We start from the raw sequence: 113,267 nt of genomic DNA, 5'->3' as shown, positions 1-113,267 counted from the left end.
CACAGTCGGCAATGCCCCGCAGGACCCGCTCGAGGTTGTAGGCCGTGTCGCCGTCACGGCCGGCCAGTTGCATCAGTTCAATCTTCATCGCGAGTCCTTTGAAGTGTCGGCAGGTCTCCGAACGCCGCATGGGCGGCACCCGCCAGGGCTGGTGGCGAGTATGGAGGGCGCGCAGGCGCAGGGTAATCACTTCAATGGAGTACCCCGCCAGGGTTAGTTGGCGGGGCGAGTCAGCGGGAGAATGAAGGGCTCAGGCGTTACCCAATGGCTGGCGGGAAGGCGTCGGGGCTTTCAGCGCGCGCCAGGTCCAGAGCGCGCTGCACAGGTCTGGCAAGGCCAGCAGCAACAGCACGGGCGATATCAACCCGGAGGCGACGAAGGCGGCGAAAAACACCGGTACCGACAGGCGGATCGCCACGGTCATGGCCATGAACTCGCGCCGCTCGGTGTAGCCGGCCCAGACGTAATAGACCCCCAGGTACAGCGCCAGCTGGCCCATCACCCGGATCCACACCTCGTCGCTCAGGGCGAAACCGAACAACGGCAGCAGCAGGTTGGGCGCCAGCACCAGCGCAGCGCCCAGCAACAACATATACAGACCGAACAGAAACACGCTCTTGCCCGGATGGCTCATGGTTTTACTCCTTGGGAATGCGATGTGAGGCGATAGGCCTCGGCATCGAAATAACGGGTCTGCTGGCGGAACTGCCAGCTGAACCCCGGCCACAGGGCGACGTTGCGCCCGCTGTCAGGGTCCATATACCAGCTCTGGCAACTGCCGACGCTCCACACCGCGCCGCGCAGCCTGTGGCGCAGGCCCTGGTTGAAGCGCGCCTGGGCCTGCGGGTCGACATCGAGGCTGGTCACGCCCAGGCGTTGCAGGGTGTCCAGGGCGCCGAGGATGTAGGCGATCTGCGACTCGATCATGTAGACGATGGAGTTGTGCCCCAGGCCGGTGTTGGGCCCCATCAGCAGAAACAGATTGGGAAAGCCGCTGACCGTGGTGCCCTTGTAGGCTTCGCTGCCCTGCTGCCAGGTGTCGACTATGTCCACCCCGCCGCGCCCGACGATCATCCCCGCCGGGAACGGCGTGCGCGCCTTGAAGCCGGTGCCGAAGATCAGCGCATCCAGGGCATGGCGCTGGCCGTCGACAGTGATCAGCGCATCCTCGGTGACTTCACGGATGCCGCTGGTGACCAGCCGGGTGTTGGCCTGGGTCAGGGCCGGGAAGTAATCGTTGGACAACAGGATGCGCTTGCAGCCGATGGCGTAGTCCGGGGTCAGGCGCCGGCGCAGTTCCGGGTCCTTGACCTGGCGCCGCAGCAGGTTGAGCGCCAGCCATTTGTGCAAGGCCATCAACCGAGGGTTGAACACGAAGCCGAACACCCGGGTTTCATGGGCGGTGTAGATCAGCCCGCGCAACAGCCGCTGCACCGCGGGGAAACGCCGCAGCAGGCGCTGGGCGGCAGTGGAAAAGGCCCGGTCCGGCTTGGGGATGATCCACGGCGGCGTGCGCTGGAACACCGCCAGGCTGGCCACCTGTGGCTGGATCTGCGGCACGAACTGGATTGCCGAGGCGCCGGTGCCGATCACCCCGACCCGCTTGCCGGCCAGGACATAGTCATGGTCCCAATGCTGGGAGTGAAAGACCCGACCCTTGAAGCGCTCAAGCCCCGGTAGCCGGGGGTAATCCGGGGTCGACAAGGCCCCGGTGCCAGCCACCACCACCTGGGCATAACGAACGCCGCCACGGGCATCGGTCACCTGCCACAGGGCGCGTTCTTCCAGCCAGCACAGGCCAGTGACCGCGGTGTTGAAGCAACAGTGTTGCAGCACCTGATACTTGTCGGCGCAGTGCTTCAGGTAATCGCGGATCTCCGGCTGCGGCGAAAAGCGCCGCGACCAGTCGGGGTTGGGCTCGAAGGAAAACGAATAGAGGTGGGAAGGAATATCGCAGGCGCACCCAGGGTACCGGTTGACCCACCAGGTGCCGCCGACGCCGGCTTCCTGTTCAAGGATCAGGAAGTCCTGCTCGCCGCGCTGGCGCAGGTTGATCGCCATGCCGATGCCGGAGAACCCGGCGCCGATGATCAATACCCGATAGACCCGCGCCGGATCGGCCTGCTCCTGAAGTAGCGCACTCATGTTCCTGACTCCTGACGGCACAAACGCCGGGCGTGACGGTCCGCAGCGCATGCACTGTTTATTCTGAACCTCTGTGGATCGAGGGCCGGCCGCTCGCCGGCCCGGGCGGTCAGGTTGACTCGGCGTGCAACCTGCTGGTCCGGTGCGCCAGGTTCTCCAGCGCCTGCGGGTCGAGTTCGGCGGCGATCACCAGGGCCTGGCGACGCAGGGTCTGCAAGGGAGTGCGGCGGCCGAACACGCCGGTGAAGTGCATGAACATGCGCATCCCGAAGCCCAGCCCATCGCCCCTTTGCCGCGGCACCAGGTGCAGGTGGGCATGGGGGATGTGCTGGTTGGTGGCCTTGCCGTCGTTGACGATCAGGTGCGTGCCTTCCACCCCGAAGCCGGCGCGACGCTGGGCGGCCAGCAAGGTATCGAACACCTGGTACAGGTGCTGGCGGATGACCGTGGGCAGTTGCTCGAGTTTTTCCACATGGGCCAGCGGGATCAGCAGCACATGGCCCTGCCCCAGCGGGTGTACGTCCATGAAGGCCATGCAGTGGGTGTCGCGATAGACCAGGGCACTGGGCAATTCGCCGGCCGCGATCTGGCAGAAAATACAGGTCATCCGTGAGTCCTCGGTGGGTGGCGCTCCTTCGGGCGCTGTAAATGTAGCTCACGCCGCTCGCCGAGGTTCGGCGGAAGTTGTTACCGGACGTCGCGCGAACATCCGCGCCAGCAGCCAGCGGTCGCGCAGGTAGGGCTTGTTGTCCAGCAGCGCCGCCAGCCGTGGCAGATTAACAAAGGGCACGCCAGGGTAGATGTGATGCTCGACGTGGTAGTTGATGTTGGCCCACAACAGGCCGATCAGCCGGTCGCTGACGGTCACGGTGTTCTTCGCCAGGTCCAGGCGCTCCGGGTCGCCGACCTCCAGGGTGGCCATGGGGAAGTGCTCGTAGCCCCGGGAAATCGGGTTGATCACCAGCGCCAGCAACAGCAGCGGCACGATGAAGATCAGCACGAACTGCAACATCAGCCCCTGGCTGTAGCACCAGGCGCCGATCGCCGCCATCGACAGCAGATTGAACGCCAGCTCGCGCAGCACCCGGTTGCGCACCGCCTTGCCATAGCGCACCAGGGAAAAGTAGATGAAGCGCGGCACGAACACGGCGATGCGCAGGAACATCCACTTCACCCCGCCGGTGTAGTTCCAGTCGTCGGGGTCCTTGTCTGGATCGCCCAGGTAGCGGTGATGGTATTTGTGGCACTCGGTGAAGGAGGAAAACGGAAACACAATGAACCAGGCCATGAAGCGCCCGACACACAGGTTCAGCGCCGCCGAACGAAAGCCGCTGGCATGCCCGCAATCGTGTTGCAGCACGGTGAAGGCATGCAGCTGGTTGCCCAGCACCAGCACCGCCAGCGCCTGGCCCCAGGGGTTGTCGCCAAGCAGGATGTACAGCGCCGCCGCACACCAGACCAGCAGGTGCAGCAGCGACCAGAGCAGGAACTTCAGCGGCTGCGGCTGCATCAGCGCCTGCAACTGGGCCTGGCGCTCGGGATCGACCCGCAGTTCGGCGCGCTTGGCCAGCCGCAATTGGTCTTCGGCGGCGTGGTGGGTTGAATGACTCATGAATTGACCTTCCTCTGTCTGTATCGCTAATCGACTTGCAGGCGCACGTCGTCCGTCAATGGATAGCCCACGCACAACAGTGCCTGGCCTCGGTTCAGTTCGTCCGCCGACAGCCCATGGTCTTCACGCATGCGTACCTGCCCCCTCAGCCGGGTGCAGACGCAGGCGGTGCAGAAGCCGCTGCGGCAGGAAAACGGCGGCTGCACGCCACTGGCCAGGGCCGCGTCGAGCAGGGTCTGGCCCGGGGCAACAGTGAAATTGAACGCCTGGCCCTGCATCAGCAGCTCCACGCGTTTTTCCGTGTCGCCGCTGGCCACTGGCGCCTTGGCCGGGGTGAAACGCTCCTGGTGCACGCGCTCCGGGGCGATGCCCAGGGCCTCCAGGGCGGCGGTCACCTCGTCCATCATGCCGCTGGGGCCGCAGCTGTAGTATTCGCGGGCCTGCGGGCCGGGCAGCGCGCCGAGAATGTCCATCACCCGCTCCCGGGTCAGGCGCCCTTCGTGGGCTCCCGGGGTGTCCGGCCGCGACAGCACATGCACCAGCTGCAAACGCTCGCCGAAGGTCTGCCGCAGCTGGTCGAGCTTGTCGCGGAAGATCACCGACTGCTGATTGCGGTTGCCGTAGATCAGCGACACCTGCGAGTCCGGCTCGAAGTGCAGCGCCGACTTGAGGATCGAGAAGATCGGCGTGATCCCGCTGCCCGCCGCCAGCAGCACCAGGTGCCGCCCCCTGCCCGGCTGCGGGGCGAAGGTGAAGCGGCCGTGGGTGCCGAGGGTCTGCACCGCGTCGCCGGCACTCAGCTCCTGCACCAGGCGGTTGGAAACCTTGCCGCCGGCCACCCGCTTGACGGTGATCGACAGGGTCTTGTCCAGCCCCGGCGTGCTGCTGATGGAATAGGCGCGGCAGCCCTTGGCACCGTCGACATCGACCTCCAGGGTCAGGTACTGCCCGGCGCTGTAGCGGACTTTGCGCAGCAGCGGCTGCTTGAGGTGAATGGTCACCGCGTCGTCGGTTTCCCGTTCGATGGCGGCGACTTTCAAGGTCAGGGGACGGTTCATGGCTGGCCCAGGGCGCTGTGCGCGGGTGTGGGTTCGTGGGCGTCGTGCGCTGTGCCGAGGCGCCGTTGATAAGCATGCTCATGCGCCGCGATGGGCGCCGGCAGCACCCGGTATCGCAGCAGGCGGACTTTCTCGTCGTGGTCCAGCGGCTGCCACCAGTCCAGCTTGTCCGCCAGCGCATCGAAGCGGCGCAGCATCAGCAGCACGAACAGGCCGAACACGCTGAGGTCGCGAAACACCATGGAACCCGCGGCCGCCAGCTCCGGCTTGAGCCGCTCGAACAGCGCCGGGCTCTCCGACCAGTGGCCGATGGACCAGTGATGGTGGCAGGCGTGGTAGCCCTCGTTGAGGATGTTCACCGGCGTTTCCAGCAGGGTCACGGTGTTGTACATCCAGTCCTTGGGGTCTTCCTGGCCGCCGTAGAAGGCGTGCTGGCTCCAGTGGATGACGCCCATCAGGAAGTTGCTCGCGCACCAGGGCACCAGCATGTAGAGCACGGCGATCGGCAGGCTGTAGAACGCCAGCGCGACGAACAGCCCGACATGCACCAGGTTGCCCATGACCATGGCCCGGGCCTGGCTGCGCTTGTGCTTGCTCTTGAAGTACAGCCAGGGCGAAACCATGAACTGCTGGTACATCACCTCGCGCACCATATACACCGCGAAATCCCAGGCGCTGGCATGGTCGTAGCGCGCGGTGGCGTAGACGTCCAGCGGCCCGGCGTTCTCCCGGTGATGCTGTTGCAAATGCGCCGCCGCGTGGGGGATCAGGCCCATGGGAATGGCGAAGAACATGTACAGGAAGGAGTTGCCGACCCAGCGATCCAACAGGCTCGAACGCTTGAAGATGCCGCCGGGCACATGGCCTTCCTGATGCATGGCGCTGAAGGAGCGGACGAAGCCGCGGATGTTCGGACCGTAGACGAAGGCGTAGAACAGCAGCACCAGCAGCCAGGAAATTTCCTTGAGCCACAGCTGGGCGATGAACACCGGCCCGGCGGTCAGGCCCAGGCTGATGGCGGCGGCGAGGATCGGCTCGTCCCGCGGGTCCTTGAGCAAGCGGTCGGCCAGCGGCTGCAACAAGCGGTGATAGCTCGCCACCAGCCAGCCGCCCAGGGCCTTCATTCCCGGCAGCCACGACAGTGTCCGGCGCCCGGCCTGCAAGGTGCAGGACAGGGCCAGGATCACGACAATGGCCGCAGTGTTGAACACCAGCAGCAGACTGAACAGCGGAACAGCCAGGCAGTGAAACCCGCGACCGACATTGGCCGGGCGCGGCGGATAGAGAAAATCGCTACTCATGCTTCTACTCCATTAGGCATGTTGCCGAGGCCGGAGCGACGCCAGGGGCGCCACAGCTCCGGCTGCGGTAGCAGGCGAATCAGGCGCTGTAGGACTCGCGCAGAAACTGCGCCAGCAACGGCGTGGCGGCGCTGCGGGAGATCGGGTGGAAGCAGATCGCCCGGGAGGCCGCCAGCAGATAGGCCACTTCGTCGGAGGCAATGAAGGCCATGCCGCCCAGCAGCTCGACGCTGAGGTTGGTCGAACGCTCGATCGCCGCCTGCACCAGAAAGCGCGTGCACAGCGCCTTGTGGTAGGTGTTCATCGGCGCATCCTGTTGCGCCTGCAATTCGCCGGCGGTGCCGAGCAGCGCCTGATGGGCGCCCTCCAGCTCGATGCACAGCAGGGCCAGTTGCGCGGGGTCGGCGAAAGCTTTTCGCAGCAGCCGGTCGACCAGGGCCGAGGCCACGCCCAGGTAGCTGCCGCCGACCATCAGCTGGAACCAGCTCAAGCCGTTGAGCGAGGTTTCCATGGCGGTGGCGGCCACTTCCTCGCTGTCGGCGCCGTCGGCCAGCAGCATGCGCTCGCTGGGCACGAACACGCCGTTGAACACCAGTTCGTTGCTGTCGGTGGCACGCAGTACCGTGGCATTCCAGAAGGGTTCGCGGGTGACCGTGCTGCCATCGGCAAAGACCACGGCAAAACCCTGGCTGACGCTGCCATCCTCCTGTTCACAGGCGACACCGACCACTATCACATCCATGTGGTGGCTCATGGTGCAGGGCTTCTTGCTGCCGTCGAGGACGAAACCGCCTTCCACCGGCCGCGCCTTGACGCTGCGGTTGAAGATCTCCGAGCCCGGCTTGCCCTCGGCGAAGGCCGAGGCGATCAGCAGCTGGTTCTGGGTGATGCCCCACAGCAGTTCTTCCGCCGCCGGGATCAGCCCGCCCAGTTGCACGATGGTGGCGATGGTGTGGTGATGCATAGTCATCATCACCGCCAGGGACGGGCACAGCGAACCTATGGCCCGCAGGATCTCCACGGTTTCTTCCGGCGAGGCGCCAAGGCCGCCGTAGGTCTCGGGGATGATCAGGCCGGCGGCGCGATAGTCGCGAAACAGCCCGCAGAGCACGGCCGGGTCGGCCTGCTCCAGGGCCATCAGGCCGCGCTCCCGGAGGGCGGCGAGCAGGCCCGGCAGGTACTTCTCGGTGGCGTTGCGGGCGTTGTGCATCGACATGGTGTGGACTCCTTTCTCGTTGTCAGGGTTAACCGGCTTTTTCGATCAGCTGCTCCACCGCGGGGGCGAAACCGAAGGCTCGGGCCAGGTCGAAGATCGCTTCGGCATCCTCCAGCGGAGGACGCTTGCCGATGCTGTAGTCGCGCTGCAGGCCGGCCATGGTCAGGACCATGGTTTCGGCCAGGCAGCTGAAGGTCACGCCCGTGGGCAGACCGGTGAGGTTCTGCTGGCCGAAGCGTTGGCTGCGGTCGGGCAGGTGGATCAGGCCGCCCTCGATCACCGTGACGTCCGGGCGCAGCGCCAGGGTGACGTGGCCGATGTCCGGCGGCTGCGCGCAGTCGCAGATGATCGCGTTCTGATGCAGGACCAACGGGTCGATAAAGGCCGAGCCGTTGGAGGTGGCCGAGAGCACGGCTTCCAGGCGCGGCAGCCAGCTCCCCAGGTCCGCGGTGATCACCAGCGGCGGCTGCACCTGCGGCTTGCCCTGGGCCAGGGCATCGACGCGGTCGAACAGTTCGCGCAATTGCTCCTCGTCGCCAAGGTCGCGATCCAGCAGTTGCTCGACGCTGGCCAGGCTCGGCAGGAGCAGCACCAGGGTCTTGGCGATGCCGCTGCTGTGGCCGCCCTGGATCTGCAGCAAGGCGTCGCGATACAGCTCGCCGGCCACCAGCCGCAGCTCGTCCATGGCGCCCCGATTGGCCCCATTGCCGAGCAATACCAGGTGCTCGCAGAAGCGCCCCAGGCGCAGGCTGGCCAGGCGGCCCACCGAACCGTAGGCCCCGATCACCCCGGTCAGGCGCTTGGCCAATGGCGCGCCCCGGTTGGCGCTGGTGCTCAGCAACGCATCGACACCGACCATGGCCGTCAGGCTGTTGCCGGTGGTGGTGTGGAATCGCTCGTTGATGACATCCACCCCGGCACTGGAAATCACCGAGGTGTAGGCCCCCAGCCCGACGAAATCCACCTCCAGCTCGGCGACGCTGTCCAGGTAGTTGCCCAGCAGCTTGCGCCGCTTGCCCAGGCTCAGGCGCATCAGGTCGCGCGGTTGCAGCAGGCTGCCGACCAGCCAGCCTTCGACGTAGTCGCCGGCATCGTTGTAGACCCGCCGGGCGTGATAGGACACACCGGCGTCGAGGTCCGGCTTGGCCCATTCGGAGAAGTCGTCGAGCCAGCCCTGCATGAAGGTTTTTTCCGCCGCCGACAGCCCCAGGCCGTCCACCACGCTGTCGCCGTTGACGCTCTCGGCGGTGGTCGGGTGCAGCAGGAAGGCGAAGCGCCCCAGGCAGCGCCCGCTGCTGCGCGGTTTACCGGGCACCACCCAGGGGCTCGGCACACCCCGTGGCCCGGCGTAACCGTGGGCTTCGAGGATCAGCCGATGCTGCTGGTTGTGCACCACCAGTTCCGCCACCGCCTTGAGGCCTTCGAGCAGCAGGTCGGTATCGGCGCGCTCGATGCACAGCGGCGGCTGGATCCGCAGCACATTGCCTTCGGTGAGGGTCGGCAGGCAGTACACGCCATGGCGGCTTTTCAGGTAGCCGCAGACGATCGGCACCAGGGCGCCGAAGGCACTGGCCAGGGACAGGGTGTACAAACGCTCGCCGCTCCAACGGCGGAACTTCAGGCCAAGCATCAGGCCGCGGCCGTCGAGACTGTGGAACACCTCGGGATAGTCGCGCACCAGACGCGACAGCCCGGCGTGCAGGTAGGCGCCCTGCTCCGCCGCGTGCTTGAGCTGGGCGCCGTCGTTGGCCGTGAGCTGGTCGAGCACGGCCAGGCCGATGGCGGCGCTGAAGCCATTCACGGCGAAGGTGGAGCTGTGGTGCCGATCGAAATCGCGGCTCCAGCACTGCTCGCCGTAGATGCACGCGCCAATGGCCGCGACGCCGCCGCCCAGGGCCTTGGCCAACAGCACCACGTCTGGCTCCAGACCGTGGGCGGTGGCGGCGAACAGCTCGCCGGTGCGGCCCAGGCCGGTCTGGATTTCATCGAGGACAAACAGGGTGCCGTATTGCCGGCAGAGGTTCTGCGCCGCCAGCAGGTAGCCTGGCGGCGGGGTAATCATGCCCGCCTCGCCCTGCACCGCCTCGACAAAAAAAGCCGCGGCGCGTCGAGTCTTCAACAGTTCCTCGAGAGCCTCCAGGTCGCCATAGGGCACATGGCTAAAACCCTCGGCGCGGATCTGGAACGGCTCGCGGTAAGTGGCCTTACCGGTGACCCCGACCGCGCCCTGGGTCTTGCCGTGAAAGCCGGTCAGGGTGCCGATCACCAGTTCGCGCTGCGTCGCGGCGCGGCACAGCTTGATCGCCGCCTCGACGCTCTCCGCGCCGCTGGTGGTGAAGGTCACTTTCGAGTGGTTGCCCGGCGCCAGCTCGATCAGGCGCCGCGCCAGCTCTTCGGCGCCGGGGTTGATCAGCGGCTGGACCAGCGAGGCCTGGCCGCTGGCGAGGAATCTTTGGATCGCCTCGGTAATAGGCGCCGCGCCATAACCGAAGGGCACCGCGCCGAACTGGCCGACGAAATCGATCAGGGTCTGGCCGCTGGCGGTTTCGATACGGGTGCCCTGGGCGCGAACCACGGTCTCGTTGAGGCCGACGAATTCCAGCAGTTCCTGGCGGGTGATATTGAGCAGCGAATCAGCCATGGCTCACCTCCGCCACGGCCCGGCGCGCGCCCTGGTTGATGACGCCATACAGGTGCTGGCTGACCTTGCGCACGGTGTCGTGCTGGTAGGCCAGTTCAGGGTCCAGGGAGATGCCGAAACGGTCTTCGAACTCGGCGGACAGGCCGACGATCAGCACCGAGTCGACGCCCATCTCATGGAACGAACGCTCGACGTCCAGCGACCCGGAATCGACCTCCAGCAGGCTGGCCAGGGTTTCGGTCACGGCAAAGGTTATTTCGTCTAGATGCACAGTCGCCTCCCAGCGTATTTCGCTTCCTTTGCATGGCCGTTGGCCCGCGCGCCCCGTGGTAAAACCAGGGGATCACGCTTGGGCAGGCGTCATGATGCAAACGCGTTTTGAGTGTGGATAACCCGCCGCAGCAGGCCATTTGCTACACCCCGATGCTCGGCGTCATGCCGGTTCAGCTCAATACTCCGTAAGGAGTAGCGCCTGGTTTTGTAGCCGCTGCCGCAGGCTGCGACAGGACCGAAGGTCCTCCAGCGATCTCAAGATCCTGCGCCCCCTTCGGGGTCGATCGCAGCCTCGCAAGCTCGGCAGCGGCTACAGGGTTAGCGTCAGCCCCCAATCACCATCAAACCGCAATATCGCTTTTGCTCTGGCTTTGGTTTTGGTTTTGGCTTTTGATCTTGATCCACCCGCCCCATCGGGAGGCCGAGTGGAGGTGTTCATCAGGGGATTGGCGCGCAGCGCCCCTCGACGCAGTCGAGGACATCGTATGGAGGTCGAAGCGAAGCCGACCGGAGTCGATGCCCCCTGATGGACGCCGGAGCGAGGGAACCTGAGCGCAGCGAAGGCCGTACGCAGGGGCGAGGCGTTTTGGTTACTTTGGCGCCCTTCCAAAGTGACCCGCCGTAAGGGCGGAACCATAAGCCGCCGTGACCGCAGAAACGGATATGTACACCGTCCAACATCCCCAGCGAGGCCACCATCGCCATCGCGGGCAAGCCTCGCTCCTACAGAAGCCTCCCCCTGCCGCCAGCCAAGAATGGATATGTACACCATCCCAAACATGCAGCGCCCAAACAGACACCATCACGGCCAATCGAGCATCGACCGGCCGCTCCAACAGAGGCGCACACGACGCCGAAGCGCTGAGCCTCGTCAGCACTGTGGGGATGGTTACCGGATGAAAGACAGGCAGCACTCACTCGTCGCAGAACAACGCCGCGATCTGCGCCCGACTCGACGCCTGGAGTTTGGAGAAGATGTTCTGCAGGTGGGTTTTCACGGTCTTGTCGCTGATGCCGAGGATCTGGCCAATCTCCCAGTTGGTCTTGCCTCGGGCCACCCAGCGCGAAATCTCCGCTTCGCGGCTGGACAGGATGGACAACAGTTGATGGTTCGGCCCCGGGTTGTGGCGCAACAGCTTGCTGCCCAACGCCCGGTTCAGGGCGATGTGCAGGTACGGGGCGAAGACCATCATGCGCATTTTGCTTTCATGGGCCACGGTGGCCGAGATGTTGTGAAAGAAGTAGCCGGTGAAGGTGTTGCGGTGCAATCCGGGCAGCAGGGTCCAGCCCAGATTGCGTATCCCGTGTTCGCGAAAGATCTTCGCCCACACCAGTTCCTGCGAGTTGCCCAGGCGCTCCAGGGTGGTGAACTTGGGGCGCCCGCAATGCTCGATGGGGTCGATGCCCAGCGGCGGAATCATGCCGTCGCGGCCGACGATGGCCTTGATCAGGTCATCGGAGACGCTGTCCGGATGAATCAGGTGGGAAAAGAACACCCGGTGCGCGCGGACCCGGCCGCTGGCGAACACGAAGTTCTCGCACGGCAGGATCTGCGGCAGCGCCAGCTGGGTCTGCTGCGTCAGCTCGGCGATGCTGCGCGCCGAGGTGATGGAGTTGAGCACGCTGGTCAGTTGCAGCCGTTGCTGGCTGTCGGTGGGCGGCAACGACAGCACCGACCGCGGGCGGCTGGCCAGTTCCAGCCGTGGTTCGCAGAAGGCCGGCTGGGCGAACAGCAACGCCGCGGGTTTGGGCGCATGCACCGGGCCGATCGATAGACTGGTCATGCTTCCACGACCTGGCTATCGAGGGTGATGTCGCGCAATACCCGGCCGTTGCTCTCCACCGCAACCACCGACTTGTCCAGCGGATGGGCTTCGGCCGGCGCCGTGCCATCGAGTGCCGCCAGCCAGGGAGCGAACTGCTTGCGGCACTCCTGGCGCTTGATCTTGCCGCTGGAGGTACGTGGCAACGACCCGCCGAACACCAGCAACAGCACCGGCCGCGCCAGTTGGTGCTGTTGCCACAGCCGCGCCTTCAAGTCGCTGAACAGCTGCGGCAAATCGAGGCTGCGCAAGGCACGCCGCTCGATTTCCTGGGCGATCACCACCTGCTCGCCGTCGCCGGTCTCGATGCTGAAGGCCGCGGTGCCGTCCGGGCGAAAACTGTCATGGGTGCGCAGCACGGTGTTCTCGATATCGCCGGGGTGATGGTTGACGCCATTGACGATGATTAGGTCCTTGAGCCGCCCGGTGACGAACAGCTCGCCGTCGAGCAGGAACCCCAGGTCGCCGGTGCGAAAGTAGCGCGACCAGCCAAGCGCCGGCGGGGCCGGGCGAAAGGCCGCGGCGGTGCTCTCCGGGCGCTGCCAGTAACCGCTGGCGACGCTGTCGCCGAGGATGCAGATCTCCCCGACCCGCCCGTCCTCCAGCGGCTGTTCGGTATGCGGATCGCAGATGAACGGGCCCTGCCCCGGAATGCCGCGGCCGCTGCTGACCAGGGTGCGCAGGCGCAACTCGGCCTCGCCGCCCCGACCGTCATGCAGGTGCGCCACATTGTCCTCCAGCAAGCCGGCATGGAACTGGCGGATCACCGGCTCGCGCTTGCTGCCACCGGCGCTGACCATCAGCGTGCCCTCGGCCAGCCCGTAGCAGGGAAAGGCCGAGGTGCTGGCAAAACCGGCGCGGGCGAAACGCTCATGGAAGGCGGCAATGGTCTGCGCCCGCACATGCTCGGCGCCGTTGAAGGCCACCTCCCAGCTGCTCAGGTCGAGGCCGGCCAGCTCTTCGTCCTTGATCTTGCGCAGGCACAATTCATAGGCGAAGTTCGGCCCGCCGCTGACGGTGCCGCGGTAGGTGCTGATGGCCTGCAACCAGCGCAGCGGCCGTTGCAGGAAGTGGATCGGCGCCAGCAGGGTCGAGCCGAAGCCGACGAACAAGGATTGCAGGATGCCGCCGATCAGCCCCATGTCGTGATACGGCGGCAGCCAGCTGACCAGGTGGCTGTCCTTGTGGGTCAGGAAGCCGCGGCTGATGCTGCGCGAATTGTGAATCAGGTTGCCGTGGGTCACCGCCACTCCTTTGGGAATCCCGGTGGAGCCGGAGGTGTATTGCAGAAAGGCGATATCGTCCCGGGTCACAGCAACCGTCCGCCATTCGCTGGCCAGGGCCAGGTCCAGAGTCGCCATGTCCAGCACCCGCGGACTCTCGGCCTGCCCCAGCCGGGCCTGGATGGTCGGGACATCCTCGCCACTGGCCAGCGCCGCCGTCGGCTGGCAATCGTCGATGATGCCGTCCAGCCGGTCCAGGGTCTTGGTCGCCCCCGGCGGATAGGCCGGCACCGCCACCAGCCCGGCATACAGACAGCCCATGAAGGCGATCACATAGTCCAGGCCAGGCTTGAGCAGGATCAGCACCCTGTCCCCCGCCAGGCAATGCCCCTGCAACCGGGCCGCCGCCGCTCGCGCCGCGCGATCCAGTTCAGAGAAGGTGATCAGGGTTTCTTCGTCTCGCCCGTTGTGCAGAAAACGATAGGCCAATCGGTCCGGGATCGTATGGGCGTGAAGCTGCAGACATTCCGAAAAATTCGCATACGGAACGTCGCTATCGTGGTCGTTCGTAGTCATTATTTTGTCCAGGCAGCCGTACTTAGCCATCTCCCGCAAGGCCCGAAATCTGCGGCCTTGCGCATCCATTACGCTTGATCATCCTCTGGGAGCGCGCAGTCGAAGTTAATACTCCGAACGGCGTATACCCGCAATTTCCGCCCCCGGCGCATATTCGCCTCACAGCTCGATGCATGCATGGCTTTTTGCCATACACCCTTGCAGTCATCAGCCCTTTTCAAAGATGTGAAGCCGACTATCCGGGCCTGCGCAAGCTGGGCTTGTGTAACCGGCCATGTCATGAAATCCAGGCCGGAACGGGAGCGTTCCGGTTTCGCCACCAGCGTGTGCAGCACCGGGAGAACAGGATGTCTTTTAGCGAATACGCCACCTTCGATGCGGTCGGCCTGGCCGACCTGGTCAGAACCAGGCAGGTACTCCCCTCCGAACTGCTGGAGGAAGCCATACGCCGCATCGAAGCCTTCAACCCGGCGGTCAACGCCGTGGTCTACAAAGCCTACGACAAGGCCCGGGCGCAGGCCGCCGAACAGGACAAGGCGCCAGCGACGGGCGCGCTGCACGGCGTGCCGTTCCTGCTCAAGGACATCCTCGGCGACTGCCAGGACCTGCCCTCGACCTTGGCCTCGCGCATGCTGCAAGCGCGGGTCATGCCCCAGGACTGCGAGCTGGTGAAGCGTTTTCGCCAGGCCGGACTGGTGTTCGTCGGCAAGACCAACGCCCCGGAGTTCGGCATTCTGCCCACCACCGAAGGCGCCTTCTACGGCCCGGCGCGCAACCCGTGGAACCTGGAATATTCCACCGGCGGCTCCAGTGGTGGCGCGGCCGCCGCGGTGGCCACCGGCATGGTTCCGGCGGCCCACGGCAACGACGGCGGCGGCTCGATTCGCATTCCCGCGTCCTGCTGCGGCCTGGTCGGTCTCAAGCCGACCCGGGCGCGCAACTCCCTGGCCCCGGACTTCGGCGAGCTGCTCAGCGGCCTGCTGGACGAACATGTGCTGACCCGCAGCGTGCGCGACAGCGCCGCCCTGCTCGACGCCACCCACGGCGTGGTACCGGGCGACCCGTACCGCGCGCCGCCCATGCAGGGGCGTTTTCTCGACCAGCTCGGCCGCGAACCGGGGCGCCTGCGCATCGCCTTTTCCAGCACCGACCCGGCCGGGCGGCCGCTGCACCCCGACTGCATCGCGGCGGTGGAAAGCACCGGGCGCCTGCTCGAATCCCTCGGCCACCATGTGGAAGAAGCCGCGCCGCAGCTGGACCTGCAAAGTTTTGCCGAAGCCTTCAGCGCCCTGTGGTTCTCCGGCATTGCCTTCGCCGTGGAACTGATGAGCCTGCAACTGGGACGCGGCCCGTTGCCCGGCGAGCTGGAAAACCTGACCCAGGCCGTGCATCAACGCGGCCTCGGTGTGAGTGCGGTGGAGTACCAGATGTCCGAGCTGGTGTTGCAGCAGGTGGGCCGGGAAATGGCGCGTTTCCATCAGACCTACGATTGCTGGCTGACCCCGACCCTGGCCCGACCACCGCTGCGCAATGGGGTGGTGGATATCCATTCCAGCGACCTGGAAAACACCTACGGCCCGCTGATCGACTACAGCCCCTTCACCGCCATCCACAACGCCTCGGGACAACCGGCGATTTCCCTGCCGCTGCACTGGAACGCCGAGGGCCTGCCGATCGGCCTGATGCTCAGCGCGGCCTTTGGCGAAGAAGGCCTGTTATTCCGCCTGGCCGGCCAGCTGGAACAGGCACGGCCATGGAAGGACCGGCGGCCGCAGCTGTTCATGCAGCACAGCCCCCACGAAGCGGTTATCGGCTAAGGAGAGCAGCACCCATGCGCACGCTGGACACCTCGACCGCCCCGCCTTATTGCCCTACCGGTTCAGACCAGGAACAGCGCCTGCCGGGGGCCATCCCCTGGCCCACCGATGGCCTGAACCGCGAGCAACTGGCGCGTTATGGCAAGGAGCTGATTCGCCAGACCCTGCCCTTCACCGTGGAAAACCGCCGCCTGAGCTGGTGGCATTTCTACTCGACGCTGCTGGTGATCGGGCTGTTCGGCGCGGCCGTGGCCATGCCGCTGTGGTGGCCGCTGCGCCTGGCGTGCAGCGTGCTGCTGGGCTTGTCCCTGGTGCGCATGTTCGTGCTCTACCACGACTACATGCACGGCGCGATCCTCAAGGGCTCGCGCTTCGCGGAGCTGTTCTTCAAAACCTTCGGCCTGCTGCTGATGGCCCCGCCGACGCAGTGGAAGCAGTCCCACGACTACCACCACGGCCACAGCTGCCAGTACGTCGGCGCCGAAAAAAACCGCCTGCCGCTGCTGTCCACCCACACCGATCTGGGCACCTTTCCCCTGCTGTCCACCGAGGAATATGCCCGGGCCGGGCGCCTCAAGCGCTTGCGCTACCACATCGCCCGGCACCCGCTGATGATCCTCCTGGCGTCATTCAGCATCTTCATTTTCAGCATCTGCCTGGTGTCGCTGATCACCCAGCCGCGACACCGACTCTGGTCGCTACTGGCCCTGGCGCTGAACCTGGCGAGCGCCGTCGCCCTGGCGCTGCTGGCGCCGGACATCCTGCTGTACGGGGTGCTGATCCCCAGCCTGTCCGGCTCGGCGCTGGGCGCCTACATGTTCTACTGCCAGCACAACTTCCCCGGCGTGCGTTACCCCGCGCGCGGCGACTGGGACTACGCCGCCACCGCGGTGTTCTCCTCCAGCTACATGCGCACCGGCCCGCTGATGGCCTGGTTCACCGCCAATATCGGCTACCACCATGTGCATCACGCCAACTCGGGCATCCCCTTCTACCGCCTGCCGGAAGCCATGGCGGCGATCCCGGCGTTGCAATCCCCCATCACCACCTCGCTGCACCCGCGGGATATCTACCGCTGCCTGCGGCTCAAGCTGTGGGACCCGGCGCGCCAGCGCATGGTCTCGTTCGCCGAGTTTCACCAGCAGGCGCAACGCTGAAGGAAATGCGGCAGAAGCGTTGCCCAGCGAACGCTCGCCAAGGATGATCGGCGCCGGAATTTTCCCGCCGATCGTGGGTCAGTAGAGCCACGCCTTTTCGCACCGGTCCGTTGGTCCGTGACAATGGGGCCTCGGTCCCATAAATTAGGCGCCCTGAAAAGGCCCGGTGCTTTTCTAGCCTCATTTCCAGTTAAACGAAGTAGTGAAATATCAATGTCCGATTCCAATACAGAAGAATCCGTAAACGCCTTGTCGTCCAAAGCGGAATACGAAAACGCCATCAATCTTTCACAGCACGTCTCCCAGGCCAAGACCATCAGCGAGATGGTCCTCGATGCTTTCCAGTCCACCAAGGAAAGCGACCAGATCCGCGAACTGCGCGCCGAGATCCGCCAGGCGCACGACCGCTTCGACGACGATCGCGCCTATGAACTCATGGGCCAGCTCAAACAGCTCAAGGACGCCGAGGCCGCCGACAGCGCCGCCCTCGAAGACCTGAGCAGCAAGTTCCCGATCAGCCGCATCCTGTCCAGCTACAAGGACGACCCGAGCTTCCAGGAGCTGGTCTACGGCCTGGCGCTGAAAGTGCTGAACCAGACCCACCAGGCCATCAGCAGCCCAGGCGGCGGCAAAAGCAAGGCGCGGCCGAAGAAGGAAATGGAAGTGTTCGCCATCAGCAAGGACGGCATCAGCGTCACCCTGCCGATCCGCCCGCGCTCCAAGGCCAACGTCGACCGTGAAGTCTTCGAGTTCCTCGGTTTCGCCTTTGTCGGCGAAGGCGACGAGGCGGAACTGGAAAGCGAAGTGTTCTTCGACAAGGACGGCAACGAACAGCCGGCCACCCGCAAGAACATCGTCACCGCGATCCAGCAGCAGACCGCGTTCGAAGGCTACAGCGCTCTACAACAGCAGTAAGCCGTACCCGCGAGCTGGCTCGCGCAGGTGGCGAATCGCGCAGCAGCGCAGCACGCCCCTCAGCGGCCGGCTCCTACGAATGAAAGGCCGGGGCCCCTCAGTTGCCCCGGTAATCGGCGATGGGATACATCGCGCACAAAGCCTCGGTCTGCAGACGGAACTGTTCCTGCAACTCAGGTTCCAGGCGGTACTTCTGCTCGCTGAGGGGCGTCACCTTGTCCAGTATCCGGCAAACCAGATCGACCACTTCACGACACCCCATAGGATCGATGTAGCGTTGGGCGATGGAACCCGTGCCGATGCACAAGCCATTGGCGACGAATGAGGATCGGGTTTCCCCCAGTGCGCGGTTCTTGCTCACCATGATGCCGCATCGCTCCAGTGCCGAGGCGGCGATCGAACCGCTGATGCCCCCCCGCAACCTGAGCAGAATCGTGTGGTTCTCCGTCCCCCCGCCCACGACCTCGTAGTCCTGCGCCATGAATGCGCTGGCCATCGCATCGGCCGTGCTGCGAATCCGCCCCATGTAGGCGTCGAACTCCGGGGACATCGCGTAGCCCAGCGCAGCGGCCTTGGCAGCGATCATGTTGACCGCCGGCGAGCCCTGCATCCTGGGGAATACCGCTCGCTCAAGGACACGGCTGAAGCTCCCCCTCAGGCCGGGAACCTTGGTGTCGGCGTCCCGGCCGGAAAGGATGAGGCCGCCACGAGGCCCCGCGAGTTGCTTGTGGGTACAGGCGGTGGTGACATGCGCCACGTCGATCGGGCTCGGATGCCGTCCCGTTGCGACCAGCCCGGCGATATAGGAGATATCCGCCAGCAGGATGGCCCCGGCCTCATCGGCAATGGCGCGAAAGCGTTGAAAATCCACGACCCGGGAATAGGCGGTCGCCCCGCAGATGATGATGCGCGGACGATGGGCGAGCGCCAGGTGGCGTACCTCTGCGTAATCGATCACGCCCTGCGCTGTGGTGCCGTAGCGGATCGCCTTGTAGTGGGTGCCGGTGAATGCGACAGGGCTGCCGTGGGTCAGATGCCCGCCATGATCGAGGGCCATGCCGAGAATGGTGTCCCCAGGCTCGAGCAGGGCAGCCAGCACCTGGTAGTTGGCGTTCGAGGCGGAGTGCGACTGTACGCTGGCATACTGCGCCCCGAACAACTCCCGCGCCCTACGAATCGCCAGAGACTCGACCAGATCGACGTTCTCGCAACCAACCTGATGGCGCTTGCCTGGTGCGCCCTCGGCGGTGACGTTGACCAGTGCCGAGGCAGACGCCGCGAGGATTCGCGGGTTGGCCGCGCAGGAAGATGAAACCAGGGACAGCGTGCGGTGTTGACGCGTGACTTCAGCGTCCAGGATCCCAGCCAGTTCGGTGTCTTCTGCTCGCAGATCCGCCAGACCTTGTCGCAGCAGGTCGGCCTGGTTCCTGAGGAGTTCTGTATAAGCTGCCATCGTTCGGTGTTCCTTCCTTGTCATTTGCGTGCCACGAACGACAGCACGCTTCCTGGTTTAACGTTCGCGAGCAGCCAATTAATCAAAAAATTAAACATTTTCCAAATAAAATGCTTCTTTTCCGAGGAGCGGGAAGGAACAGCAGATTGGCGTTGCGCCTGAATGTTCGCCCTTCAAGGCGATGGCACCGAGCATTTCGGGGCTTTATTGTCATGACTGGGACATGCAACACTTGCCCCCCGCGGTGCCCCGGTCCGAACCCTCCCAAGGATTCCGGGCGCCCTATACCGACAGCAAAATATTCCAGGATGGATGCAGGCTGGCTAAAGGAGCACTAGCGAGTTGGTACCGACCACGAAAGAAGCCGACAAGCTCTTGCCGCATCAATCCGACTGTTCTCACTTTTGACGTCGAGCAGTTGAATGTCATGCAAGCCACGCCCTCTATGAAAGACTCTATGCGTGGCGACTATAAGGAAATGGTGAGCATTTGATGCACAGAAGAGAAAGAACAGAGTATTTGAAGAGCAATATCAAATACCTGATAAAAAGCCGCGGCGAGACGCAACTGTCTTTATGCAATGCCAGCGGCCTGACCAGAACGACCATCTACAACATTCTGGAAGGCAAGGTCAGCAACGTACAGCAATCCACCATTCGCAAAATCTCCGACTTCTTCGGTGTCTCCTACGAAGAAATGGAAAGCGTCGATTTTGAAGAGAAGGAGATCATCGACAGCAGTATTTCCCCACAAGGAAACATGAACCCGGCGGCGGTTCCGATCCTCAAGGAGAGCCTGCTGATGGTCAACATGGACAAACGGATTGGCGAACTGGCCATACTTTACCCATTGACCTATTACTTCGGCGCATCCTACAACTTGATAGCAGTGCTGCTCGAGAATGAGATCAATGGCCTGTACGGAGTCGGCGACCTGTTGATCATTCAAAAGGGAACGTCGAGCGACGACAAGGAAAAACTGGTCTACGACAGACAGACAAAAAAGCTGTTCATCATCAATGAACCATGCTCCGACTCAGACCAGATATGGGTGGTGGGTGACATCATCGAGGAGCGATTCAATGACAGCGTATGAAGGCGAACTCGAGAACAGCAAATATAAACTTCTGGGTTTTGAAAACAACAAAAGCCTGGCCGTGATCATGATCATCGCCACAGGCAAAGTCATAAAGATCAAACTGAGCGAAGTGCTCAACAGCGAAATAATGGACAATCTGAACAAAATGGAAGTTAAAAATATTTACAAGAAGTTCTACTCCCAAGGAGGAGCGCTGACCGCCTACGACCTGAGTGACCGCAACGAAAGCTCATGGATGATTTATATCATCCTCAACTTGCTGCTCTTTACCTTCTATATATTCACCAGCATTGCCGCTACCAAACCCATTTATCTTGAATCCCTTGGCATCATTATCACTCCGGGCACCTTTCTTTACCCTCTGACATTCTTGATCGTTGACCTGTTGAACGAGAACTTCGGACTCAGGCTGGCAAGAAAAGCGATTTTCTTTGCCTTTGCCAGCAACGCCATGATTATCATCCTGCTCTATGGCTCGACCTTTCTCCCCGGCCTGCCAGGCTGGAAGCTCGACACCCCGTACAACGACGTGATCATTCATGTGTCATCCGTTCTGGTGGCGTCCTCTGTGTCTTTCCTGGTTTCCGAGAACATAAACTCCTACTTGCTGTGCAAGATAAAAGAGCTGACGAATTCCAGGTTCCTGTTCCTGCGGATATTCTTGAGTACGCTGTTCGCGGTCATTATCGACAGCTTCGTGTTTTGCTACATTGCCTTTTATGGCTCGATGCAAAACAACGACATCCTGAACATGATTTATGTGCAGATCGCGATCAAGGTGTGCTTTGCCTTCTTCAATATCTTGCCTGCCTATGGAGCAAGATCGCTGTTCAAGAGATACATGACGGACAGCCCAACAAAATAGTACAGCCCCTATTGTCTCAAGCTGATGGATTCAACACTCATCCGGCAGGTGGATGCAGTGTTGAAATCCATTGGCATGCTGTCGTTCAAGCCTTCATTGCAAATTCATCTTGCTTTTCAAGCTATCCATGACTGCTGTCTTGTTCCCCAGATAATCATTCAGCCCTCTGCCACGAAGATTGCAGGCATCGCAATTGGCACAACCGCTGCCAATCACGCCGTTGTAGCAGGTCAGGGTCTGCTCGCGAATCAGGCTCAACTGATTGTGATAATCCGCCAGGGCCCAAGTTTCTGACTTGTTCAGCCACATCAGTGGCGTATCAAGACGCAGGCGGTATTCCATGCCCAACTCGACGGCCTTGTTCAGGGCCTTCACAAACTCGTCACGGCAATCGGGATAACCAGAGAAGTCGGTTTCACACACCCCCGTAATGACTGTTTCAGCCTTTACCTGGTAGGCATAGATAGAGGCCAGGGTCAGAAACAGAATGTTCCGTCCCGGCACGAAAGTGCTGGGCAGGCTTTCGCCTGAACTGTTCACCGTCGGAACCGGAATATTGTCCCGAGTGAGACTGCTGATCGCCAACTCATTGAGCAACGAAGCATCCAGCACTTTGTGGACTGTCGCCCCCAACTGCTTCGCGAGCTGCTGCGCCACTTCTATTTCTGCGCGGTGGCGCTGGCCGTAATCAAAGGTAATACAGTGCACTTCATCATAGAGCGGCAATGCGTGGATCAGACAGGTCGTCGAGTCCTGCCCGCCACTGAATACGACAACGGCTTTTTTCTTCATTAATCTGCTTCCTGCATGAGTAAAGTCATTTGAATATTTAAACAGCCCACTGACTGACACTCAATAAAAAGCCCCGCGCTTCTCTCGAAGGCGGGGCTTTTTTACAGCCTTTGCAGCTTATGGCGCGTAGGTCAGCAGCAGCTCGCTCGGCACCTTGAAATCCAGGGACATCATCACGCTCAGCGCGGTGATGGTGAAGATCGAGAACACGAACAGCTTGCGGGCCCAGACGGTGTCGTCCACCGCCTTGTAGCCGGTCCAGGCCATGTACAGCCAGTACATGCCCATCGCGGCCGCGACGGCCAGGTAGCTCATGCCGGCATAACCGCTGAAGGTCAGCATCAGGGTCGCCACCAGGAACGCCAGGATGTAGAGCAGGATGTGCTTCTTGGCCACCAGGATGCCGCGCTTCACTGGCAGCACCGGAATCGATGCGGCCAGGTAATCGTTGAAGCGGAAGATCGCGATGGCGTAGGAATGCGGCATCTGCCACAGGCTGAACATCACCAGCAGGGTCAGCGCGGCCATGTCGAAGCTGTTGCTCACCGCCACGTAACCGATCACCGGCGGCATCGCCCCCGACAGGCTGCCCACCAGCGTGCCGTGCACCGACTTGCGCTTGAGGTACAGGCTGTAGAAGCCGACGTAGATGACGAAGCCGATCACGGCGAACAGCGCCGCCAGCGGATTGGCCACCTTGTACAACAACGCAACGCCGGCGACACCCAGGATGGTCGCGTAGACCAGTGCCACTTTCAGGGAGATCAGGCCCTGAACCAGCACGCGGTTCTTGGTGCGCTCCATCTTCAGGTCGATGTCGCGGTCGATGCAGTTGTTGAACACGCAACCGGAAGCTACCACCAGGGACGTGCCGATCATCGCGGCCAGGAAGATGGCCAGATCGACATGTCCCTTGGAGGCCAGGAAAAAACCGCCCGCCACAGAAAGCACGTTACCGAAAATGATCCCCGGTTTGGTGATTTGGATAAAGTGCTTGAGCGACATCGGGTCTTACCTCACTTCGCCATCATGTAGGTGTGGATGCTGAACATGATCCACAACGACAGACCAACCAGCAGGACGATCACCAGGGCAGCGAAGACGAACGCAATCACGTTGTTACGCTGGGCCTCGGAGCGGTCCAGGTGCAGGAAGTACACCAGGTGAACCAGGACCTGGATCACCGCGAAGGCGAGCACGATCATCAGGGTGATGGATTTCGGCAGGGTCGGGTACATCACCAGGCCGAACGGGATGATCGTCAGGATCACCGACAGGATGAAGCCGATGGCGTACGACTTTACGCTGCCGTGGCCAGCATCATGGCTGTCATGGGAGTGTGCATTAGCCATTACATAGTCCCCATCAGGTAAACAACGGTGAAGACGCAGATCCAGACCACGTCCAGGAAGTGCCAGAACAGGCTCAGGCAGCTCAGGCGGGTCTTGTTGGTTGCGGTCAGGCCGTGCTTGTTGACCTGATACATCATGATCGCCATCCAGATCAGGCCCGCGGTCACGTGCAGACCGTGGGTGCCGACCAGGGTGAAGAACCCGGACAGGAAGCCTGAGCGGCTAGGGCCGTAGCCTTCGGAGATCAGCAGGTGGAACTCGTTGATCTCCATGCCGATGAAGCCCAGGCCGAACAGGAAGGTCAGGGCCAGCCAGCCTAGGACCTGCTTCTTGTTACCCCGGAAGAACGCCAGCATGGCGAAGCCGTAGGTGATCGAACTGAACAGCAGCAAGGCGGTTTCGCCGAGCACGTAAGGCAGTTCGAAGATGTCGTGGCCCGACGGGCCACCCGCTACGTTGTTTACCAGTACCGCGTACACCGCGAAGATCGACGCGAACAGAATGCAGTCGGTCATCAGGTAGAGCCAGAAACCGTATACGGTCATCTCGCCCGAGTCGTGGTGATGGTCATCGTGCCCATGGTCATCGACATGGGTGTGTCCAGCATTGGTCACTAAGTTCGACATGGTTTAAGCCTGTTCCAACGAGGTTTCTACACGGTTGGCCGGGATCTTCTTCTCGGCTACCAGGCGAGCGTGCTGCTCGGCTTCGATGCGTTCGATCACGTCGACCGGCACCATGTAGCCTTGATCATCACGAGCCGCGTGGATCACGAAATAGATCACGGTACCGGCCAGGCTAGCGATCGCCAGCCACCAGATGTGCCAGATCATCGCGAAACCGAAGACGGTCAGCAGAGCACCCATCACCAGGCCGGTGGCGGTGTTGTTCGGCATGTGGATCGGCTCGTAGCGAGCAGGCTTCTGGTACGCGGTACCGTTTTCCTTGGCTTCGGTGAACGGGTCGATGCCATTGGCCTTCGGCAGTACGGCGAAGTTGTAGAAGGGTGGTGGCGACGAAGTCGACCATTCCAGGGTGTGGGCATTCCATGGGTCGCCGGACACGCACTGGTTCTGCTTGCGATCGCGCACGCTGACGTACAGCTGGATCAGCTGGCAGGCGATACCGATGGCGATCATCACCGCACCGAACATGGCGACGTACAGGTACGGCACCCACTCAGGGTTGGTAGTGGCGTTCAGACGACGGGTCATGCCCATGAAGCCCAGTGCATAGAGCGGCATGAACGCAACGAAGAAGCCCGAGATCCAGAACCAGAATGCAGCCTTGCCCCAGCCTTCGTGCAGCTTGAAGCCGAACGCTTTCGGGAAGTAGAAGCTGAAACCAGCGATGTAGCCGAATACAGCACCACCGATGATCACGTTGTGGAAGTGCGCGATCACGAACAGGCTGTTGTGCAGGACGAAGTCGGCACCCGGGATGGCCAGCAGTACGCCGGTCATGCCGCCGATGGCGAAGGTCACCATGAAGCCCAGGGTCCACAGAACCTGGCTGGTGATACGCAGACGGCCGTGGTAGATGGTGAACAGCCAGTTGAACAGCTTCACCCCCGTCGGGATGGAAATCAGCATGGTCGCCAGGCCGAAGAAGGCGTTGACGCTGGCACCCGACCCCATGGTGAAGAAGTGGTGCAGCCAGACCATGAAGCCCAGTACCGAGATCGCGCCGGAAGCGTAGATCATCGAGTGGTGGCCGAACAGACGCTTGCCCGAGAAGGTCGAGATGACTTCGGAGAAGATACCGAACGCCGGCAGGATCAGGATGTACACCTCAGGGTGACCCCAAGCCCAGAACAGGTTCACGTACATCATTGGATTGCCACCAAGTTCATTGGTGAAAATGTGGAAATCCATGTAACGGTCGAGAGTCAGCAGTGCCAGGGTAGCGGTCAGGATCGGGAACGAAGCCACGATCAGCACGTTGGCCCAGGTGCAGGTCCAGGTGAAGATCGGCATGTCCATCATCTTCATGCCCGGGGTACGCATTTTCAGCACGGTGGCCAGGAAGTTGACCCCCGTCAGCGTCGTCCCTAGCCCGGATAGCTGTAGCGCCCAGATGTAGTAGTCGACACCCACGCCCGGACTGTATTGCAGGCCCGACAGCGGCGGATACGCAACCCAGCCGGTCTTGGCGAATTCGCCGACGCCCAGGGACAGGTTGATCAGCACGACGCCGGAAACCAGCAGCCAGAAGCTCAGGGAGTTGAGGAACGGATAGGCAACGTCACGCGCGCCGATCTGCAGCGGCACTGCAAGGTTCATCAGGCCGGTGAAGAATGGCATCGCCATGAAGATGATCATGATCACACCGTGGGCGGTGAAGATCTGGTCATAGTGTTCAGGAGGCAGGTAGCCCGGGGAACCCTCGGTGGCCATGGCCAACTGGGTACGCATCATGATCGCGTCGGCAAAACCGCGCAGGAGCATGACCATGGCGACGATGATGTACATCACGCCGATTTTCTTGTGGTCGACCGAAGTCAGCCATTCGGTCCACAGGTAGGACCACTTCTTGAAGTAGGTGATACCCGCGACAAGCGCCAGACCACCGAGGATGATCATGGCAACGGTCACCATGACAATCGGCTCGTGGAACGGTATCGCGTCCAGACTTAATTTACCAAACATCGTTTACTCCTCTGCCCCAGCAGCTGAATGCGAGCCCATGTCAGTCCCTTCCACAGCGGCCACTTCTTTCTTCTCGTGCTTGACCGGCTTGCCTGGTTTCATGCCTTCATACTTGTCGACAATTTTCTGAAACAGGTCCGGCGTGTACGAGGAGTACAGCGCGACAGGGTTGTTCTGGCTTGGTTTGGCAAGGGCTTCGTATTCAGCTTGATCAAGCTGTTTAGGTGCGGCCTTGACTTCGGCTACCCAGGCGTCGAAATCTTCCTGGCTCGTCGAGATCGCTTTGAATTTCATGCCGGTGAAGCCAGCGCCGCTGTAGTTAGCGGAGATGCCTTCCATTTCAGCTTTCTGGTTGGCGATCAGGTGCAGCTTGGTCTGCATGCCTGCCATCGCGTAGATCTGGCCGCCCAGGGCAGGGATGAAGAACGAGTTCATCACAGCGTCGGAGGTGATCTTGAAGTTCAGCGGAGTGTGCTCCGGGAACCGGATCTGGTTAACAGTGGCGATACCCTGGTCCGGGTAGATGAACAGCCACTTCCAGTCCAGCGCGACCACTTCGATGTTGATCGGCTTGACGTCGGATTCCAGCGGACGATACGGGTCCAGCGCGTGGGTGGACTTGTAGGTCACATAACCCAGGGCAATGATGATGAGGATCGGGACCAGCCACACCGCGATTTCGATCTTGGTGGAGTGCGACCACTTGGGCGCGTAGGTCGCGTTGGTGTTGGACGCGCGATATTTCCAGGCGAACGCGAAGGTCATCACGATCACCGGAATCACGACCAGCAGCATCAGCAGGGTGGCGGTGATGATCAGGTTTCGTTCATCCAGACCGACCTGTCCTTTCGGGTCGAGCAAGGTCCACTTGCAGCCTCCCAGCATTAACATCATGCCAAGCAGCGGCAAAAAGCCTAGTAATCGGGGGTACCTGTTTTTACTCATCTCACGACCTCTAAAGCAGCTTGCGCAATGCAGTTGGGTTTTGATCGCCAACACTTCACCGTGCCAAGGGTTGGCATTTTTTCTTCGATTGAATAAGGGCCTGCCCGGCGCGTTACGCGCTGTTTGACAAATCCTGGGCTAGCAGTGAGTTCTTATTCGAATTCGTGGTCAAAGGCCTTGTTACAGACCAATTCCATTTGGTGCGGATATTTGGAAGGTGCCGACACCTGGGGTCGCATGGAGCGTCCAACGCCCCTCGACCGCCGCCGTAAGCTCAGGGGTGAGCAGCGCCGGAAATTCAGTGCGGGCGATTGTAGATATGTAGCGTTTTATAAACCATGTCTTATCCCGAAATAATTTTTATCGGTTCGCGCAACAATGCGTGGCGATTATTGCAACGGGTCGCGATCATATCGATATTCATTCGCAATAAAAAGCCCTAAAAACGCCTTCCCGCCAGGTCGAAAAAGGGGCCTTCCACCAGCGGAAAATCCACCGACGGCATCGCGCTATCCCTTGTAAAACGAGGGCTGAAACGATTTATTTAGATAGCCGGCTATGGGTGTTTTGCGGTTCACCACGCCGACACGAACTGACAGACTTTTTTCGCTCCTGGTGCAAGAAAAATCGTCTCGACGTCATCTGCTGAAACACAGCTGCGACACCTCCATGTGACAACATGTCGCACTTTTATCGCGCATCCGATTGCCCCATATCAGGCCCCTTTCGCACATTGTCCTACACGCAAAAAAGCCCCGCTCCCGAACATCGGGAGCGGGGCTTTTTTTGCGCCGGATCAGGCGCTTTTGCGACGGTTACGAATGATGCCCAGCGGCACCAGCACCAGGGTCAGCACAAAGGCCACCAGTGCCCATTGCGCCAGGGACAGGCCCAGCACCGGCGGGTACGGCGTGGAGCAGAAGCCATCGACCTGGAAGCCCAGGGGGAAGACGCTCGCCAGCGGCAGGCTGTCGACGATCGGCTGCAGCACATCGATGCCGCAGCTGACCGCGGGGTTGGCCTGGGTGTAGACGTGATGCCCCGCCACCCCCGCGCCGAACAGCGCGCTGATCATCACCAGGGCTTCCAGCAGGGTGAGGCTGCGACGACTGCGCATGGCCGCGCCGATGAAGGCGAAAATCGCGATCAGCAAAAACGCATAGCGCTGCAGGATACACAGCGGGCAAGGCGCCTCGCCCAGCACCACCTGCATGTACAACGCGCCGCCGATCAGCGCCAGGCAGATCACCCCCAGCAACACCAGAAAGCGTCGCTCGCGCCCCAAACGCAGTGTGTCGTCAGTCATCCTCAATTCCTTTCTGTCTGTGGCTCAACCCGACGGCAGCGTTTGCAACTGCTGCATCAGGCTGAGGTTGTCTTCGATATGCCAATTGGCCGTGATCCGGCCATCGGCGATCTGATAGATATCGGTTGCCCGGAAGTCTACACGCTGACCATGACCTTTGAGTGCATTGAAGGTCCCGCTGAAGTGCCCGCGAAAATGCAGGTGCACAACCACCCGATCCCCGGCCACTATCATCTGCTCGATTTCTGCGCTCAGGTCCGGCACCGCCGTGCGAAAGAACCGCGACGCCAGCAGCGGCCCGGTCGGGCCCTGGACCCGCCCCGCAGGCGGCGTCATATCGACGAAGTTCTCCGCCAGCGCGGCCTTGGCCAGGCTTTCATCGCCGCTGTTCCAGAAACTGCCGTAGCGCCGCGCGGCCAGCTCCATGGCTTCACGCTGGACCTTGGGCAGGCTCTGATCGACGATCAGGGTCTGCGCCTGGAGCAAGGCCGGCTCGGCGAAAACCAGAGGACTGGCGAGCAAGGTTGCGGCCAGGGTGATGCGGGGAATGGCTGAGAACTGCATGGGATGATCCTGATCAGTGCGAACGAGCGCCTATCATCAGCATCGGGGAATTAACGATAAACAGGTTAAGAACGGATTAACCTTTAAAGGATTTTTACGAGTGCGGCCCTTGTNCTGGCGGTCGCTACGCAACCGATCGCAGGCTGCGCCAGCGGCTACAGAGAAGCCAGCCTCCGGGCGGAGGCTGGCGCAGGTTTTTACTCCAGTGCCGCGGCCGGGCCGAAGAACTCGTAGCGGCTTTGTTTTTCCGGTACGCCCAGGGCCTTGAGGTGGCGCTTGATCGCCGCCATGAAGGCTTTCGGGCCGAGGAAGTAGGCGTCCAGGTCACGCTCCTGCGGCAACCATTCAGCCAGTTGCTCCTGGCTCAGCAGGCCGACCTTGTCCGCCACCGGGCTGACGCCGTCGTCTTCGGCATAGCAGTAGAAGCGCTTGAGTTGCGGATGACGCGCGGCCAGGCCGTCGACCCAATCGCGGAACGCATGCACCCCGCCGTTGCGCGCGCAGTGGATAAAGTGCACCGGACGCTGGCTGGCCAGGGCGGCCTCGAGCATCGGCAGGGTCGGCGTGATGCCAACGCCACCGCTGATCAGCACCAGTGGCTTGTCGCTGTCCGCCAGGGTGAATTCGCCCGCCGGCGGGAACAGCTGGATGCTGGCGCCAACCTGCATCTGGTCGTGCAAATAGTTGGAAGCGCGGCCACCGGCTTCGCGCTTGACGCTGATGCGGTACTGGCCGGCGTCGGACAGGGCCGACAGCGAGTAGTTGCGGCGGATTTCCTCGCCATCGAGGAACAGCTGCATGCCGATGTACTGACCTGGCTCGGCAGCGAGAATCGGGCCGTTATCCACAGGCTCGAAATAGAACGAGGTGATTTCCGCGCTCTCCTCCTCGCGACGGACCAGTTTGAACTCCCGCGCACCGCGCCAGCCGCCCGGGGCCTGGGCCTTCTGGTCGTAGATCGCGCCTTCGGCACCGATCAGGATGTCCGCCAGCTGGTTATAGGCCGCGCCCCAGGCGTTCATCACCGCCGGCGTGGCGATCTCTTCGCCCAGCACTTCGGAGATGGCGCGCAGCAGGCAGCTGCCGACGATCGGGTAATGCTCCGGCAGGATCTGCAGGGCCACGTGCTTGTTGATGATCTTCGCCACCAGGTCGCCCAACTGGTCGAGCTGGTCGATGTGCCGGGCGTACATCAATACGCCGTTGGCCAAGGCCCGTGGCTGGTCGCCGCTGGCCTGGTGCGCCTGGTTGAACAGCGGACGCACTTGCGGATACTCGGAGAGCATCATCCGGTAGAAGTGGGTGATCAGGGCTTCGCCACCGCTTTCCAGCAGCGGAACGGTGGATTTGATGATGGCACGATCTTCGACGCTAAGCATAGGTACTACTCCTGAGCTTTATGACTTCTTGCAGGTTGCCCTTTACCTATCAGTTTTCGTGCCAAGAATAAAAACCATATAAATCAATAAGTTAAAATACTTGTAGTCATATCGACAAAGCAGCATTTATAGTCATTAAGACCATACGGAGTCATTATGACCGCAAAATCCCTGCTCACTGCCTTGTTGCCCCTGGTCTCCGACCTGTCCCGCGAACTGCCCGAAGGCGAGCGCTACCGCCGCCTGCTGGAAGCCATGCGCGCCCTGCTGCCCTGCGACGCCGCCGCGCTGCTACGCCTGGATGGCGAATGGCTGGTGCCGCTGGCGGTGGACGGCCTGAGCACCGACACCCTGGGCCGGCGTTTCAAGGTCAGCGAACACCCGCGTTTTGCCGCCCTGCTCAGCCATCCCGGCCCTACCCGCTTCGCCAGCGACAGCGACTTGCCGGACCCTTACGACGGCCTGGTGGACGGCCTGCATGAACACCTGGAAGTCCACGACTGCATGGGCTGCCCGCTGTTTATCGACGAGCGTCCCTGGGGCCTGCTGACCCTGGATGCCCTCGACCCACAGAGCTTCGAACCGATCGAACTGGATGCCCTGCAGGCCTTCGCCAGCCTGGCGGCGGCCACCGTCAACGCTGCCGAGCGCATCGAGCGCCTGGCCCTGCGCGCCGAAGACGAACACCAGCGCGCCGAGGTCTATCGCCAGGCCAGCGGCCAGAACCGCGAGATGATCGGCCAGAGCAAGGCCCACAAGCGCCTGCTGGAGGAAATCGGCCTGGTCGGCGGCAGCGACCTGACGGTGCTGATCACCGGCGAAACCGGGGTCGGCAAGGAACTGGTGGCCCAGGCCATCCACGCCGCCTCGCCCCGGGCCGACAAGCCGCTGATCAGCCTCAACTGCGCCGCCCTGCCCGACACCCTGGTGGAAAGCGAACTGTTCGGCCATGTGCGAGGCGCCTTTACCGGCGCCACCAACGACCGCCGCGGCAAATTCGAGCTGGCCAATGGCGGCACGCTGTTTCTCGACGAAGTGGGCGAGTTGTCGCTGACCGTCCAGGCCAAGCTGCTGCGCGTGCTGCAAAGCGGCCAGCTGCAACGCCTGGGTTCGGACCAGGAACATCAGGTCGACGTGCGGTTGATCGCTGCCACCAACCGCGACCTGGCCGAAGAAGTGCGCAGCGGCCGTTATCGCGCGGACTTCTACCACCGCCTCAGCGTTTACCCACTGCTGGTGCCGGCCCTGCGCGACCGCGGCCGTGACGTATTGCTGCTCAGCGGCTACTTCCTCGAGCAGAATCGCTCGCGCATGGGCCTGGGCAGCCTGCGCCTGACCAGCGATGCCCAGGCGGCGCTGCTGGCCTATGCCTGGCCGGGCAACGTCCGTGAGCTGGAACACCTGATCGGCCGCAGCGCCCTCAAGGCCCTGGGCAACTGCCGCGAACGGCCGAAGATCCTCAGCCTGAGCGCCGCCGACCTGGACCTGCCGGACGCCTCGGCACCGACCGCGCCCCAGGCCCCGGCCCCAACAGAGCTGGCAGACAACCCAGGCATCGGCGATCTGCGCCAGGCCACCGAAAACTACCAGCGCCAACTGATCAGCACCTGCCTTGAACGCCACCAGCACAACTGGGCCAGCGCCGCCCGCGAGCTGGGCCTGGACCGCGCCAACCTGGGGCGCATGGCCAAGCGCCTGGGACTGAAATAAACAGCGCGAACCTTGTAGGAGCGAGCTTGCTCGCGATGCGCTAGCGAACTCACAAACGGCCTTCGGCCTATCGCGAGCAAGCTCGCTACTACAATTGTCGCAATACCGCGTGCGTTGATCCGCAAACCGACAAAGCCGCTAAAGCCAGCCCTCCACGCGTCGATAACCCGTTATCGCTCGCTGTTCGCGGCCCATGGCGCGAACCACCTTTTTTCCACAGAAGGTTTTTATGTCTTCCAACAAAGCCCGCGCAGATTCTCTTTCGCTTCTGCTGTTCACCTTGCGCAGCGGCAAGCTGATGGCAATCAACCTGCTCAAAGTCAGTGAAATCATCCCCTGCCCGCCGCTGACCAAACTGCCGGAATCGCACCCGCACGTGAAAGGCATCGCCACCCTGCGCGGCAATTCGCTGTCGGTCATCGACCTGAGCCGGGCCATCGGCGAACGGCCGCTGGAAGACCCGGAGGGCGGCTGCCTGATCGTCACCGACGTCAGCCGCTCCAAGCAGGGCCTGCATGTGCAGGCGGTGAGCAAGATCGTGCATTGCCTGACCACCGATATCCGTCCACCGCCCTACGGCTCCGGCGGGGTCAAGTCCTATATCACCGGGGTCACCCAGGTCGACGGCACCCTGGTGCAAGTGCTGGACATCGAGAAAGTCATCCACGGCATCGCCCCGGCGCAGATCGAAACCGCGCCGACCGAGCTGAGCATGGAAGACGCCGAACTGCTGGGTAACGCGCGGATCCTGGTGGTCGACGACAGCCAGGTGGCCCTGCAGCAGTCGGTGCATACCCTGCGCAACCTCGGCCTGCAATGCCACACCGCGCGCAGCGCCAAGGAGGCCATCGACTGCCTGCTGGACCTGCAAGGCACCGCCCAGGAGATCAACCTGATCGTATCGGACATCGAGATGTCGGAGATGGACGGCTACGCCCTGACCCGCACCCTGCGCGAGACTCCGGACTTCGCCCATCTTTATGTCTTGCTGCATACCTCGCTGGACAGCGCCATGAATGCGGAAAAGGCCCGCCTGGCCGGGGCCAACGCGGTGCTGACCAAGTTCTCCTCGCCGGACCTGACCCGCTGCCTGATCGAAGCGGCCCGGCACATCGCCGCCCAGAGCGCCTGAGCCATGGCCGACAACTACTGCCTGCTGATGCGCCGCGACCTGACCGGGCAACCGGCGGCCGCCAGTTGGCCCGCCGCCTTCAGCCTCGACAGCTATCGGCCCGAGCTGGCCGAAGCGGTGCATGGCCTGATGCACCTCGGTTACCAGGACGGCGGCGGTCGCGTGCCGGAGCTGGACAGCTGGCGCCAACGTTTCGAAAGCGACGCCGAATACGACCCGCAACTGTGCCTGGTGGCCCAGGATGCCGAGGGCGTCGTCGGGGTGATCCAGTGCTGGACCAGCGCCTATATCAAGGATCTGGTGGTGCATCCGCGGGCCCGCGGCCAGGGCCTGGGCCGGGCCTTGCTGCTGCAGGCCTTCGAGGTTTTCCGCCAGCGCCGCGAAGCCTTTGTCGACCTGCGGGTGCTGGAAGACAACCAGCGCGCCCGCGGGCTGTACGACAGCGTCGGCATGCTGGTCATCCGTCGCGAACAGGTTCCCCACACGCCGCAGTAACACCTGTAGCCGCTGCCGCAGGCTGCGATAAGGTCCGCAGGACCTTCAGCGATTTCAAGATCGCCGCGGCCGTTCCGGCCGATCGCAGCCTTCGGCAGCGGCTACAGGGATATCAGATGTCCGCGATTTCCGGTGCCCTGCTGCTCCACTCGCAAACCACATGAAAAGCCGGTGACTGGCGCATAACTTGCTTCGAGAGCGCTATCCAGAGGGCGATGTGAGTCATTCCGTCGCCGCTTCCGCCTTTCGACTATGGCTGCCGGCTCAATGAATACTCGTTTTTCCTGCGTAGGCTGCGGCAAGTGCTGCAACGATCACCATGTTCCCCTGACCCTCGGCGAAGCCCGCCAGTGGGCGCTGGATGGCGGCCAGGTGATAGTGCTGGTGGAGGGGTTCCTGAGCAACGGCCTGGGGCTGCCGGCCCAGCAGCGCGAACACGCCGAACGGCGCTCCTGCGTGGTGCCCAGCGGCAATGCCCAGGCCCACGTGGCGATCACCTTCGCCGCCTACAACGTCGGCCCCTGCCGGAATCTTGACGAAGACCAGCTGTGCCGGATCTATGAGCGCCGGCCGCTGGTGTGCCGTATCTACCCGATGGAAATCAACCCGCACATCCCGCTCAACCCAGCGATCAAGGAATGCCCGCCCGAATCCTGGGAAAAAGGCCCGGAACTGATCGTCGGCAGTGAACTGGTAGACCTGGAACTGGCCGAACTGATCCAGCGCTCACGCCAGGCCGACCGCGACGATATCCACAGCAAACAAGCCATCTGCCAGCTGCTGGGCATTCACACCACCGCCCTCAAGGGCGACGGTTTCACCGCCTATCTGCCGGACATGGCCGCCCTCGCCGAAGCCATCGAGCGGGTCCAGGCGCAACCGCTGGCCGCGCCGGCCAGCGAGTGGCTGTTCCATGTCTCCGGTGCGGACATTGCCGGCCAGGTGCAGGACGCCGGCGCCCAGGTGGTGACCGAGGCGCCGCTGACCTACGCCTTCATTTCCCTGCGCGCGGCCTGATGTAGCCGCTGCCGCAGGCTGCGATCGACCGCGAAGCAGGCGCACGACCTTNGCCGAAGGCCTTCGGCCTTATCGCAGCCTGCGGCAGCGGCTACAAAAGCCCGGAATCAGCGCTTGCCCATCGAGCGACGAGTGCCGGGTGGAGCCGCGCCTGGGGTCTTGGTGTGGCCGTTGGTCACGCCGTTCTTGTACCAGGGTTGCTGGGCATTCTTGGCCTGGGCGAATTCGGACGGCTTGAACGGAAACTTGAACGGCGCGATCGCCGGTTTGCCTTCGCCAGGCGCGCTGGCGTCGTCGACCTGGTCGGCGCTGGGAGCGTCGGACACAGGCGGTTGTGCTGGGGTAGTCATGGAAGCTCCGGGGTGAAAGCAAAGACCGGGCCCGGGGAAGCGGGCCGCGAAGGCCGGCAGTATACCCGCGTTGCGGATCTTTGACCTGCCACAGCCGTCATGGGCCAGGGGCATCGGTCGGTCTTTGCTGACAGCGCTGTCAGGCAGGCGTCACCTTGCTGACCGGGTCGGCCGGCTATAAAGGGACCATCGATACTGGCCATCCTCCCGTCCCTCCTGCCCCCCGGCGCTGGCGTCCATGCGTAATCGAAAAACAACCCTTGTGCTCGCAGGCGTGCTCGCCGTTCTCGCCGCCGCTGGCCTGTGGCATCTGCTCAAGCCGCCCAGCGCCAAACTGGCGGCGCCGACCGCCGTGCCGGTGCGGGTGATCAGCGTTGCCCAGCGGGATGTGCCGCGGCATGTCAGCGGCATCGGCTCGGTGCTGTCGCTGCACAGCGTGGTGATCCGGCCCCAGGTCGACGGCATCCTCACCCGTTTGCTGGTCAAGGAAGGTCAACTGGTCAAGGCCGGCGACCTGCTGGCGACCATCGACGACCGCTCAATCCGCGCCAGTCTCGACCAGGCTCGGGCGCAACTGGCGGAAAACCAGGCGCAACTGCAGGTGGCCCAGGTCAACCTCAAGCGCTACAAGCTGCTGTCGGAGGACGATGGCGTCTCCAAGCAGACCTACGACCAGCAGCAAGCGCTGGTCAACCAGCTCAAGGCCAGTGCCCAGGGCAACCAGGCCGCCATCGACGCGGCGCAGGTGCAGCTGTCCTATACCCAGATCCGCTCGCCGGTGTCCGGCCGCGTCGGCATCCGCACCGTCGACGAAGGCAATTTCCTGCGCACCAGCGATACCCTGGGCCTGTTCTCGGTGACCCAGATCGACCCGATCGCAGTGGAGTTTTCCCTGCCGCAACAGATGCTGCCGACCTTGCAGGGGCTGCTGCTCGCCGAACACCCGGCGTCGGTGGACGCCTACCTGGGCGCCGATACCGACTCCGCCACAGGCGAGCGCCTGGGCGAAGGCCACCTGAGCCTGATCGACAACCAGATCGACACCAATACCGGGACCATCCGCGCCAAGGCCGAATTCAGCAATCCCGGGCAAAAGCTCTGGCCCGGCCAGCTGGTGACCATCAAGATCCGGACCGCCGTGGAAAAAGCCGCCCTGGTGGTGCCGCCCAGCGTGGTGCAGCGCGGCCTGGACAAGCACTTCGTGTATCGGGTCAAGGATGACAAGGTGGAAATCGTCCCGGTGCAGATGGTCTATCAGGACAGCGGCCAGAACATCATCAAGGGCGTGCAGGCCGGCGACCTGCTGGTGAGTGACGGCCAGTCGCGGCTCAAGGCCGGCTCGCGCATCGAAGTGCTCAGCGAACCGCCGCAACAGATCCAGGCCGCGAACACGGAGCCGCAGCCATGAAGGGCCACGGCTCGATCTCCGCCTGGTGCGTCGATCATCCGGTCGCCACCCTGCTGCTGACCTTCGCCCTGGTGCTGCTGGGTGCCATCGCCTTTCCCCGACTGCCCATAGCCCCGCTGCCGGAAGCCGAATTCCCGACCATCCAGGTCTCCGCGCAATTGCCCGGCGCCAGCCCGGAAACCATGGCCTCGTCGGTGGCCACGCCGCTGGAGGTGCAGTTCAGCGCCATCCCCGGCATGACCCAGATGACCTCCAGCAGCGCCCTGGGCTCGACCCTGCTGACCCTGCAATTCACCCTCGACAAGAGCATCGACACCGCCGCCCAGGAAGTGCAGGCGGCGATCAACACCGCCTCGGGCAAGCTGCCCAACGACATGCCGAGCCTGCCCACCTGGCGCAAGGTCAACCCGGCGGACAGCCCGGTGCTGATCCTCAGCATCAGCTCCACGCAGATGCCCGGCACCGAGCTCAGCGACTACGTGGAAACCCTGCTGGCCCGGCAGATCAGCCAGATCGACGGCGTCGGCCTGATCAACATCACCGGCCAGCAACGCCCGGCGATCCGCGTCCAGGCCTCGCCCGACCGGCTGGCGGCCATCGGCCTGACCCTGGCCGATATCCGCGTCGCCCTGCAGCAGGCCAGCCTCAACCTGGCCAAGGGCGCGCTGTATGGCGAGTCGAGCATCTCGACCCTGTCGACCAACGACCAGCTGTTCCATCCCGATGACTACGGCCAGTTGATCGTTTCCTACAAGAACGGCGCACCGGTACAGCTCAAGGATGTCGCCCGGGTCATCAGCGGCCCGGAAAACGCCTATGTACAGGCCTGGTCCAACGACCAGCCGGGACTCAACCTGGTGATCTTCCGCCAGCCGGGAGCCAACATCGTCGACACCGTGGACCGCATCCAGGCTGAACTGCCGCGCCTGCAAGCCATGCTGCCGGCCTCGGTGGACGTGACCGTGCTTTCGGACCGCACCAAGACCATCCGCGCCTCCTTGCACGAAGTGGAAATCACCCTGCTGATCGCGGTGCTGCTGGTGGTGGCGGTGATGGCGCTGTTCCTGCGCCAGCTGTCGGCGACGCTGATCGTCTCCAGCGTGCTCGGGGTGTCGCTAGTGGCCAGCTTCGCGCTGATGTATGTGATGGGCTTCAGCCTGAACAACCTGACCCTGGTGGCGATCGTGATCTCGGTGGGTTTCGTGGTCGACGACGCGATTGTCGTGGTGGAGAACATCCATCGCCATCTGGAGGCCGGCGACGGCATGCGCGAGGCGGCGATCAAGGGCGCCGGCGAAATCGGCTTCACCGTGGTGTCCATCAGCTTCTCGCTGATCGCCGCGTTCATCCCCCTGCTGTTCATGGGTGGCGTGGTCGGGCGGCTGTTCAAGGAGTTCGCCCTGACCGCCACTTCGACCATCCTGATTTCGGTGGTGGTGTCGCTGACCCTGGCGCCCACCCTGGCGGCGTTGTTCATGCGCGCCCCGACTCATCATCCCCATGATCGCCCTGGCTTCGGCGAACGCCTGCTGGCGCTCTACGAACGCGGGCTGCGCCGGGCCCTGGACCATCAGCGGCTGATGCTCGGCCTGTTCGGCCTGACCCTGGGCCTGGCCATCGCCGGCTATGTATTCATTCCCAAGGGCTTCTTCCCGGTGCAGGACACCGGCTTCGTGCTGGGCACCAGCGAAGCGGCGGCCGACATCTCCTACCCGGACATGGTGGCAAAACACCTGGCCCTGGCGAAGATCCTCGGCGCCGACCCGGCGGTGGAAACCTTCTCCCACTCGGTCGGCGTCACCGGCAACAACCAGACCATCGCCAACGGCCGCTTCTGGATCGCCCTCAAGGACCGCGGCCAGCGAGACGTTTCCGCCAGCCAGTTCATCGACCGCATTCGCCCGCAGATGGCCAAGGTCCCGGGCATCGTCCTGTACCTGCGGGCCGGCCAGGACATCAACCTCAGCTCCGGGCCGAGCCGCAGCCAGTACCAGTACGTGCTCAAGAGCAACGACGGGCCGACCCTCAACACCGGGACCCAGCGCCTGACGGAGAAACTGCGGGCCAACCCGGCCTTTCGCGACCTGTCCAACGACCTGCAACTGGGCGGCAGCATCACCCATATCAGCATCGACCGCAGCGCCGCGGCGCGTTTCGGCCTGACCGCCACCGATGTCGACGAAGCGCTCTACGACGCCTTCGGCCAGCGCCAGGTCAACGAGTTCCAGACCGAGACCAACCAGTACAACGTGATCCTCGAACTGGACGCCAAGCAGCGCGGCAAGGCCGAGAGCCTGAACTACTTCTACCTGCGCTCGCCCCTGAGCGGCGAGATGGTGCCGCTGTCGGCGCTGGCCAAGGTCGATCCGCCCACGGTCGGCCCGCTGTCCATCGCCCACGACGGCATGTTCCCGGCCGCCAACCTGTCGTTCAACCTGGCGCCCGGCGTGGCCCTGGGCGACGCGGTGATCATGCTCGAGCAGGCGAAGAACGAGATCGGCATGCCCGCCTCCATCGCCGGCAATTTCCAGGGCGCGGCCCAGGCCTTCCAGAGTTCCCTGGCCAGCCAGCCGTGGCTGATCCTCGCGGCGCTGGTGGCGGTGTACATCATCCTCGGCGTGCTCTACGAGAGCTTCGTCCACCCGCTGACCATCATTTCCACCCTGCCCTCGGCCGGCCTTGGCGCGCTGATCATGCTCTGGCTGCTGGGCCAGGACTTCTCGATCATGGCCCTGATCGGCCTGGTGCTGCTGATCGGCATCGTCAAGAAAAACGGCATCCTGATGATCGACTTCGCCCTCGAAGCCCAGCGCAAGGGCGGGCTGTCGCCGCAGGAGGCGATCTACCAGGCCTGTATCACCCGTTTCCGGCCGATCATCATGACCACCCTCGCCGCGCTGCTCGGTGCCCTGCCGCTGATGCTCGGTTATGGCGCCGGCGCCGAGCTGCGCCAGCCACTGGGGATCGCCGTGGTCGGTGGCCTGCTGGTGAGCCAGGCGCTGACGCTGTTCACCACTCCGGTCATATACTTGTGGCTCGAGCGGCTATTCCATCGGCCCACACCAGCGCCGGCGCTGGCAAGCACATCCTGAGGCGGGGTCATGCGCGTTCTGATTATCGAAGATGAAGAGAAAACCGCGGACTATCTGCACCGCGGCCTGACTGAACAAGGCTACACCGTGGACCTTGCGCGCGACGGCGTCGAGGGCCTGCACCTGGCGCTGGAAAGCGACTACGCGGTGATAGTGCTCGACGTGATGCTGCCCGGCATCGACGGCTTCGGCGTGCTGCGGGCCCTGCGCGCGCGCAAGCAGACGCCGGTGATCATGCTCACCGCCCGCGAGCGCGTGGAAGACCGCATCAAGGGCCTGCGCGACGGCGCCGACGACTACCTGGGCAAGCCCTTTTCCTTCCTCGAACTGGTGGCGCGCCTGCAGGCTTTGACCCGCCGCAGCGGCGGTCACGAGCCGGTGCAGATCAGCATCGCCGACCTGTGGATCGACCTGATCAGCCGCAAGGCCAGCCGCGCCGGCACCCGCCTGGACCTGACCGCCAAGGAGTTCTCGCTGCTCAGCGTGCTCGCCCGGCGCCAGGGCGAGATCCTGTCGAAAACCGCGATCGCCGAGATGGTCTGGGACATCAATTTCGACAGCGACGCCAACGTCGTCGAAGTGGCGATCAAGCGCCTGCGGGCCAAGCTCGACGGGCCGTTCGAACAGAAACTGCTGCACACCATCCGCGGCATGGGTTATGTGCTGGAGAACCGCGGTGCCTCGTAACTCGATTGCCCTGCGCCTGAGCGGGCTGTTCACCCTGGTGGCCCTGCTGGTGTTCCTGCTGATCGGCGGCGCGCTCTATCAACAGGTGGACAAGGGCCTGGGCCTGCTGCCCGAGGCCGAACTGGACGCGCGCTACAGCGTGCTGGAGTCAGCCCTGACGCGCTTCGGCAATCCGGAGCACTGGGCCAAGATCAACAACAAACTCAAGCTGCTCAGCGAAGAAGACAAGCGCATCCGTTTCTGGGTGGTCAGCGCCGACCCCGCCTACGAATACGGCAACCCCGACCCGCAGATCCGCAGCTTCGCCCAGGGCCCGCTGGGCATGCGCGACCTGACCCTGCCCGGGCATCCCTATCCGCTGAAAGTGCTGGTCAGCCAGCTGCCGGCCAAGGAGCTGCGCCCGCCGCTGCGCTTTCTGATCGCCATCGACACCGAGACCTTCTACGAGACCCAGCACCAGCTGTTGATTGCCCTGATCAGCCTGGCCATCGTCGGCGTGCTGCTGGCCTCGGCGCTGGGTTACTGGGTGGCGCGCATCGGCCTCAAGCCCTTGATCGGGCTGTCCGAAGAAGCCCAGCGCCTGGCTCCGCCGAGGCTGTCCGGGCGCTTGCAGCTGTCGTCGCTGCCGCCGGAGCTGACGCAGTTCGCCAACTCGTTCAACTCGACCCTGGAACGGGTGGAACAGGCCTATTCGCGCCTGGAATCCTTCAATGCCGACGTCGCCCACGAACTGCGCTCGCCGCTGACCAACCTGATCGGCCAGACCCAGGTGGCGCTGACCCGCGGGCGTTCCGCCGAGCATTATTTCGAGGTGCTGCAATCCAATCTCGAGGAGCTGGAGCGGCTGCGCTCGATCATCAACGACATGCTGTTCCTGGCCAGCGCCGACCAGGGCAGCAAGGCCACCAAGCTCGCCAGCACCTCCCTGGCCGGCGAAGTGGCAACCACCCTGGACTACCTGGACTTCATCCTCGAAGACGCCCAGGTCAAGGTCGAGGTGCGCGGCGATGCCCAGGTGCAGATCGAGATCGCCCACCTGCGCCGGGCACTGATCAACCTCTTGAGCAATGCCGTGCAGCACACCGCGCCGGGACAGGTGATCCAGGTGCAGATCGATGTGCAGGAACACCAGGTGGCCATCGCCGTGAGCAACCCCGGCCAGACCATCGCCAGCGAACACCTGCCGCGGTTGTTCGAACGCTTCTACCGGGTCGACGCTTCGCGCAGCAACAGCGGCGCCAACCACGGCCTGGGGCTGGCGATCGTCAAGGCCATCGCCCTGATGCACGGCGGCGACGTGTTCGTGCGCAGCGATGACGGCATCAATACCTTCGGCATCTACTTGCCGATCTGACCCTCCTCTTCTTCTGTAGGAGCAGCCGGTCGACGCTCGATTGCTCGCGATAGCGGTACATCAGGTACAACGCATTGCCCGCATCGCCGGCAAGCCTGGCTCCTACAGAAGCAGTGTCAACTATTGCTTTTGGCGTAACAGTGCTTATCCTGTTCGGCGCTTTTTCCAGCAGCCCCGAAGTTATATTTTTGTTGCACCTAATTTGAACTTGCTCTGCAAGAAGGTCTTCAGAAATGTCCAACAGTATGGGTATTGCCAGCGCCTTTGTTTTGTCCTCCCTGTTCTTGGCCCCTATGGCCATGGCCGAAGAATCGCAGACTTTCGCCGCGCATAACGCCGCACGCGCCGCTGCATTCCAGGACGCCCAGGAAGCGCTGGCTGCCAAGCAACAGAACGCCGGGCAGCCGCAGAACACTACGGCGGAACAACGCCAGCCGGAAGTTCAGAAAGACAGCTGATACCTGCTACCGACTCGTTTCCCTCGACAACTTCTCTGCTCTAACCCTGGAGTAAGTTGTCTTAAAGCCGCTGATAACAGCGGTTTTTTTTTGCCATGTAGAACTGGCCGTTTCATTCGTTTCACCCAGAACAAGAAACACCCGAATCGACAATAACAACGATCACCATTTATCCAAGGAGCTTTATACCGGTGAAGGTCACTTCAACTCTCAGCCCGTTATTCATTGCAATGGCTGCAACTATCGCCCCCTGTGTCCAGGCAGCCGATGAGGCCAGCCCGGAAGGCTTCGTCGAAGGCGCGAGCCTCAAGCTCAACGCCCGCAACTACTACATGAATCGCAACCGCCACCAGCAGGCCTCCGACAATATCGAATGGGGCCAGGGTTTCCTGGGGATCTTCGAGTCGGGTTATACCCAGGGCACGGTCGGTTTTGGTATCGATGCCAACGCCATGCTCGGCTTGAAACTCGATGGCGGTGGCGGCACCGACGGTTCGAGCATCCTGCCGATCAGCGACGGCAACGGCAAAGCCCCGACGTCGTTTTCCACCGCTGGCGCCACCCTGAAAATCCGTGCCTTCGACACCGAGCTCAAGGCCGGCGACCTGTTCCTCAACAACCCGGTGATCGCCGGTGGCCAGAGTCGCATGCTGCCGCAGACCTTCCGCGGGGTCAGCCTGGCCAACCACAGCTTCGACGGCTGGCTGCTCGAAGGCGGCCAGGCCAGCTTCACCAAGCCCTATAACCAGAGCGGCCGCCGGCGTATCGGCAGCGCGTACAGCAATCCGGCGATCGGCACCGAAAGTCAGCACCTGAACTGGGCCGGCGTGGCCTGGAGCAGCGTGCCCGGGCTGACCAGCAGCCTGTATGCCGCCGAACTCAAGGACATCTGGAACCAGTACTACTACGACCTCGACTACAGCTATGCGCTGAACGAGTTGGTGACCCTGAACCCGGGCCTGCACTTCTATCACACTCAGGACACTGGCGACGCGCTGCTGGGCGACATCGACAACAACACCTACAGCCTGCATTTCACCCTGGGCGTCGGCCATCACAGCCTCACCGCCGCCTACCAGCGAGTGAACGGCAACACACCGTTCGACTACATCAACCAGGGCGACAGCATCTACCTGGACAACTCCCAGCAATATTCGGATTTCAACGGCCCCAACGAGCGCTCGTGGAAACTCAAGTACGCCTACGACTTCGCCGGCCTCGGCCTGCCGGGCCTGACCTCGGCGCTCTCCTACTCGCGCGGCGAACTGGACCTGACCAAGGTCGACCCCCACAGCCGTGGCTATGCCCAGTGGTACAGCGCCGGCGGCGAACACGCCAAGCACTGGGAACGCGACCTCGACCTCAAGTACGTGGTCCAGGGTGGCAAGGCCAAGGACCTGGCGGTCCGCCTGCAGTGGGCCACCAACCGTGGCGGCAAGGGTTATGGCGCGCTGGACAACGACACCGACGAATACCGGGTGATCCTCGACTACCCGATCAATGTCTTCTAAGCGCGATTAAGCAAAAGGCCAGCATCATTTTGCTGGCCTTTTTTTTGTCTGGGATTTATACATGCGCCCGCAGGCGCGATCGGTCTCTGCAACTCTGCTCGCTTCACCCGGAAATACCCTTACAACGTATAGATCGCAGAAGTCAGAACCATGAGTGTGAGTAGTGCGACACCCCGCAACACGACCACTTCGACCCGGTCGGAAAGGATGCTGATTCTTGGAAGCTCATTGATGGTCATCTCCATCCTGAGCATCGTGACCTTCTTGCTGATTCGCGAACGCGGCAGCGTCGAAAGGGCCGCCACCCGTGCGGCTTCCAACATCGTGCAATTGATCGACGCCGACGTGCTGCGCAACGTCGAGCTGTACGACGTCTCCCTGCGTGGCCTGATCAGCGCCTCGCAACGCGAGGACCTGAAACAGGTCTCGCCGACCATTCGCCATATGGCGCTGTTCGACCGGGCCACCGCCGCGCCCTACAAGGGCAATATCCTGCTGCTCGACTCCCGTGGCGACGTGCTCGCCGACTCCGCTTCGGTCGAACCGCGCAAGGGCAACTTTGCCGATCGAGAGTATTTCCAGTCCCATGTGAATAACCCCGATCCGGGCATGCTGATCAGCCGACCGTTCCGCGCCCGCCCGCCCGAGCTGGATTGGCGCATCAGTTTCAGCCGGCGGGTTTCCAGCGAGCGCGGGGAGTTCCTCGGCGTGGCCGAAGCGGCCATGCGCCTGGACTACTTCAGCCAGTTGTTCAAAAGCCTGAATGTCGGCCGCGACAGCTCGGTCAACCTGATCAGTCGCGACGGTATCCTGCTGGCCCAGGAACCGCCGCGAGCGGACAACCTGATCGGCCAGGACTTCAGCCAACGGCCCAATTTCATCCGCATCCTGCGTGAGGGGAACGGCAGCTTCAAAGGCCTGTCCAGCTCCCTGCAGCCGCGCCTGTATACCTTCTCCCAGGTCGGTGACCTGCCGCTGATCGTGATCGTGGCGCTCTCCAGCAATGAAGTCTTCGCCTCCTGGCAGCGCACTGCGCTGGTGGTCGGCGGCGCCACCGGTGCGCTGTGCCTGGGCTTGCTGTGGCTGACCTGGCTGCTGTGCCGGGAACTGCGCCGCCGCCAGAGCGCCGAGCAGGAACTCGCGCAACTGGCCGCCACCGACGCCCTCACCGGCCTCGACAACCGCCGCAGCCTGGACCAGACCCTGGCCCGCGAATGGGGACGCGCGCAGCGCTCCCACAACGCCCTGTCGCTGCTGATGCTCGACGTGGATCACTTCAAGGCCTTCAACGACCGCTACGGCCACCCGCTCGGCGATGAAGCCCTGCGCATCGTGGCCCGGGTGATCAGCGACAATATCCGTCGCCCCGGCGACCTGGCTGCGCGCTACGGCGGCGAAGAGTTCGCCGTGGTCCTGCCGGAGACCGACAACGAAGGCGCCCGGAGCATCGCCGAACATATACGCCTGGCGGTCGAACGCCAACCGCCGATCCGCGACGGCACCTCGCCGATCACCATCAGCATCGGCCTCAGTACCTGGGCAGGCACGCCGAAGTCCAGCCTGGAAGCGCTGTGCTCGATGGCCGACAAGGCGCTGTACCAGGCCAAGGCCGAGGGGCGCAACCGGGTGGTGGGTTAAGGGGGGCCTTATCGCGGGCATAAAAAAAGGCCACCCGAAGGCAGCCTTTAAAAACTAAAGGAAAGAGAGTGTTACTTACACGGCCGCAACCGGACGCATGTAAGAGATCGGTGCAGTGCTGGCATCTTCGAAGGTCACGACTTCCCAAGCGTCTTTCTGCTCAATGAGTTTGCGCAGAAGCTGGTTGTTCAGTGCATGGCCCGACTTGAAGCCTTTGAACTCACCTATCAGGCTGTTGCCCAGCAGGTAGAGGTCACCAATTGCGTCGAGGATCTTGTGCTTCACGAATTCGTCTTCGTAGCGAAGGCCGTCTTCGTTCAGTACACCATCCGCGTCGACCACGATGGCGTTTTCCACGCTGCCGCCGAGTGCGAGGTTGTGCTTGCGCAGGTACTCGATATCACTCATGAAACCAAAGGTACGGGCGCGGCTGACTTCCTTCACGAACGACGTGCTGGAAAAGTCCACGCTTGCACTCTGGGTGCGGTCACGGAAAACCGGGTGATCGAAATCGATCTCAAAGCTCACTTTAAAACCGTCGAAAGGCACGAAAGTGGCGCGCTTGTCGCCGTCTTCCACCGTCACCTCACGAAGGATGCGGATGAACTTCTTGGCTGCGTCCTGTTCTTCCAGGCCGGCAGATTGAATCAGGAATACGAAGGGTCCAGCGCTGCCATCCATGATCGGGACTTCGGACGCGGAGAGCTCGACGTAGGCGTTATCGATGCCCAGGCCAGCCATGGCCGAGAGCAAGTGCTCCACCGTGTCCACTTTGGTGTCACCGTTGACCAGTGTGGTCGACATAGTGGTTTCACCAACGTTTTCCGCGCGAGCAGGAATCTGCACCACAGGGTCCAGGTCGGCACGACAAAACACAATGCCGGTGTCGACAGGCGCAGGCTTGAGGGTCAGGTAAACCTTCTCCCCAGAGTGCAGGCCTACACCTGTGGCACGGATAATATTCTTCAGGGTGCGTTGTTTAATCATGGCTTGGGCCGCTTCAGCGCAAATTGCGAACTGGTATCAACAAAGGCTGGCGATAATAGCAGACCAGACCTTTGCTGAACACCAATCACCCTAATACCCCTGATACATTCCATCAATCGGCCTGGCGACGCAGGAAAGCCGGGATGTCCAGATAGTCCAGATCATCTTGCGGATTCAGCTTCGCCGCAGTCGCAGCACTGGCCTGGGCCTGGTTGCGCATGACGGTCGGACGGTCCAGATCACGGTAGTTGACCGACGGCAGTTCCTGACGGGCAGGTGCTGGCGCCTGTGCAGCGGCCATGGAGGTTTGCACGGTATTGTCGATGACCTTCACAGGCTTCTCGATTTTCGCGCCCAGACCGGTGGCAACCACAGTCACGTGCAGCTCGTCGCGCATGTCCGGATCGATAACGGTACCGACCTTGACCATGGCGTGCTCGGAAGCGAAGGCTTCGATGATGCTACCCACGTCGGAGTACTCACCCAGGGACAGATCCGGACCTGCGGTGATGTTCACCAGGATGCCGCGCGCGCCTTGCAGGTTCACGTCTTCCAGCAGCGGGTTGCGGATCGCCGCTTCGGTCGCTTCACGTGCACGGTTAGGACCGCTGGCGCAGCCAGTGCCCATCATCGCCATGCCCATTTCGCTCATCACGGTGCGTACGTCGGCGAAGTCGACGTTGATCATGCCCGGACGCTTGATGATGTCGGAGATACCGCGAACGGCACCGGCCAGGACGTCGTCGGCCTTGGCGAAAGCCGACAGCAGGCTGGCGTCCTTGCCGAGGATGGTCAGCAGCTTTTCGTTGGGAATGGTGATCAACGAATCGACGCTTTCGCTCAGCGCGCGGATGCCTTCATCGGCGATCTGCATGCGCTTGCGGCCTTCGAACGGGAACGGACGAGTCACCACCGCAACGGTGAGGATGCCCATTTCCTTGGCCACTTCGGCGATGATCGGCGCAGCACCGGTACCGGTACCACCGCCCATGCCGGTGGTGATGAACACCATGTTGGTGCCCGCCAGCACTTCAGCGATACGCTCGCGGTCTTCCAGGGCGGCTTGACGGCCGACTTCAGGATTGGCACCCGCACCCAGGCCCTTGGTCACGCCGGTACCCAGTTGCAGGATGGTCCGCGCGCCGATGTTTTTCAGCGCTTGAGCATCAGTGTTGGCGCAGATGAATTCGACGCCTTCGATGTTGCTCTTGACCATGTGATTGACGGCGTTGCCGCCGCCACCGCCGACACCGATAACCTTGATTACCGGACTTGCGGGGACGTTGTCTACGAGTTCGAACATTTTCCCTCTCCTTTCATTTCTCTAGTTTTTTCGCCTACTGCTTACAACGGTGTTGCGGTAAATCTTCAGAAGTTGCCCTGCACCCAGCTCTTGATGCGATCGAGCAGAGCTGCCTTGGGTTCGTCGCTGCTGTAGCTGTCCCGGCTGCCGATGCCGGAGAACGAGATACCGTCGGACTGCTTCTGCAGCCCGTACAACAGCAAGCCCACGCCGGTGGAATAGATCGGGTTGCGCACCACGTCGGACAGGCCCTTGACGGTGTGCGGCACGCCCAGGCGGACCGGCATGTGGAAAATCTCTTCGGCCAGTTCGACCGCGCCTTCCATTTTCGAAGTGCCGCCGGTCAGCACGATGCCGGCCGGGATCAGGTCTTCGTAGCCGCTGCGACGCAGTTCGGCCTGGATCAGGGTGAACAGCTCGTCGTAACGCGGCTCGACCACTTCGGCCAGGGCCTGGCGGGACAGCTCGCGCGGTGGACGGTCGCCGACGCTTGGCACCTTGATGGTTTCACCGGCACCGGCCAGCTTGGCCAGGGCGCAGGCGTAACGGATCTTGATTTCTTCGGCGTACTGGGTCGGCGTACGCAGCGCCATGGCGATGTCGTTGGTCACCTGGTCGCCGGCAATCGGGATCACCGCGGTATGGCGGATCGCGCCTTCGGTGAAGATCGCGATGTCGGTGGTACCGCCACCGATATCCACCAGGCACACACCCAGCTCTTTCTCGTCGTCGGTCAGCACCGAATAGGCCGAGGCCAGCTGTTCGAGAATGATGTCGTCGATTTCCAGGCCGCAGCGACGCACGCACTTTTCGATGTTCTGGGCGGCATTCACCGCGCAGGTCACCACGTGCACCTTGGCTTCCAGACGCACGCCGGACATGCCCAGGGGCTCGCGCACGCCTTCCTGGTTATCGATCACGTAATCCTGCGGCAGGGTGTGCAGCACCCGCTGGTCGGCCGGAATCGCCACGGCCTGCGCCGCGTCGAGTACCCGCTCCAGGTCCGCCGAGCTCACTTCGCGATCACGAATCGCCACGATGCCGTGGGAGTTCAGGCTGCGAATGTGATTGCCCGCCACGCCGACGAACGCCGAGTGGATACGGCAACCGGCCATCAGTTGCGCTTCTTCTACCGCGCGCTGGATCGATTGAACGGTGGACTCGATATTCACCACCACGCCCTTCTTCAGGCCGCGCGATGGATGGGTGCCGATACCGACGATTTCCAGCGTGCCATCGGCCGCGACCTCGCCTACCAGCGCCACCACCTTGGAGGTGCCGATATCCAGACCGACGATCATTTTGCCGCTTTGCACGTTTGCCATGGTCCTGCCTCTTCTTAATTCTTCGCGACGGCGGGTTGGGCCGTCGTGGGCGCTACAGGTTCCCGCCAGCCGACGGCCAGGCCGTTGGCATAACGCAGATCGATGCGCGCGATGTTCGTAATCTGTTCTTTCAGCGTTTTTTCATAAATGGCAATGAAGCGGCGCATCTTCTCCACCAGGTGATCGCGTCCAAGCAACAACTCGATGCCAGGACCGGCGCTGCCGGCCCCCGTGGTCAGGAACCAGCTGCCGCGCTCGCGCAACTCCAGACGGGCGATGGAGAAACCCATAGGGCGAAGCATCTGGCTCAACACCTGGTACTGCTGCATCACCTGCTGCTGGGCCCGCTGCGGGCCGAACAACTGTGGCAAGTGCTCATAGTTCGCCAGCTCACGCGGGGTGAAGGCCTGGCCCTGGTTGTTCAACAGCGCCTCGTCGCCCCAGCGGGCCACCGGCAGTTGTTCTTCCAGGCGAATCACCACCTGATCCGGCCACACACGCCGTACCTCGGCATGGGCGATCCACGGCATCTGTTCCAGCTCGGTGCGCATGCTCGCCAGGTCGATGGTGAAGAAGCTCGACGCGACGTAAGGCGCGATCCGCTGTTGCACCGCCTGCTGGCTGATGTAACTCAGGTCGCCCTGCACCGCGACCTTGGTGATCGGCCGGTCGGCATAGGGCAGCAGGCGTTGCGCGCCCTCGTAAGTCCCGAAGCCCAGCGCGACCAGCAACACCGGCCACATCAGGCTTTTCAGCACGCCAAAGTTGGCTTTCGGCAGGCGCGCCGACATCGGCTCCTTGGCCACCATCCGGCTGGCACCACGCGGCACCGGCTTGCGGCCGGGAGCGGGTTGCTGATGACGTAGCTGGGCGCCTTGCATGGCCTTAACCTCGCGGCTCTGCGTTACTGACGACACTCTCCGCCAGGATGGCCAGGACCAGCTGCTGGAAATCCAGACCAGCGGCGCGGGCCGCCATCGGAACCAGGCTGTGATCGGTCATGCCGGGAGCGGTGTTCACTTCCAGGAACCAGAACTGGCCATCGGCGTCCTGCATCACGTCGGCACGCGCCCAACCGGCGATACCAAGCGCCCCGCAGGCTTTCGCCGTCAGGTCCATGAGCTCCTGCTCTTTGTCGCTGTCGAGGCCGCACGGGATCCGGTACTGGGTATCGGAAGCCAGGTACTTGGCGTCGTAGTCGTAAAACGTGTGGGGCGTGCCCAGGGCGATCGGTGGCAATACCTGGCCGCGCAGCGTGGCAATGGTGAACTCCGGACCTTGAATCCATTGTTCGACCAGAACTTGCGAGTCGTAGGTGCTGGCCGCTTTCCATGCGTCGATCAGTTCGGACGCGGATGTCACTTTGGCCATACCAATACTGGAACCTTCATGCGCCGGTTTGACGATCAAAGGCATGCCCAGTTCCGTAGCCGCAGAAATACAATCGGCCTCGGAGCCAAGTACGGCGTGGCGTGGCGTCGGAATACCGAGGCTGTGCCAGACCTGCTTGGTACGCAGTTTGTCCATCGCCAGCGCCGAGGCCAGGATGCCGCTGCCGGTGTAGGGAATGCCCAGGCATTCCAGCAGGCCCTGCATGCTGCCGTCTTCGCCGCCACGGCCGTGGAGGATGATGAAGGCGCGGTCGATCTTCTCGTTCAGCAGGCGCTGCAGGAAGTCGTCACCGACGTCGATGCCGAAGGCATCCACACCGGCGCTCAGCAAGGCTTCGAGCACGGCGTTGCCGGACTTCAGCGAGACTTCACGCTCGGCGCTCTTGCCGCCGAACAGCACGGCGACGCGACCGAAATCCTTCGGCGCGAGGGTCGAAAACAGAGAAGCGTAGGCAGCGGTCATTTCGACTTCCCCTGACCGGCAGGCACGGCGCCCGCGAACAACGGACTGTTCAACAGCTTCGGCGCAAGGCCGCCGATATCACCGGCGCCCTGGCACAGCAGGATGTCGCCGGCACGCAGCAGCGGCTTGACCAGCGGCGCGAGGTCGACCCCACGCTCGATGTAGATCGGGTCCAGCTGACCGCGCTGACGGATGCTGTGGCACAGCTGACGGCTGTCCGCCCCTGGGATCGGCTCTTCGCCCGCCGGATAGACTTCCATCAACAGCAGGACGTTGGCATCCGCCAGCACCTGGACGAAATCGTCGTACAGGTCGCGGGTGCGGCTGAAACGGTGCGGCTGGTAGACCATCACCAGGCGGCGCTCAGGCCAGCCACCGCGCACGGCCTTGATCACCGCCGCGACTTCGGTCGGGTGGTGGCCGTAGTCGTCCACCAGCATTACGTTGCCACCTTCCACCGGCAGCTCGCCGTAGACCTGGAAGCGTCGACCCACGCCCTGGAAGCCCGACAGGCCCTGGACGATGGCTTCATCGCTGATACCTTCGTCGGTGGCGATGCAGATGGTTGCCAGCGCGTTCAGCACGTTGTGGTTGCCCGGCATGTTGACCGAGACATCCAGCGGCTCGCGATCGGGACGCAGCACGGTGAAGAAGGTCTGCATGCCCTGCTGACGGACATTGATCGCCCGCACGTCGGCGCCTTCGTTGAAACCGTAGGTGACGGTCGGACGCTTGACCTGCGGCAGGATCTCGCGCACCACCGGGTCGTCCAGGCACAGCACGGCCAAGCCGTAGAACGGCAGGTTGTGCAGGAACTCGACGAAGGTTTTCTTCAGTTTGTTGAAGTCACCGTCGTAGGTCGCCATGTGGTCGGCGTCGATGTTGGTCACCACGGCTACCAGCGGTTGCAGGTGCAGGAAGCTGGCGTCGCTTTCATCGGCTTCGGCGATCAGGTAGCGGCTGGTGCCCAGCTGGGCATTGGTGCCCGCTGCATTCAGCCGGCCACCGATGACGAAGGTCGGGTCCAGGCCACCTGCGGCGAACACCGAGGCCAGCAGGCTAGTGGTGGTGGTCTTGCCGTGGGTACCGGCAACGGCGACGCCATGGCGGTAGCGCATCAGCTCGGCCAGCATTTCCGCGCGCGGCACTACCGGGATACGGCGTTCCAGGGCGGTGGCCACTTCCGGGTTGGAGGTGTTCACGGCGCTGGACACCACCAGTACATCGGCGTTGGCGGCGTTCTCGGCACGGTGGCCAATAAAGATCTGCGCACCGAAGGACTCGAGGCGCTCGGTAACCGGCGAAGCCTTGAGGTCGGAGCCGGAGACCTGGTAACCCAGGTTCAGCAGCACTTCGGCGATCCCGCACATGCCCACGCCGCCGATACCGACGAAGTGGATGCGACGGATGCGGCGCATTTCCGGTTGTGGCATGGCTTTCTGATTCTCAACCATGGGCCACCTCCAGGCAGATATCGACCACGCTACGGGTGGCATCGGGTTTGGCCAGGCGACGTGCGGCGCCGGCCATGCTGTTGAGTCGTTCCGGTTGCATCAAAACCTCTGTCAGGCGAGCGGCAAGGTCCGCTGCGCCAGTCGTTCTTTGCGGCATCAGGAAGGCGGCGCCTTCACGAGCCAAATAATCGGCATTGCGGGTCTGGTGATCGTCGATGGCGTGAGGCAAAGGCACGAGCATCGAAGGCAGACCGGCGGCAGCCAGTTCACTGACGGTCAACGCTCCTGCGCGACAGACCACCAGGTCAGCCCAGCCGTAGGCTTGGGCCATGTCTTTGATGAACGGCTGCACCTGCGCCTCGACGCCGGCGGCGCGATAGCGCTCTGCAGTCACTTCATCGTGGTTTTTGCCGGCCTGATGAAACACTTCCGGACGCAGCTCGGGGGAGACCAGCGCCAGGGCTTCAGGCAGCAACTTGTTCAACGGCTCTGCTCCCAGGCTTCCGCCTAGGATCAGCAAACGCGCCTTGCGTCCGGCCAAAGCCTCGCGCGGTGTATCGAGGAACAGCTCGGTGCGCACCGGGTTGCCGGTGGTACGCCGGCTGCTGGAGGCACCAAAGGTGTCCGGGAAAGCTTCGCAGACTCGGGCCGACAACGGCACCAGCAGCCGATTGGCGGTACCGGCGACCGCGTTCTGTTCATGAACGATCACCGGCACACCGGACAGTTTGGCCGCGACACCGCCAGGGCCAGTCACATAACCGCCAAAGCCCAGTACACAGACCGGCTTGAGCTGACGAATGATCCGACGCGCCTGCAGCACGGCCTTGAGCAGCACGAATGGCGCCTTGAGCAGCGACAGCTTGCTCTTGCCCCGCAGGCCGCTGACGTTGATCAGATGCAATTGCAGACCGGCGTTCGGTACCAGTTCGTTTTCGATACCGCGCGGGGTGCCGAGCCAGTGCACGGTATAACCGCGCGCCTGGAACTCGCGGGCACAAGCCAGCGCCGGGAACACGTGACCGCCGGTGCCACCGGCCATGATCAGCACATTAGCGCCCATGGCTTGGCTCCTCGGCGAAGTCGCTCTCGCTGAACTCCATCTCTTCGCTGCCCAGGTGGGTCCGACTCTCCCACTCGATGCGCAGCAACAGGCCCAGACAGGCGCAGCAGATCACCAACGAACTGCCGCCATAACTGAGGAACGGCAAGGTCAGACCCTTGGTCGGCAGCAGGCCGACGTTCACCCCGATGTTGATCAGGAACTGGCCGATCCACAGGAACGACAGGCCATAAGCGACATAGGCGGCAAAGAACTGCTTGGCTTTCTCGGCCCACAGGCCGATGTACATGCCACGGACACAGACGAAGACGAACAGCGCCACCGTGCACAGGGAACCCACGGCGCCCAGCTCTTCGGCCAATACCGAGAACACGAAGTCGGTGTGGGCTTCCGGCAGATAGAACTGCTTCTGTACGCTGTTGCCCAGGCCAACGCCCAGCCATTCGCCGCGGCCGAAAGCGATCAAGGCCTGGGACAACTGGTAGCCAGCGCCGAACTGGTCGGCCCAAGGGTCGGCAAAGTTGGTCAGACGCGCCATTCGATAGGGCTGCATCTGAATCAGCAGGACCACCGCCCCGACCGCCAGGACCACCATCAAGGAGAAACGGAACAGCCCGACCCCGCCGAGGAACAGCATCGCCGCCGCGGCCCCCATCATCACCACGGTGGCACCGAAGTCCGGCTCCATCAGCAGCAGGCCAGCCATCGGCAGCAGCACGATGAACGGCTTGAAGAAACCCATCCAGCTTTCGCGCACTTCTTTCTGGCGACGCACCAGGTAACCAGCGAGGTAGATCACCACGAACACCTTGGCAATCTCGGAAGGCTGGACGTTGAAGAAGCTGAAGCCGATCCAGCGCATCGAACCGTTCACCTCACGGCCGATCCCCGGAATGATCACCATCACCAGCAAACCGAAGGCACCGAGCAGCATCATCCAACCCAGGCGTTGCCAGGTGGCGATCGGAATCATCATGGTGACGATGCAGGCACCCAGGCCCAGCACCACGTAGATCAGGTGGCGAATCATGTAGTACAGGGCACTGCCCGACTGCACCGCCGCCACTTCGGTGGAGGCCGAGGCAATCATGATCAGCCCCAGGCCAAGCAACGTCAGGCAGCCGGCGAGCATCGGGAAGTCGAGGTCGACGCCGCGCCCGGTGATGATCGGCGATGGATAAGGCTTGATGATGTCTCTCAGGTTCATGCCAGATCCTCCACGGCGCGGACGAACTGGTGACCACGGTCTTCGTAATTCTTGAACATGTCGAAACTGGCGCAGGCCGGCGACAGCAGCACCACATCACCGGCTTGGGCAGCGGCACGGCATTGCGCCACGGCTTCGACCAGGGAGCCGACACGAATCAGCGGCACGGCATCGCCAATGGCCTCACCGATCTTGTCGGAATCCCGGCCCATCAGGATCACGGCGCGGCAGTTGGCCGCCACCGGATCGCGCAGGTCCTTGAACTCGGCACCCTTGCCGTCGCCACCGGCGATCAGCACGATCTTGCCTTCGATGTCCGCGCCCAGGCCTTCGATGGCCGCCAGCGCGGCGCCAACGTTGGTGGCCTTGGAATCGTTGTAATAACCCACGTCATCCAGGTCGCGAACCCACTGGCAGCGATGCTCCAGGCCGGCGAAGCTGCGCAGAGCCGAGAGCATGGCGTCGAACGGCAGGCCGACCGCATGCCCCAGGGCCAGCGCCGCCAGGGCGTTGGACTGGTTATGGGCACCGCGGATCTTCAGCTCGCGCACCGGCATCAGGTTCTGGAATTCGAAGGCCAGGTATTTCTCGCCATTCTCTTCACGCAGGCCGAACGCCTTGAAGTCGGGTTTGCTCAGGCCGAAGGTCCAGCACGGCAGGCCTTCGCCGATCAATGGCCGGGTCAGGGCATCCTGGCGGTTGAACACCACTTGCCGGGCGCCACGGAAGATCCGGTGCTTGGCCAGGTGATACGCCGGCAGGCCGCTGTAGCGGTCCATGTGGTCTTCGCTGATGTTCAGCACGGTGGCCACTTCGGCCCCCAGCTGATCGGTGGTTTCCAGCTGGAAGCTGGACAGTTCCATGACGTACAGCTCGACGTCGTCGCTGAGCAGGTCCAGGGCCGGCGTGCCCAGGTTGCCGCCCACGGCGACTCGCTTGCCTGCAGCCGCGGCCATTTCCCCCACCAGGGTGGTCACGGTGCTTTTCGCGTTGGAACCGCTGATGGCGACGATCGGCGCCTTCGCGTTACGCGCGAACAGCTCGATATCGCCGGAGAGTTTCACCCCACGGGCGGCAGCGGCTTGCAGGGCCGGGGTCGCCAGGGCCAGGCCGGGGCTCACGTAGAGCTCGTCGGCACGGCACAGGAAGTCGACGTCCAGCTCGCCACAACGCACTTCCACATGCGGATAGTCACGGCGCAGCGTGGCCAGTTCCGGTGGATTTTCCCGCGTATCGGCGACGGCAAACGACACGCCCCGGTTCGCCAGGAAGCGAACCAGGGACATGCCGCTCTTGCCGAGGCCGACAACGATGCGGAAGTGGTCAGAAGCGATCAGAGACACTCGTTCTACCTCAGCTTCAGGGTGGCAAGGCCGATCAGGACGAGAATCACGGTGATGATCCAGAAACGGACGATCACACGCGGCTCGGGCCAGCCCTTGAGTTCAAAGTGGTGGTGAATCGGCGCCATGCGGAATACACGACGACCGGTCAATTTGAAGGAGGCCACCTGAATGACCACCGACAGGGTTTCCATCACGAACACGCCGCCCATGATGAACAGGACGATTTCCTGGCGAACGATCACCGCGATGGTGCCCAGGGCCGCGCCCAGCGCCAGCGCACCGACGTCGCCCATGAAGACCTGTGCCGGATAGGTGTTGAACCACAGGAAGCCTAGCCCGGCGCCGATCAGCGCGCCGCAGAACACGATCAGCTCACCCGCGCCCGGGACATAGGGAATCAGCAGGTATTCAGCGAATTTCACGTTACCCGACAGGTAGCAGAAGATGCCCAGGGCACCGCCCACCATCACGGTCGGCATGATCGCCAGGCCGTCGAGGCCATCGGTCAGGTTGACCGCGTTGCTGGAGCCGACGATCACGAAATAGGTCAGGACCACAAAGCCGATGCCCAGCGGAATGCTGACGTCCTTGAGCATGGGGATCAGCAAGGTGGTTTCGACCGGGGTCTGTGCGGTGACATACAGGAAGATCGCCGCGCCCAGGCCAAATACCGACTGCCAGAAGTACTTCCAGCGGCTAGGCAGGCCACGGGAGTTCTTCTCGATCACCTTGCGATAGTCATCGACCCAGCCGATGGCCCCGAACAGCAGGGTGACCAGCAACACCACCCACACATAACGGTTGCTCAGGTCGGCCCACAGCAGGGTGCTGATACCGATTGCCGAAAGGATCAGCGCGCCGCCCATGGTCGGGGTGCCCGACTTGGAGAGGTGCGATTGCGGACCGTCGTTACGCACGGCCTGGCCGATCTGGCGGGTCTGCAAAGTGCGGATCATCCACGGCCCCAGCCACAAGGACAGCACCAGCGCAGTCAGTACCCCGAGAATCCCGCGCAGGGTCAGGTACTGAAAGACCGCGAAGCCTTTGTAGAACTGTTGCAGGTACTCCGCTAGCAGCAGCAGCATCAATGTTTCTCCGTGCTGGAACCACACAAAGCCGCGACGATGTTTTCCATCACCGCGCTGCGCGATCCCTTGATCAAAATAGTGGTGTTTGTATCTTGCTCGGCGCCCAGGGCTGCGATCAGCTCGGCCTGGCTGGCGAAGTGTCGGGCGTGCTCACCGAAGGCGGCGACCGCATGGGCCATCAGCGGACCCACGGCATAGAGCGCCGACACCTTGCCGGCAGCATAAGCACCCACTTCGCGGTGCCCCTGCTCCGCCCAATCGCCCAACTCGCCGATATCTCCGAGCACCAGGACGGTGCGGCCGGAAAAGCCGGCGAGTATATCAACGGCCGCGCACATTGACGTGGGGTTCGCGTTGTAGGTGTCGTCGATGACCCGCATGCCGTTTTTCGCCAACTGGGCGACGGTGCGGCCCTTGACCGGCTGCACCGCGTTGAGCCCGGTGGCGATGCCGAACAGCGACACGCCCAGGGCATGAGCGGCAGCGGCGGCGGCCAGGGCATTGGCCACGTTATGGGTGCCCAGCAGGTTCAACTGGATCCGCTCGGAGCCGTTGCCAGTGTGCAGGGTGAAGTTCGGGCAGCCGCGGGCATCGCGCTGGATATCCGAGGCGTAAAAGTCGGCGGCATTGTTGGTCAGGGCAAAGCTCAGCACCTGACGGCCGGCGGCGCGGGCTTTCCAGATCGGGAAAGCCTTGTCGTCGAGATTGAGCACGGCGATACCGGAAACATCCAGCCCTTCAAGAATTTCGCCCTTGGCCTCGACGATTTTTTCCGGCCCGCCAAACTCGCCAACATGGGCGGTACCGGCGTTATTGATGATGGCTACATGCGGCTTGGTCAGCGCCACGGTGTAGGCAATTTCGCCGATGCGCGAAGCCCCCAGCTCGATCACGGCCGCGGTGTGCTCCGGGGCCAGTTCCAGCAAGGTCAAGGGCGCGCCCAGGTCGTTGTTCAGATTGCCGCGCGTGGCGAGCACCGGCCCGCGCGTACGCAGGATGCTGGCCAGCATTTCCTTGACCGTGGTCTTGCCGCTGGAGCCGGTAATCGCCGCAACAGGTTTGGTGAAAGCCGCGCGGTTCAAGGCTCCCAGTTGGCCGAGCGCCTGCCGGGTATCGCTGACCAGCAATTGCGGCAGCGTGCTGTCTGGCACTTCGCGCTCGACCAGGGCACCAATGGCGCCTTTGGCGGCGACTTCATTCAGGTAGTCGTGCCCGTCGAAACGCGGGCCGGCCAGGGCAATAAAGAGTTGCCCCGGCTTGATCGCCCGGCTGTCGATGCTCACGCCATCGAAGCTGCAATCGCCAGCCAGCAGGCGCCCCGCCAGAGGTCCGCTCAGTTCACTGAGTTTCAGGGCCTTAAGCATGGGCCACCTCCCACGCGGTCAGCGCCCGATCGGCTTCCACCAGGTCGGAGAAGTCGAGACGTACGCCGTTGATTTCTTGATAGTCCTCATGGCCTTTACCGGCCAGGACAATGACGTCATCCGCCGAAGCGCCGGCGACCAGTTGGGCGATGGCCAGGCCGCGACCGGAAACGAAGTCGACCTTGTCCACGGCGCTGAAACCGGCACGAATGTCGTCGAAAATCTGCGCTGGATCTTCCGTACGCGGGTTGTCGTCGGTAACCAGCACGCCGTCGGCCAGGCGCTCGACCACTTCCGCCATCAGCGGACGCTTGCCGCGATCGCGATCGCCGCCGCAGCCGAACAGGCACAGCAAACGGCCCTTGGCGTGGGGACGCAGGGCCAGCAATACTTTTTCCAGGGCATCCGGGGTGTGGGCGTAATCGACCACCACCAGCGGTTGCGAACCGCCGCCCAGGCGCTGCATGCGACCGGCCGGACCTTCCAGTTTCGGCAACACGTGGAGGATTTCGTCGAGGGCGTAATCCAGGCCAAGCAAGGCGCCGACTGCGGCCAGCACGTTGCTCAGGTTGAAACGGCCGAGCAAGGTGCTGCGCAGATGATGTTCGCCCTGCGGAGTCACCAGGGTCGCACGCACGCCTTCGTCGTCGAATTGTGCTTCGCGGCAGTACAGATAGGCCCGCGGATCCTCGAGGCTGTAGGTAATCAGCCGCGAATCCTGCTCGTCACTGGCCAACAGCCGACCGAACTCATCGTCGAGGTTGATGACCCGGCAACTCAGGTCGGTCCAGCCGAACAGCTTGGCCTTGGTGGAGCCGTAGGCTTCCATGGTGCCGTGATAATCCAGATGGTCGCGAGACAGGTTGGTCAGCACCGCCACGTCGAAAGCCAGGGCACTGACCCGCCCCTGGTCGAGACCATGGGACGACACTTCCATCGCCACGGCCTTGGCGCCGGCCTTTTTCAGGTCGGCCAGGGTGGCCTGCACGGCAATCGGGTTCGGCGTGGTGTGCATGCCGCTTTGCAGCGCGCCATAAAAACCGCTGCCGAGGGTGCCGACAATGCCGCAGTGCTGGCCCAGCAGGTCGAGCGCTTGCGCCACCAACTGGGTCACGCTGGTCTTGCCGTTGGTACCGGTCACGCCAATCAGGTTGAGGTTGCGGCTCGGATCGCCGTAAAAACGCCCGGCGATATCCGATAACTGTGCCGCCAGGCCTTTGACCGGAATCAGCGGTACGTCGGTAATCGGCAGGACGGTCGCGCCTTCAACTTCATAAGCCACGGCGGCCGCACCGCGCTGCAAGGCATCGGCGATGTGCGCACGGCCATCGAACTTGCCGCCAGGAACCGCGAGAAACAGATCGCCGGCGCGCACATTGCGGCTGTCCAGGGTCAGTTCGCGAATCAGCAGATCACGACCAGCGTGGGCGAAAATCTTGTTCAGGCTAAGAGACATCAGCCGCGCCCTCCTTTAGCTGGTGCTGCATTGGCTTGTTGGGTAGGTGGCAGGTTGTCCGGCGAGATATTCATCAGTCGCAGGGTGCCGGACATCACTTTGCTGAACACCGGCGCCGATACCAGACCACCGAAGTAACCGGCCTTGCTCGGCTCGTCGATCACCACGACGATGGCGTAGCGCGGATCGCTCATCGGGCCGAAACCGGCGAACAGCGAGCGGTAGGAGTTCTCGGCATAACCCTTGGTGCCCACCGAAGTCTTGCGCGCGGTACCACTCTTGCCGGCTACGTGATAAGCCGGCACCTGGGCACGGAACACGCCGCGCGGCGCCTCGATCACCTGCTGCAACATGCCTTGCATGGTCTTGGCGACCTTTTCCGGAATCACCTGGGTGGTTTCCGGGGTCCTGTCGGTTTTGATCAGAGTCAGCGGAGCGATGCGACCGTTGTTGGCCAGCGCCGAGAAGGCGTGAACCAACTGGATCGCCGTCACCGAGATACCGTAGCCGTACGACAGCGTGGCCGTCTCGGCCTTGCGCCACTCACGGTAATTCGGCAGGTTGCCGACACGCTCGCCCGGGAAGCCGAGGCCGGTGTCCTGGCCGAGGCCGATTTTCTGGGCCAGACGGAAGATGGCTTCGCCGCCGATGTCGAAGGCGATCTTGCTCATGCCGACGTTACTGGAATTGATCAGAATCCCGGTCAGGTCGAGCACCGCGCCTTCGGTCTTGGATACGTCGCGAATGGTGTATTTGCCGATCTGCAGCGTGCCCGGATACACCTCGACGGTGTCGCTCGGTTTCCAGCGGCCGGTTTCCAGCGCCGCGCTCATGGAGATGGCTTTCATGGTCGAACCCGGCTCGAACACGTCGATCATGGCGCGGTTACGCATCATCGCCGGTTGCAGGTTGCGACGGTTGTTCGGGTTGTAGGTCGGCTGGTTGACCATGGCCAGGATCTCGCCGGTCTTCACGTCCATGATGACCAGGCTGCCGGCCTTGGCGCCGTTCTCGACGATGGCATTGCGCAGTTCGCGGTTGGCCAGGTATTGCAGGCGCAGGTCAATCGACAACGCCAAGGGCTTGCCGGCCTTGGCGTTTTTGGTGACCTGGACATCCTTGATCAGTCTGCCGCGCCGATCCTTGATGACCTGACGCTTGCCGGGGACCCCGGCCAGCCACTCGTCATAGGCCAGTTCGACCCCCTCGCGGCCGCGGTCGTCGATGTCGGTAAAACCGACCATGTGCGCGGTCACTTCGCCGGCCGGGTAGAAACGCCGGAACTCTTCGATGCCATAAACCCCCGGCACCTTGAGATCGAGAACCTGCTGGCCCTGCTCGGGCGTCAGGCCGCGCACCAGGTAGATGAACTCTTTATTGGCTTGAGCTTCAAGGCGCTCGGCCAGTGCTTTGGGGTCTTGCCCCAAGGCAGCAGCCAGTGCCGGCCACTTGTCCTTGGCCAGCTGCATTTCCTTGGCGTTGGCCCACAGGGTGGTCACCGGCGTACTGACGGCCAGCGGCTCGCCGTTACGGTCGGTGATCAGGCCACGGTGAGCCGGGATCGGAATATGCCGGACGCTGCGCGCATCACCCTGTCCCTTGAGGAAGTCGCGATCGACCACCTGCAGGTCGATGATGCGCCAGGCGATCGCCGCCACCATGATGCCGAGCAAAGCCAGCACCAAGCGGAACCGCCAGGGAAAGAGTGCGCCTTCAAGCTTCATCATGGCGCCACCATCTGCACTTCTGCCGCGCCGGGAATACGCATTTTCAGTTGTTCGGTGGCCAGCACTTCGATCCGGCTATGGGCGGTCCAGGTGCTTTGCTCGAGAATCAGCCGGCCCCACTCCGCCTGCGCCTTGTCGCGCACACTCAACTCGCCGTACAGCGCGTTGAGCAGCTGGCGGTTCCAGTGGGCGCTGTAGGACACCGCAATCGCGGACACAAGAACGCCGATGAACAGCAGAAGCATGAAAAAGCTTCCGCCTGGAAGTGGCTTGGCGAAGAGCTTGCTCACCGCAGCTTCTCCGCTACGCGCATGACAGCACTACGGGCACGCGGGTTGGCTTTGAGCTCGGCATCGGAGGCCGTCTGCGCTTTGCCATGGATTTTGATTTTCGGCTCGAAAGCCACGTGGCGCACCGGCAGATTGCGAGGCAGGTTGTCCGCCTCGCCCTTCACCAGCTTGCGCATGAACAATTTGACGATGCGATCTTCCAGGGAATGGAAGCTGATCACCACCAGGCGACCGCCCACTTCGAGAGATTCCAGCGCCGCTTCGAGGCCGGCCTCGAGATCGCCCAGCTCGTTGTTGACGTGAATGCGCAAACCCTGGAATGCGCGGGTAGCCGGGTTCTTGCCCTTTTCCCACGCCGGGTTGGCGACTTTCAAGACTTCCGCCAGGTCGGCGGTGCGCTCGAACGGCTTGATGTCGCGGCGCTCAGCCACGGCGCGAGCCATGCGCCCGGAGAAACGCTCTTCGCCGTATTCCTTGAACACACGGGCGATTTCTTCCACCGGCGCGGTGTTGACGAACTCCGCCGCGCTGATGCCGCGGGACGGGTCCATGCGCATGTCCAGAGGACCATCATTGAGAAAACTGAAGCCGCGCTCAGGATCGTCGAGCTGCGGCGAAGATACGCCCAGGTCAAGCAACACGCCGCTGACCTTGCCATCCAGGCCGCGCTCGGCCACTTCCGAACCCAGCTCGGCAAAGCTGCGCTGCACAACGACAAAGCGGCCGTCTTCGGCCGCTAGCGCTTGCCCTGTGGCAATCGCTTGAGGATCTTTGTCGAATCCGAGCAGCCGGCCATCCGGCCCGAGCTTGCTGAGGATCAGACGACTATGACCGCCGCGACCGAAGGTGCCATCCAGATAGCAGCCATCAGGACGTACGGCGAGAGCCTCGACGGCTTCGTCAAGCAGTACGGTGATGTGGTTAAAGCCGCTATCAATAGTCACAGGATCAAATCACGCAGTTCATCAGGCATGGCGCCCGGTTGTTGAATAGCTGCCAGGTCCGCTGCGGAAACAGCATTCCAGGCATCCTCGTCCCACAGTTGGAACTTGTTCAGTTGGCCTACCAACATCGCGCGCTTATCCAATTTGGCGTATTCGCGCAGACGCGGCGGAACCAGAAAACGACCACTGCCATCGAGTTCGAGGTCGACGGCATTACCAATCAGCAAACGCTGCAAGCGACGGTTTTCTTCCCGTAGCGAAGGCAGCGCGCGCAGCTTGGTTTCAATAATTTCCCACTCATCGAGGGGGTAGACACACAAACACGGATCAACGGCATCAATAGTGACGATAAGTTGCCCAGAACTACGCGAAACGAGCTCGTCACGGTACCGGCTCGGCATGGCGAGACGGCCCTTTGCGTCGAGACTGATAGCGTTAGCTCCGCGAAACACGTCAGCGTTTCTCCAAATTTTAGCGTTTTACGCTCAAAAAACCCACTTCATGCCACTTTCCGCCACTTGCGCACACTATAGGAATGCGCCCACCACACCGTCAAGGCACGGAGCGACGGAAAAGCCTTATAGAACGGAGATTTAGGAGACTAAAAGGAGGGGTAACGGGAATTTGGCGAGGGATTTGGCGCAATAACTTCAATCAGCTCAAGAAGCTGTATCGCGAAGTTAAAGTAATTTGTTAAGAGTAAGATCTTTTCGGTATTACAAAAGCGCTTCTGCTATTGATTCAAGCAGGGAGGGAAAAGGTGGAGAGTCGATCTGTAAGCCGGGTTCTGTCGAGGACAGTCATTCCTCTACGATGGCCATCGCTGGACATCTTTAGCAACCTACCCGGTTCCAGCGCGGGCCACGCCTTGGAACCCTATTTGGTCTTGCTCCGAGTGGGGTTTACCTAGCCACGAACTGTTGCCAGACGTGCGGTGCGCTCTTACCGCACCTTTTCACCCTTACCGGCACCGAAGTGCTTAGGCGGTTATTTTCTGTGGCACTTTCCGTAGGCTCACGCCTCCCAGGCATTACCTGGCACTCCGCCCTATGGAGCCCGGACTTTCCTCCCCCCTCTAATTTTCATAGAGGGCAGCGACTGTCCAATCGACTCTCCGCCGCGCAGGTTAACGGCAGAGCGGCGGAAGAACAAGTGATAAAAGCCTTTTGCCATTCCGTCGATCGCGTTTACTCGCCTTTCTGTTTATCCAGCGCCACCTGATAGAGAACATTCTTGCGCACGCCGGTAATTTCCGCCGCCAATGCCGCGGCCCGCTTGAGCGGCATCTCCTTGAGCAGCAGATCGAGAACCCGCATCGCCTCACCGCTCACAGCCTCGTCGCTTTCCGGCGCCGACCATCCCGCCACCAGCACCACGCATTCGCCGCGCTGCTGATTGCTGTCCGCCTCGACGAAAGCCCGCAACTCCGAAAGCGGCAGCCCCTTGAGGGTTTCAAAGGTCTTGGTCAGCTCCCGGGCCAGCAATGCCGGGCGCTCGCCACCGAACACCAACTCCATATCCTGCAGGCACTCGAGGATGCGGTGCGGCGCCTCATAGAAAATCAGCGTGCGCGGCTCTTCCTTTAATAGCTCAAGACGCCCGCGCCGCCCTACCGCCTTGGCCGGCAAAAAGCCCTCGAAGATAAAACGATCGGAAGGCAGCCCCGCCGCCGACAAGGCAGCAATCAGAGCACAAGCCCCAGGAACAGGAACGACATTGATACCCGCCGCTCGCGCCTGACGCACCAGGTGGTAACCCGGATCGGAGATCAACGGCGTGCCCGCATCGGAAATCAGCGCAACGCTGTCTCCCGCCAACAGACGAGTGAGAAAACGGCTGCCTTCATCCCGTTCGTTATGTTCATGACAGGCGGCCAGCGGTGTGGAAATCCCGAAGTGCTGCATCAAGCGCTGCGAGTGACGCGTGTCCTCGGCGGCGATCAACGCCACCTCACGCAAGATCTTCAAGGCCCGGGCACTGATGTCGTCCAGGTTGCCGATGGGCGTCGCCACCACATAAAGCGAGCCAGCAGCGGAATTCAAAGGACCTGGAGCAGTCAAAGCGCACACCTCTTGATCGGTAAAAGCCACATTGTAGCGCGTAGAAGCCTTCGGAATGCGCGTCACAGGCACCTTGCGCCCGTGACAACGCCAGCCGTTCTAAAGCACTGCAACATTTGCACGACCTAAAATAGAGGGTTTATTGCCAGTAACATCGCGCCCCGGCCAGTGCTTGGGTACAATTCCACGCTAATTTGATCGAGTATCAGGAACACTTACATGATCGCTTGCCTGCGGCTGTTCTCTGCCTTATGCCTTGCTGCCCTCCTGGCAGCTTGCGCCAGCTCGCCCTCCTCCAGCCTTGGCGAACTTCCACGGACCCCGGATGCCAGCATCGAGCAACTGCTCGAACAGGCCGCCAACAGCAAAACACCCGACAAGGCAGCCCTGCTGCGCTTGAGCGCTGCCGACCTGGCCTACCGCCAAGGCAACGCCGGCCAGGCCGCGCAAATTCTGCAACAAGTGCCGATGGAGCAGCTCAAGCCCGGTCAGCAGGTTTTCGCCAGCACCCTGGCCGCCGAACTGGCCATGACTCGCAACCAGCCAAAGGCCGCCTTGACTGCCCTGAGCCACCCAAGCCTGCAACGCCTGAGCGAACTGCCGGAAAACCAGCAGATCCGCACCGGCACTGTCCACGCTCGTGCGCTCGAGGCTGACGGCCAAGCCCTTGCCGCAGCTCGGGAACGCATTTTCATTGCGCCACTGCTCAAGGACGACGCCGCGAGCAAGAACCATGAAGCCATCTGGGCATTGATTGCCAGCTTGCCGAACGATCAACTGCAAGCCGTCAGCAACGATGACCTGGGCGGCTGGATGAGCCTGGCGCTGGCGGTGAAGACCGCCGGTACCCTGGAACAGCAGCAGGCCGCCATCGACAACTGGCGTGCACAGAACCCCAAGCATCCGGCCGCCATTCAACTGCCGCTGCCACTGACCAAACTCAAGGAACTGGCCAGCCAGCCGCTGTCCAAGATCGCCCTGCTGTTGCCGCAAGACGGCCCGTTGGCCGCGGTCTCCAAGGCCCTGCGCGACGGCTTCATGGCCGCGCACTATCAAGCCCAGCAAGCCGGGCAGAAACCACCCAGCATCGAGTTCTACGACAGCTCGCGCCTGACTTCGCTGGATGACTTCTATCGCAAGGCCCAGGCAGATGGCGTGCAACTGGTCGTCGGCCCCCTGGAAAAACCGCTGGTCAAGCAGCTCGCTGCACGCCCGCAACTGCCTATCACCACCCTGGCGCTGAACTACAGCGAAGGCGAGCAAGGCCCGGCGCAACTGTTCCAGTTCGGCCTGGCCGCCGAAGACGAAGCTCGCGAAGTCTCCCGCCGCGCCCGCGCCGACGGCCTGCACCGCGCCGCTGTCCTGGTGCCACGCGGCGAATGGGGCGATCGTGTGCTCAAGGCTTTCCGTCAGGACTGGGAAAGCAACGGCGGTAGCGTGGTCGGTATCGAACGCGTCGATCAGCCGGTAGCCCTGGCCCAGCAGATTGCCGACCTGTTCCAACTGCGCCAGAGCGAAGCCCGCGCCAAGAGCCTGCAGAACGCCGCCGGCACTCAGGTGGCCGCGCAACCTTCGCGTCGCCAGGACATCGAGTTCATTTTCCTCGCGTCCACTCCGCAACAGGCACAACAGATCAAGCCGACCCTGAACTTTCAGTACGCCGGTGACGTACCTGTCTATGCCACCTCCCATGTCTTCAGCGCCAGCGGCGACCAGAACCAGTACAACGACATGAACGGCATACGTTTCTGCGAAACGCCTTGGCTGCTGGACGCCAATGACCCGCTGCGCCGCCAGGTAGCCGCGCAGTGGCCACAAGCCGGCGGCAGCCTGGGCCGACTGTATGCGATGGGCGCCGACGCTTATCGCCTGGCGCCACGCCTGGGGCAACTCAAGGCACTGCCGGACAGTCGCATCGAAGGCCTGTCGGGCAGCCTGACCATGAGTCCGAGCCAGCGCGTTCAACGCCAGTTGCCGTGGGCCGAGTTCGTCAGCGGCCAGGTCACTCGCCTGCCAGACACCCAGCGTTAATGCCACAAGGATCACGCCAGCAAAGCGGTCAGGATGCCGAAGCCCAAGCGCTCCGGCATCTTGAACAACAGGGACTGCGCCTGCTGGCGCGGAATTGGTTGTGCAAACGCGGCGAGCTTGATCTGGTCATGCTTGACGGCGATACAGTAGTATTCGTCGAAGTCCGCTACAGACAACACACGCAATGGGGTGGCGCACTGGGCAGTATCGACGCACGCAAGCGTCAAAAACTGATACTCGCCGCACAGCTTTTCCTGCAGCGCGAGTCGCGCTGGTCCAGCTACCCTTGCCGCTTCGATGTGGTCGCCATAGACGGCGCCCCAGGCACGACAACTCATTTGAACTGGCTACGGAATGCCTTTGACAGCTGATCGACGCTCTCGGGCCGAGCCGGACATTTTCACTCAACATTTTTGCTCTTTGCTTTGCGGGCAGCACATTCACGTGCCAGAAAGCCGCGCCACTTAAGGTCACACAGATGGACATGCAATCCCGAATTCGCCAGCTTTTTCAGGCCAGTATCGACACCAAGCAGCAGGCGATGGACGTACTTGCACCGCACATCGAGCAAGCCAGCCAGGTCATGGTCAACGCCCTGCTCAACGAAGGGAAAATGCTTTCCTGCGGCAACGGCGGCTCGGCCGGCGATGCCCAGCACTTTTCTTCCGAGCTGCTCAACCGTTTCGAGCGTGAGCGCCCGAGCCTGCCAGCCATTGCGCTGACTACCGATAGCTCGACGATCACCTCGATCGCCAACGACTACAGCTACAACGAAGTCTTTTCCAAGCAGATTCGCGCCCTGGGCCAGCCCGGCGATGTTCTGCTGGCGATTTCCACCAGCGGCAACTCGGCGAACATTATTCAAGCGATCCAGGCCGCACATGATCGCGAAATGATTGTCGTAGCATTGACCGGTCGCGATGGCGGCGGCATGGCATCCCTGCTATTGCCGGAAGATGTCGAGATTCGCGTACCGGCCAATGTCACTGCACGTATCCAGGAAGTCCACCTGCTGGCGATCCACTGCCTCTGCGACTTGATCGACAGCCAACTGTTCGGGAGTGAAGAATGACCCCTAATCGCCTTGGCCTACTGGCCCTGACCCTAGCCTTGAGCATCAGCGGTTGCAGCTCGGTGATTACCGCCACCCGCGAAAGCCCGATCGAAGACGACCGCGGCACCCGCACCTTCGGCAGCAAGATCGATGACTCGCTGATCCAGACCAAAGTCGAAGTGAACGTCGCCAAGGCCAGTCCGGACCTGGACCACAATTCGCACATCGTGGTGACCAGCTTCAACGGCATCGTCCTGCTCGCTGGCCAGACCCCGCGCGCCGACCTCAAGACACTCGCCGAGCAGGCCGCCAGCGCCGTGCAACGAGTGAAGAAGGTCCATAACGAACTGCAGGTTCTGCCGCCCTCTTCCCTGCTGGCCCGGCAGAACGATGCCTGGCTGACCACCAAGATCAAGACCCAGATGCTGACCGACGCCAGCATTCCAGGCTCGCGCATCAAGGTCGTGACGGAAAACGGCATCGTCTATCTGCTGGGCCTGCTGACCCAACAGGAAGCCACCCAGGCGACCAATCTGGTACAGGGCGTTTCCGGCGTGCAGAAAATCGTCAAACTCTTCGAATACATCGACTGATGTAGGCGAAAGGCACGGGCACAAAAAAGGCGATCCGGATGGATCGCCTTTTTTATTACTTCACAACCTTCAGACTGGGTCGACCGCTTGGACGCGGCGGCTCGTTATCCGGTGGTGGAATATCATCATCCGGCTCGATTTCATCGTCCTCGTCATCCACGGGCGACTCCAGATCGAACACCATACCCTGACCATTCTCCCGGGCGTAAATGCCCAGGATCGCTGGCACAGGGACATACAGACTATGCGGAACGCCACCGAAGCGCCCCTCGAAAGTCACCACCTCGTTATCCATGTGCAGATGACGCACGGCACTCGGCGAAATATTCAGGACGATCTGTCCGTCACTGGCAAAACCCTGAGGCACCTGCACTGCCGGGTATTCGGAGTTGACCAGCATATGCGGGGTGCAATCGTTGTCCACAATCCACTCGTAGAGCGCGCGGACCAGATAAGGTCGACTGGAGTTCATAGCGGCTCCTTAAGCCTTAGCGCATGTCGCGTTCGACGCCAGACAGACTCGCCTGGAACGTCTCACGGGCGAACTGGCGCTCCATGTAATCAAGCAACGGCTTGGCTTGCCGTGGCAATTCAATACCCAGAATCGGCAATCTCCAGAGTATTGGTAATAGGCAGCAATCCACCAGACTTTGTTCCTCACTGAGGAAAAACGGCTTCTCCGCGAACAGCGGCGAAACGCCGGTCAGGCTCTCGCGCAGCTCTTTACGAGCCTGAGCACGGGCCGCTTCCTTGGTCCGGGAATCCAGGATCAGGTCCACCAGCCCACACCAGTCACGCTGGATCCGATGGATCAGCAGACGGCTATTGGCACGCGCCACAGGGTAAACCGGCAGTAGTGGCGGGTGCGGGTAACGCTCATCCAGATATTCCATCACCACGGTCGACTCCCACAACGCCAGGTCACGATCGACCAGGGTGGGCAGACTGCCGTAAGGGTTCACTTCGATCAGCTTCGGCGGCTGACGCCCCGCCTCCACACTGATGATCTCGGCGCTGACACCCTTCTCTGCGAGCACGATACGTACTCGGTGGGAATAGTGGTCGGCGGGGTCGGAGTAACAGGCCAACCGATTGGTCACGCCCATGGCGGTCCTCCTCGCTTGTTGAAATTATCGGAAGCAGAAAAACGAGCGCGCCCAGAGGGCGCCTCCCGTAACGCCTGGATGATCCAGACTCGTTACACCTTCAGAGACGCCCTTGGGCGCGCACGATTAACAGCAATGAATTACAGCTTTATCAATGAACGTCTTTCCAGTATTCGCGCTTGAGCAGATAGGCGAACACGAAGAAGAAGGCCAGATACAGTAACACATAGGTGCCGATACGTTGATGCTCCAGCTTGACCGGGTTGGCCGAGTAGGCCAGGAAGGTCACCAGATTCTTGACCTTCTCGTCGAACTGCTCCTCGTTGAGCGTGCCGGTTTTTGGCAGCACGGTCAGCTGGTCGCAGGCTTCATGGGTCAAGGCGGTGCCGGTCAGTGGATCGTATTGCTTCTTGCCGTCCTCGACGATCTGCACCTGCTTGCAACCAACAACCTGACGGCCTTGCAGGCCGACCAGAACGTTAGGCATGCCCACGTTAGGGAAGACCTTGTTGTTCACGCCCCATGGGCGCGCAGGGTCTTCGTAGAAGGAGCGCAGGTAGCCATAGAGCCAGTCGGTACCACGCACACGAGCCACCAGGGTCAGGTCGGGCGGAGCCGCACCGAACCAGGTCTTGGCGTCAGCCGGCTGCATGCCGATGTTCATGTGATCACCGATTTTGGCACCGGTGAACACCAGCTTGCTCATCATCAGATCGTGAGGAATCCCCAGATCGTCGGCAACCCGCTCATAGCGCTGGAACTTGGCGCTGTGACAGCCCATGCAATAGTTGGCGAATGTTCGCGCACCATCCTGCATGGCGACCTTGTCGGAGACGTCGATGTCGACTTTTTCCAGCTCGGGACCACCGTGTTCGGCCGCGAAGGACAGTACAGGCATAGCAGCAAGAATCAGTACAGCAAATAGCTTTTTCATCAGCCAGTCACCCTTTCCGGAACCGGTTTGGTCTTCTCGAGCCTGGTGTAGAACGGCATCAGAATGAAGTAGGCGAAGTACAGGAAGGTACATACCTGCGACAGCAGCGTACGACCCGGAGTCGGTGCCAGAACGCCCAGGATCCCCAGGATCACGAACGAGATGCAGAACACCACCAGCCAGATCTTGCTCAGCCAGCCCTTGTAGCGCATGGATTTGACCGGGCTGCGGTCAAGCCATGGCAGCACGAACAGCACAGCGATCGCCGCGCCCATCGCAATCACACCCAGCAGCTTGTCCGGAACCGCGCGCAGAATCGCGTAGAACGGGGTGAAGTACCAAACCGGGGCAATATGCTCAGGCGTCTTGAACGGGTTGGCTTGTTCGAAGTTCGGCTTCTCGAGGAAATAACCACCCATTTCCGGGAAGAAGAACACGATCGAACAGAAGATGAACAGGAACACCACCACACCGACGATATCTTTCACGGTGTAGTACGGGTGGAAGGCGATGCCATCCAGCGGTACGCCGTTTTCATCCTTGTGCTTCTTGATGTCCACGCCATCCGGGTTGTTCGAACCCACTTCGTGCAGCGCCAGGATGTGCAGCACCACCAGACCGAGAATCACGATCGGCAGGGCCACTACGTGCAAGGCGAAGAAGCGGTTCAGGGTAATACCGGAAATCAGGTAGTCACCACGGATCCACTGGGTCAGATCGTTACCGATGACCGGGATCGCACCAAACAGCGAGATGATCACCTGGGCGCCCCAGTAGGACATTTGCCCCCAAGGCAGCAGGTAGCCCATGAAGGCTTCGGCCATCAGCGCCAGGTAGATCAGCATGCCGAACAGCCACACCAGTTCACGCGGCTTCTGGTAGGAACCGTAGAGCAGGCCACGGAACATGTGCAGATAGACCACGATGAAGAACGCCGAGGCGCCGGTGGAGTGCAGCAGACGCAGGATCGAGCCGTACTCGACGTCGCGCATGATGTATTCGACGGAAGCGAAAGCCTCTTCAGCCGATGGGGTGTAGCTCATGGTCAACCAGACACCGGTGACGATCTGGTTGACCAGAACCAGCAGAGCCAGGGAACCAAAGAAATAGAAGAAGTTGAAGTTCTTCGGGGCGTAATACTTGCTGAGATGGTCTTCCCACATCTTGGTTGCGGGGAAGCGCGCATCAACCCAATCCATGAACTTGCTCATCACGCTTTCTCCGTATCGACGCCGATGACAATAAGGTCGTCCGACTCATAGGAATGCGGGGGTACTGGCAGGTTCAAAGGCGCAGGTTGCGACTTGTAGACGCGGCCAGCCAGATCGTAGTGGGAACCGTGGCAAGGGCAGAAATAGCCACCTACCCAATCCTTGCCCAGATCCGCAGGCGCCACTTCAGGGCGGAATGTCGGCGAGCAACCCAGGTGGGTGCAGATACCGATCAGCAGCAGAATCTCTGGCTTGATCGAACGCACTTCCGGGTCGACGTAGGTTGGTTGAACAGAGTTCTTGGAGTCGGGGTCGGAAAGTTGCCCCTCGATCTTTTTGAGATTCCCCAGGATTTCCTGTGTACGGCGGACGATGAATACCGGTTGACCACGCCACTCAGCAATCATCTGCTGACCTGGGTCGATCTTGCTGATATTCACTTTCACCGGTGCCCCTGCGGCTTTCGCCTTGGCACTGGGAAACCATGACCCCACGAACGGGACCGCAGCCCCCACCGCTCCTGCAGCACCCACCACGGATGTGGCTGCTACAAGGAAGCGACGCCGGCCTGCATTCACGCCGTCATTGCTCATTCAGTCCTCTCCCATCAGCTTTGTGGCCTGTTAAATCAGGCATCTACTAAGTAAAAATCTGAACTTATAAAAATTTTGCCGAATGGTAATGAAAAGCCCCTACTCTGACAAGGTAATTACCAACTTGGCCCTGCCCCAAGCCCTGTAGTATAGGGGCTCTGCGGATGTGGCAAGTTGTCACAGCGCAAAATAATCGCCCATAAAAAAACGCCCAGCTCCGCGAGGAGACTGGGCGTTTTTTGAACGCGAAAGCGAATTAACGCTTCGAGTACTGCGGACGCTTACGCGCTTTACGCAGACCAACTTTCTTACGTTCAACTTCACGTGCGTCACGGGTTACGAAACCGGCTTTACGCAGAGCGCTGCGCAGAGTTTCGTCGTAATCCATCAGAGCGCGAGTGATGCCGTGGCGGATTGCGCCAGCTTGGCCACTCACACCACCGCCGATAACGGTGACGTAGATGTCGAACTTCTCGACGGTCTCGGTCAGTTCCAGCGGCTGACGAACTACCATGCGGGCAGTTTCGCGGCCGAAGAAGTTATCCAGGGAGCGGTTGTTGATGGAGATGTTGCCAGTGCCCGGACGCAGGAAAACGCGTGCGGTTGCAGTCTTGCGACGGCCAGTGCCGTAATTTTGAGTCGCCGACATAATGAACTATTCCGTTAAATCTTCAGTTCTTGGGGCTGCTGAGCAGTATGAGGGTGTGCAGCGCCCGCATAGACTTTCAGCTTACGGTACATGTCGCGACCCAGCGGGTTCTTAGGCAGCATGCCTTTTACCGCGGTCTCGATCACGCGCTCAGGGGCCTTGGCGATCAGCTTTTCAAAGTTGATCGACTTGATGCCGCCCGGGAAACCGGAGTGGGAGTAGTACATTTTGTCAGTGGTTTTAGCGCCAGTAACACGTACTTGCTCAGCGTTGATCACGACGATGTAGTCACCGGTGTCGACGTGAGGGGTGTACTCAGGCTTGTGCTTGCCACGCAGACGGCTCGCGATTTCGGTGGCCAGACGACCCAGGGTCTGACCAGCAGCGTCGACGACAAACCAGTCGCGCTTAACTGTTTCCGGTTTAGCAGTAAAAGTTTTCATTCTTTATAGCCTCAGGGGCCGCCCTGTAAATTAGACGGCGGATCTTACTGAATAGTGCGTACTTTGACAAGTCAAAGGCAGCCGGATACAGACGCTATCGGGGGCTCGGGTCAGCGCGTCCGTTATACGGCAAGATTCTTCGGCAGGCGGCGCATCACTTCCACTGCAGAAAGAGCTGCGGAATTATGCAGATTGCGAAAAAAAATTCAACCTGCTTTTATGATTGTTTTGCCGAAGGAGCACCCGATGGACTATCGCCAGCTAGGCCGGACCGACCTGAACGTGAGTGCAATCTGCCTGGGAACCATGACCTGGGGCGAGCAAAACAGCGAGTCCGAGGCCTTCGCCCAGATCGAACGGGCCAAGGCTGCGGGGATCAACTTCATCGACACCGCCGAGATGTACCCGGTGCCGCCAAAGGCCGAAACCTACGCCACCACCGAGCGCTACATCGGTAACTGGTTCAAGGCTCGCGGCGATCGCGCCGACTGGATCCTCGCCAGCAAGATCGCCGGCCCCGGCAACACCATCGACTACATCCGCGACAAGCAGCTCAAACACAACCGCACGCACATAGTCCAGGCCGTGGACGCCAGCCTCAAGCGCCTGCAGACCGACTGGATCGACCTCTACCAATTGCATTGGCCGGAGCGCAGCACCAACTTCTTCGGCCAACTGGGCTACAGGCACAAGGAAGAAGACTTCACCCCACTGGAAGAAACCCTCGAAGCCCTGGACGAACAGGTCAAGGCGGGCAAGATCCGCCACATCGGCCTGTCCAACGAAACGCCCTGGGGCACCATGAGGTTCCTGGCCCTGGCCGAGAGCCGCGGCTGGCCACGGGCAGTATCGATCCAGAACCCCTACAACCTGCTCAACCGCAGCTTCGAAGTGGGCCTGGCGGAAATCGCCATTCGCGAACAATGTGGGTTGCTGGCCTACTCGCCCCTGGCGTTCGGTTTCCTTTCCGGCAAATACGAAGGCGGCGCGCGCCCGGCCAAAGGCCGCCTGAGCCTCTACAGCCGCTTCAGCCGCTACTTCAACCCACAGTCGGAAGCAGCCTGCAGCCGTTATGTCGCCCTGGCCCGCGAACACGGCCTGGACCCGGCGCAAATGGCCCTGGCGTTCGTCACCCAGCAGCCGTTCGTCACCAGCAACATCATCGGCGCGACCACCCTCGAGCAACTGGACAGCAACATCGCCAGTCTCGAGCTGAAACTGTCGAATGAGGTGCTGGCCGGCATCGAGGCGATCCACAAGGATCACCCGAACCCGGCGCCGTAACCCACCCTCCTGTGGGAGCGAGCCCACCAGGCTCGCCCCTGCACAGGGGATAATGCGCTACAGGGAACGCGCGATGATTTCCTTCATGATCTCGTTGGTCCCGGCATAGATCCGCTGCACTCGTGCATCCGCCCAGGCCCGGGCTATCGGGTACTCCCACATGAAGCCGTAACCGCCGTGCAGCTGCACGCACTCGTCGAGCACCTTGCACTGCAGGTCCGTGCCCCAGTACTTGGCCATCGCGGCGGTCGGCACATCGAGCTTGCCTTGCAGGTGCAGCTCCAGGCAGCGGTCGACGAATACCCGGCCAATCTGAATCTCGGTGGCCATCTCCGCCAGCTTGAAGCGGGTGTTCTGGAAATCGGCGATCGACTTGCCGAAAGCCTTGCGCTCGCGGGTGTACTCCAGGGTCCACTGCAATGCCGCCTCGGCTGACGCCAGGCCACCTACCGCCACCGTCAGGCGCTCCTGGGGCAGCTCCTGCATCAGATAGGCAAAGCCCGCGCCGGCCTGCCCCAGCAGGTTTTCCTTGGGTACGCGAACGTCCTGGAAGAACAGCTCAGACGTGTCCTGCGCCTTCATGCCGACTTTTTCCAGGCGCTTGCCCTTGGAGAAACCAGGCGTATCCGCCTCCACCAGGAACAGGCTGGTGCCCTTGGCGCCGGCCTTGGGATCGGTCTTGGCCACGACGATCACCAGATCGGCCAGATAGCCGTTGGTGATAAAGGTCTTGGAGCCGTTGATCACATAGTCGTCACCGTCCAGCACCGCGGTGGTCTTGACCCCCTGTAGGTCGGAACCGGCGCCCGGCTCGGTCATGGCGATGGCCGTGACCATCTCGCCGGACACCAGTTTCGGCAGGTACTTGTGCTTCAGCTCCTCGCTGCCGTAATGCAGGATGTAGGGCGCGACAATATCGGAATGCAGGGAGAAGCCGATGCCGGTCAGACCAAGACGCCCCACCTCCTCGATCACCACCGCGCTATAGAGAAAGTCGGCCCCCAGTCCGCCGTACTCTTCGGGGAGGTGGGAGCAGAGCATTCCCGCTTCACCGGCCTTGTTCCACAAGGCCCGGTCGATGTAGCCCTGCTTTTCCCATTGCCCATGGAATGGCACGGCCTCCTTTTCCAGGAAGGTGCGTACGCTGTCACGAAAGAGTTCGTGCTCGGAGCTGAACAAGGTTCTGGGGATCATGGGGCCACCTGTCGTTATTGTTAGCCGGGATTGGCCCACAGAGCCTAAGCCCACGGATACGACACAGGACACTGGACACATCCGACAAAAAATAAGACGATCCAGCCGTCTGGTGACCACTTTCCCCTATAAGAACAATTGAATTATGTCTAACCAAACCTCCACGCCCTTGCGGCGCGTCAGCATCCTGGCTATCGACCGGGTTTTCGCCTCCACCCTCATGCAAGCCAAGGATTTCTTCCATCTGGCCAGCCTGCGCTACGGCAAGCAGCTGGGCCAGGGCCTGACCCCGGCGTTCGAAACCCGCCTGGTCAGCCCGGACGGAAAACCGGTGTGCAGTTTCAGCAACGTGATCATGCCGGTGGACGGCGCCCTGGAAGATACCGACGTGATTATCCTCCCGGCGTTCTGGGACGATTTCGAAACCCTCTGCCAACGTTATCCACAGATCCTGCCCTGGCTGCGCCAGCAACATGCCCGCGGCGCGGTGCTCTGCGGCGAGGCCACCGGGGTGTTCTGGCTGGCCGAGGCCGGGTTGCTCGACGGCAAGGAAGCCACCACTTACTGGCGCTTCTTCAATGCCTTCAGCGAGCGCTTCCCCAAGGTCCAGCTCAATCAGGACAAGCACCTGACCGACGCCGACAACCTGTATTGCGCCGGCGGCACCACCTCGGCCTGCGACCTGTACATCTACCTGATCGAGCGTTTCTGCGGCGCCAACGTCGCCCAGGCCGTGGCTCGCGACATTCTCTATGAAGTGCAGCGCAGCTATTCCCCGGGACGTATCGGCTTCGGCGGCCAGAAGCTGCACCAGGACGTGATCATCCTGCAGATCCAGCACTGGCTCGAAGAGCATTTCGCCGACAAGTTCCGCTTCGAGGACGTGGCCCGTGAACACGGCATGAGCATTCGCAACTTCATGCGGCGCTTCCAGACCGCCACCGGCGACAAGCCGCTGCATTACCTGCAACGCCTGCGTATCGAAACTGCCAAGGGCCTGCTCTCGGGGACGCGCAAGAGCATCAAGACCATCAGTTATGAAGTCGGCTATGACGATGCGAGCTTCTTCGCCCGCCTGTTCCGCCAACACACTGAGCTATCGCCGAACCAGTACCGGCAGCAGTTTCACCAACAAGCCGCGTAAATGAAAAAGGGCCTGCAATGCAGGCCCTTCTTTCTATCCGGACAACCCTTAAGGCTTGTGCGCCCGCGAGAGGAACTCGTGGGACTGCATTTCCAGCAGACGGCTGAGGGTGCGCTGGAACTCGAAGGTCAGGCGACCACCGGTGTACAAATCCTTGAGCTCGACTTCAGCGGAAATGATCAGCTTGACGTTACGGTCATAGAACTCGTCGACCATGTTGATGAAACGACGGGCAATGTCGTCGGTGGCGACGCTCATCTGCTCGACACCGCTGACCAGCACGGCGTGGAAGATCTTGCCCAGTTCGATGTAGTCGTTCTGGCTACGCGGACCGTCGCACAGTTCGCGGAAGTCGAACCAGGCCACGTCATCGCAGGTGCGCAGGGCGCGGATTTCGCGGTTCTCGACGATCAGCACATCGTTTTCCACCGCCTGGGTGCATTCCGGCGTCAGCGCGCGGAAGCTCTTGCGCAGGCTTTCGTGGGCCGCTTCGTCCAGCGGGAAGTGAAACAGTTCGGCCTGCTCCAGGTGACGCAAGCGATAGTCCACGCCGCTGTCAACGTTGACGATTTCGGTGTGCTGCTTGATCAGGGCAATCGCCGGCAGGAAGCGCGCACGTTGCAGGCCGTCCTTGTACAGACCGTCCGGCACGATGTTCGAGGTGGCCACCAGGGTCACGCCGTTCTTGAACAGCTCTTCCATCAGCGTGCCGAGGATCATGGCGTCGGTGATGTCGGAGACGAAAAACTCGTCGAAGCAGATCACCCGGGCCTCGTCGGCGAAGCGCTTGGCGATGATGGTCAGCGGGTTCTTCTCGCCGCCCAGGGTCTTCATCTCTTCGTGCACACGCTTCATGAAGCGGTGGAAGTGAGTACGGACCTTCTGCTTGAACGGCAGGGCTTCAAAGAAGGTATCGACCAGATAGGTCTTGCCACGCCCTACCCCGCCCCAGAAGTACAGGCCCTTGACCGGCGCCTGGTCTTTCTTGCCAAACAGCTTGCCCAGCAGGCCCGGCTTGTTGTTCGACGCGGCGATCAGATCGTCGTACAGGCGCTGCAAATGACGCACGGCGGTTTCCTGCGCAGCGTCGTGGAAGAACTCCGGGCGTTTCAGATCAGCTTGGTATCGTTCTAGGGGCGTCATAATTCGTTAGCAAGGCAACAAAAACGGGCCGTCACTGTAGCGACGGCCCTTGAGAATGGCAATCAGCCCTTGGTCGGGAGATTGCGGTTAGTCCTGCACAGGCGTCAGGGCGACGCGCAGCGCATCGATCGCCGCATCGCGGGCCGCCGCGTCGGCAAAGGCCGGGCTGTCGGCCACGCACTCACCTTCCAGCCAGACGCTGAAGCTCAGCGCTTCGCTGCGCAGATCCAGAGCCTGGCCGGCTTGCAGTTGCTTGGTCACGGCACCCGCGGTCTTGCCGTCGGCGAAGTTGCGCGACAGCAACAGTTGCTCGCCATCGGCGGCCAGCAGGCGGAATCGGAAGCTGCCGTCGTCTTCGCGGAAGCTGACGAAGCGCGCGGCCTTGGCCGCTTTCTTCTTGATGGTCGCCGCCACTTGCACCTGGTTGACGAACGAACGCAGGCCCACGGCCTCGCGCAGCTCGTTGAGGAACGGCGTGGCCACGGTGCGGGCTTTCTTGGCGCCGGCCTGGAGGATGTCTTCCAGGTCCGAAGGGCGCTCGATCAACTGGTGATAACGCTCGCGCGCCTCGCCCAGCTGGTTGTCCAGCAGCTGGAACAGACGATTCTTCGCCTCGCCCCAACCCAGGCCCTGCAGCAGTTCGCTGCGGAACTCGTCAGCCTGGGCCTGTGTCGCGAAGGCCTGGAACAGGGTGAACAGGTGCGCGTTGTCCGGGTCCTTGGCTTCGCCAGGAGCACGGGAGTCGGTGACGATGCGCGAGATCGCGTCCTTCATGTCCTTGGCGCTGCTGAACAACGGGATGGTGTTGTCGTAGCTCTTGGACATCTTGCGCCCGTCGAGACCCGGCAAGGTGGCGACGCTTTCCTCGATCACTGCCTCGGGCAGGGTGAAGAACTCTTTGCCCTGGCCGAACAGGTGGTTGAAACGCTGGCCGATGTCACGGGCCATTTCCACGTGCTGAATCTGGTCGCGACCGACCGGCACCTTGTGCGCATTGAACATCAGGATGTCTGCGGCCATCAGCACCGGGTAGCTGTACAGGCCCATGGTGATGCCGGCATCCGGGTCTTCACCGGTTTCGACGTTTTTATCCACCGAAGCCTTGTAGGCATGGGCGCGGTTGAGCAGGCCCTTGGCTGCCACGCAGGTCAGCAACCAGGTCAGCTCGGGGATTTCCGGGATGTCCGACTGGCGATAGAAAGTCACGCGCTCCACATCCAGGCCACCGGCCAGCCAGGTCGCGGCGATTTCCAGGCGCGAGCGCTGGATACGCAGCGGGTCGTCGCACTTGATCAGGGCGTGATAGTCGGCCAGGAAGTAGAACGAATCGGCATTGCTGTCGCGGCTGGCGAGGATCGCCGGGCGGATGGCGCCGGCGTAGTTGCCCAGGTGCGGCGTGCCGGTGGTGGTGATGCCGGTGAGGATGCGCGTACGAGTAGTCATGGGTAATCGCTTATCAGACTGCAATCAATTCGAGAGTCGTGGCAGCACCAGATCCTTGAGATCGGTGAGCTTGCCATGAAAAAAGTGTCCGCATTCTGCCACTTTCAGCAGCTCATGGGGGCGCTCAAGCGCGTCGGACCAGTCATAGACCAGCTGCGGATCGACCACTTCGTCGGTTTCCGGCTGGATCAGGGTCAGCGGGCAGTTCTGCGGCAGCAGGTCGGTATCGCGCAAACGCATCACGGCGGCGGCGACCATGAACAGGTGCTTGAGCTGTTCACCGCGGGCTTCCAGGCGCCCGCCGAGACTGGCGGCGACAAAGCCGCCGAAGGAGAAACCGAGCAGGGTCATCGGCAGGTCCGGGTGCTGGGCCCGCAGCCATTCGGCAGCCGCCTGCGCGTCGTCGACTTCACCACTGCCCATGTCGTGGCTGCCTTCGCTGGCGCCGACGCCACGGTAGTTGAAACGCAAGGTGATCAGCCCGGCATCGCGCGCCGTACGTTGCAGGGTCGAGACCACCTTGTTGAGCATGGTGCCGCCCTGCACCGGGTTCGGATGGCAGATCAGCGCCACGCCACGGGCGTCGGCGACATCCAGATACAGGGCTTCCAGCTGGCCGACCGGGCCGGCAATCACTACGGGGGTTTCACGCATAAGCAAGGAAGGAACTCCGTGACCTCGAATCGGGTCGACTCGTCTAGCAAATTGTCTGTGCCAATCTATTGCGAGTGAATCGCGGTATACAGCGCAGGTTCGAGCCGTTAACGTAAAGCAAAGCCGTTTATAGAGGAAGGACTCGTGGAACACTCGCTCTTAGTTTGGTTGTTGCCGACTCTTGCCCTGATCGCGGGTGTCGCCATTGGATTTCTGGTCGCTCGCCTGCTGCCGAATGCCGCGCCTAACCGCACGCAACGTCAGCTGGATGATATTCAGGAACGTTTTGACAGCTATCAGAACGAAGTGGTCACCCACTTCAACAGCACCGCCACCCTGGTGAAAAAACTCACTCAAAGCTATCAGGAAGTGCAGGACCATCTCGCCGAGGGCGCCAACCGCCTGGCCCTGGACGAGCTGACCCGCCAACGCCTGCTGGCCGCGCTGCACTCCGACTCGGTGCAGGCTCCACGGGAACGTCTGACTCCGCCGCGCGACCAGGAACCGCCACGGGACTACGCGCCAAAGACGCCTAACGCGCCAGGCATGCTCGACGAGCATTATGGCCTGAAGAAGTAATCGGGCTTCGCAGCCAATAAAAAGCCCCCGGACAACTCGGTTGTCCGGGGGCTTTTTTGTATCTGGTGATTTGCTAGCGACCTCTTCGCGGGCAAAGGCCACACACAAAGATGCCCGATCACAGGATCGGGCATTTCTTCATTCAAACCATCAGTTACGGATACTGCTGAACCGTACCCGGCTGCTGCTGACCACCATACTGCTGACCCGGAATCGCCTTGAGGTTCACTTCCACCCGACGGTTCTGCGCACGGCCATTGACGTCGCTGTTGCTGGCGACCGGGTTATCCGGGCCAGCGCCACGGGCCGACAGGTTGGCACCGCTGACACCTTGCGAGGTCAGGTAGGTCGCCACGCTCTGGGCGCGACGCTGGGACAGGTCCATGTTGTGCTGACGGCTGCCGGTGCTGTCGGTGTAGCCGACGATTTCGATCTGGTTCTGGTTGAACTCCTTGAGGGAGCCGGCCAGGTTGTTCAGCGGTTGATAGAAGCTTGGGGCGATGTTCGCCGAATCGGTGGCGAAGGTGATGTTGCCCGGCATGATCAGTTTGATCTGATCGCCCTGGCGCTGCACTTCGACCCCGGTATTGGCCATGCTGGCGCGCAGTTTCTTCTCCTGCTGGTCGGCGTAGTAGCCATAACCGGCAGCGGAAGCACCGACTACCGCGGCGCCGATCAGCGCGCCCTTGCCACGGTTGTTGTGGTCGATGGCGGCACCGGCCAGCGCGCCGGCCAAGGCACCCAGGCCACCGTATTTTGCAGTTTTGCTCATGCCCGTGGAGCCGTCGGCCTGCCCCTGATTGTCATAGGGGTTAGGCGAAGCACAGCCGGACAACAAGGCCACAGCGGTAGCAACAACGATCAAACGACGCGAGGTGAACATGGAGAAGCTCCTACTTTTTTCATTCTGTGATGCAGCGGACGTTGGCAACAGACCTTTGCAGGCGTTTGAACACGGCCAATGACAAAAATTCCGTGAAACTTTTGACAGCAAATGTCAGGCCCTGACAAAGGGATTCTCACGCATTTCATCGCCCAGGCGGGTGTCCGGACCATGCCCGGCCACCACAGTCGCGTCTTCATCGAGGGTGTACAGACGCTGCTTGATCGAACGCACGATGGTAGCCTGGTCGCCACCCCACAGATCCGTGCGCCCTACCCCGCGCTTGAACAAGGTGTCGCCGGCAATCAGCAGCTTAGCCTCTGCAAACCAGAAGCTCATGGAACCTGGGGTATGTCCCGGCGTATGCAGGGCCACGCCGCAGCCGCAGGCCAGCTCTTCGTCGTCCGCCAGCCAGCGATCCGGCGCCGGCACCGGCGTGTAAGGCACGCCGAACATGCTGCACTGCATCTCCAGGTTGTCCCAGAGGAACTGATCCTCCTTGTGCAGGTGCAGGGTCGCGCCGGTTTTCTCCTTCATCTGCCCGGACGCCAGGAAGTGATCCAGGTGGGCATGGGTATGAATGATACTCACCACCTTCAGCCCCAGCGCGTCGAGCCGCGCCATGATCAGGTCGGGATTGCCGCCCGGGTCGACGACTATGGCCTTTTTTGTAATAGGGTCGCCGATGATCGTGCAGTTGCACTGCAAGGGACCGACGGGGAAGGTTTCGCGAATAAGGGCGGGCTTGGCGGCTTCCATGGGATGTTCCTGAAAAAACGATGGGCCATTCTCGCACAGCTTGCAGCCGCTGCTTTGCCGCTCAATGCAGACAATGACTGCCGCCCTGGGTCCCGGGCAGCAGCCATTCCAGTCAGAACGCCAACTGCAGGGTTTCCTCACCCTCCAGCGCCAGCAGGAACTGCTTGGCCTGGAGCCCGCCGGCAAAACCGGTGAGGCTGCCCGAGGCGCCGATCACCCGGTGGCAGGGGGCGATGATCGAGATCGGGTTCCGGCCGTTGGCCGCACCGACCGCGCGCACGGCCTTGGGGCTGCCCACCTGTGCGGCAATCTGGCTGTAGCTGCGGGTTTCGCCGAAAGGAATGGTCAGCAACGCCTGCCAGACCTTGCGCTGGAACTCGGTGCCGACAAAGTCCAGCTCCAGTTCGAAGCAATCGCGGCTGCCGGCAAAGTACTCGTTGAGCTGGCGTTCGGTTTCCAGCAAGACCGGATGATCCTCGGCAGGCTGCAACGGGCCGAGACGCACGCGGTTTTCGCGTTCGTTCTCCCAGAGAATCGCGGCGAGCTTCGTGCCTCTGGCAACCAGGGTCAGTTGACCGACGGGGGAGTTCATCAATTTGAATACGCAGGACATGGTAAGCCTCCTTTATCTTCCAGGGAGATCAGGCCCGGGCCTGGCCTTCATCTCAGTACGCCTGCACTGTAGATCGGCATTCAAGCGCAAGAACTACGTTTCTTGTGCTTGAATTCAGCGCCGGATCTTCCTGGGTGCCACCACGCTGGCTACTCATCCTCTTCGATCAGATAACAATTGTCACTGCTGCTGCGCCGCCCATGGGGATAGACGATAAAAGCGCCGCGCCCATTGCCGCACTCGAGCAGATGCACCGGCGACAGTTCACGCTGTTGATCGATGCGCGCATTGAGCCGGACGATATAGATGCCCAGCGCAAGCGACACGCAAAGAATCAGCAACAAGCAAAACACCAACTGATCGGTGTAGCCCGCGCCGGCCTTTTCAGGATGCATAGGCAATAGCGTCCGATCCTGCTGTCAGCTCCCTCCCACGCCCGATCAAGAATCCTGCCCGCAGCCCACCCTCGCCCAGGCGCACCGCAGGCGTTCTGGACAGCAAGCCATAGGTCACCAGGCCGATGACAATCAAGACCAGCAGAATGTCTTTGATCAAAGGAGACAGGTTCATGGTGGCGTTCTCTTGGTGTAAAAGCCGCCACCCTAGAGTCCGACAGGTTAACGCCAGGTAAACATCGGTAAAAAAACGCCCGACTCCGTTATCCTCTGGGCCACTGAGCGACAAGGGTCCAAGGGGACGTTCCCGTGCATATCCACCTGCTGCTGGTCGAGGACAACCTCGACCTGGCCAATACCGTCATCGAATACCTGGAGATCAGCGGGATCGTCTGCGATCACGCCAGTAATGGCCGGACCGGCCTGAGCCTGGCGCTGAACCAGCATTATGATGTGATCCTGCTGGACATCATGCTGCCGCGCCTGGACGGCCAACAGCTGTGCAAACAGCTGCGCGAACAGGGCAAACAGACACCGATCCTGATGCTCACCTCGCTGGATGCCCTGCCGGACAAGCTCGCCAGCTTTGCCATGGGCGCCGACGACTATCTGGTAAAACCCTTCGAGCTGGCCGAACTGGTAGCCAGGATCCGCGCCCTGAGCCTGCGGCGCAGCGGCCAGGCCAGCCGCCTGCAGGTGGCCGACCTGACCATGGATCTGTCCACCCGCAAGGTCAGCCGCGCCGGACAGGAACTGCACTTGTCGCCCATCTGCTGGACCTTGCTGGAGTGCCTGATGCGTGCCAGTCCCGAGCCGGTGGGTCGCGAACGTCTCGAGGCCACGGTCTGGGGCGACGAGCCACCGGACAGCAATACCCTCAAGGTGCATATGCACCGCTTGCGCAAGGCAGTGGACAAGGATTTCAGCCAACCGCTGATCCACACTATTTCCGGCATCGGCGTACAGCTGAGGCCCCATGCGTAAGGGGCTGAGTCTGAAATGGGTGATCAGCGGCAGTTTCCTGCTGTTGATCGCCGTGGTGCTGCTGATCTACAGCCAACTGCTATCGAGCTACAGCGTCCGTGGCCTGCTCTATACCGCCAGCGCCATGATGGAAGAGGAAGCCCTGTACTTCGTCAGGCATTACAAGAAAGACCCAAGCCTGCCCCCACCGCAGAACTATTTCTTCAGCAGCGTTATCGGCAAGGAAGCGTTGCCGCCGAAAATTCGCCAGTTGCTGGATACGCCGCCAACCCTGTCCTTCGGTGCCGTGCAGGTGTTCGGTGAACTGGACGCCAATGGACAGGATGAAGTCAAAGCGATCCTGGCCCAGCCCCTGGGTGACGGCAAAACCCTGTACATGTTCGATGTCGACCACGACCATGAAGAAGGCGGCGAGGTCGAGACCCCGTTGTCCGATGCCTATCTCGATCACGAACTGAACAGCGTCAACTTCATCAGTCTGGCGGTATTCGTCCCGGCACTGATCATCATCGTCCTGCTGGTCTGGTGGCTGGTACGTCCCCTCGGCCGGCTGGCCCAGTGGTCCACCACCCTGAAGGACCCGGATGCAGTGTCCAGCCAACGTCCGAATTTCCGCTTCAAGGAATTCAATGTGCTGGCCGACTCCCTGGCCCAGAGCGTGCAGCAGGTACAGGCCGCCAGCCTGCGCGAGGGGCGCCTGCTGCGCTACACCAGCCATGAGTTGCGCACGCCGCTGGCGGTACTCAAGGCCAACCTGGAACTGCTGGCCCTGCAGTCCGGGGGCACACTGCCCCCGCCTCTGCAACGTATCGAACGCTCGGTACTGAACATGCAACGCATTGCCGAGACTCTGCTGTGGATGAGCCGCGAGCGCCTTGAACCCTTGCCGGAAGAAGCCATCGACATGGCCGAGTTGTTCAACGAACTGATCCAGGAGCATCGCTACCTGATCGGCAAGCGGGATATCGAACTGATCCTCGACATCAGCAACGAACCCTGTCGCCTGCCCCCGACCGCCTGCCGGATCGTGGTCGGTAACTTTCTGCGTAATGCCCTGCAATATGCCGACGAAGGCAGCATCGAAATCACCTTCGAGCAGCTGCAACTGCGTATCGTCAACCGCATCCGCGACACCAGCCAGCCGGAAGAATCCAGCGACTTCGGCTACGGCCTGGGCCTGGAACTGATGCGCCAGCTGTGCGCCAGGCTGGGCTGGAAAATCCAGGTCGTCACCGAACAACAGCGCTTCACGGTGACCCTGGACTTCAACACCGCTGAGCCTTCAGCTTCGCCCCAGGAGCACGCCGAGGGCGATGCCAGCGAGGTCACCTGACAACCCGATTAACCCAGCAAGCCCAGTTCCTGGGCCCGGGCCACGGCCTGGGTGCGACGCTCCACCCCCAGCTTGCTGTTGATATGGCTGGCGTGGGTCTTCACGGTGTGCAGCGAGATAAACAACTGATCGCTGATTTCCTGGTTGGAACAGCCCTGGGCGATCAGTTGCAGCACCGCCAGCTCGCGGGAGCTGAGGGCTTCGCCGTGATGTTGCTCCAGAGGTTCGCGCGCCACGGCGGCCGGCAGGCGCTCGAGCAAGGTCTGGCGCAATGGCGTCGCCGGCCCCTGCTGAAGTTGCTCGCGGACCCAGGCCGGATGCGCCCGCACCGCCCATTCGAACGGTTGCAATGCCCCGCCCACGGCGGCCTCCAGCGCCTGGGCAAAGGCCTGCCGGGCCTCGGGCTCGCGCCCCTGGGCCAGCCACAGCGCGACCTTCTGATTCAAGGCCATCACATTGAGCATCTGCCGCCCGGTCTCCCGGCCATGCTCCACCAGTTTGTCCAGGCGCTGTTCGGCCAGGGCCGGCTCGCCCTGGATGCTGTCGAGCAAAGCCTGCTGCAACTCGATATGCAGCGGCAGCTGTGGATGAAATTCCGGCGCCGCAGCGGCCTGGTCGCCGGTGTAGGTCTGCCCCAGGCGAGCCAGCCAGGCCTGCGCCAGGTCGGTGCGGCCCTGGGCCAGCCAGAGTTCGCATTTGACCAGGGTGATCATCGCCAGGTAGTAGATCGGCGGGACGTCCCAGATGTGCATCAGGCGCTCGGCCTCGGCCAGCTCGGCAAAGGCCTTGGCAAACTCACCGTTGTGACCTTCCAGGTTGGCGATCACGCAATGGCCGATCAGCACGCTGATATCGCGACAGGCCCGGGCCTCGACCAGGCCCGCCCGCAAACGGGCCAGCCCGGTCTCGGGCTGGCAGCGCAACGTCAACAGATAACCCTCATACAGCGTCAGCCGCGCACGTACCGCGTACAGGCGTTGCGTGGACAGGCCATACAAGCGCTGCAACCCCTGGCGGACTTCATCCAGCGCCCGCAGGATCTCGCCGCGGGCTTGCAGCACCCGGGCCCGGTCGTAATGGGCCAGGGCCTCGAACAAGGGGTTGCCGACCCGCTGCGCCAGTTCCAGGGACTCGCGGTTGAGCCCCCGGGCACGCCACAGGTCGCCATCGGCGATCGCCAGGTTGGACAGGGTCGACAGGCACACCAGCCGCTGCCCGTAACGTTTCTGGGGCAAGGTTTCCAGGGCTTCGGTGCAATACAGCAGGGTCAGCTCGCGATTCCCCCGTCCGCGGGCGACGATCCCGCTCAAGGCCAGCCATTGCGCCAGCATGGATTTCTGCGCGGTGGCCGAGGGGGCCGGCAGGAAGCGACTCAAATGGCTGGCCAGTTCCTCGGCGGCATCCAGCTGGCACGCCAGCCCCAGTGCCCAGCTGTACAGCACGATCAGCCGCGGGGTGCTGATCAGCAGGCTGTCGGGCAAGTCCATTTTCCAGCGCAGCAACATGCCGACGTTCTGTTCCGCCAGCAGCTGTTCCTCGGACAGGTTCTGTACCAGGTTCGCCGCCACATCCAGATGCCCGGCGCGCAACGCCTGCTCCACCGCTTCGTCCAGCAGCCCCTGGGCGTTGAACCAGCGACAGGCCCGCAAGTGCAGGCTGGCCGGCGGCAATACCGCGTTGGCGGTGGGCCGGGTGCGCAACAGGTCGGAAAACAGGTGGTGATAACGGTACCAGTGCCCCTGCTCGTCCAGCGGCACCAGGAATACCTGGTGGGCCAACAGGTAACGCAGGATCTCGGCACTGTCGTGGGACTCGCGCAGCGCATCGCACAGTTCGCTGCAGAAACGCTCCTGGGGCGCCGTGTCATAAAGAAACGACTGCACTTCGGCAGGCAGGCAATCGATGACTTCTTCCAGCAGATAATCGCGAATCAGGCCCTCGCCGCCATTCAGCGACTGCGGCAAGGCTCCACCGCTGCCCGCCTCCGAGGCCGCCAACAACCAGAAACGCAAGCCAGCTACCCAGCCTTCGCTGCGCAGGATCAGGCTTTCCAGCGCCTCGCCACGCAGCGAACTGCTGTGCCGGTCGAGCAGGGTCAGGGATTCGTCGTAGGTCAGGCGCAGGTCCTGCTCATGCAGTTCCAGCAACTGCCGCGACAGGCGCAGACGCGCCAGGTGCCAGTCCGGGCGTTGGCGGCTGGTCACCAGCACCAGCAGGCCGTCGGGCAAATGATTGAGGAAGAACTGCAGACAACGATCGAGCACTGGCCCCTGGGCCAGGTGGTAATCGTCCAGCACCAGCAGCAAGGGAGACGCACTGGAAAGGTGGACCGCCAACTCGTCGAGCAAGCCGTCCAGCCACTCTTCGAAGGCGAAGGGCTGGTGGCGCTGGCGCATCTTCAGCAGCCCGAGGGATTGGCTGCCCAACTGGGCGAAATATTGCTGCAGCCCCTCAAGCAGGCGTTCGAGAAAACGCCCCGGATCGCTGTCCCGACGACTGAGCCCCAGCCACAGGCTGCGCCAGTGCGGCGGCAGGCTCTGGCAGAACTCCACCGCCAGCGAACTCTTGCCAAAACCGGCCGGCGCACTGACCAACAGCAACCGGCCATTGAGGCCCGCGCTCAAGCGCTCGCACAGACGCGGCCGCAGTACGTAGCCGTCGGGCAAGGGAGGTCGGTAGAAGCGCCCTTCCGGCGCGGGAATGGCCGCACCGGCAGGCCCCTGGATACGGGACAAATCAGTCATGGCCAACTCTTATTGAAGTGCTGTTGTCGGCAATACAGATGTCGGCAGACTAGCGGTAAAAAGCCCCCTGTTGAAGATTTTTGCTACAGATGGCTAGAAAAAGAATACAACCGGGTTTGTCAGCGCTCCCTGCGTCCCTGCAGGAGCGAGCTTGCTCGCGATAAGGGCAGCGCGGTTTTACCGGGAAGTCGCGGTGTCTGGAGTATTTTTCGCGAGCGAGCTCGCTCCTACAGGGGCCATCCGGTGTTTTGTAGAAAAACCCAGACAATAAAAAACGCCCCGAACCAGTCGGGGCGTCGATCGAGGATGCGCCTCGATTTACCGCGGGTTAACGAACGCCATCCTGGCGCAGGGCCGCCGGAGTGAAGTCGCTGGTGGTGGCAGTGAAGCCGAAGTCATAGGCCGATTTCTCTTCGTTCTTCATGCCCAGTGCCAGGTAACGGCCGGACTGCAGGTCGTAGAGGGTTTCCAGGGCGTACCACGGCACTTGCTTGTCGTAGTAGTTCTCGGCATGCGCCTCGGCCACGCGCCACAGCTGGCCACGACCGTCGTAGTGGTCGATCACCGCGGCCTGCCAGGTGTCTTCATCGATGTAGAAGTCACGCTTGGCGTAGATATGACGCTGACCTTCCTTCAGGGTCGCAACCACGTGCCAGACACGGCGCAACTCGTAGCGAGCCAGGTCCTGGTTGATGTGGCCAGCCTTGATGATTTCGGCGTACTTCAGCTGCGGCGAGTCGAGCTTGTAGCTGTTGGAGGCGATGTACATCTCCTTCTTGCCTTCCAGCTTCCAGTCGTAGCGGTCCGGCGCGCCGTTGTACATGTCGAGGTTGTCGGAAGTACGCAGGCCGTCGGCCGCGGTACCCGGACCGTCATAGGACACTTGCGGGGCGCGACGCACACGACGCTGACCGGCGTTGTAGACCCACGCCGAACGCGGTTCCTTCACCTGGTCGAGGGTTTCGTGCACCAGCAGCACGCCACCGGCCAGACGTGCCGGCGCGGTCACTTTCTGCTTGAAGTAGAACAGGATGTTGCCCGGGTTCGCCGGATCGTAGTCCTTCATCTTGTCGCGGAACACGAACTGGTCCTGGAAGTACACCAGGCTGAACGAGCCGTTGGCCTGCGGCGTCGCCTGGGTCACCAGACGGGTCACGCTGCCGCCGCGATAGCGGGTGATGTGGTTCCAGATGACTTCCACGCCGCTTTTCGGAATCGGGAACGGAATGGCGGTCTTGAAGTTTTCCAGGCCGTTGCCGCCGCTGACCAGGTTGGTCTTGGTGGCGTTTTCCTTGATCGCGGCGAACACGTCAGCGGGCACCGTGGCACCGCGGTGGGACGGGTAGACCGGCATCTTGTAGGTTTCCGGGTAGCGCTTGAACATCGCGTACTGCCCCGGCGCCAGCTTGTCCTTGTACTGCTCGACGTTCTGCGCGGTGATGGTGAACTGCGGCTGCTCGCTGGCGTACGGGTTGGACAGGAAGCCCTTGCCGTCCACACTGCCGGCGTTGGTCGGCAAGGCTTTCCAGGCTGGAATGGTGCCGGCGGAGTTACCGGCCATTTCCGCGCCCATCGGCGTCAGGGAGGTGCCCAGCTTGGCCGCTTCATCGGCCGAGACCGCGGCCATGACCCCGGTCGCCAGCAGCGACAGCCCGAGGACACCGACCTGCAACAGACTCTTGGTTACTTTCATATTCTTGTTCTTCCTGAAAATGCAGTGCTTAGAAGTTCACGCCGAAACTGAGGGCCACGAAGTCACGGTCATCCACGGTGGTGTACTTGCCGTCGAAGAAGTTGGTGTACGCCAGGCTCGCGGTGTAGGTGTTCTGGTACTCGGCATCCACGCCCAGGCTGATGGCCTTGCGGCCTTCCTCGAAGTTGCCGCCAGGGCCAGGCGAGTAACCGCTGACGTCATGGGACCAGGCCACGTTCGGCTTGAGGTTCACCCCAGCGAACACGTCGTTGTATTCCCAAATGGCACGACCGCGATAACCCCAGGAAGTCGAGGTGGTGAAGCCGTCGTCGTTACAGTTGCGGCTGCGATTGTTGGTCGCCGTGCCCGCCCCTGCGCCGTTGATGGTGCTGGTGTTGAGGATCTGCGAGCAGGTGTCCAGGCTGCCGGTGGCCGGCAGTTCGCCCGGGCCATAGACCGGATCGCGGCCGTAACGAACCTTGGAGGTGCTTTCCAGGCCACCGACATAAGTCAGGCCGACTTCACCCACCAGGGTCAGACGGCTGGCGCCCATGACCTGATCGAAGAAGTGGGTGAAGGTGGTCTGCAGCTGGGTGATCTCTTTACGACGATAGCCGTGCAGGTCCTGCCCTGGCGAGCCCTGGAGCAGCGATGCATTGGCCAGGGTACCGCCCAGTGGGCGAACGCCGGAGAACAGGATATCGGTGGAGTTCAGTTGCACCGGAGCGTTCGGACGATAGCTGATCTCACCACTCCACGCGGTACCGGTAGGCAAGGTGGTGGAGAAGCTCAGGCCGTAGAGGCGGATGTCTTCAGGGTACTCGACGAAGTACTGGGAGTTGCCCGCCACCACCAGTGGGCCCAGGGCGCGGAACGCCGCCGGCAATGCCGCGACACGGTCGAAGACCGCCTGCGGGGCGCCGGTGGCGCTGAAGATCGGCGCACGGCTGTGGTAGTTCATGAAGTACGCGCCGAACTCGGTGTCGAGCGGCTCGTACATGTACTTGAAGGACACGCCCCACTGCCCGCTGTCCCGCGCATCGCGGTCCGGGCCACGACGTACCAGCACGCCTTCCTGGTTGACGTCGACGCCCGCGGCGGCCAATGGCCCCAGGGCAATCGATGGAATGGTCGAGCGTTTGTTCAGCACGCGCAGGTTGTCGGTGCAACCGTCGGCGATGATGTCCGGCTGGGAGAAGAAGGTGCCGCAGTTGTCGACGACAGTCTGGTCCCATTCCAGCTGATAGAAGGCTTCGGCCGAAAGGTTCTCGGTCAGGCTCTGGGAAACGTAGAACATGTTGACCGGGATCAGGCCTTCCTTGATCTCCGCGCCAGGACGGCGGAAAGCCGAGACGTCGATCGGGTTGATCGAGTTGATGCCGCCGCCGATGAAGGTACTTTCACCCCAGCTCACGACTTGCTTGCCCAGACGCACGGAACCCGGCTGCTCGGCGATCGAGTAGTTGTGGTAGACGAAGGCGTCGAGAATCTGCCCGCCGGAGGACTTGGCGCCTTCCTTGCGGTTGCTGTCGCTGATGTCCTTGAACTCGCGGCTTTCGTCCTTGAGTTCGAAGTCATACCAGTATTTGCCCCGGACGAAGACGCCGGTGTCGCCGTATTTCAGTTCAAGGTCATGGATACCCTTGAAGATCTTGGAGAAGGTTTCGCCGCTCTTGAAGTTAGCGTGGCCATCGTCGGAGGTCTGGGACAGGCCATGACCGCCATTGTTGACACCAATCAGATTCTTGTTGGGGCTCTGGGTAGACCAGCTCGCACCCAGCGACAGAGAAGAGTCGAACTGACCTTCGATTTCACCGATGTTGAAACTGACGCCGAAGGCAGGTCCGGCGAGCGTAGAGGCGAGACTGACGGCCAGAGGCAGTTTCGCCCGGCGCCAGAACTGGTTTACTGATGTCATCGACGCTACTCCATGTGCTTTATTGTTATGGCAGTGAGCACTTTTAAAAACGCTCTGAACGGGCGGAACCCAGTCAGCCCCGAAGTCGTTCAAAGTTGCATCGCCCCATGTTGTGCGGTTGCCCCGTTCTTAAAAATCCTTGGGCGGACTATAGCCAGCAGGTGGTACGGCTTGATCCCTCTAAAGTGTGATTTGCAGCCTCCAACCACTCTGGAACGGTCCTTTCGCCAGTCCGGCAAATGCCGGCACGGCAAGGATGGCTGAAAATTCGGATTTGACAAGGCAAGCGCTTGCTTGGTGGGCTCTACCGTGCCCTTTCGGGCACGGTAGGAGGTGTTTACAGCGTCGAAAGAAAGGTGCTGTTGTTGGCCTGCCATTCGGTGATGTCGAGGCGGATGCGCTTCTTGTCGAGCTTGCCGACACTGGTCTTGGGAATTTCAGTAACAAGGGCGATCTGGCTGGGAATCGCCCACTTGCTCAAGTGTCCCTGTTCGACAAACGGCTTGAGATGCTCCTTGAGCTCCTTGGCCTCGATTGCATGCCCCTCGCGGACCACCAGCAAGGCAAACGGGCGCTCGCCCCACTGCGGATCGGGAATACCCACCACTGCTACTTCGCGTACCGCCGGATGCCGGCTGATCAGGTCTTCCAGGGCCAGGGACGATACCCACTCGCCTCCGGTCTTGATCACATCCTTGATCCGGTCGCGAATATCGATCACGCCCATGCCGTCGAGGGTCGCTACGTCGCCGGTGTGCAGCCAGCCGCCTTCCCACAGTTCCGCGCCCTTCTGCGGCTCGTTGAAGTAGCCTTCGGTCAGCCAGGGCGCGCGCAGCACCAGCTCACCCTGGGTCTCGCCATCGGCCGGCAGGAAGTTGCCGTCGCCATCGACAATCGCCGCCTCCACCAGAGGCCCGGGCACGCCGGCCTTGATCCGGTAGGAGGTGCGCTCGTCCTCGGTCCCCGCCAGCAGCTCTTCGTTGAGGTGGGCGCAGGACACCAGCGGCCCGGTTTCCGACATGCCATAGGCCGCCGTCAGTTGAATGCCCTTGGCCTTGGAGGCTTCGTACAGTGCACGGTTGAGCGCGCTGCCGCCGATGACGATCTTCCAGCCGCCGAAATCCGTGCCCTGGGCCGCCTTGGCATTGAGCAGCATCTGCAGGATGGTCGGCACACAATGGGAGAAAGTGACCTGTTCCTTGCGCCACAGCTCCACCAGGAGTTCCGGGTCGTAACGGCCGGGATAGACCTGCTTGAGGCCGAGCATGGTCGCCACATAAGGCAGGCCCCAGGCATGCACGTGGAACATCGGGGTAATCGGCATGTACACATCGCTGGTGCCCAGCAGGCGCACGCTGTCGATGCTGCCCATGATCACCGCCACGCCCATGGTGTGCAGCACCAGTTGGCGGTGGGTGAAGTACACGCCCTTGGGATTGCCGGTGGTGCCGGTGGTGTAGAAGGTGGTGGCCACCGAGTTTTCGTCGAAGTCCTCGAAGGCGTACTGGGTGCTGGCAGCGGCCAGAAGCTGCTCGTATTCGCCCACCAGGTTCGGCAGGTCGGCGCTCTGGTCCGGGCCGTCGGTCAGCAGCAGGGTTTTCTCCACCGTGGTCAGTTGCCCGGCGATCGCCTGGTAGAGCCCGACGAACTCGCTGTTGACCAGCACGAAGCGGTCCTCGGCGTGGTTCATGGTGTAGAGGATCTGGTCCGGCGACAGGCGCACGTTGATGGTGTGGATCACCGCGCCGATCATCGGGATGGCGAACATGCACTCCAGGTAGCGATGGCTGTCCCAGTCCATCACCGCCACGGTATCCCCGGCCTTGACCCCGGCAGCCGTCAACACGTTCGCCAGCCTGGCCACGCGCTCAATCAGGGTTGGGTAGCTGTAACGCAGTTTGTCCCGGTAAACGATTTCACGGGTCTTCTCGTAACGGGTGCCGGACATCAGCAGCCGCTTGATCAATAGCGGGTATTGGTAAGCGCCTTCGGCTGGCGGAATAACGCGAGTCTGCAACATAAGCATCCCTTTTCGTGACTGCACGGTCGTGGCTGAAGAACGCTCACTCTAGAGCGCCGCTGGCTCTGCCAAATCAGCCAAAGGAATGATTTGCAGGGCCGTACGAATGCTAGCTCCAAGCCAGCATTCGTGCGACCGGGGATCAAGCCCGCCTGCCTTGGTAGGAATGCCCTCACAGGAGCGTCAAGCCGTTTGCTCGGCAAGCCTTTTGCGGGAATATCTCGGCGCCCTGAATCAGTTCAAGGCACCAGGTCCCATTACTTAGCCACGTGTACGGGCCCGTGCGGCTGCAACTGCTGTTGCAGGTAGTGGCGCAGGCGTTTTTCCACATCGCGGTTACTCGGCCTGGGCAACCCGGTCGGCCATTCGCCATGCGCCAGCGCGCGAATCGGCGCCTGCTGGCCCATGCCCCGGCGCTGGATCTGGCGCAGCCCCTGATCCCACCAGACGTGGCGGCAAGCCTCGACATAGGGCGAGAACGGGCCGCAGCTGCCATACAGCAGGTCGCGCCCGACCTTTTGCATGTCCTTGTTCTGCCGCCTCAAGTAGAACTTGATCCGCGAGCGCTGGAACAGCGACGGCAAGGGTTTGCGTCGTGGCACCTCGCGCTGCATGCGCAGCAACTCCGGCCGGAAGGCTTCGCCGTGACGCTGGAAGAACAGCGCCTGCATGGCGTGGAAGAAGTCCTTGTCGGAGAAGTAGTGATAGATGCAGTTCTTGCTTTCGCCCACGGATTGACCGCGCAAGGCAAATGACAGGGCAATCTGTTCCAGGGTGTGCAGGTCCTTGATGTGCGCGCTCCACTCATCGATCAAGGCAATCGAGGCCTGCATCAACGGACCGTCGCCAGCCGTCAGGCCACAGACCCCGCTGTTGAACAGGCGCTGGTCGTCGGGTACCGACTGACCGCTGGTCTGCAGATAGCGATCGAGCTTGACGAACTGTGGGCGGGCGCGGACTTCGGACCAAAGGAACTCGACTTCATCGATCAGGTACTGGCCTGGCGCGATGCGGTCAAACAGCCGCTGCGGATCGGCCTCGAACAAGGTGTCGGTATCAACAAACAGAGTCTTGTCCGCCAGCGCGAGCCCCGCGGCAAAGGCACAGGCCTTGCGCCGATGGTAGTAGCCCTGGTCACCCTGCCACTCGATCAGCGTTTGCCCACTCAAGGGCACCACTTGCACCGGCCAGCCGTGGTAATCCTCGGGACGGTCGGTCATGACCCGGATCACCAGCGGCTCGGCACCCTTGTTCTGATCGAGGGCCGTCAGAATGCTGAATTTCGCTTCATGGCGATAAACCTCTTTGCCGCCATAAACCAGATAGAGCAACTGCTGCGGTACTTTTTGTATCGTCATCAAGCGTCCGGTCTCGCGCGTTCTCCGGACGGTCAAGGGGCTCGACCTGCCGGAGTGGCATAAAAGCGGACGATTGTACGATTAATCCCAATTAACGATCAGAAATATCCGACCAACCTGGACGAGAAAGACCGACTCAATGCATCTCGGTAAAGGCCAGCTTCACTCCGATGGCGATCAGCACCGCGCCCATGGTGCGGTCGAACCAGTGGCCCATGCGGGCAAAACCGGCACGGACTTTCTGCTGGCTGAACAGCAGCGCCACCAAGCAGAACCAGATAGCCGTTGCCGCCGCCAGATACACGCCGTAACCGGCCTGGATGGCCAAGGGCGTGTGCGGATTGATGACCACGGTGAACAGCGACAGGAAGAACAAGGTCGCTTTCGGGTTCAGGCCGTTGGTCACGAAACCGGAAGTGAAGGCGCCGCGCGCAGTGCGCTCGCCGGTTTCCAAATGCAGGTTCTCGGTAGCGGGCTTGGCCGGCTGCGCCCGCAGCGCCTTGTAGCCGATGTACAGCAGGTAAGCGGCGGCAGCCCATTTCAACGCGTTGAACAGCACGATCGACTGCGACACGATCAGGCCGATGCCCAGCAGCGAATAGCCCACGTGCAGGAAGATCGCGGTGCCAACACCCAATGCCGTCCAGGTGCCGGCGCGGCGGCCGTGGGTCACGCTTTCGCGCACCACGACGGCGAAATCAGGGCCCGGGCTGGCCACGGCAAGCAGGTGAATAAGGGCGACGGTCAAGAACTCGGCGAGGTACATGGACACTCCTGTGTATCTAATTATTTCATCTGTTAGGCTCGGCAGATTACGCCTTCAGACCCTCGTGCAAAAGGTACAGTTGATGACTAACAATCGCCGCGCCGTCTTCCTCGACCACAGCTCCCTGGACCTCGGCGATCTCGACCTCGGCGTGCTGCGCCACAGCTTCGGCGAACTGCAACTGCATGACCGGACCAACCCCGAACAGGTGGTCGAGCGCCTGCGGGGCGCCCAGGTGGCGATCAGTAACAAAGTGCTGCTCAACGCCGAAACCCTGGCCGCCTGCCCCGAGCTGAAACTGATCCTGGTGGCCGCCACCGGCACCAACAATGTCGATCTGGCCGCCGCCCGCTCCCAAGGCATCACAGTCGCCAACTGCCAGGGCTACGGCACGCCATCGGTGGCCCAGCACACCCTCATGCTGCTGCTCAACCTCGCCACCCGCCTCGGCGATTACCGCCAGGCGGTCAGTGACGGTCGCTGGCAGCAGGCCCGGCAGTTCTGCCTGCTGGACTTCCCCATCGTCGAACTGCAAGGCAAGACCCTGGGCCTGCTGGGCCATGGGGAGCTGGGTGGCGCCGTCGCCCGCCTGGCCGAAGCCTTCGGCATGCGCGTGCTGCTGGGGCAGATTCCCGGCCGCCCGGCCCGCCCTGACCGCCTGCCGCTGGATGAATTGCTGCCGCAGGTCGATGCACTGACCTTGCACTGCCCACTCAACCAACATACCCGGCACTTTATCGGCGCCCGGGAGCTGGCCCTGCTCAAGCCCCAGGCCTTTGTGGTCAACACTGCCCGTGGCGGCCTGATCGACGAGCAGGCCCTGGCCGACGCCCTGCGCCGCGGTCACCTGGGCGGCGCGGCCACCGACGTGCTGAGCGTCGAGCCGCCGACCGCAGGCAACCCGCTGCTGGCCCCTGACATTCCGCGGCTGATCGTGACCCCACACAACGCCTGGGGCAGCCGCGAAGCCCGGCAGCGTATCGTCGGCCAGCTGGCGGAAAACGCCCAGGCGTTTTTCAGCGGTACAGCGCTGCGGGTCGTCAGTTGATAAACTGCGCCACTTTTTTCCCAGGAGCAGTTTATGGATCCGCGCAGTGAAGTACTGCTTCGTCAGGCTGACTTGTTTCAAGGCTCGCTGCTGCTGGCCGGCCTGCCCGCCGATGACCTGCTCGGCCGCCTGCCGGCCGCTCATGGCTGGTGCTGGCATGCCGGCGATCAGGCCGCCCTGGATGCCCGCTTCGCCGGGCGCAGCCACTTCGGTGTGACCGCACCCGAGCAAGGCTTTGCCAACGCCGTGCTGTTCCTGCCCAAGTCCAAGGAGCTGACCGACTACCTGCTCAACGCCCTCGCCTCGCGCCTGGCCGGGCGCGAGCTGTATCTGGTCGGGGAAAAACGCAGCGGCATCGAACGCGCGGCCAAGCAGCTCAACCCTTTCGGCAAACCGCGCAAGCTCGACAGCGCGCGGCACTGCCAGCTGTGGCAAGTAACGGTAGACAACGCGCCACAAGCCGTCAGCCTGGAAAGCCTGGCCCAGGAATATGAACTGCCGCTGACTGAAGGGCCGCTGAAAGTGGTCAGCCTGCCGGGAGTGTTCAGCCATGGTCGCCTGGATCGCGGCAGCGCCCTGTTGCTGGAACACCTGGACAAACTGCCCAGCGGCCACCTGCTGGATTTCGGTTGCGGCGCCGGGGTTCTGGGCGCGGCGATCAAACGGCGCTACCCGCATAACAGCGTGACTATGCTTGATGTCGATGCCTTCGCCGCTGCCAGCAGTCGCCTGACCCTGGCCGCCAACGGCCTGGAAGCCGAGGTCCTGACCGGTGACGGCATCGATGCCGCGCCCATGGGTTTGAACACCATCCTGACCAATCCACCCTTCCATGTCGGGGTCCACACGGACTACCAGGCCACAGAGAACCTGCTACGAAAAGCAGCCAAACATCTGAAAACGGGTGGCGAACTCCGGCTGGTAGCCAACAGCTTCCTGCGCTATCAACCGCTGATCGAAGAGCATCTCGGCCCCTGCTCGATCAAGGCCGAAGGCCAGGGTTTTCGCATCTACAGTGCCAAGCGCGGCTGAAAATCTTTTTGCAAAAGAACGCTTGCCGAATGGATTTTGCCTAGGCAGAATCCGCTCCGTCCTAGGGGAGTAGTCTCCCGCGAGCGCCACGCTCGCCCGGCATGCGTCAACATACTTGATCCTCAGATCATGGCGCATGCGACCCAAGAGTCCGCACAGACGGACCGCAGGGTTTGACAAGACCTATGACACGCACACCTTACCCGGGGCGGGAAGGCTGTACGTGTCATAGCCGTGTCGACCCGCCCCTTAGGAATGCCCTGATGCTGGATTCTCTACTTGTTCCCACAGCGATCGTTGCCTTGGCCGAAATCGGCGACAAGACGCAACTGCTTGCCCTCATTCTCGCCGCGCGCTTTCGCAAACCCTGGCCGATCATCGCCGGCATCGTCGCCGCGACCCTGGCCAACCATGCGGCAGCCGGCGCGGTAGGCGCCTGGTTCGGCAGCTTCTTCTCGGATGCGACCTTGCACTGGATCCTCGCCGCGAGCTTTGCCGCGACCGCGCTCTGGACCCTGGTGCCAGACAAGATGGATGACGACGAAGCCAGCACCGCCCGCAAGTTCGGCCCCTTCCTGACCACGCTGATCGCGTTCTTCCTCGCTGAAATCGGCGACAAGACCCAGATCGCCACCGTCATGCTCGCGGCGCAATACCCGGAACTGTGGCTGGTGATCATCGGCACCACCGCCGGCATGCTGATCGCCAACGTCCCGGTGGTACTGGCCGGCAACTTCGCGGCGGAGAAACTGCCCCTGACCCTGATCCGTCGCCTCGCGGCTTCGGCGTTCTTCATCCTGGCCATCGTCGCGGTGTACAAGGCCATGCAAAGCAGCGGCTGGGTGTAAAGGCATGCGCCACGGCTTTGCACCGTGGCGCTCCCATCGCGAGCAAGCTTCGCTCCTACAACGACGCCGCCGGAAGATCAGGGCTTCTTGGCCTGCTGGTACAACGGCATCACCTTCGGAATCGCCGCTTCCAAGGAGGAAATACGACTGCCGGACGCCGGGTGAGTACTGAGGAACTCAGGTGGCGCGCCTTCCGAGGCCTTGCTCATCTTGTTCCACAGGGTGATGGCCGCGTTCGGGTTGTAGCCGGCGCGGGCCGCCAGCTCCAGGCCGATCAGGTCGGCTTCGTTTTCATTGCCGCGGCTGTTGGGCAGGGTCATCAGCAAGTTGACCCCGTTGTCGCCCACGGCGACTGCTTCCTGCGGTGCGCCGGCGATCAGGGCGATCTGCTTCAGCGCACTGACGCCGTAAGCCTTGGACATCGCTTCGCGACCGTGCTCGCGCAAGGCGTGGGCGATTTCATGGCCCATGACCGCGGCGATTTCATCGTCGGTCAGTTGCAGCTTGTTGATCAGCCCGGTGTAGAAAATGATCTTGCCGCCAGGACCGCAGTTGGCGTTGAGTTCGTCGCTCTTGATCAGGTTGACCTCCCAGTTCCATTGCGCGGAATCCGGGCGGAAGACCGGGGCCTGGGCAATCAGCCGATTGGCGATTGCCTGGATGCGCTTGGCATTGGCGCTGGACTTGTCCAGCACGTTCTTGCTGTTCGCTTCGCCGATCGTCTGCTGATAGGACTGCGCGTAGGACTGGTTGACCTCATCGCTCGACAGCATGCTGAACATGTACTGCTTGCGATCGACCCCGACGGCGCCGCCGCTGGTGGTGTTGACCGACTGGCAACCCGACAGCAGCAACGCGGCGGTGAGTGCACCCAAAACCTGCTTCTTACTCATGAAAACGCTCCCTGAAAACATGGCGCGTATCCTAGGCTCAGTTGTGTATCGACGCCAGATACAACGGACGTGTAGCACGCTGTTTTCAGCTACAGGCCAGCGTAGGAAAAAATTCACAGAACCCTCCCCGCCGCGCCCGACAACGGCCGGCAGCTGTCCATTTGCGACATGCCAGCCTACAAAACAGTCATTTTTCCGATCCTCGCTCATGGTCGGCGAGGGCCTTGCCGATACAGCGGGGCAGACGTCATTCCTGCGTCCGGAGCCCTTATGAAATTCAAGTCGATCCAGTTTTCCGTGGCCGCCCTGGCCGGTGCCATCGTCCTCAGCGTGGTCGTTGCCCTGGTGCTGTACGCCCTGTTCGCCGGCGCCCGGACCCAGGAGATGGTGCAGCAGCAAACCCAGGCCCAGTTCGAGCAAGTCATCGAGCAGCGGCTGGTCGGGCTGGCACAGACCCAGGTCAGCCAGATCCAGCGCGAACTCGAGGCGCCCCTGCTGATCGCCGGCGGGCTGGTGCGGGTCAACGCACTGATCGGCAGCAAGGGCGCGGATGGCAATCCACAGCTCAATCTCAGCCGCGAACAGTTGATCAGCCTGATCAAGGAAAACGTCGCGCAGAACCCGAAGATTCTCGGTGCCTATATAGGCTGGGAAAAGAACGCCATCGACCATAACGACAGCGCCTATGTCGACACCAAGGTGGTGGGTATCGATGCCAGCAACGGGCGCTTCCTGCCGTGGTGGTTCCGCAACGAAGACGGCAGCCTGGGCCTGGACAAACTGGTGGACGTGGACGACCAGAAAGTCCTGTCCACCGGCGTACGCGCCAGCGAGTACTACCTGTGCTCCAAGGAAAGCAAGAAATCCTGCGTGATCGACCCGGCGCCGTACAAGGTCGGCGACAAGATCGTCATGCTCGCCTCCTTTATTGAACCCATCCTGCTCGACGGTGCCTTCCAGGGCATAGTCGGCGCCGACCTGTCGGTGAACTTCATCCAGGAAATGCTCCTGGGCGCCAACCAGAAACTCTACAAGGGCGTGGGCGAAATGGCCCTGATCGGTGGCAATGGCCGGCTGGTGGCCTACACCAAGGACCCGAGCAAGTTCGGCGAAAAGGTCAGCGACATTCTCGACAGCGAAGAAGTCGCCAAGCTGGGCAACCTCAAGCGCGGCGAAGTGAACTACAACGTCGATCAGGCCAACGGGCGGATCGAGCTGTACCTGCCGTTCGGCATCGGCCAGACCGACGCCCGCTGGACCCTGATGCTGCAACTGCCGCTGAATGCCGTTATGGCCGACCTGCAGAAACTACAGAACGACCTGGCCGAACAGCGCCAGGCCGACACCTTCGGCATGGCCATGGTCGGCCTGATTATCGCCGGCCTCGGCCTGCTGGTGATCTGGCTGGTGGGCCACGGCATCGCCCGTCCGCTCAAGCAAATGGTGGCCATGCTCGACGATATCGCCCAGGGCGAAGGCGACCTGACCCGCCGCCTGAGCAGCGACCGCACCGACGAACTGGGTTCGATCGCCAAGGGCTTCAATACCTTCCTGGCCAAGCTGCAGGCGATGATCAGCCAGGTGGTGACCTCGGTGCAGAGCGTCAGCGACTCCTCCGAACACACCGCCGATATCGCCATTCGCACCAACCAGGGCGTGCACAAGCAGATGGCCGAGATCGACCAGGTAGCCACCGCGGTGCATGAGATGACCGCCACCGCCCAGGACGTGGCCCGCAACGCGACCCAGGCCGCGCAAGCCGCCAACCATGCCGACCAGGCCGCCAGCCAGGGCATGCGGATCGTGCGCGACACCTCGACCGCCATTGGCGCCCTGGCCGTGGAAATCGGCCGGGCGGTGGGCGTCGTGCAGACCCTGGCCAAGGACAGCGAGAACATCAACGCGATCCTGATCGCCATTCGCGGCATCGCCGAGCAGACCAACCTGTTGGCCCTCAACGCCGCCATCGAAGCCGCCCGCGCCGGCGAACAGGGCCGCGGTTTTGCCGTGGTGGCCGACGAAGTGCGCAACCTGGCGCAGAAGACCCAGCAGGCGACCGAAGAAATCCAGTCGATGATCCAGCAGCTGCAGCAAGGCACCCGCGATGTGGTGCGGGTCATGGAGGACAGCCAGAACCGCACCGACGAAAGCGTGCAGCACGCGGCGAAAGCGGCCGAGGCCCTGGAAACCATCACTCAGGCCGTGTCGGTGATCAACGACATGAACACCCAGATCGCCAGCGCCGCCGAAGAGCAGAGCGCCGTCGCCGAGGACATCAACCGCAACGTGATCAATATCGGCCAGGTGGCCAACGAAGTGGCCGGTGGCGCCGACGAATCCAGCGCGGCCAGCGCCGGCCTGACCAAGCTGGCCGAGCAGCAGCGGCGCCTGATCAATCAGTTCAAGGTGTAGGTGACCGACCGGAACGGTTGCAGCGACCTTCCTGGCGTCGAGGGCCTTCGGCCCTATNAGCCCGGCATGGACTCTGTAGCCGCTGCCGCAGGCTGCGCTCGAGCGCGAAGCGCTCGCTGAATCGGGCCACACGGTTCCAGGCCAAAGCCACAAGCCCGGCATCAACCCGGGGTCAGGCATTCCGGGGCATTGAGCTTCGGATCGTTCACCAGGTTGGCCAGCACCCGCTCGCGCAAGGCGGCCGGCGGGCTGGCCAGCAAGGCTTGCAGCACCGGCAAGGGCGTCTGTGGGTCGAGCCAGGCTTCCTGGCTCTGGGCATCGAGGATCAATGGCCGACGCTGACTGGCCGCCGGCTGGGTGACCACCGCGGTGCTCAGCCAGACCTGTTCCTGCACCGGATAGGCCTCCCAGATCGCCGCGAAGAACAGCGACGAGCCCTCCCCCGGCGTCAACCAATACGGGCGCTTGCGGGTGCCGCCACGCCATTCGTAAAAACCGTTGGCCGGCAGCAGGCAGCGGCGCTGGCGAAAGGCTTCGCGAAACATCGGCTGTTCGGCCAGGGTTTCGGCACGGGCATGGGCGGGGGTGCGCGACAGATCGGTCAGCCAGGGCGGCGTCAGCCCCCAGCGGGCGCGGGCGAGGTTGCGCTGGCCGTCGTCGCTGCGCAGGATCAGCACCGAATCGTTGGGCGAAATATTCCACTGCGCCTGCTGATCCGCCGGAAATCCGGGCAAGGCGGCAAACGCTTGGTTCCAGCGAAACAGGGCATAACGTCCACACATGGGGCAAACAACTCTCGGAAAATCGGCGGCCAGCCTAACAGATCAGCACGCCGGCATGATTGGCCGGTTCGTCACCGGGCAGCGGCAGCGCGGCATTGTACGCGGCGATCAGTTCCCGAGCGTATTGCGCCTGGTCGTTATCCACCGCCAGCCCGAGCAGGCCGAACGCCGGCAACTCCCCGGTGCCGCCGAGCAAATCCCGCCCCACCAGATGCGCCTCGACCCCTTCACTGGCCAGCATGCCCTGGAACAACTCCCCTTCCAGCAGGTTTTCCGGTTCGTAGATTCGCTGCATATAACCCCCTCACTCGTTTTCGCTGTGCACCTCGAGCATCCATTCCTCACCGTCGGTCTGCAGCGTGAACACAATGGGCCGGCAACAGACCGGACAGTCCTCGATGTACTGCTGATCGCCCCCGGACAGGTCCAGCACGGCCTCGGCCTCTTCACCGCAGTAGGGACATTGATAGCGCTCGGTTTCCAGCATCGCGGCCTCCGGAGTGACTTGTGCGTATAATCGCCGGTCTATTTGCAGGGCTATTGAGATCTGAGCTTACTTTTCAGACCGCGCCCGGCTATTTTTCGATCCAAACCTTTTCTTACCTAGCCGTTTCCAACAAGAGAGCATGATGGGCGAATTCGATGCCATCCGACCTTACGACGACAGTGAAGTACCAGCGGTGCTGGCTCGACTGCTCGGCGACAAGGCGTTTCTAGATATCCTCACCCACTTCCGCTTCCCGCGCTTTGCCGGCGCTTTCGGCTGGCTGCTCAAACCCCTTATAGCTCATCGGCTGCGTCGAGAGTTCGCCGCGGTCACTTCGGTGGCGACCCTGCAGGACAAGGTCGAGTTCTACGTCGACCACACCATCGAACGAGCCACCGACGGTGTGACCTACACCGGGGTCGAGCAATTCAAATCCGGCAGCGCCTACCTGTTCATCGCCAACCACCGCGACATCGTGATGGACCCGGCCTTCGTCAATTACGCGGTGTACCACGCCGGATTGCCGACCCCACGTATCGCCATCGGCGACAACCTGCTGCAAAAGCCCTTCGTCAGCGATCTGATGCGCCTGAACAAGAGCTTCATCGTGCACCGTTCGATCACCGGGCGCCGGGAAAAGATGGCTGCTTATCAGCTGCTGTCGGCCTACATCAACCACTCGATCCGCAACGATTGCGCATCGATCTGGATCGCCCAGGCCGAAGGCCGGGCCAAGGACGGCGACGACCGTACCGAGTCGGCGATCCTCAAGATGTTCCACATGAGCCGCAAGGACGAGCCGTTCGGCGAGGTCATCCAGTCGCTGAACCTGACCCCGGTGTCGATCAGCTACGAATACGACCCTTGCGACCAGGCCAAGGCCCGCGAGCTGTATATCCGCGCCACCACCGGCAGCTATACCAAGGCTCCGGGCGAGGACGACATCAGCATCGCCAAGGGCATCACCGGCTATAAAGGCCGGGTCCACGTGAACTTCGCCGCGCCGATCAGCGAGCTCTTCGAGGATACCAAGCAATTGGCGGTGGAGATGGACCGGCAGATCCTCGGCGGCTACCGCCTGTTCCCGGTGCATTACCTGGCCTACGCCCAGTGGAGCGATGCCGACCCGGCGTTGCAGGTTCCGAGCGCGGCCCAGGTGTTCCCGGCGGACGAACTGGCCAAGGCCCAGGAAGAGTGGCAACGGCGCCTGGACGCCTGTCCGGAGGAACATCGCCCGTACCTGGTGCTGCAATATGCGACACCGGTACGCAATCAGTATCGGGTCAAGGCGGGACTGGCCTTGCCATAACGCTTACCGCACACAACAACGGCGCCTTCGGGCGCCGTTGTCGTTTCTGTACTTTGATTGCGAGCAACGTCCCTTGTAGGAGCTAGCTCAAGGCCTATCAGAACCGCGTGCTGATCCACGACACCAGCAACGCCAGCCCCAGACAGGCAAAACCGAAGCGGTAGAAGAAGCGGTTCATGCGCAAGGTCGCATCGTCCAGTACCTGCGCCGGCACTTCCTGGGAGCGGGATTGGCCCTGGGCGGCCAGATTGGCCAGTGCGCGCTGCTCGCGACGTCGGGTGGCGTGCAACAACCAGCTGCCGGGAAAGGCGAACAGCAAGGCAAGAATATTGATCAGCTTGGCGGGGTGGGCGCTGACCAGCGACCAGATCAGTTGCAGCGACATCACAAACCTCGAATGAAACCGGATAACGAGCCCTGGCGGCTCGCGGCGCGGATTTTACCCAAAGGCCCACTTTCTGCCTGGGCTTTCCGACAGATAACAAGCCGTCGGCCGGTTAATTCGCCCTGTCATACGTTCGTCATCTAAACAGGCCAGTCTGGCGCCCCTCGAAACCGACACGGAGCTTGTCATGCTGCACGCAGAAAACCAGGATCGCCTCTACCTGATCGCCCCCAGCGACGAACAGGAAGCCTTGGTCGGTGGCCTGGCCTTCAACGTCCAGGACCGCCACTGGCTGGTGTATTGCGCCCTCGGCGGGCACCAGCATGCCGACCTGCCGGAAACCGATCTGCTGACAGGGGTCAGCGTGCTGGATTTTTACGTCGAGGCGGCGTGAGGCCAGGCTCGAAACAAATCGACAGCCAATAAAAAAGCCCGGTTTCCAATGGAACCGGGCTTTTTTATGTACGGCGTTTAGGGCGTCAAGCAAGGCCCTTCGGGCCTTATCGCAGCCTGCGGCAGCGGCTACAGGCTCAGATTATTCGCCGAGGATCTGGCCGATGCTCGGGTCCTTGAACAGACGGGTCAAGGCATCGCTGAGTACGTCGCTGACCAGCTTGGTATTGGTTTCCTGGTTCGGCGCCATGCCGAAACGCTGGTCCAGGGACGCACCGTAACGACCGCTGTAGCGGCGGTTGGCGTTCTGCACATCGGAGCGGAAGGTCGCGCCGATGGTGGCCTCAGTCACGTACAGGCCTTCCTTGGGCGACTGATACTTCAGCTCGGCCAGGGTCACGGTCAGCTGCGGAGCATTCAGCGCGTTGGCGGTCGGGGTAAAGCCCAGCAGGCGTACCGCGGCTTCGGCCTGGGCCTGCAGCTTCGGCAGGATCTGTGCGCCCTGGACGGTAATCGCGCTGGTTTCAGGGTAAAGCCCGCCGCGGGTACCCAGGGTTGGCGACGGACGGCCATCGACCACTTTCACCACCACGGGCTGGCCATGGCCGACCGGCGCGAGCTGAGTGGTGAGCTTAGGTTCCGGGCTGAGTTGTTGCGGACTATGGGCGCAGCCAGCCAGCGTCAAACTGGTCACAGTGATCAAACCGAACAACAGGCGTTGCAACATACTCATTTCTCCAGAAATCAGGCACAGACAGGCCCGCAGTATAGCGGTGCACAAGGACGGCAAACCAGCGCCAGGCATGACTTAGTCAAGACTCAGACAGGTCCCGTACAAGTGGGCTCCTGTAACCTGCCGTTCACTCGCAATACATCATGATGTAACGGCTCAAGGGTATTTTTATCGTCAATGACACATTCAGGTACCTGGTCATGAACTTCCTCCGCTCGTTGTTCGCCCCGCGTCAACAGTTTCGCAGCTTCGCCCTGTTGGACAGCCAGGGACGCTGCCAGGCTTTCAAGCACTGCCTGATGGCCCCGATAGGTGAAGGCTGGGTGGAAATCCAGGAGATTCGCCTAAACTGGCTGCACCAGCCGCTGCCCGCCAGCGCCCGTGTCAGCCCACGCATTGCCCGTGCCCGGGTGCAACCAATGATGGCCACCTGACCAAAAGCCTAATAAAAGTCATTAAACAGGATCATTTCTGCGCGTTTCTTCGTTACAATCTCCCCCCGATTATAAGGACGTCTCCTGATCGGGCCTCGCAGCATCGCTGATGCATCAGCATCAGCTCCCCCGCATTGCCCACAGAGAGCCGCCCACACAGATCGAGTGAAGCCGGCGTGCTTGCTGTTCATCTTGCAAACCACCGCTTTTCGCGCATCTGCAGAGCTGCCATTGCTCGGCCACTGAGCTGTTCGCCCGTTAATGCCACGTGCTCCATGTCGGCATTCACCCCTCGGGCCGGTGCCAGGCTTGGACAGCCCTTTTTTGAGGTTCACGTCTTCAAAAGAGCGTGAAAAAACGGGTTTTCACAACTTCACAAGAGTGTGGCGAGCAAATGAATAGTTTTGCGTCTGTACTGGCACCATTAGCGTCTACAACAGCCCGATTACACAGGACCGAGCACGCCTCAGATACTTGCGCTTGAAGCCTGTCCGCTACGGATTTGGTTGCACAAACGGACTCTCGGCCATAAGTCGAATTGCCTGCCCTGCCCTGACATGCGTTCATACGCGGATCAGGCCCGGTTGGTAGCGTCCGTCGAAGTTGCAAAAAATTGCGAAGATTCGGACATGGCGATCCTGGCCATGAGTGACCTGGGGCATAACGTGAACCGCCCTGTAACTCCTGGCAGCTATGCCGTCAATTTGGTGCTGCAGATTTTGGAGACGCGTTAATGGCGCATAACGAAGCAGTAGACGTCGTATTGGTTGGGGCCGGCATCATGAGTGCCACCCTCGCTGTACTGCTCAAAGAGCTCGACCCCGCGATCAAGCTGGAAGTCGTCGAGCTGATGGATTCGGGTGCCGCGGAGAGTTCCAACCCGTGGAACAACGCCGGTACCGGCCACGCCGGCCTCTGTGAGCTGAACTACACGCCACAGGCCGCCGACGGTTCCGTCGATATCAAGAAAGCCGTGCACATCAACACCCAGTTCGAGGTGTCGAAGCAGTTCTGGTCCTACCTGACCAAGAAAGGCACCTTCGGCTCGTCCAAGTCCTTTATCAGCCCGGTGCCGCACCTGAGCTTCGTCCAGGGCGACAGCGGTGTGTCCTTCCTGAAAAAGCGCTATGAAGTGCTGAGCAAGCACCACGCTTTCGCGGACATGGAATACACCGAAGACAAGGCCAAGATGGCCGAGTGGATGCCGCTGATGATGCCGGGCCGCCCGGCTGACGAAACCATCGCCGCCACCCGCGTGATCAACGGCACCGACGTCAACTTCGGCGCCCTGACCAACCAGCTGCTCAAGCACCTGACCAGCGCACCCGATGCCCAGGTCAAGTACTGCAAGCGCGTGACCGGTCTGAAACGCAACAAGGACAACGGCTGGACCGTCAGCATCAAGGACGTCAACAGCGGCAACAGCCGTGAAGTCGACGCCAAGTTCGTGTTCCTCGGCGCTGGCGGCGCGGCCCTGCCGCTGTTGCAGGCTTCGGGCATCGAGGAAAGCAAAGGCTTCGGCGGCTTCCCGATCAGCGGCCAGTGGCTGCGTTGCGACAACCCGGAAGTGGTCAAGCACCACCAGGCCAAGGTCTACAGCCAGGCTGCGGTCGGTTCGCCACCGATGTCCGTGCCGCACCTGGACACCCGCGTGGTCGATGGCAAGAAGTCCCTGCTGTTCGGACCTTATGCCGGCTTCACCACCAAGTTCCTCAAGCACGGCTCCTTCATGGACCTGCCGATGTCGGTTCGCGCCGGCAACATTGGCCCGATGCTGGCCGTGGCCAAAAACAACATGGACCTGACCAAGTACCTGGTCAGCGAAGTGATGCAGTCCATGGAGCAGCGCCTGGAATCCCTGCGTCGCTTCTACCCTGAAGCCAAAGCCGAAGACTGGCGCCTGGAAGTGGCCGGCCAGCGGGTGCAGATCATCAAGAAAGACCCGAAGAAAGGCGGCGTGCTGCAGTTCGGCACAGAGCTGGTCGCGGCCAAGGACGGCTCCCTCGCCGCCCTGCTCGGCGCTTCGCCGGGCGCCTCGGTGACCGTCTCGATCATGCTGGAACTGATCGAGCGCTGCTTCCCGGCCAAGGCGGCTGGCGAGTGGGCCAGCAAGCTCAAGGAAATCTTCCCGGCCCGTGAAAAGGCCCTGGAAACCGACGCCACGCTGTACCGCAAGATCAACAGCGAGAACAACGTCAGCCTGGAGCTGGTCGAGCAGAGCAGTGAAGCCGAAAGCTACGCTTAAGCCGCGCTCATGAAAAACGCCCCGCTCTCTTGGAGAACGGGGCGTTTTTTTATGGGCTTTTGCTTCCAGTACCTGGCAGATACACCGCGCGGACCGGATCGCGAGCAAGCTCGCTCCTACAAAAGAGCGGGTTTTCAGCCGCGGGCTTTTTCGATCAGCTCGATGTAGTCGGCGGCGTTGCGCTGGTCCTGGATCAGGGCCACGAAGTCCTTGCCGTGTTCGTCCTTGCCGTCCAGGTCGTAGCCGGCCTCGACGAAGAACGCCAGGAAACGCTCGAAATCGTCGATACGCAGGCCACGATAGGCCTTGATCAGCTTGTGCAGGGACGGCGAAGTGGCGTCGGCCGGCTCGAAATCGAGGAACAGTTTGATCTGCGCATCGCCGATCTCGTCACCAATCACTTGTTTCTTATCTTTACGCATTGCCGACTCCAGCTCGCAGACATTTCACGGGGCAGGCAGTTTACCCCCAGGCCGCGTCGGGCCTCAACGCGAGCGTACCGCACCAGTGTGCAGATCGGCCCAGATGTGGCCGTTGGCGTAGCTGAGGAACTGGCAATACACCGTATCGTTGCGCAACAGGTCCATCACCACCCGATACTGGGCCAATGGATAGAACAGCGTGAGGGTCTTGCTCTTGTCGTCGAACTGCGGCTTTTTCAGGCTTTTGCTCTCGCCGTCGAAGTTCACCAGCACCTGGCTGATGGTCGCGCCCTTGTTCAGCGGCTTGCCCTTGAGGCGGATCAACAGCGGCGAGGTGACCGGGATCGGTTGCTGGTTGGACTGGCGCTGGCTGCCGATGACCACCGAGTACTCGGTGACCTGCAGCAGCTGTTGCTGCTCGGGGGCGGCATCACGCAGGGTCAGGTCATCAGGCGGCAGGAACTGCCCGTGCATGGGCGCCGGGGCGGCGGCCAAAGGAAGACTCAGGGTCAGAAGAAGGGCCGCGCTACTGCGAATCGACAGGCTCATGAAGGACTCCATGCAAGGGTGATGCACTCTAGCATGGGTTTTCCTTTCCGCCCTGTAGTCCCTGTAGCCGCTGCCGCAGGCTGCGATAGGTCCGCAGGACCTCNCTCGATCGCAGCCTGCGGCAGCGGCTACAGGAGCGAGGTTGGGCTCAGTCGAACTGGGCGCGCATCCAGGCCTGGTATTCGGCCACGCCCGGCTCACCCTCGCGGGGCGCCCAAGCGGCCAATTCACCTTCGCCGACCGGGCGATAAGGCCCGGCCTTGCACTCGAACATCAGGCTATCGGGCTCAAGCACCACCAGGCCGTGATAGACGCCGACCGGCAGGTCGACGCCCATGCAATCACCACCCGCCTGCAGCACACGCTTGCTCAGCACCTGACCGGCGTCGTCGAAAATCAGCAGGCCCAGGCGCCCCTTGAGCACCAGCAGGGTCTCGGCCTTGTCGTCACTCAGGTGACGATGGGGCGGGATGTAGGTGGATGGCTGCAGCCCCACCGCCATGCGGTGACAAGGCTCCTGCATCTGATGGAAGTTGTGGTGATGACGACCACGGGGGCTGGCCGAGGCCTTTTCGGCCAGCTCGGCAAACAGCGACTGATCCAGAAAGCTCGGCTCGCTCATGATTTACATACCCTTGACGGCAAAGATGCCGGCAGCGTTGCGCCAGTAACCCTTGTAGTCCATGCCGTAACCGAAGATGTAGCGGTCCACGCATGGCAGGCCAACGTAGTCGGCTTTCAGGTCGGGACGGGCCTTGCGGTCGTGGTCCTTGTCGATCAGCACGGCAGTGTGCACCGCACGGGCGCCAGCATGCTTGCAGAAGTCGATGATCGCGCCCAGGGTATGACCTTCGTCGAGGATGTCGTCGATGATCAGCACGTCACGGTCGATGAAGGACACTTCCGGCTTGGACTTCCAGAACAGCTCGCCGCCGCTGGTTTCGTTGCGATAGCGGGTAGCGTGCAGGTAGGAAGCTTCCAGCGGGAATTTGAGATGGGTCAGCAGCTTGCCGGAGAAGATCAGGCCACCGTTCATCACGCAGAAAACCACCGGATTGCGCTCCGCCAGTTGTTCATTGATTTGTGCACCGACTCGGGCGATGGCCGCCTCGACCTCAGCTTCGGTGTACAGGCAGTCAGCCTCGCGCATGATTTGACGGATATGCTCGAGATCAGCGGACATGGCGCTCTCCAGGGGGTGGCAGTTTCGGAAAAGCGAGCAAAGGTACGCATCCGGCCCGGTCAGATCAAGCGTTTCTGGACTAACGTACTTAGATGTCTATAGGACAACACCCTCGGATAGATTAATCTAGGCCGGTTTTTTTGCCCGCCGCCGGAGCCTTTCCCTATGCCCATCCGTGAGATCCGCCATCCGCTGATCCGACACAAACTTGGCCTTATGCGCCGCGCCGACATTAGCACGAAGAACTTCCGCGAGCTCGCTCAGGAAGTCGGTGCCCTGCTGACGTACGAAGCCACCAAAGACCTGCCGCTCGAATCCTATGAGATTCCGGGCTGGTGCGGCCCTGTCCAGGTCGAGAAGATCGCCGGCAAGAAGATTACCGTGGTGCCTATCCTGCGCGCCGGTATCGGCATGCTCGAAGGCGTGCTCAGCCTGATCCCGGGCGCCAAGGTCAGCGCCGTGGGCGTGGCCCGCAACGAAGAAACCCTGCAGGCGCACACCTACCTGGAAAAACTGGTTCCGGAAATCGACGAACGCCTGGCCATGATCATCGACCCGATGCTCGCCACCGGCAGCTCCATGGTCGCGACCATCGACCTGCTGAAAAAGGCTGGCTGCAAGGACATTCGCGCCATGGTGCTGGTCGCCGCCCCCGAAGGCATAGCAGCCGTCGAGAAAGCTCACCCGGACGTGACCATCTACACCGCTTCCATCGATCAGAAACTCAACGAGCACGGCTACATCATCCCGGGCCTGGGCGATGCCGGCGACAAGATCTTCGGCACCAAGCAGAAGGACGCCTGAGCATGCAGGATGAGTTCAACGATCCGCTCTGGCGCCAGGTGCTGTCTGGCGCGCAGATGCTCTTCGTGGCCTTTGGCGCGTTGGTGTTGATGCCGCTGATTACCGGTCTCGACCCCAACGTGGCGCTGTTCACGGCGGGTCTCGGGACTCTGTTGTTCCAGCTCGTGACCGGGCGCCAGGTGCCGGTATTCCTGGCCTCCAGCTTTGCCTTCATCACCCCGATCATTCTCGCCAAGGGCCAGTTCGGCCTGGCCGCGACCATGGGCGGCGTGATGGCGGCCGGTTTCGTTTATACCTTCCTGGGCCTGGCGGTGAAGATCAAGGGCACCGGTTTCATCGACCGGCTGCTGCCGCCGGTGGTGATCGGTCCGGTGATCATTTCCATCGGCCTGGCCATGGCGCCGATCGCCGCCAACATGGCGATGGGCAAGGCCGGCGACGGCACCGAGCTGATTCATTACCAGACGGCGATGATGATCTCGATGCCGGCGCTGCTGACCACCCTGATCGTCGCGGTGTTCGGCAAAGGCATCTTCCGCCTGGTGCCGATCATTTCCGGCGTTCTGGTGGGCTTTGCCTTGTCGTTCTACTTCGGCGTGGTCGATACCGCGAAGATCGCCGCGGCGCCCTGGCTGGCCCTGCCGCACTTCACCGCGCCGGAGTTCAACTGGCAGGCGATCCTGTTCATCGTCCCTGTGGCCCTGGCACCCGCCATCGAGCACATCGGCGGGGTGATCGCGGTCGGCAGCGTGACCGGTCGCGACTACCTGAAGAAGCCTGGCCTGCATCGCACCCTGTTCGGTGACGGCATCGCCACCACCGCTGCCGGCCTGTTCGGCGGTCCGCCCAACACCACCTACGCCGAAGTGACTGGCGCGGTAATGCTGACCAAGAACTACAACCCGAAAATCATGACCTGGGCGGCGATCTTCGCCATCAGCCTGGCGTTCATCGGCAAGTTCGGCGCACTGCTGCAAAGCATTCCGGTACCGGTGATGGGCGGGATTCTCTGCCTGTTGTTCGGTTCGATCGCGGCGGTGGGCATGAACACCCTGATCCGTCACAAGATCGATCTGGGCGAAGCCCGCAACCTGGTGATCGTTTCGGTGACCCTGGTGTTCGGGATTGGCGGGGTATTGATCGGTACCGGCACCGGTCCGGACGACTTTGGCCTGAAAGGGATCGCCCTGTGCGCTATCGTCGCAATTGCGCTGAACCTGATCCTGCCGGGCAACGATGGCTGGAAGAACAAGAAGGCTGACGAGCCGCTGATCTGAGATCGGTGTCAGTCGGAACATCTATCGCGGG

107 protein-coding genes, 1 other RNA gene, 1 pseudogene and 1 riboswitch (1 of these 110 only partly in view) are annotated in these 113,267 nt (G+C 62.1%); of the genes and pseudogenes, 36 read left to right on the top strand and 73 right to left on the bottom strand.

Translation table 11 applies throughout. The features are described from left to right. From ACTJKT_RS11275 to ACTJKT_RS11220, 12 genes are all read right to left on the bottom strand, one after another. Window positions 1-88 carry the beginning of a carbon-nitrogen hydrolase family protein gene (locus ACTJKT_RS11275; protein ID WP_440787138.1) on the bottom strand. It extends 728 nt beyond the left edge of the window, so only the first 88 of its 816 coding nucleotides appear in the window; the start codon lies at window positions 86-88; its stop codon lies beyond the left edge, outside the window. A 162-nt stretch (window positions 89-250) separates the two neighbouring features. After that, on the bottom strand, window positions 251-634 hold the full coding sequence (locus tag ACTJKT_RS11270) for a hypothetical protein (RefSeq protein WP_440787137.1): 384 nt from the start codon (window positions 632-634) through the stop codon (window positions 251-253). After that, complete coding sequence (locus tag ACTJKT_RS11265) at window positions 631-2,145, bottom strand: flavin-containing monooxygenase (protein ID WP_440787136.1); 1,515 nt, start codon at window positions 2,143-2,145, stop codon at window positions 631-633. Before ACTJKT_RS11265 ends, ACTJKT_RS11270 begins: the two co-directional genes overlap by 4 nt. Before the next feature lie 109 nt (window positions 2,146-2,254). Beyond that, window positions 2,255-2,752 (bottom strand): HIT family protein, encoded by a 498-nt coding sequence (locus tag ACTJKT_RS11260; RefSeq protein WP_053280768.1) that lies wholly within the window; start codon window positions 2,750-2,752, stop codon window positions 2,255-2,257. 48 nt (window positions 2,753-2,800) lie between these two features. Next, on the bottom strand, window positions 2,801-3,757 hold the full coding sequence (locus ACTJKT_RS11255) for a fatty acid desaturase family protein (RefSeq protein ID WP_440787135.1): 957 nt from the start codon (window positions 3,755-3,757) through the stop codon (window positions 2,801-2,803). Window positions 3,758-3,783: 26 nt separating this feature from the next. After that, on the bottom strand, window positions 3,784-4,815 hold the full coding sequence (locus ACTJKT_RS11250; RefSeq protein ID WP_440787134.1) for a 2Fe-2S iron-sulfur cluster-binding protein: 1,032 nt from the start codon (window positions 4,813-4,815) through the stop codon (window positions 3,784-3,786). Beyond that, entirely contained in the window at window positions 4,812-6,116 is a 1,305-nt protein-coding gene (locus ACTJKT_RS11245) for a fatty acid desaturase (protein WP_440787133.1), read from the bottom strand. Before ACTJKT_RS11245 ends, ACTJKT_RS11250 begins: the two co-directional genes overlap by 4 nt. A gap of 79 nt (window positions 6,117-6,195) precedes the next feature. Further along, window positions 6,196-7,332: an acyl-CoA dehydrogenase family protein gene (locus ACTJKT_RS11240; RefSeq protein WP_440787132.1), complete on the bottom strand. Its 1,137-nt coding sequence runs from the start codon at window positions 7,330-7,332 to the stop codon at window positions 6,196-6,198. A 28-nt stretch (window positions 7,333-7,360) separates the two neighbouring features. Beyond that, window positions 7,361-9,973: an aminotransferase class III-fold pyridoxal phosphate-dependent enzyme gene (locus ACTJKT_RS11235; protein WP_440787131.1), complete on the bottom strand. Its 2,613-nt coding sequence runs from the start codon at window positions 9,971-9,973 to the stop codon at window positions 7,361-7,363. Then, window positions 9,966-10,244 carry an acyl carrier protein gene (locus tag ACTJKT_RS11230; RefSeq protein ID WP_440787130.1) on the bottom strand — a complete coding sequence of 93 codons (279 nt, stop codon included), beginning with the start codon at window positions 10,242-10,244 and terminating at the stop codon, window positions 9,966-9,968. The genes ACTJKT_RS11235 and ACTJKT_RS11230 overlap by 8 nt, the downstream gene beginning before the upstream one ends. A 916-nt stretch (window positions 10,245-11,160) precedes the next feature. Continuing rightward, window positions 11,161-12,030 carry a LuxR C-terminal-related transcriptional regulator gene (locus tag ACTJKT_RS11225; RefSeq protein ID WP_025806155.1) on the bottom strand — a complete coding sequence of 290 codons (870 nt, stop codon included), beginning with the start codon at window positions 12,028-12,030 and terminating at the stop codon, window positions 11,161-11,163. After that, window positions 12,027-13,868: a fatty acyl-AMP ligase gene (locus tag ACTJKT_RS11220; protein ID WP_440787129.1), complete on the bottom strand. Its 1,842-nt coding sequence runs from the start codon at window positions 13,866-13,868 to the stop codon at window positions 12,027-12,029. Before ACTJKT_RS11220 ends, ACTJKT_RS11225 begins: the two co-directional genes overlap by 4 nt. Window positions 13,869-14,215: 347 nt before the next feature. On the opposite strand from ACTJKT_RS11220, the gene ACTJKT_RS11215 reads away from it, so the two are divergent. The 3 genes from ACTJKT_RS11215 to ACTJKT_RS11205 all read left to right on the top strand — a co-directional run bounded on the left by ACTJKT_RS11215 (window position 14,216) and on the right by ACTJKT_RS11205 (window position 17,757). Continuing rightward, window positions 14,216-15,685, top strand: a complete 1,470-nt coding sequence (locus ACTJKT_RS11215; RefSeq protein ID WP_440787128.1) for an amidase — start codon at window positions 14,216-14,218, stop codon at window positions 15,683-15,685. A gap of 14 nt (window positions 15,686-15,699) precedes the next feature. Continuing rightward, window positions 15,700-16,842: a fatty acid desaturase family protein gene (locus ACTJKT_RS11210; RefSeq protein WP_440787127.1), complete on the top strand. Its 1,143-nt coding sequence runs from the start codon at window positions 15,700-15,702 to the stop codon at window positions 16,840-16,842. Between the two features lie 213 nt (window positions 16,843-17,055). After that, window positions 17,056-17,757 (top strand): hypothetical protein, encoded by a 702-nt coding sequence (locus ACTJKT_RS11205; RefSeq protein WP_063432908.1) that lies wholly within the window; start codon window positions 17,056-17,058, stop codon window positions 17,755-17,757. Window positions 17,758-17,854: 97 nt separating this feature from the next. On the opposite strand, the gene glyA is transcribed toward ACTJKT_RS11205, so the two are convergent. After that, window positions 17,855-19,210, bottom strand: a complete 1,356-nt coding sequence (glyA, locus tag ACTJKT_RS11200) for a serine hydroxymethyltransferase (RefSeq protein WP_440787126.1) — start codon at window positions 19,208-19,210, stop codon at window positions 17,855-17,857. Between the two features lie 492 nt (window positions 19,211-19,702). Between glyA and ACTJKT_RS11195 the strand changes: the two genes are divergently transcribed. After that, the gene (locus ACTJKT_RS11195) at window positions 19,703-20,305 is read left to right on the top strand and encodes a helix-turn-helix transcriptional regulator (RefSeq protein WP_440787125.1); all 603 of its coding nucleotides are present in this window, start codon (window positions 19,703-19,705) and stop codon (window positions 20,303-20,305) included. Beyond that, window positions 20,292-21,173: a queuosine precursor transporter gene (locus tag ACTJKT_RS11190; protein ID WP_440787124.1), complete on the top strand. Its 882-nt coding sequence runs from the start codon at window positions 20,292-20,294 to the stop codon at window positions 21,171-21,173. Before ACTJKT_RS11195 ends, ACTJKT_RS11190 begins: the two co-directional genes overlap by 14 nt. Before the next feature lie 93 nt (window positions 21,174-21,266). Here ACTJKT_RS11190 and queC read toward each other — a convergent pair whose 3' ends face one another. From queC to hmpA, 9 genes are all read right to left on the bottom strand, one after another. Next, window positions 21,267-21,965, bottom strand: coding sequence for a 7-cyano-7-deazaguanine synthase QueC (gene queC / locus ACTJKT_RS11185; RefSeq protein ID WP_307948628.1), 699 nt, complete (start codon window positions 21,963-21,965; stop codon window positions 21,267-21,269). A gap of 117 nt (window positions 21,966-22,082) precedes the next feature. After that, a complete protein-coding gene (gene cyoE / locus ACTJKT_RS11180; protein WP_025806166.1) occupies window positions 22,083-22,970 on the bottom strand; it encodes a heme o synthase in 888 nt (295 codons plus the stop codon). Between the two features lie 11 nt (window positions 22,971-22,981). Then, window positions 22,982-23,317 (bottom strand): cytochrome o ubiquinol oxidase subunit IV, encoded by a 336-nt coding sequence (gene cyoD / locus ACTJKT_RS11175; RefSeq protein ID WP_007929704.1) that lies wholly within the window; start codon window positions 23,315-23,317, stop codon window positions 22,982-22,984. Continuing rightward, on the bottom strand, window positions 23,317-23,943 hold the full coding sequence (locus tag ACTJKT_RS11170) for a cytochrome o ubiquinol oxidase subunit III (protein ID WP_007929702.1): 627 nt from the start codon (window positions 23,941-23,943) through the stop codon (window positions 23,317-23,319). Before ACTJKT_RS11170 ends, cyoD begins: the two co-directional genes overlap by 1 nt. 3 nt (window positions 23,944-23,946) lie before the next feature. After that, complete coding sequence (cyoB, locus tag ACTJKT_RS11165) at window positions 23,947-25,965, bottom strand: cytochrome o ubiquinol oxidase subunit I (protein WP_009045490.1); 2,019 nt, start codon at window positions 25,963-25,965, stop codon at window positions 23,947-23,949. Window positions 25,966-25,968: 3 nt separating this feature from the next. Next, window positions 25,969-26,910 (bottom strand): ubiquinol oxidase subunit II, encoded by a 942-nt coding sequence (gene cyoA / locus ACTJKT_RS11160; protein WP_440787123.1) that lies wholly within the window; start codon window positions 26,908-26,910, stop codon window positions 25,969-25,971. Window positions 26,911-27,706: 796 nt separating this feature from the next. After that, window positions 27,707-28,216, bottom strand: a complete 510-nt coding sequence (locus ACTJKT_RS11155) for a disulfide bond formation protein B (RefSeq protein WP_440787122.1) — start codon at window positions 28,214-28,216, stop codon at window positions 27,707-27,709. Between the two features lie 24 nt (window positions 28,217-28,240). Beyond that, complete coding sequence (locus tag ACTJKT_RS11150) at window positions 28,241-28,780, bottom strand: ester cyclase (protein WP_440787121.1); 540 nt, start codon at window positions 28,778-28,780, stop codon at window positions 28,241-28,243. Between the two features lie 197 nt (window positions 28,781-28,977). After that, entirely contained in the window at window positions 28,978-30,159 is a 1,182-nt protein-coding gene (gene hmpA / locus ACTJKT_RS11145) for an NO-inducible flavohemoprotein (RefSeq protein ID WP_440787120.1), read from the bottom strand. 156 nt (window positions 30,160-30,315) lie between these two features. Here hmpA and norR point away from each other — a divergent pair, with 156 nt between their 5' ends. The 4 genes from norR (at window position 30,316) to ACTJKT_RS11125 (ending at window position 34,513) form a co-directional block, all read left to right on the top strand. Continuing rightward, a complete protein-coding gene (gene norR, locus ACTJKT_RS11140) occupies window positions 30,316-31,869 on the top strand; it encodes a nitric oxide reductase transcriptional regulator NorR (protein ID WP_440787119.1) in 1,554 nt (517 codons plus the stop codon). Between the two features lie 229 nt (window positions 31,870-32,098). Next, window positions 32,099-33,001 (top strand): chemotaxis protein CheV, encoded by a 903-nt coding sequence (locus ACTJKT_RS11135; RefSeq protein ID WP_025806172.1) that lies wholly within the window; start codon window positions 32,099-32,101, stop codon window positions 32,999-33,001. Window positions 33,002-33,004: 3 nt separating this feature from the next. Continuing rightward, complete coding sequence (locus tag ACTJKT_RS11130) at window positions 33,005-33,496, top strand: GNAT family N-acetyltransferase (RefSeq protein ID WP_440787118.1); 492 nt, start codon at window positions 33,005-33,007, stop codon at window positions 33,494-33,496. Window positions 33,497-33,763: 267 nt separating this feature from the next. Next, complete coding sequence (locus ACTJKT_RS11125) at window positions 33,764-34,513, top strand: YkgJ family cysteine cluster protein (RefSeq protein WP_440787117.1); 750 nt, start codon at window positions 33,764-33,766, stop codon at window positions 34,511-34,513. Window positions 34,514-34,620: 107 nt separating this feature from the next. On the opposite strand, the gene ACTJKT_RS11120 is transcribed toward ACTJKT_RS11125, so the two are convergent. After that, entirely contained in the window at window positions 34,621-34,863 is a 243-nt protein-coding gene (locus ACTJKT_RS11120; protein WP_097304984.1) for a hypothetical protein, read from the bottom strand. Window positions 34,864-35,101: 238 nt separating this feature from the next. On the opposite strand from ACTJKT_RS11120, the gene ACTJKT_RS11115 reads away from it, so the two are divergent. The 7 genes from ACTJKT_RS11115 to ACTJKT_RS11085 all read left to right on the top strand — a co-directional run bounded on the left by ACTJKT_RS11115 (window position 35,102) and on the right by ACTJKT_RS11085 (window position 45,011). Further along, window positions 35,102-36,271, top strand: coding sequence for an efflux RND transporter periplasmic adaptor subunit (locus ACTJKT_RS11115; RefSeq protein WP_440787116.1), 1,170 nt, complete (start codon window positions 35,102-35,104; stop codon window positions 36,269-36,271). Further along, window positions 36,268-39,363, top strand: coding sequence for a multidrug efflux RND transporter permease subunit (locus tag ACTJKT_RS11110; protein ID WP_440787115.1), 3,096 nt, complete (start codon window positions 36,268-36,270; stop codon window positions 39,361-39,363). The genes ACTJKT_RS11115 and ACTJKT_RS11110 overlap by 4 nt, the downstream gene beginning before the upstream one ends. Before the next feature lie 9 nt (window positions 39,364-39,372). Then, window positions 39,373-40,050 carry a heavy metal response regulator transcription factor gene (locus tag ACTJKT_RS11105; protein ID WP_009050709.1) on the top strand — a complete coding sequence of 226 codons (678 nt, stop codon included), beginning with the start codon at window positions 39,373-39,375 and terminating at the stop codon, window positions 40,048-40,050. After that, window positions 40,040-41,404, top strand: a complete 1,365-nt coding sequence (locus tag ACTJKT_RS11100) for a heavy metal sensor histidine kinase (protein ID WP_097304987.1) — start codon at window positions 40,040-40,042, stop codon at window positions 41,402-41,404. Before ACTJKT_RS11105 ends, ACTJKT_RS11100 begins: the two co-directional genes overlap by 11 nt. Before the next feature lie 233 nt (window positions 41,405-41,637). Next, a complete protein-coding gene (locus ACTJKT_RS11095; protein WP_440787114.1) occupies window positions 41,638-41,862 on the top strand; it encodes a hypothetical protein in 225 nt (74 codons plus the stop codon). A gap of 230 nt (window positions 41,863-42,092) precedes the next feature. Beyond that, complete coding sequence (locus ACTJKT_RS11090) at window positions 42,093-43,373, top strand: OprD family porin (RefSeq protein WP_440787113.1); 1,281 nt, start codon at window positions 42,093-42,095, stop codon at window positions 43,371-43,373. Window positions 43,374-43,523: 150 nt separating this feature from the next. Further along, window positions 43,524-45,011: a diguanylate cyclase gene (locus ACTJKT_RS11085; protein ID WP_440787112.1), complete on the top strand. Its 1,488-nt coding sequence runs from the start codon at window positions 43,524-43,526 to the stop codon at window positions 45,009-45,011. Between the two features lie 75 nt (window positions 45,012-45,086). Here ACTJKT_RS11085 and lpxC read toward each other — a convergent pair whose 3' ends face one another. From lpxC to rsmI, 18 genes are all read right to left on the bottom strand, one after another. Then, on the bottom strand, window positions 45,087-45,998 hold the full coding sequence (gene lpxC, locus ACTJKT_RS11080) for a UDP-3-O-acyl-N-acetylglucosamine deacetylase (protein WP_009045509.1): 912 nt from the start codon (window positions 45,996-45,998) through the stop codon (window positions 45,087-45,089). A gap of 112 nt (window positions 45,999-46,110) precedes the next feature. Continuing rightward, window positions 46,111-47,301, bottom strand: a complete 1,191-nt coding sequence (ftsZ, locus tag ACTJKT_RS11075; protein WP_007922129.1) for a cell division protein FtsZ — start codon at window positions 47,299-47,301, stop codon at window positions 46,111-46,113. Between the two features lie 65 nt (window positions 47,302-47,366). Next, window positions 47,367-48,626: a cell division protein FtsA gene (gene ftsA / locus ACTJKT_RS11070; protein ID WP_007922131.1), complete on the bottom strand. Its 1,260-nt coding sequence runs from the start codon at window positions 48,624-48,626 to the stop codon at window positions 47,367-47,369. Between the two features lie 14 nt (window positions 48,627-48,640). Further along, on the bottom strand, window positions 48,641-49,507 hold the full coding sequence (locus tag ACTJKT_RS11065; RefSeq protein WP_025806183.1) for a cell division protein FtsQ/DivIB: 867 nt from the start codon (window positions 49,505-49,507) through the stop codon (window positions 48,641-48,643). Between the two features lie 4 nt (window positions 49,508-49,511). Next, window positions 49,512-50,480 (bottom strand): D-alanine--D-alanine ligase, encoded by a 969-nt coding sequence (locus ACTJKT_RS11060; RefSeq protein ID WP_038576009.1) that lies wholly within the window; start codon window positions 50,478-50,480, stop codon window positions 49,512-49,514. Then, complete coding sequence (gene murC, locus ACTJKT_RS11055) at window positions 50,477-51,934, bottom strand: UDP-N-acetylmuramate--L-alanine ligase (protein WP_025806185.1); 1,458 nt, start codon at window positions 51,932-51,934, stop codon at window positions 50,477-50,479. Before murC ends, ACTJKT_RS11060 begins: the two co-directional genes overlap by 4 nt. Next, window positions 51,927-52,997: an undecaprenyldiphospho-muramoylpentapeptide beta-N-acetylglucosaminyltransferase gene (murG, locus tag ACTJKT_RS11050; protein ID WP_440787111.1), complete on the bottom strand. Its 1,071-nt coding sequence runs from the start codon at window positions 52,995-52,997 to the stop codon at window positions 51,927-51,929. Before murG ends, murC begins: the two co-directional genes overlap by 8 nt. Further along, the gene (ftsW, locus tag ACTJKT_RS11045; RefSeq protein ID WP_440787109.1) at window positions 52,987-54,204 is read right to left on the bottom strand and encodes a putative lipid II flippase FtsW; all 1,218 of its coding nucleotides are present in this window, start codon (window positions 54,202-54,204) and stop codon (window positions 52,987-52,989) included. Before ftsW ends, murG begins: the two co-directional genes overlap by 11 nt. Further along, window positions 54,201-55,547, bottom strand: a complete 1,347-nt coding sequence (murD, locus tag ACTJKT_RS11040; protein WP_440787108.1) for a UDP-N-acetylmuramoyl-L-alanine--D-glutamate ligase — start codon at window positions 55,545-55,547, stop codon at window positions 54,201-54,203. Before murD ends, ftsW begins: the two co-directional genes overlap by 4 nt. Window positions 55,548-55,552: 5 nt before the next feature. Then, the gene (gene mraY, locus ACTJKT_RS11035; RefSeq protein ID WP_007928475.1) at window positions 55,553-56,635 is read right to left on the bottom strand and encodes a phospho-N-acetylmuramoyl-pentapeptide-transferase; all 1,083 of its coding nucleotides are present in this window, start codon (window positions 56,633-56,635) and stop codon (window positions 55,553-55,555) included. Further along, window positions 56,635-58,002, bottom strand: a complete 1,368-nt coding sequence (locus ACTJKT_RS11030) for a UDP-N-acetylmuramoyl-tripeptide--D-alanyl-D-alanine ligase (protein WP_440787107.1) — start codon at window positions 58,000-58,002, stop codon at window positions 56,635-56,637. The genes mraY and ACTJKT_RS11030 overlap by 1 nt, the downstream gene beginning before the upstream one ends. Beyond that, a complete protein-coding gene (locus ACTJKT_RS11025) occupies window positions 57,995-59,458 on the bottom strand; it encodes a UDP-N-acetylmuramoyl-L-alanyl-D-glutamate--2,6-diaminopimelate ligase (RefSeq protein WP_440787106.1) in 1,464 nt (487 codons plus the stop codon). Before ACTJKT_RS11025 ends, ACTJKT_RS11030 begins: the two co-directional genes overlap by 8 nt. After that, entirely contained in the window at window positions 59,458-61,182 is a 1,725-nt protein-coding gene (locus ACTJKT_RS11020; protein ID WP_440787231.1) for a peptidoglycan D,D-transpeptidase FtsI family protein, read from the bottom strand. The genes ACTJKT_RS11025 and ACTJKT_RS11020 overlap by 1 nt, the downstream gene beginning before the upstream one ends. Continuing rightward, a complete protein-coding gene (gene ftsL / locus ACTJKT_RS11015) occupies window positions 61,182-61,475 on the bottom strand; it encodes a cell division protein FtsL (protein WP_440787105.1) in 294 nt (97 codons plus the stop codon). Before ftsL ends, ACTJKT_RS11020 begins: the two co-directional genes overlap by 1 nt. Then, window positions 61,472-62,419: a 16S rRNA (cytosine(1402)-N(4))-methyltransferase RsmH gene (gene rsmH, locus ACTJKT_RS11010; RefSeq protein ID WP_009050722.1), complete on the bottom strand. Its 948-nt coding sequence runs from the start codon at window positions 62,417-62,419 to the stop codon at window positions 61,472-61,474. The genes ftsL and rsmH overlap by 4 nt, the downstream gene beginning before the upstream one ends. Beyond that, window positions 62,416-62,871 (bottom strand): division/cell wall cluster transcriptional repressor MraZ, encoded by a 456-nt coding sequence (gene mraZ / locus ACTJKT_RS11005; protein WP_003205355.1) that lies wholly within the window; start codon window positions 62,869-62,871, stop codon window positions 62,416-62,418. The genes rsmH and mraZ overlap by 4 nt, the downstream gene beginning before the upstream one ends. Window positions 62,872-63,179: 308 nt before the next feature. Next, window positions 63,180-63,533: RNase P RNA component class A (gene rnpB / locus ACTJKT_RS11000), an RNA gene on the bottom strand. A 73-nt stretch (window positions 63,534-63,606) separates the two neighbouring features. Then, a complete protein-coding gene (rsmI, locus tag ACTJKT_RS10995; RefSeq protein WP_180925912.1) occupies window positions 63,607-64,461 on the bottom strand; it encodes a 16S rRNA (cytidine(1402)-2'-O)-methyltransferase in 855 nt (284 codons plus the stop codon). A 237-nt stretch (window positions 64,462-64,698) separates the two neighbouring features. Here rsmI and ACTJKT_RS10990 point away from each other — a divergent pair, with 237 nt between their 5' ends. From ACTJKT_RS10990 to ACTJKT_RS10975, 4 genes are all read left to right on the top strand, one after another. Next, window positions 64,699-66,510, top strand: coding sequence for a penicillin-binding protein activator (locus ACTJKT_RS10990; protein WP_440787104.1), 1,812 nt, complete (start codon window positions 64,699-64,701; stop codon window positions 66,508-66,510). Further along, entirely contained in the window at window positions 66,510-66,881 is a 372-nt protein-coding gene (locus tag ACTJKT_RS10985; protein WP_440787103.1) for a YraN family protein, read from the top strand. The genes ACTJKT_RS10990 and ACTJKT_RS10985 overlap by 1 nt, the downstream gene beginning before the upstream one ends. A gap of 107 nt (window positions 66,882-66,988) precedes the next feature. Continuing rightward, the gene (locus tag ACTJKT_RS10980) at window positions 66,989-67,582 is read left to right on the top strand and encodes a phosphoheptose isomerase (protein ID WP_007928463.1); all 594 of its coding nucleotides are present in this window, start codon (window positions 66,989-66,991) and stop codon (window positions 67,580-67,582) included. After that, a complete protein-coding gene (locus ACTJKT_RS10975; RefSeq protein ID WP_007928462.1) occupies window positions 67,579-68,157 on the top strand; it encodes a BON domain-containing protein in 579 nt (192 codons plus the stop codon). The genes ACTJKT_RS10980 and ACTJKT_RS10975 overlap by 4 nt, the downstream gene beginning before the upstream one ends. 55 nt (window positions 68,158-68,212) lie before the next feature. Here the strand turns inward: ACTJKT_RS10975 and ACTJKT_RS10970 are convergent, their stop codons facing one another. From ACTJKT_RS10970 to rplM, 7 genes are all read right to left on the bottom strand, one after another. Then, complete coding sequence (locus ACTJKT_RS10970; protein ID WP_007928461.1) at window positions 68,213-68,629, bottom strand: ClpXP protease specificity-enhancing factor; 417 nt, start codon at window positions 68,627-68,629, stop codon at window positions 68,213-68,215. 16 nt (window positions 68,630-68,645) lie between these two features. Then, window positions 68,646-69,263, bottom strand: a complete 618-nt coding sequence (locus tag ACTJKT_RS10965) for a glutathione S-transferase N-terminal domain-containing protein (protein ID WP_007928460.1) — start codon at window positions 69,261-69,263, stop codon at window positions 68,646-68,648. 151 nt (window positions 69,264-69,414) lie between these two features. Then, entirely contained in the window at window positions 69,415-70,197 is a 783-nt protein-coding gene (locus ACTJKT_RS10960; protein ID WP_440787102.1) for a cytochrome c1, read from the bottom strand. Beyond that, window positions 70,197-71,408 carry a cytochrome b gene (locus ACTJKT_RS10955; protein ID WP_007928456.1) on the bottom strand — a complete coding sequence of 404 codons (1,212 nt, stop codon included), beginning with the start codon at window positions 71,406-71,408 and terminating at the stop codon, window positions 70,197-70,199. The genes ACTJKT_RS10960 and ACTJKT_RS10955 overlap by 1 nt, the downstream gene beginning before the upstream one ends. Next, complete coding sequence (gene petA, locus ACTJKT_RS10950; RefSeq protein ID WP_007928454.1) at window positions 71,408-72,001, bottom strand: ubiquinol-cytochrome c reductase iron-sulfur subunit; 594 nt, start codon at window positions 71,999-72,001, stop codon at window positions 71,408-71,410. Before petA ends, ACTJKT_RS10955 begins: the two co-directional genes overlap by 1 nt. Before the next feature lie 256 nt (window positions 72,002-72,257). Then, window positions 72,258-72,650, bottom strand: a complete 393-nt coding sequence (gene rpsI / locus ACTJKT_RS10945) for a 30S ribosomal protein S9 (protein WP_003228056.1) — start codon at window positions 72,648-72,650, stop codon at window positions 72,258-72,260. A gap of 14 nt (window positions 72,651-72,664) precedes the next feature. Next, the gene (rplM, locus tag ACTJKT_RS10940) at window positions 72,665-73,093 is read right to left on the bottom strand and encodes a 50S ribosomal protein L13 (protein WP_007928449.1); all 429 of its coding nucleotides are present in this window, start codon (window positions 73,091-73,093) and stop codon (window positions 72,665-72,667) included. 246 nt (window positions 73,094-73,339) lie between these two features. Between rplM and ACTJKT_RS10935 the strand changes: the two genes are divergently transcribed. Then, entirely contained in the window at window positions 73,340-74,377 is a 1,038-nt protein-coding gene (locus tag ACTJKT_RS10935) for an NADP(H)-dependent aldo-keto reductase (RefSeq protein ID WP_440787101.1), read from the top strand. Between the two features lie 57 nt (window positions 74,378-74,434). On the opposite strand, the gene ACTJKT_RS10930 is transcribed toward ACTJKT_RS10935, so the two are convergent. Next, the gene (locus ACTJKT_RS10930; protein ID WP_097305000.1) at window positions 74,435-75,571 is read right to left on the bottom strand and encodes an acyl-CoA dehydrogenase family protein; all 1,137 of its coding nucleotides are present in this window, start codon (window positions 75,569-75,571) and stop codon (window positions 74,435-74,437) included. Window positions 75,572-75,815: 244 nt separating this feature from the next. On the opposite strand from ACTJKT_RS10930, the gene ACTJKT_RS10925 reads away from it, so the two are divergent. Next, on the top strand, window positions 75,816-76,715 hold the full coding sequence (locus ACTJKT_RS10925) for a GlxA family transcriptional regulator (RefSeq protein ID WP_169914967.1): 900 nt from the start codon (window positions 75,816-75,818) through the stop codon (window positions 76,713-76,715). 48 nt (window positions 76,716-76,763) lie between these two features. Here ACTJKT_RS10925 and zapE read toward each other — a convergent pair whose 3' ends face one another. The 3 genes from zapE to ACTJKT_RS10910 form a co-directional block, all read right to left on the bottom strand. Continuing rightward, window positions 76,764-77,858, bottom strand: coding sequence for a cell division protein ZapE (zapE, locus tag ACTJKT_RS10920; protein WP_025806201.1), 1,095 nt, complete (start codon window positions 77,856-77,858; stop codon window positions 76,764-76,766). A gap of 87 nt (window positions 77,859-77,945) precedes the next feature. Further along, entirely contained in the window at window positions 77,946-79,301 is a 1,356-nt protein-coding gene (locus ACTJKT_RS10915) for a tryptophan--tRNA ligase (protein ID WP_440787100.1), read from the bottom strand. Between the two features lie 24 nt (window positions 79,302-79,325). Further along, window positions 79,326-79,955: an alpha/beta hydrolase gene (locus tag ACTJKT_RS10910; protein ID WP_025806202.1), complete on the bottom strand. Its 630-nt coding sequence runs from the start codon at window positions 79,953-79,955 to the stop codon at window positions 79,326-79,328. Window positions 79,956-80,099: 144 nt separating this feature from the next. On the opposite strand from ACTJKT_RS10910, the gene ACTJKT_RS10905 reads away from it, so the two are divergent. Further along, the gene (locus ACTJKT_RS10905) at window positions 80,100-80,534 is read left to right on the top strand and encodes a YhcB family protein (RefSeq protein WP_007928428.1); all 435 of its coding nucleotides are present in this window, start codon (window positions 80,100-80,102) and stop codon (window positions 80,532-80,534) included. Window positions 80,535-80,688: 154 nt separating this feature from the next. On the opposite strand, the gene ACTJKT_RS10900 is transcribed toward ACTJKT_RS10905, so the two are convergent. The 5 genes from ACTJKT_RS10900 to ACTJKT_RS10880 form a co-directional block, all read right to left on the bottom strand. Beyond that, window positions 80,689-81,417, bottom strand: a complete 729-nt coding sequence (locus tag ACTJKT_RS10900) for an OmpA family protein (RefSeq protein ID WP_440787099.1) — start codon at window positions 81,415-81,417, stop codon at window positions 80,689-80,691. A 114-nt stretch (window positions 81,418-81,531) separates the two neighbouring features. Further along, window positions 81,532-82,176, bottom strand: a complete 645-nt coding sequence (locus ACTJKT_RS10895; protein WP_440787098.1) for an MBL fold metallo-hydrolase — start codon at window positions 82,174-82,176, stop codon at window positions 81,532-81,534. 112 nt (window positions 82,177-82,288) lie between these two features. Then, window positions 82,289-82,789: a methylated-DNA--[protein]-cysteine S-methyltransferase gene (locus tag ACTJKT_RS10890; RefSeq protein ID WP_025806205.1), complete on the bottom strand. Its 501-nt coding sequence runs from the start codon at window positions 82,787-82,789 to the stop codon at window positions 82,289-82,291. A 149-nt stretch (window positions 82,790-82,938) separates the two neighbouring features. Beyond that, window positions 82,939-83,184: a hypothetical protein gene (locus ACTJKT_RS10885; RefSeq protein ID WP_009050749.1), complete on the bottom strand. Its 246-nt coding sequence runs from the start codon at window positions 83,182-83,184 to the stop codon at window positions 82,939-82,941. Further along, on the bottom strand, window positions 83,174-83,359 hold the full coding sequence (locus ACTJKT_RS10880; RefSeq protein WP_440787097.1) for a hypothetical protein: 186 nt from the start codon (window positions 83,357-83,359) through the stop codon (window positions 83,174-83,176). The genes ACTJKT_RS10885 and ACTJKT_RS10880 overlap by 11 nt, the downstream gene beginning before the upstream one ends. A 134-nt stretch (window positions 83,360-83,493) precedes the next feature. Between ACTJKT_RS10880 and ACTJKT_RS10875 the strand changes: the two genes are divergently transcribed. Both ACTJKT_RS10875 and ACTJKT_RS10870 read left to right on the top strand, forming a co-directional pair. Next, window positions 83,494-84,168, top strand: a complete 675-nt coding sequence (locus ACTJKT_RS10875) for a response regulator transcription factor (RefSeq protein ID WP_440787096.1) — start codon at window positions 83,494-83,496, stop codon at window positions 84,166-84,168. Next, on the top strand, window positions 84,161-85,501 hold the full coding sequence (locus ACTJKT_RS10870; protein WP_440787095.1) for a sensor histidine kinase: 1,341 nt from the start codon (window positions 84,161-84,163) through the stop codon (window positions 85,499-85,501). The genes ACTJKT_RS10875 and ACTJKT_RS10870 overlap by 8 nt, the downstream gene beginning before the upstream one ends. 8 nt (window positions 85,502-85,509) lie before the next feature. On the opposite strand, the gene ACTJKT_RS10865 is transcribed toward ACTJKT_RS10870, so the two are convergent. The 6 genes from ACTJKT_RS10865 to ACTJKT_RS10840 form a co-directional block, all read right to left on the bottom strand. Beyond that, on the bottom strand, window positions 85,510-88,245 hold the full coding sequence (locus ACTJKT_RS10865; protein ID WP_440787094.1) for a LuxR C-terminal-related transcriptional regulator: 2,736 nt from the start codon (window positions 88,243-88,245) through the stop codon (window positions 85,510-85,512). A 328-nt stretch (window positions 88,246-88,573) separates the two neighbouring features. Then, entirely contained in the window at window positions 88,574-89,938 is a 1,365-nt protein-coding gene (locus ACTJKT_RS10860; protein ID WP_007928419.1) for a DUF1329 domain-containing protein, read from the bottom strand. Between the two features lie 28 nt (window positions 89,939-89,966). Beyond that, complete coding sequence (locus ACTJKT_RS10855) at window positions 89,967-91,856, bottom strand: DUF1302 domain-containing protein (RefSeq protein ID WP_440787093.1); 1,890 nt, start codon at window positions 91,854-91,856, stop codon at window positions 89,967-89,969. A 337-nt stretch (window positions 91,857-92,193) separates the two neighbouring features. Continuing rightward, a complete protein-coding gene (locus tag ACTJKT_RS10850) occupies window positions 92,194-93,876 on the bottom strand; it encodes a fatty acid--CoA ligase (RefSeq protein ID WP_440787092.1) in 1,683 nt (560 codons plus the stop codon). Between the two features lie 257 nt (window positions 93,877-94,133). Then, on the bottom strand, window positions 94,134-95,234 hold the full coding sequence (locus tag ACTJKT_RS10845) for a hypothetical protein (protein ID WP_440787091.1): 1,101 nt from the start codon (window positions 95,232-95,234) through the stop codon (window positions 94,134-94,136). Between the two features lie 136 nt (window positions 95,235-95,370). Further along, a complete protein-coding gene (locus tag ACTJKT_RS10840) occupies window positions 95,371-96,000 on the bottom strand; it encodes a LysE family translocator (RefSeq protein ID WP_440787090.1) in 630 nt (209 codons plus the stop codon). A gap of 82 nt (window positions 96,001-96,082) precedes the next feature. On the opposite strand from ACTJKT_RS10840, the gene ACTJKT_RS10835 reads away from it, so the two are divergent. The 3 genes from ACTJKT_RS10835 to ACTJKT_RS10825 all read left to right on the top strand — a co-directional run bounded on the left by ACTJKT_RS10835 (window position 96,083) and on the right by ACTJKT_RS10825 (window position 98,928). Next, entirely contained in the window at window positions 96,083-97,048 is a 966-nt protein-coding gene (locus tag ACTJKT_RS10835; RefSeq protein ID WP_440787089.1) for a 2-hydroxyacid dehydrogenase, read from the top strand. A gap of 33 nt (window positions 97,049-97,081) precedes the next feature. After that, a complete protein-coding gene (locus ACTJKT_RS10830; protein ID WP_440787088.1) occupies window positions 97,082-98,080 on the top strand; it encodes a methyltransferase in 999 nt (332 codons plus the stop codon). 51 nt (window positions 98,081-98,131) lie between these two features. After that, window positions 98,132-98,255, top strand: a riboswitch (yybP-ykoY riboswitch). Window positions 98,256-98,343: 88 nt separating this feature from the next. After that, a complete protein-coding gene (locus ACTJKT_RS10825; protein WP_440787087.1) occupies window positions 98,344-98,928 on the top strand; it encodes a TMEM165/GDT1 family protein in 585 nt (194 codons plus the stop codon). A gap of 77 nt (window positions 98,929-99,005) precedes the next feature. Here the strand turns inward: ACTJKT_RS10825 and ACTJKT_RS10820 are convergent, their stop codons facing one another. Next, complete coding sequence (locus ACTJKT_RS10820; protein ID WP_440787086.1) at window positions 99,006-99,821, bottom strand: M48 family metallopeptidase; 816 nt, start codon at window positions 99,819-99,821, stop codon at window positions 99,006-99,008. Window positions 99,822-99,989: 168 nt separating this feature from the next. Between ACTJKT_RS10820 and ACTJKT_RS10815 the strand changes: the two are divergent. Both ACTJKT_RS10815 and ACTJKT_RS10810 read left to right on the top strand, forming a co-directional pair. Then, window positions 99,990-101,378, top strand: a pseudogene (locus tag ACTJKT_RS10815) (HAMP domain-containing protein); the annotation flags it as partial. Between the two features lie 12 nt (window positions 101,379-101,390). Continuing rightward, window positions 101,391-102,233 (top strand): methyl-accepting chemotaxis protein, encoded by an 843-nt coding sequence (locus tag ACTJKT_RS10810; protein WP_371356879.1) that lies wholly within the window; start codon window positions 101,391-101,393, stop codon window positions 102,231-102,233. Between the two features lie 161 nt (window positions 102,234-102,394). On the opposite strand, the gene ACTJKT_RS10805 is transcribed toward ACTJKT_RS10810, so the two are convergent. The 3 genes from ACTJKT_RS10805 to ACTJKT_RS10795 are packed head-to-tail and all read right to left on the bottom strand — an operon-like array spanning window position 102,395 to window position 103,502. Continuing rightward, window positions 102,395-103,015, bottom strand: coding sequence for an SOS response-associated peptidase (locus ACTJKT_RS10805; RefSeq protein WP_440787085.1), 621 nt, complete (start codon window positions 103,013-103,015; stop codon window positions 102,395-102,397). Between the two features lie 34 nt (window positions 103,016-103,049). Then, window positions 103,050-103,310 (bottom strand): putative signal transducing protein, encoded by a 261-nt coding sequence (locus tag ACTJKT_RS10800; protein WP_440787084.1) that lies wholly within the window; start codon window positions 103,308-103,310, stop codon window positions 103,050-103,052. Window positions 103,311-103,319: 9 nt separating this feature from the next. Beyond that, window positions 103,320-103,502 carry a CPXCG motif-containing cysteine-rich protein gene (locus ACTJKT_RS10795; protein ID WP_009050767.1) on the bottom strand — a complete coding sequence of 61 codons (183 nt, stop codon included), beginning with the start codon at window positions 103,500-103,502 and terminating at the stop codon, window positions 103,320-103,322. Between the two features lie 139 nt (window positions 103,503-103,641). On the opposite strand from ACTJKT_RS10795, the gene ACTJKT_RS10790 reads away from it, so the two are divergent. Then, window positions 103,642-104,811: a 1-acyl-sn-glycerol-3-phosphate acyltransferase gene (locus ACTJKT_RS10790; protein ID WP_036997981.1), complete on the top strand. Its 1,170-nt coding sequence runs from the start codon at window positions 103,642-103,644 to the stop codon at window positions 104,809-104,811. Window positions 104,812-104,908: 97 nt separating this feature from the next. Here the strand turns inward: ACTJKT_RS10790 and ACTJKT_RS10785 are convergent, their stop codons facing one another. Further along, on the bottom strand, window positions 104,909-105,196 hold the full coding sequence (locus ACTJKT_RS10785; RefSeq protein ID WP_440787083.1) for a hypothetical protein: 288 nt from the start codon (window positions 105,194-105,196) through the stop codon (window positions 104,909-104,911). A gap of 187 nt (window positions 105,197-105,383) precedes the next feature. Between ACTJKT_RS10785 and ACTJKT_RS10780 the strand changes: the two genes are divergently transcribed. Continuing rightward, window positions 105,384-105,590 (top strand): hypothetical protein, encoded by a 207-nt coding sequence (locus tag ACTJKT_RS10780; protein WP_009050770.1) that lies wholly within the window; start codon window positions 105,384-105,386, stop codon window positions 105,588-105,590. Between the two features lie 141 nt (window positions 105,591-105,731). Here the strand turns inward: ACTJKT_RS10780 and ACTJKT_RS10775 are convergent, their stop codons facing one another. Continuing rightward, window positions 105,732-106,316 carry a YajG family lipoprotein gene (locus ACTJKT_RS10775; protein ID WP_009045547.1) on the bottom strand — a complete coding sequence of 195 codons (585 nt, stop codon included), beginning with the start codon at window positions 106,314-106,316 and terminating at the stop codon, window positions 105,732-105,734. Window positions 106,317-106,522: 206 nt separating this feature from the next. On the opposite strand from ACTJKT_RS10775, the gene ACTJKT_RS10770 reads away from it, so the two are divergent. Continuing rightward, complete coding sequence (locus tag ACTJKT_RS10770) at window positions 106,523-106,756, top strand: hypothetical protein (protein WP_440787082.1); 234 nt, start codon at window positions 106,523-106,525, stop codon at window positions 106,754-106,756. A 733-nt stretch (window positions 106,757-107,489) separates the two neighbouring features. Next, entirely contained in the window at window positions 107,490-109,001 is a 1,512-nt protein-coding gene (mqo, locus tag ACTJKT_RS10765) for a malate dehydrogenase (quinone) (protein ID WP_440787081.1), read from the top strand. Window positions 109,002-109,135: 134 nt separating this feature from the next. Here mqo and ACTJKT_RS10760 read toward each other — a convergent pair whose 3' ends face one another. The 4 genes from ACTJKT_RS10760 to ACTJKT_RS10745 all read right to left on the bottom strand — a co-directional run bounded on the left by ACTJKT_RS10760 (window position 109,136) and on the right by ACTJKT_RS10745 (window position 111,155). Then, entirely contained in the window at window positions 109,136-109,423 is a 288-nt protein-coding gene (locus tag ACTJKT_RS10760; RefSeq protein WP_081359831.1) for a PA4642 family protein, read from the bottom strand. 63 nt (window positions 109,424-109,486) lie between these two features. Then, window positions 109,487-109,972, bottom strand: a complete 486-nt coding sequence (locus ACTJKT_RS10755; RefSeq protein WP_440787080.1) for a hypothetical protein — start codon at window positions 109,970-109,972, stop codon at window positions 109,487-109,489. 148 nt (window positions 109,973-110,120) lie between these two features. Beyond that, the gene (locus tag ACTJKT_RS10750; RefSeq protein ID WP_440787079.1) at window positions 110,121-110,594 is read right to left on the bottom strand and encodes a WbuC family cupin fold metalloprotein; all 474 of its coding nucleotides are present in this window, start codon (window positions 110,592-110,594) and stop codon (window positions 110,121-110,123) included. 3 nt (window positions 110,595-110,597) lie between these two features. Continuing rightward, window positions 110,598-111,155, bottom strand: a complete 558-nt coding sequence (locus ACTJKT_RS10745) for a hypoxanthine-guanine phosphoribosyltransferase (protein WP_007928381.1) — start codon at window positions 111,153-111,155, stop codon at window positions 110,598-110,600. A gap of 165 nt (window positions 111,156-111,320) precedes the next feature. Between ACTJKT_RS10745 and upp the strand changes: the two genes are divergently transcribed. Together upp and ACTJKT_RS10735 are read left to right on the top strand one after the other, a co-directional pair. Further along, complete coding sequence (gene upp, locus ACTJKT_RS10740) at window positions 111,321-111,959, top strand: uracil phosphoribosyltransferase (RefSeq protein WP_440787078.1); 639 nt, start codon at window positions 111,321-111,323, stop codon at window positions 111,957-111,959. A gap of 2 nt (window positions 111,960-111,961) precedes the next feature. Then, window positions 111,962-113,236, top strand: a complete 1,275-nt coding sequence (locus ACTJKT_RS10735; RefSeq protein ID WP_097305022.1) for a uracil-xanthine permease family protein — start codon at window positions 111,962-111,964, stop codon at window positions 113,234-113,236. Window positions 113,237-113,267 lie beyond the last annotated feature (31 nt).

The organism is Pseudomonas sp. 22526 (assembly GCF_052044735.1).
Lineage (GTDB): Bacteria > Pseudomonadota > Gammaproteobacteria > Pseudomonadales > Pseudomonadaceae > Aquipseudomonas > Aquipseudomonas piscium.
Note: the sequence above shows the minus strand (reverse complement) of the source record. Positions and strands in the feature narration are given on the sequence as shown.

Coding starts and splice junctions, on each gene's coding strand:
- ACTJKT_RS11270 (WP_440787137.1), bottom strand. CDS start 634: ATGAGCCATCCGGGCAAGAGCGTGTTTCTGTTCGGTCTGTATATGTTG.
- ACTJKT_RS11265 (WP_440787136.1), bottom strand. CDS start 2,145: ATGAGTGCGCTACTTCAGGAGCAGGCCGATCCGGCGCGGGTCTATCGG.
- ACTJKT_RS11260 (WP_053280768.1), bottom strand. CDS start 2,752: ATGACCTGTATTTTCTGCCAGATCGCGGCCGGCGAATTGCCCAGTGCC.
- ACTJKT_RS11255 (WP_440787135.1), bottom strand. CDS start 3,757: ATGAGTCATTCAACCCACCACGCCGCCGAAGACCAATTGCGGCTGGCC.
- ACTJKT_RS11250 (WP_440787134.1), bottom strand. CDS start 4,815: ATGAACCGTCCCCTGACCTTGAAAGTCGCCGCCATCGAACGGGAAACC.
- ACTJKT_RS11245 (WP_440787133.1), bottom strand. CDS start 6,116: ATGAGTAGCGATTTTCTCTATCCGCCGCGCCCGGCCAATGTCGGTCGC.
- ACTJKT_RS11240 (WP_440787132.1), bottom strand. CDS start 7,332: ATGTCGATGCACAACGCCCGCAACGCCACCGAGAAGTACCTGCCGGGC.
- ACTJKT_RS11235 (WP_440787131.1), bottom strand. CDS start 9,973: ATGGCTGATTCGCTGCTCAATATCACCCGCCAGGAACTGCTGGAATTC.
- ACTJKT_RS11225 (WP_025806155.1), bottom strand. CDS start 12,030: ATGACCAGTCTATCGATCGGCCCGGTGCATGCGCCCAAACCCGCGGCG.
- ACTJKT_RS11220 (WP_440787129.1), bottom strand. CDS start 13,868: ATGACTACGAACGACCACGATAGCGACGTTCCGTATGCGAATTTTTCG.
- ACTJKT_RS11215 (WP_440787128.1), top strand. CDS start 14,216: ATGTCTTTTAGCGAATACGCCACCTTCGATGCGGTCGGCCTGGCCGAC.
- ACTJKT_RS11210 (WP_440787127.1), top strand. CDS start 15,700: ATGCGCACGCTGGACACCTCGACCGCCCCGCCTTATTGCCCTACCGGT.
- ACTJKT_RS11205 (WP_063432908.1), top strand. CDS start 17,056: ATGTCCGATTCCAATACAGAAGAATCCGTAAACGCCTTGTCGTCCAAA.
- glyA (WP_440787126.1), bottom strand. CDS start 19,210: ATGGCAGCTTATACAGAACTCCTCAGGAACCAGGCCGACCTGCTGCGA.
- ACTJKT_RS11195 (WP_440787125.1), top strand. CDS start 19,703: ATGCACAGAAGAGAAAGAACAGAGTATTTGAAGAGCAATATCAAATAC.
- ACTJKT_RS11190 (WP_440787124.1), top strand. CDS start 20,292: ATGACAGCGTATGAAGGCGAACTCGAGAACAGCAAATATAAACTTCTG.
- queC (WP_307948628.1), bottom strand. CDS start 21,965: ATGAAGAAAAAAGCCGTTGTCGTATTCAGTGGCGGGCAGGACTCGACG.
- cyoE (WP_025806166.1), bottom strand. CDS start 22,970: ATGTCGCTCAAGCACTTTATCCAAATCACCAAACCGGGGATCATTTTC.
- cyoD (WP_007929704.1), bottom strand. CDS start 23,317: ATGGCTAATGCACACTCCCATGACAGCCATGATGCTGGCCACGGCAGC.
- ACTJKT_RS11170 (WP_007929702.1), bottom strand. CDS start 23,943: ATGTCGAACTTAGTGACCAATGCTGGACACACCCATGTCGATGACCAT.
- cyoB (WP_009045490.1), bottom strand. CDS start 25,965: ATGTTTGGTAAATTAAGTCTGGACGCGATACCGTTCCACGAGCCGATT.
- cyoA (WP_440787123.1), bottom strand. CDS start 26,910: ATGAGTAAAAACAGGTACCCCCGATTACTAGGCTTTTTGCCGCTGCTT.
- ACTJKT_RS11155 (WP_440787122.1), bottom strand. CDS start 28,216: ATGACTGACGACACACTGCGTTTGGGGCGCGAGCGACGCTTTCTGGTG.
- ACTJKT_RS11150 (WP_440787121.1), bottom strand. CDS start 28,780: ATGCAGTTCTCAGCCATTCCCCGCATCACCCTGGCCGCAACCTTGCTC.
- hmpA (WP_440787120.1), bottom strand. CDS start 30,159: ATGCTTAGCGTCGAAGATCGTGCCATCATCAAATCCACCGTTCCGCTG.
- norR (WP_440787119.1), top strand. CDS start 30,316: ATGACCGCAAAATCCCTGCTCACTGCCTTGTTGCCCCTGGTCTCCGAC.
- ACTJKT_RS11135 (WP_025806172.1), top strand. CDS start 32,099: ATGTCTTCCAACAAAGCCCGCGCAGATTCTCTTTCGCTTCTGCTGTTC.
- ACTJKT_RS11130 (WP_440787118.1), top strand. CDS start 33,005: ATGGCCGACAACTACTGCCTGCTGATGCGCCGCGACCTGACCGGGCAA.
- ACTJKT_RS11125 (WP_440787117.1), top strand. CDS start 33,764: ATGAATACTCGTTTTTCCTGCGTAGGCTGCGGCAAGTGCTGCAACGAT.
- ACTJKT_RS11120 (WP_097304984.1), bottom strand. CDS start 34,863: ATGACTACCCCAGCACAACCGCCTGTGTCCGACGCTCCCAGCGCCGAC.
- ACTJKT_RS11115 (WP_440787116.1), top strand. CDS start 35,102: ATGCGTAATCGAAAAACAACCCTTGTGCTCGCAGGCGTGCTCGCCGTT.
- ACTJKT_RS11110 (WP_440787115.1), top strand. CDS start 36,268: ATGAAGGGCCACGGCTCGATCTCCGCCTGGTGCGTCGATCATCCGGTC.
- ACTJKT_RS11105 (WP_009050709.1), top strand. CDS start 39,373: ATGCGCGTTCTGATTATCGAAGATGAAGAGAAAACCGCGGACTATCTG.
- ACTJKT_RS11095 (WP_440787114.1), top strand. CDS start 41,638: ATGTCCAACAGTATGGGTATTGCCAGCGCCTTTGTTTTGTCCTCCCTG.
- ACTJKT_RS11090 (WP_440787113.1), top strand. CDS start 42,093: ATGGCTGCAACTATCGCCCCCTGTGTCCAGGCAGCCGATGAGGCCAGC.
- ACTJKT_RS11085 (WP_440787112.1), top strand. CDS start 43,524: ATGAGTGTGAGTAGTGCGACACCCCGCAACACGACCACTTCGACCCGG.
- lpxC (WP_009045509.1), bottom strand. CDS start 45,998: ATGATTAAACAACGCACCCTGAAGAATATTATCCGTGCCACAGGTGTA.
- ftsZ (WP_007922129.1), bottom strand. CDS start 47,301: ATGTTCGAACTCGTAGACAACGTCCCCGCAAGTCCGGTAATCAAGGTT.
- ftsA (WP_007922131.1), bottom strand. CDS start 48,626: ATGGCAAACGTGCAAAGCGGCAAAATGATCGTCGGTCTGGATATCGGC.
- ACTJKT_RS11065 (WP_025806183.1), bottom strand. CDS start 49,507: ATGCAAGGCGCCCAGCTACGTCATCAGCAACCCGCTCCCGGCCGCAAG.
- ACTJKT_RS11060 (WP_038576009.1), bottom strand. CDS start 50,480: ATGACCGCTGCCTACGCTTCTCTGTTTTCGACCCTCGCGCCGAAGGAT.
- murC (WP_025806185.1), bottom strand. CDS start 51,934: ATGGTTGAGAATCAGAAAGCCATGCCACAACCGGAAATGCGCCGCATC.
- murG (WP_440787111.1), bottom strand. CDS start 52,997: ATGGGCGCTAATGTGCTGATCATGGCCGGTGGCACCGGCGGTCACGTG.
- ftsW (WP_440787109.1), bottom strand. CDS start 54,204: ATGAACCTGAGAGACATCATCAAGCCTTATCCATCGCCGATCATCACC.
- mraY (WP_007928475.1), bottom strand. CDS start 56,635: ATGCTGCTGCTGCTAGCGGAGTACCTGCAACAGTTCTACAAAGGCTTC.
- ACTJKT_RS11030 (WP_440787107.1), bottom strand. CDS start 58,002: ATGCTTAAGGCCCTGAAACTCAGTGAACTGAGCGGACCTCTGGCGGGG.
- ACTJKT_RS11025 (WP_440787106.1), bottom strand. CDS start 59,458: ATGTCTCTTAGCCTGAACAAGATTTTCGCCCACGCTGGTCGTGATCTG.
- ACTJKT_RS11020 (WP_440787231.1), bottom strand. CDS start 61,182: ATGAAGCTTGAAGGCGCACTCTTTCCCTGGCGGTTCCGCTTGGTGCTG.
- ACTJKT_RS10990 (WP_440787104.1), top strand. CDS start 64,699: ATGATCGCTTGCCTGCGGCTGTTCTCTGCCTTATGCCTTGCTGCCCTC.
- ACTJKT_RS10985 (WP_440787103.1), top strand. CDS start 66,510: ATGCCACAAGGATCACGCCAGCAAAGCGGTCAGGATGCCGAAGCCCAA.
- ACTJKT_RS10980 (WP_007928463.1), top strand. CDS start 66,989: ATGGACATGCAATCCCGAATTCGCCAGCTTTTTCAGGCCAGTATCGAC.
- ACTJKT_RS10975 (WP_007928462.1), top strand. CDS start 67,579: ATGACCCCTAATCGCCTTGGCCTACTGGCCCTGACCCTAGCCTTGAGC.
- ACTJKT_RS10970 (WP_007928461.1), bottom strand. CDS start 68,629: ATGAACTCCAGTCGACCTTATCTGGTCCGCGCGCTCTACGAGTGGATT.
- ACTJKT_RS10965 (WP_007928460.1), bottom strand. CDS start 69,263: ATGGGCGTGACCAATCGGTTGGCCTGTTACTCCGACCCCGCCGACCAC.
- ACTJKT_RS10960 (WP_440787102.1), bottom strand. CDS start 70,197: ATGAAAAAGCTATTTGCTGTACTGATTCTTGCTGCTATGCCTGTACTG.
- ACTJKT_RS10955 (WP_007928456.1), bottom strand. CDS start 71,408: ATGAGCAAGTTCATGGATTGGGTTGATGCGCGCTTCCCCGCAACCAAG.
- petA (WP_007928454.1), bottom strand. CDS start 72,001: ATGAGCAATGACGGCGTGAATGCAGGCCGGCGTCGCTTCCTTGTAGCA.
- rpsI (WP_003228056.1), bottom strand. CDS start 72,650: ATGTCGGCGACTCAAAATTACGGCACTGGCCGTCGCAAGACTGCAACC.
- rplM (WP_007928449.1), bottom strand. CDS start 73,093: ATGAAAACTTTTACTGCTAAACCGGAAACAGTTAAGCGCGACTGGTTT.
- ACTJKT_RS10935 (WP_440787101.1), top strand. CDS start 73,340: ATGGACTATCGCCAGCTAGGCCGGACCGACCTGAACGTGAGTGCAATC.
- ACTJKT_RS10930 (WP_097305000.1), bottom strand. CDS start 75,571: ATGATCCCCAGAACCTTGTTCAGCTCCGAGCACGAACTCTTTCGTGAC.
- zapE (WP_025806201.1), bottom strand. CDS start 77,858: ATGACGCCCCTAGAACGATACCAAGCTGATCTGAAACGCCCGGAGTTC.
- ACTJKT_RS10915 (WP_440787100.1), bottom strand. CDS start 79,301: ATGACTACTCGTACGCGCATCCTCACCGGCATCACCACCACCGGCACG.
- ACTJKT_RS10910 (WP_025806202.1), bottom strand. CDS start 79,955: ATGCGTGAAACCCCCGTAGTGATTGCCGGCCCGGTCGGCCAGCTGGAA.
- ACTJKT_RS10900 (WP_440787099.1), bottom strand. CDS start 81,417: ATGTTCACCTCGCGTCGTTTGATCGTTGTTGCTACCGCTGTGGCCTTG.
- ACTJKT_RS10895 (WP_440787098.1), bottom strand. CDS start 82,176: ATGGAAGCCGCCAAGCCCGCCCTTATTCGCGAAACCTTCCCCGTCGGT.
- ACTJKT_RS10890 (WP_025806205.1), bottom strand. CDS start 82,789: ATGTCCTGCGTATTCAAATTGATGAACTCCCCCGTCGGTCAACTGACC.
- ACTJKT_RS10885 (WP_009050749.1), bottom strand. CDS start 83,184: ATGCATCCTGAAAAGGCCGGCGCGGGCTACACCGATCAGTTGGTGTTT.
- ACTJKT_RS10880 (WP_440787097.1), bottom strand. CDS start 83,359: ATGAACCTGTCTCCTTTGATCAAAGACATTCTGCTGGTCTTGATTGTC.
- ACTJKT_RS10870 (WP_440787095.1), top strand. CDS start 84,161: ATGCGTAAGGGGCTGAGTCTGAAATGGGTGATCAGCGGCAGTTTCCTG.
- ACTJKT_RS10865 (WP_440787094.1), bottom strand. CDS start 88,245: ATGACTGATTTGTCCCGTATCCAGGGGCCTGCCGGTGCGGCCATTCCC.
- ACTJKT_RS10860 (WP_007928419.1), bottom strand. CDS start 89,938: ATGAAAGTAACCAAGAGTCTGTTGCAGGTCGGTGTCCTCGGGCTGTCG.
- ACTJKT_RS10855 (WP_440787093.1), bottom strand. CDS start 91,856: ATGACATCAGTAAACCAGTTCTGGCGCCGGGCGAAACTGCCTCTGGCC.
- ACTJKT_RS10850 (WP_440787092.1), bottom strand. CDS start 93,876: ATGTTGCAGACTCGCGTTATTCCGCCAGCCGAAGGCGCTTACCAATAC.
- ACTJKT_RS10845 (WP_440787091.1), bottom strand. CDS start 95,234: ATGACGATACAAAAAGTACCGCAGCAGTTGCTCTATCTGGTTTATGGC.
- ACTJKT_RS10840 (WP_440787090.1), bottom strand. CDS start 96,000: ATGTACCTCGCCGAGTTCTTGACCGTCGCCCTTATTCACCTGCTTGCC.
- ACTJKT_RS10835 (WP_440787089.1), top strand. CDS start 96,083: ATGACTAACAATCGCCGCGCCGTCTTCCTCGACCACAGCTCCCTGGAC.
- ACTJKT_RS10830 (WP_440787088.1), top strand. CDS start 97,082: ATGGATCCGCGCAGTGAAGTACTGCTTCGTCAGGCTGACTTGTTTCAA.
- ACTJKT_RS10825 (WP_440787087.1), top strand. CDS start 98,344: ATGCTGGATTCTCTACTTGTTCCCACAGCGATCGTTGCCTTGGCCGAA.
- ACTJKT_RS10820 (WP_440787086.1), bottom strand. CDS start 99,821: ATGAGTAAGAAGCAGGTTTTGGGTGCACTCACCGCCGCGTTGCTGCTG.
- ACTJKT_RS10810 (WP_371356879.1), top strand. CDS start 101,391: ATGATCAGCCAGGTGGTGACCTCGGTGCAGAGCGTCAGCGACTCCTCC.
- ACTJKT_RS10805 (WP_440787085.1), bottom strand. CDS start 103,015: ATGTGTGGACGTTATGCCCTGTTTCGCTGGAACCAAGCGTTTGCCGCC.
- ACTJKT_RS10800 (WP_440787084.1), bottom strand. CDS start 103,310: ATGCAGCGAATCTACGAACCGGAAAACCTGCTGGAAGGGGAGTTGTTC.
- ACTJKT_RS10795 (WP_009050767.1), bottom strand. CDS start 103,502: ATGCTGGAAACCGAGCGCTATCAATGTCCCTACTGCGGTGAAGAGGCC.
- ACTJKT_RS10790 (WP_036997981.1), top strand. CDS start 103,642: ATGATGGGCGAATTCGATGCCATCCGACCTTACGACGACAGTGAAGTA.
- ACTJKT_RS10785 (WP_440787083.1), bottom strand. CDS start 105,196: ATGTCGCTGCAACTGATCTGGTCGCTGGTCAGCGCCCACCCCGCCAAG.
- ACTJKT_RS10780 (WP_009050770.1), top strand. CDS start 105,384: ATGCTGCACGCAGAAAACCAGGATCGCCTCTACCTGATCGCCCCCAGC.
- ACTJKT_RS10775 (WP_009045547.1), bottom strand. CDS start 106,316: ATGTTGCAACGCCTGTTGTTCGGTTTGATCACTGTGACCAGTTTGACG.
- ACTJKT_RS10770 (WP_440787082.1), top strand. CDS start 106,523: ATGAACTTCCTCCGCTCGTTGTTCGCCCCGCGTCAACAGTTTCGCAGC.
- mqo (WP_440787081.1), top strand. CDS start 107,490: ATGGCGCATAACGAAGCAGTAGACGTCGTATTGGTTGGGGCCGGCATC.
- ACTJKT_RS10760 (WP_081359831.1), bottom strand. CDS start 109,423: ATGCGTAAAGATAAGAAACAAGTGATTGGTGACGAGATCGGCGATGCG.
- ACTJKT_RS10755 (WP_440787080.1), bottom strand. CDS start 109,972: ATGAGCCTGTCGATTCGCAGTAGCGCGGCCCTTCTTCTGACCCTGAGT.
- ACTJKT_RS10750 (WP_440787079.1), bottom strand. CDS start 110,594: ATGAGCGAGCCGAGCTTTCTGGATCAGTCGCTGTTTGCCGAGCTGGCC.
- ACTJKT_RS10745 (WP_007928381.1), bottom strand. CDS start 111,155: ATGTCCGCTGATCTCGAGCATATCCGTCAAATCATGCGCGAGGCTGAC.
- upp (WP_440787078.1), top strand. CDS start 111,321: ATGCCCATCCGTGAGATCCGCCATCCGCTGATCCGACACAAACTTGGC.
- ACTJKT_RS10735 (WP_097305022.1), top strand. CDS start 111,962: ATGCAGGATGAGTTCAACGATCCGCTCTGGCGCCAGGTGCTGTCTGGC.